At 55.1% G+C, this 115,343-nt stretch carries 99 protein-coding genes and 7 tRNA genes (2 of these 106 only partly in view); 69 read left to right on the forward strand and 37 right to left on the reverse strand.

Annotated features, from left to right (window positions below; all coding sequences use genetic code 11):
• The 3 genes from fni to mltF form a co-directional block, all read right to left on the reverse strand.
• Positions 1 to 144 carry the beginning of a type 2 isopentenyl-diphosphate Delta-isomerase gene (gene fni / locus ACUVOF_RS05120; RefSeq protein WP_447043326.1) on the reverse strand. The gene continues 900 nt to the left of window position 1, outside the view, so 144 of the gene's 1,044 nt are visible here — the first part of the coding sequence; the start codon lies at positions 142 to 144; the stop codon falls past the left edge of the window.
• A gap of 22 nt (positions 145 to 166) precedes the next feature.
• Positions 167 to 1,072, reverse strand: a complete 906-nt coding sequence (locus ACUVOF_RS05125) for a polyprenyl synthetase family protein (protein WP_447043327.1) — start codon at positions 1,070 to 1,072, stop codon at positions 167 to 169.
• Between the two features lie 286 nt (positions 1,073 to 1,358).
• Positions 1,359 to 2,825 carry a membrane-bound lytic murein transglycosylase MltF gene (mltF, locus tag ACUVOF_RS05130; protein ID WP_447043328.1) on the reverse strand — a complete coding sequence of 489 codons (1,467 nt, stop codon included), beginning with the start codon at positions 2,823 to 2,825 and terminating at the stop codon, positions 1,359 to 1,361.
• Between the two features lie 184 nt (positions 2,826 to 3,009).
• Between mltF and purL the strand changes: the two genes are divergently transcribed.
• From purL to nadA, 15 genes are all read left to right on the forward strand, one after another.
• Positions 3,010 to 6,972 (forward strand): phosphoribosylformylglycinamidine synthase, encoded by a 3,963-nt coding sequence (purL, locus tag ACUVOF_RS05135; protein WP_447043329.1) that lies wholly within the window; start codon positions 3,010 to 3,012, stop codon positions 6,970 to 6,972.
• Between the two features lie 24 nt (positions 6,973 to 6,996).
• Positions 6,997 to 8,805, forward strand: a complete 1,809-nt coding sequence (locus ACUVOF_RS05140; RefSeq protein ID WP_447043330.1) for a DEAD/DEAH box helicase — start codon at positions 6,997 to 6,999, stop codon at positions 8,803 to 8,805.
• Between the two features lie 228 nt (positions 8,806 to 9,033).
• Positions 9,034 to 10,047, forward strand: coding sequence for a helix-turn-helix domain-containing protein (locus ACUVOF_RS05145; protein ID WP_447043331.1), 1,014 nt, complete (start codon positions 9,034 to 9,036; stop codon positions 10,045 to 10,047).
• 264 nt (positions 10,048 to 10,311) lie between these two features.
• Positions 10,312 to 10,491 (forward strand): ESPR-type extended signal peptide-containing protein, encoded by a 180-nt coding sequence (locus ACUVOF_RS05150; RefSeq protein ID WP_447043332.1) that lies wholly within the window; start codon positions 10,312 to 10,314, stop codon positions 10,489 to 10,491.
• The gene (locus ACUVOF_RS05155; RefSeq protein WP_447043333.1) at positions 10,484 to 10,642 is read left to right on the forward strand and encodes a hypothetical protein; all 159 of its coding nucleotides are present in this window, start codon (positions 10,484 to 10,486) and stop codon (positions 10,640 to 10,642) included. The genes ACUVOF_RS05150 and ACUVOF_RS05155 overlap by 8 nt, the downstream gene beginning before the upstream one ends.
• Positions 10,643 to 10,845: 203 nt before the next feature.
• Positions 10,846 to 12,360: a ShlB/FhaC/HecB family hemolysin secretion/activation protein gene (locus tag ACUVOF_RS05160; protein WP_447043334.1), complete on the forward strand. Its 1,515-nt coding sequence runs from the start codon at positions 10,846 to 10,848 to the stop codon at positions 12,358 to 12,360.
• Between the two features lie 98 nt (positions 12,361 to 12,458).
• Positions 12,459 to 17,006, forward strand: a complete 4,548-nt coding sequence (locus tag ACUVOF_RS05165) for a two-partner secretion domain-containing protein (protein ID WP_447043335.1) — start codon at positions 12,459 to 12,461, stop codon at positions 17,004 to 17,006.
• A gap of 108 nt (positions 17,007 to 17,114) precedes the next feature.
• Complete coding sequence (locus ACUVOF_RS05170) at positions 17,115 to 17,705, forward strand: SGNH/GDSL hydrolase family protein (protein WP_447043336.1); 591 nt, start codon at positions 17,115 to 17,117, stop codon at positions 17,703 to 17,705.
• Positions 17,706 to 17,723: 18 nt separating this feature from the next.
• On the forward strand, positions 17,724 to 19,055 hold the full coding sequence (locus ACUVOF_RS05175) for an autotransporter domain-containing protein (protein WP_447043337.1): 1,332 nt from the start codon (positions 17,724 to 17,726) through the stop codon (positions 19,053 to 19,055).
• 124 nt (positions 19,056 to 19,179) lie between these two features.
• Positions 19,180 to 20,130, forward strand: coding sequence for a segregation and condensation protein A (locus ACUVOF_RS05180; protein ID WP_447043338.1), 951 nt, complete (start codon positions 19,180 to 19,182; stop codon positions 20,128 to 20,130).
• Positions 20,127 to 20,969, forward strand: a complete 843-nt coding sequence (gene scpB, locus ACUVOF_RS05185; protein ID WP_447043339.1) for an SMC-Scp complex subunit ScpB — start codon at positions 20,127 to 20,129, stop codon at positions 20,967 to 20,969. Before ACUVOF_RS05180 ends, scpB begins: the two co-directional genes overlap by 4 nt.
• A complete protein-coding gene (rluB, locus tag ACUVOF_RS05190) occupies positions 20,956 to 21,831 on the forward strand; it encodes a 23S rRNA pseudouridine(2605) synthase RluB (RefSeq protein WP_113269233.1) in 876 nt (291 codons plus the stop codon). Before scpB ends, rluB begins: the two co-directional genes overlap by 14 nt.
• A gap of 103 nt (positions 21,832 to 21,934) precedes the next feature.
• Positions 21,935 to 22,010: transfer RNA gene (locus tag ACUVOF_RS05195), tRNA-Lys, on the forward strand.
• A gap of 128 nt (positions 22,011 to 22,138) precedes the next feature.
• Positions 22,139 to 22,214: transfer RNA gene (locus ACUVOF_RS05200), tRNA-Lys, on the forward strand.
• Between the two features lie 272 nt (positions 22,215 to 22,486).
• Positions 22,487 to 23,515, forward strand: a complete 1,029-nt coding sequence (nadA, locus tag ACUVOF_RS05205) for a quinolinate synthase NadA (RefSeq protein WP_447043340.1) — start codon at positions 22,487 to 22,489, stop codon at positions 23,513 to 23,515.
• A gap of 131 nt (positions 23,516 to 23,646) precedes the next feature.
• Here the strand turns inward: nadA and ACUVOF_RS05210 are convergent, their stop codons facing one another.
• Positions 23,647 to 25,110 carry a M48 family metalloprotease gene (locus ACUVOF_RS05210; RefSeq protein ID WP_447043785.1) on the reverse strand — a complete coding sequence of 488 codons (1,464 nt, stop codon included), beginning with the start codon at positions 25,108 to 25,110 and terminating at the stop codon, positions 23,647 to 23,649.
• Between the two features lie 198 nt (positions 25,111 to 25,308).
• Between ACUVOF_RS05210 and ACUVOF_RS05215 the strand changes: the two genes are divergently transcribed.
• Both ACUVOF_RS05215 and ACUVOF_RS05220 read left to right on the forward strand, forming a co-directional pair.
• Positions 25,309 to 25,572, forward strand: coding sequence for a sulfurtransferase TusA family protein (locus ACUVOF_RS05215; RefSeq protein ID WP_447043341.1), 264 nt, complete (start codon positions 25,309 to 25,311; stop codon positions 25,570 to 25,572).
• Entirely contained in the window at positions 25,569 to 26,675 is a 1,107-nt protein-coding gene (locus tag ACUVOF_RS05220) for an AI-2E family transporter (RefSeq protein WP_447043342.1), read from the forward strand. The genes ACUVOF_RS05215 and ACUVOF_RS05220 overlap by 4 nt, the downstream gene beginning before the upstream one ends.
• Positions 26,676 to 26,744: 69 nt before the next feature.
• On the opposite strand, the gene ACUVOF_RS05225 is transcribed toward ACUVOF_RS05220, so the two are convergent.
• Positions 26,745 to 27,221, reverse strand: a complete 477-nt coding sequence (locus ACUVOF_RS05225; protein ID WP_447043343.1) for a peroxiredoxin — start codon at positions 27,219 to 27,221, stop codon at positions 26,745 to 26,747.
• Between the two features lie 254 nt (positions 27,222 to 27,475).
• On the opposite strand from ACUVOF_RS05225, the gene dapA reads away from it, so the two are divergent.
• The 3 genes from dapA to purC all read left to right on the forward strand — a co-directional run bounded on the left by dapA (position 27,476) and on the right by purC (position 30,171).
• Complete coding sequence (gene dapA, locus ACUVOF_RS05230; protein WP_113269234.1) at positions 27,476 to 28,360, forward strand: 4-hydroxy-tetrahydrodipicolinate synthase; 885 nt, start codon at positions 27,476 to 27,478, stop codon at positions 28,358 to 28,360.
• A gap of 77 nt (positions 28,361 to 28,437) precedes the next feature.
• On the forward strand, positions 28,438 to 29,421 hold the full coding sequence (gene bamC / locus ACUVOF_RS05235) for an outer membrane protein assembly factor BamC (RefSeq protein ID WP_447043344.1): 984 nt from the start codon (positions 28,438 to 28,440) through the stop codon (positions 29,419 to 29,421).
• A 33-nt stretch (positions 29,422 to 29,454) separates the two neighbouring features.
• A complete protein-coding gene (gene purC, locus ACUVOF_RS05240) occupies positions 29,455 to 30,171 on the forward strand; it encodes a phosphoribosylaminoimidazolesuccinocarboxamide synthase (protein WP_447043345.1) in 717 nt (238 codons plus the stop codon).
• An 18-nt stretch (positions 30,172 to 30,189) separates the two neighbouring features.
• Here the strand turns inward: purC and tsaA are convergent, their stop codons facing one another.
• A complete protein-coding gene (gene tsaA / locus ACUVOF_RS05245) occupies positions 30,190 to 30,924 on the reverse strand; it encodes a tRNA (N6-threonylcarbamoyladenosine(37)-N6)-methyltransferase TrmO (RefSeq protein ID WP_447043346.1) in 735 nt (244 codons plus the stop codon).
• Between the two features lie 140 nt (positions 30,925 to 31,064).
• On the opposite strand from tsaA, the gene ACUVOF_RS05250 reads away from it, so the two are divergent.
• Positions 31,065 to 31,595, forward strand: coding sequence for a GNAT family N-acetyltransferase (locus ACUVOF_RS05250; RefSeq protein ID WP_447043347.1), 531 nt, complete (start codon positions 31,065 to 31,067; stop codon positions 31,593 to 31,595).
• A 19-nt stretch (positions 31,596 to 31,614) separates the two neighbouring features.
• Here ACUVOF_RS05250 and nadC read toward each other — a convergent pair whose 3' ends face one another.
• Positions 31,615 to 32,469, reverse strand: coding sequence for a carboxylating nicotinate-nucleotide diphosphorylase (nadC, locus tag ACUVOF_RS05255; RefSeq protein WP_447043348.1), 855 nt, complete (start codon positions 32,467 to 32,469; stop codon positions 31,615 to 31,617).
• Positions 32,470 to 32,575: 106 nt separating this feature from the next.
• On the opposite strand from nadC, the gene ampD reads away from it, so the two are divergent.
• The 7 genes from ampD (at position 32,576) to ACUVOF_RS05290 (ending at position 42,009) form a co-directional block, all read left to right on the forward strand.
• Positions 32,576 to 33,157 (forward strand): 1,6-anhydro-N-acetylmuramyl-L-alanine amidase AmpD, encoded by a 582-nt coding sequence (gene ampD, locus ACUVOF_RS05260; protein WP_447043349.1) that lies wholly within the window; start codon positions 32,576 to 32,578, stop codon positions 33,155 to 33,157.
• A gap of 402 nt (positions 33,158 to 33,559) precedes the next feature.
• Entirely contained in the window at positions 33,560 to 36,232 is a 2,673-nt protein-coding gene (gene aceE / locus ACUVOF_RS05265; protein ID WP_447043350.1) for a pyruvate dehydrogenase (acetyl-transferring), homodimeric type, read from the forward strand.
• Positions 36,233 to 36,290: 58 nt separating this feature from the next.
• Positions 36,291 to 38,345 carry a pyruvate dehydrogenase complex dihydrolipoyllysine-residue acetyltransferase gene (gene aceF, locus ACUVOF_RS05270; RefSeq protein ID WP_447043351.1) on the forward strand — a complete coding sequence of 685 codons (2,055 nt, stop codon included), beginning with the start codon at positions 36,291 to 36,293 and terminating at the stop codon, positions 38,343 to 38,345.
• A gap of 267 nt (positions 38,346 to 38,612) precedes the next feature.
• Positions 38,613 to 39,266, forward strand: a complete 654-nt coding sequence (gene adk / locus ACUVOF_RS05275) for an adenylate kinase (RefSeq protein WP_113269023.1) — start codon at positions 38,613 to 38,615, stop codon at positions 39,264 to 39,266.
• Positions 39,267 to 39,389: 123 nt separating this feature from the next.
• Entirely contained in the window at positions 39,390 to 40,088 is a 699-nt protein-coding gene (gene tsaB, locus ACUVOF_RS05280; RefSeq protein ID WP_447043352.1) for a tRNA (adenosine(37)-N6)-threonylcarbamoyltransferase complex dimerization subunit type 1 TsaB, read from the forward strand.
• Positions 40,085 to 40,804 (forward strand): class I SAM-dependent methyltransferase, encoded by a 720-nt coding sequence (locus ACUVOF_RS05285; RefSeq protein ID WP_447043353.1) that lies wholly within the window; start codon positions 40,085 to 40,087, stop codon positions 40,802 to 40,804. Before tsaB ends, ACUVOF_RS05285 begins: the two co-directional genes overlap by 4 nt.
• Before the next feature lie 83 nt (positions 40,805 to 40,887).
• The gene (locus tag ACUVOF_RS05290) at positions 40,888 to 42,009 is read left to right on the forward strand and encodes a phospholipase D-like domain-containing protein (RefSeq protein ID WP_447043354.1); all 1,122 of its coding nucleotides are present in this window, start codon (positions 40,888 to 40,890) and stop codon (positions 42,007 to 42,009) included.
• Between the two features lie 14 nt (positions 42,010 to 42,023).
• On the opposite strand, the gene ACUVOF_RS05295 is transcribed toward ACUVOF_RS05290, so the two are convergent.
• Positions 42,024 to 42,683 (reverse strand): YecA/YgfB family protein, encoded by a 660-nt coding sequence (locus ACUVOF_RS05295; protein WP_447043355.1) that lies wholly within the window; start codon positions 42,681 to 42,683, stop codon positions 42,024 to 42,026.
• Positions 42,684 to 42,754: 71 nt separating this feature from the next.
• Between ACUVOF_RS05295 and ACUVOF_RS05300 the strand changes: the two genes are divergently transcribed.
• Both ACUVOF_RS05300 and acs read left to right on the forward strand, forming a co-directional pair.
• On the forward strand, positions 42,755 to 43,303 hold the full coding sequence (locus ACUVOF_RS05300; protein WP_447043356.1) for a SprT family zinc-dependent metalloprotease: 549 nt from the start codon (positions 42,755 to 42,757) through the stop codon (positions 43,301 to 43,303).
• A gap of 193 nt (positions 43,304 to 43,496) precedes the next feature.
• A complete protein-coding gene (acs, locus tag ACUVOF_RS05305) occupies positions 43,497 to 45,446 on the forward strand; it encodes an acetate--CoA ligase (RefSeq protein WP_447043357.1) in 1,950 nt (649 codons plus the stop codon).
• Between the two features lie 137 nt (positions 45,447 to 45,583).
• Here the strand turns inward: acs and ACUVOF_RS05310 are convergent, their stop codons facing one another.
• On the reverse strand, positions 45,584 to 45,709 hold the full coding sequence (locus tag ACUVOF_RS05310) for a hypothetical protein (RefSeq protein WP_274541998.1): 126 nt from the start codon (positions 45,707 to 45,709) through the stop codon (positions 45,584 to 45,586).
• Between ACUVOF_RS05310 and ACUVOF_RS05315 the strand changes: the two genes are divergently transcribed.
• Entirely contained in the window at positions 45,708 to 46,370 is a 663-nt protein-coding gene (locus ACUVOF_RS05315; protein ID WP_447043358.1) for a response regulator, read from the forward strand. The genes ACUVOF_RS05310 and ACUVOF_RS05315 overlap by 2 nt on opposite strands.
• A 60-nt stretch (positions 46,371 to 46,430) precedes the next feature.
• On the opposite strand, the gene ACUVOF_RS05320 is transcribed toward ACUVOF_RS05315, so the two are convergent.
• The 4 genes from ACUVOF_RS05320 to ACUVOF_RS05335 all read right to left on the reverse strand — a co-directional run bounded on the left by ACUVOF_RS05320 (position 46,431) and on the right by ACUVOF_RS05335 (position 53,185).
• Positions 46,431 to 50,372, reverse strand: coding sequence for a hybrid sensor histidine kinase/response regulator (locus tag ACUVOF_RS05320; RefSeq protein ID WP_447043359.1), 3,942 nt, complete (start codon positions 50,370 to 50,372; stop codon positions 46,431 to 46,433).
• 115 nt (positions 50,373 to 50,487) lie between these two features.
• On the reverse strand, positions 50,488 to 51,015 hold the full coding sequence (locus ACUVOF_RS05325; protein WP_447043360.1) for a hypothetical protein: 528 nt from the start codon (positions 51,013 to 51,015) through the stop codon (positions 50,488 to 50,490).
• 121 nt (positions 51,016 to 51,136) lie between these two features.
• Positions 51,137 to 52,918, reverse strand: a complete 1,782-nt coding sequence (locus tag ACUVOF_RS05330) for a sodium:solute symporter family protein (RefSeq protein WP_447043361.1) — start codon at positions 52,916 to 52,918, stop codon at positions 51,137 to 51,139.
• Positions 52,919 to 52,924: 6 nt separating this feature from the next.
• Positions 52,925 to 53,185 (reverse strand): DUF4212 domain-containing protein, encoded by a 261-nt coding sequence (locus ACUVOF_RS05335; protein WP_113269034.1) that lies wholly within the window; start codon positions 53,183 to 53,185, stop codon positions 52,925 to 52,927.
• A 683-nt stretch (positions 53,186 to 53,868) separates the two neighbouring features.
• On the opposite strand from ACUVOF_RS05335, the gene ACUVOF_RS05340 reads away from it, so the two are divergent.
• The 3 genes from ACUVOF_RS05340 (at position 53,869) to ttcA (ending at position 57,403) form a co-directional block, all read left to right on the forward strand.
• Complete coding sequence (locus ACUVOF_RS05340) at positions 53,869 to 55,698, forward strand: DUF294 nucleotidyltransferase-like domain-containing protein (RefSeq protein WP_447043362.1); 1,830 nt, start codon at positions 53,869 to 53,871, stop codon at positions 55,696 to 55,698.
• Between the two features lie 5 nt (positions 55,699 to 55,703).
• Positions 55,704 to 56,357 carry a DNA polymerase III subunit epsilon gene (locus ACUVOF_RS05345; RefSeq protein ID WP_447043786.1) on the forward strand — a complete coding sequence of 218 codons (654 nt, stop codon included), beginning with the start codon at positions 55,704 to 55,706 and terminating at the stop codon, positions 56,355 to 56,357.
• 125 nt (positions 56,358 to 56,482) lie between these two features.
• Positions 56,483 to 57,403, forward strand: coding sequence for a tRNA 2-thiocytidine(32) synthetase TtcA (gene ttcA, locus ACUVOF_RS05350; protein WP_447043363.1), 921 nt, complete (start codon positions 56,483 to 56,485; stop codon positions 57,401 to 57,403).
• Here ttcA and fnr read toward each other — a convergent pair.
• From fnr to ccoN, 11 genes are all read right to left on the reverse strand, one after another.
• Positions 57,396 to 58,142 carry a fumarate/nitrate reduction transcriptional regulator Fnr gene (gene fnr, locus ACUVOF_RS05355; protein WP_447043364.1) on the reverse strand — a complete coding sequence of 249 codons (747 nt, stop codon included), beginning with the start codon at positions 58,140 to 58,142 and terminating at the stop codon, positions 57,396 to 57,398. The two genes, ttcA and fnr, sit on opposite strands and share 8 nt — an antisense overlap.
• Before the next feature lie 84 nt (positions 58,143 to 58,226).
• The gene (gene hemN / locus ACUVOF_RS05360; RefSeq protein ID WP_447043365.1) at positions 58,227 to 59,648 is read right to left on the reverse strand and encodes an oxygen-independent coproporphyrinogen III oxidase; all 1,422 of its coding nucleotides are present in this window, start codon (positions 59,646 to 59,648) and stop codon (positions 58,227 to 58,229) included.
• Between the two features lie 88 nt (positions 59,649 to 59,736).
• Entirely contained in the window at positions 59,737 to 60,432 is a 696-nt protein-coding gene (locus tag ACUVOF_RS05365; protein WP_447043366.1) for a sulfite exporter TauE/SafE family protein, read from the reverse strand.
• Positions 60,429 to 60,674: a cbb3-type cytochrome oxidase assembly protein CcoS gene (gene ccoS, locus ACUVOF_RS05370; RefSeq protein ID WP_447043367.1), complete on the reverse strand. Its 246-nt coding sequence runs from the start codon at positions 60,672 to 60,674 to the stop codon at positions 60,429 to 60,431. Before ccoS ends, ACUVOF_RS05365 begins: the two co-directional genes overlap by 4 nt.
• Positions 60,671 to 63,127, reverse strand: coding sequence for a heavy metal translocating P-type ATPase (locus ACUVOF_RS05375; RefSeq protein WP_447043368.1), 2,457 nt, complete (start codon positions 63,125 to 63,127; stop codon positions 60,671 to 60,673). The genes ccoS and ACUVOF_RS05375 overlap by 4 nt, the downstream gene beginning before the upstream one ends.
• Positions 63,124 to 63,663 carry a FixH family protein gene (locus ACUVOF_RS05380; protein ID WP_447043369.1) on the reverse strand — a complete coding sequence of 180 codons (540 nt, stop codon included), beginning with the start codon at positions 63,661 to 63,663 and terminating at the stop codon, positions 63,124 to 63,126. The genes ACUVOF_RS05375 and ACUVOF_RS05380 overlap by 4 nt, the downstream gene beginning before the upstream one ends.
• 6 nt (positions 63,664 to 63,669) lie before the next feature.
• Positions 63,670 to 65,106: a cytochrome c oxidase accessory protein CcoG gene (ccoG, locus tag ACUVOF_RS05385; protein ID WP_447043370.1), complete on the reverse strand. Its 1,437-nt coding sequence runs from the start codon at positions 65,104 to 65,106 to the stop codon at positions 63,670 to 63,672.
• Positions 65,107 to 65,272: 166 nt separating this feature from the next.
• Positions 65,273 to 66,202: a cytochrome-c oxidase, cbb3-type subunit III gene (gene ccoP / locus ACUVOF_RS05390; RefSeq protein WP_447043371.1), complete on the reverse strand. Its 930-nt coding sequence runs from the start codon at positions 66,200 to 66,202 to the stop codon at positions 65,273 to 65,275.
• Complete coding sequence (locus tag ACUVOF_RS05395) at positions 66,199 to 66,423, reverse strand: cbb3-type cytochrome oxidase subunit 3 (protein WP_447043372.1); 225 nt, start codon at positions 66,421 to 66,423, stop codon at positions 66,199 to 66,201. The genes ccoP and ACUVOF_RS05395 overlap by 4 nt, the downstream gene beginning before the upstream one ends.
• Before the next feature lie 3 nt (positions 66,424 to 66,426).
• Entirely contained in the window at positions 66,427 to 67,035 is a 609-nt protein-coding gene (ccoO, locus tag ACUVOF_RS05400; protein ID WP_447043373.1) for a cytochrome-c oxidase, cbb3-type subunit II, read from the reverse strand.
• 19 nt (positions 67,036 to 67,054) lie between these two features.
• Positions 67,055 to 68,479 carry a cytochrome-c oxidase, cbb3-type subunit I gene (gene ccoN, locus ACUVOF_RS05405; protein WP_447043374.1) on the reverse strand — a complete coding sequence of 475 codons (1,425 nt, stop codon included), beginning with the start codon at positions 68,477 to 68,479 and terminating at the stop codon, positions 67,055 to 67,057.
• Positions 68,480 to 68,643: 164 nt separating this feature from the next.
• Between ccoN and ACUVOF_RS05410 the strand changes: the two genes are divergently transcribed.
• The 6 genes from ACUVOF_RS05410 (at position 68,644) to ACUVOF_RS05435 (ending at position 70,162) form a co-directional block, all read left to right on the forward strand.
• Entirely contained in the window at positions 68,644 to 69,423 is a 780-nt protein-coding gene (locus tag ACUVOF_RS05410; RefSeq protein ID WP_447043375.1) for an alpha/beta fold hydrolase, read from the forward strand.
• A gap of 100 nt (positions 69,424 to 69,523) precedes the next feature.
• A tRNA-Val gene (locus ACUVOF_RS05415) sits at positions 69,524 to 69,599 on the forward strand.
• A 76-nt stretch (positions 69,600 to 69,675) separates the two neighbouring features.
• A tRNA-Asp gene (locus ACUVOF_RS05420) sits at positions 69,676 to 69,752 on the forward strand.
• A gap of 55 nt (positions 69,753 to 69,807) precedes the next feature.
• Positions 69,808 to 69,884 (forward strand) — tRNA-Asp (locus ACUVOF_RS05425).
• A 52-nt stretch (positions 69,885 to 69,936) separates the two neighbouring features.
• Positions 69,937 to 70,012: transfer RNA gene (locus ACUVOF_RS05430), tRNA-Val, on the forward strand.
• A 73-nt stretch (positions 70,013 to 70,085) separates the two neighbouring features.
• Positions 70,086 to 70,162, forward strand: a tRNA-Asp gene (locus tag ACUVOF_RS05435).
• Positions 70,163 to 70,283: 121 nt separating this feature from the next.
• On the opposite strand, the gene ACUVOF_RS05440 is transcribed toward ACUVOF_RS05435, so the two are convergent.
• The 4 genes from ACUVOF_RS05440 to glcD all read right to left on the reverse strand — a co-directional run bounded on the left by ACUVOF_RS05440 (position 70,284) and on the right by glcD (position 74,670).
• Positions 70,284 to 70,688: a heme-binding protein gene (locus ACUVOF_RS05440; RefSeq protein WP_113269049.1), complete on the reverse strand. Its 405-nt coding sequence runs from the start codon at positions 70,686 to 70,688 to the stop codon at positions 70,284 to 70,286.
• Between the two features lie 77 nt (positions 70,689 to 70,765).
• Entirely contained in the window at positions 70,766 to 72,004 is a 1,239-nt protein-coding gene (gene glcF / locus ACUVOF_RS05445; RefSeq protein WP_447043376.1) for a glycolate oxidase subunit GlcF, read from the reverse strand.
• Between the two features lie 14 nt (positions 72,005 to 72,018).
• Positions 72,019 to 73,119, reverse strand: a complete 1,101-nt coding sequence (gene glcE, locus ACUVOF_RS05450) for a glycolate oxidase subunit GlcE (protein WP_447043377.1) — start codon at positions 73,117 to 73,119, stop codon at positions 72,019 to 72,021.
• Between the two features lie 51 nt (positions 73,120 to 73,170).
• Positions 73,171 to 74,670, reverse strand: coding sequence for a glycolate oxidase subunit GlcD (glcD, locus tag ACUVOF_RS05455; protein ID WP_113269052.1), 1,500 nt, complete (start codon positions 74,668 to 74,670; stop codon positions 73,171 to 73,173).
• Positions 74,671 to 74,872: 202 nt separating this feature from the next.
• Here glcD and glcC point away from each other — a divergent pair, with 202 nt between their 5' ends.
• Positions 74,873 to 75,652, forward strand: coding sequence for a transcriptional regulator GlcC (gene glcC / locus ACUVOF_RS05460; protein WP_447043378.1), 780 nt, complete (start codon positions 74,873 to 74,875; stop codon positions 75,650 to 75,652).
• Between the two features lie 4 nt (positions 75,653 to 75,656).
• Here glcC and ACUVOF_RS05465 read toward each other — a convergent pair whose 3' ends face one another.
• Positions 75,657 to 76,340, reverse strand: a complete 684-nt coding sequence (locus ACUVOF_RS05465; protein ID WP_113269054.1) for a GntR family transcriptional regulator — start codon at positions 76,338 to 76,340, stop codon at positions 75,657 to 75,659.
• A gap of 210 nt (positions 76,341 to 76,550) precedes the next feature.
• Between ACUVOF_RS05465 and ACUVOF_RS05470 the strand changes: the two genes are divergently transcribed.
• The 9 genes from ACUVOF_RS05470 (at position 76,551) to ACUVOF_RS05510 (ending at position 87,097) form a co-directional block, all read left to right on the forward strand.
• Positions 76,551 to 77,015, forward strand: coding sequence for a GlcG/HbpS family heme-binding protein (locus ACUVOF_RS05470; protein WP_447043379.1), 465 nt, complete (start codon positions 76,551 to 76,553; stop codon positions 77,013 to 77,015).
• Positions 77,016 to 77,347: 332 nt separating this feature from the next.
• Positions 77,348 to 78,334, forward strand: coding sequence for a TRAP transporter substrate-binding protein (locus ACUVOF_RS05475; protein WP_447043380.1), 987 nt, complete (start codon positions 77,348 to 77,350; stop codon positions 78,332 to 78,334).
• 95 nt (positions 78,335 to 78,429) lie between these two features.
• Positions 78,430 to 78,939, forward strand: coding sequence for a TRAP transporter small permease (locus ACUVOF_RS05480; RefSeq protein ID WP_447043381.1), 510 nt, complete (start codon positions 78,430 to 78,432; stop codon positions 78,937 to 78,939).
• Positions 78,936 to 80,216: a TRAP transporter large permease gene (locus ACUVOF_RS05485; protein ID WP_113269056.1), complete on the forward strand. Its 1,281-nt coding sequence runs from the start codon at positions 78,936 to 78,938 to the stop codon at positions 80,214 to 80,216. Before ACUVOF_RS05480 ends, ACUVOF_RS05485 begins: the two co-directional genes overlap by 4 nt.
• Before the next feature lie 29 nt (positions 80,217 to 80,245).
• Entirely contained in the window at positions 80,246 to 81,031 is a 786-nt protein-coding gene (locus ACUVOF_RS05490) for an enoyl-CoA hydratase/isomerase family protein (protein WP_447043382.1), read from the forward strand.
• A 24-nt stretch (positions 81,032 to 81,055) separates the two neighbouring features.
• The gene (locus ACUVOF_RS05495; protein ID WP_447043383.1) at positions 81,056 to 82,243 is read left to right on the forward strand and encodes a CaiB/BaiF CoA transferase family protein; all 1,188 of its coding nucleotides are present in this window, start codon (positions 81,056 to 81,058) and stop codon (positions 82,241 to 82,243) included.
• Positions 82,244 to 82,305: 62 nt separating this feature from the next.
• Positions 82,306 to 83,517: a pyridoxal-phosphate-dependent aminotransferase family protein gene (locus ACUVOF_RS05500; protein WP_447043384.1), complete on the forward strand. Its 1,212-nt coding sequence runs from the start codon at positions 82,306 to 82,308 to the stop codon at positions 83,515 to 83,517.
• Between the two features lie 18 nt (positions 83,518 to 83,535).
• On the forward strand, positions 83,536 to 86,538 hold the full coding sequence (locus ACUVOF_RS05505) for an FAD-binding and (Fe-S)-binding domain-containing protein (protein WP_447043385.1): 3,003 nt from the start codon (positions 83,536 to 83,538) through the stop codon (positions 86,536 to 86,538).
• 34 nt (positions 86,539 to 86,572) lie between these two features.
• Positions 86,573 to 87,097 (forward strand): gamma carbonic anhydrase family protein, encoded by a 525-nt coding sequence (locus ACUVOF_RS05510; RefSeq protein WP_447043386.1) that lies wholly within the window; start codon positions 86,573 to 86,575, stop codon positions 87,095 to 87,097.
• Positions 87,098 to 87,208: 111 nt separating this feature from the next.
• Here the strand turns inward: ACUVOF_RS05510 and ACUVOF_RS05515 are convergent, their stop codons facing one another.
• On the reverse strand, positions 87,209 to 88,900 hold the full coding sequence (locus tag ACUVOF_RS05515; RefSeq protein WP_447043387.1) for an L-lactate permease: 1,692 nt from the start codon (positions 88,898 to 88,900) through the stop codon (positions 87,209 to 87,211).
• A 388-nt stretch (positions 88,901 to 89,288) separates the two neighbouring features.
• Between ACUVOF_RS05515 and ACUVOF_RS05520 the strand changes: the two genes are divergently transcribed.
• From ACUVOF_RS05520 to ACUVOF_RS05530, 3 genes are all read left to right on the forward strand, one after another.
• Positions 89,289 to 89,981, forward strand: a complete 693-nt coding sequence (locus ACUVOF_RS05520; protein WP_447043388.1) for a glutathione S-transferase family protein — start codon at positions 89,289 to 89,291, stop codon at positions 89,979 to 89,981.
• 103 nt (positions 89,982 to 90,084) lie between these two features.
• On the forward strand, positions 90,085 to 90,774 hold the full coding sequence (locus tag ACUVOF_RS05525; RefSeq protein WP_447043389.1) for a glutathione binding-like protein: 690 nt from the start codon (positions 90,085 to 90,087) through the stop codon (positions 90,772 to 90,774).
• Positions 90,775 to 90,955: 181 nt separating this feature from the next.
• The gene (locus tag ACUVOF_RS05530) at positions 90,956 to 91,312 is read left to right on the forward strand and encodes a phasin family protein (protein WP_447043390.1); all 357 of its coding nucleotides are present in this window, start codon (positions 90,956 to 90,958) and stop codon (positions 91,310 to 91,312) included.
• A 79-nt stretch (positions 91,313 to 91,391) separates the two neighbouring features.
• On the opposite strand, the gene uraD is transcribed toward ACUVOF_RS05530, so the two are convergent.
• Positions 91,392 to 91,931 (reverse strand): 2-oxo-4-hydroxy-4-carboxy-5-ureidoimidazoline decarboxylase, encoded by a 540-nt coding sequence (gene uraD, locus ACUVOF_RS05535; protein ID WP_447043391.1) that lies wholly within the window; start codon positions 91,929 to 91,931, stop codon positions 91,392 to 91,394.
• A 146-nt stretch (positions 91,932 to 92,077) separates the two neighbouring features.
• Here uraD and uraH point away from each other — a divergent pair, with 146 nt between their 5' ends.
• Genes uraH through ACUVOF_RS05550 form a run of 3 tightly spaced genes read left to right on the forward strand, consistent with a single transcriptional unit; the run spans position 92,078 to position 94,441 of the window.
• Positions 92,078 to 92,431, forward strand: coding sequence for a hydroxyisourate hydrolase (gene uraH / locus ACUVOF_RS05540; protein ID WP_447043392.1), 354 nt, complete (start codon positions 92,078 to 92,080; stop codon positions 92,429 to 92,431).
• Positions 92,432 to 92,489: 58 nt separating this feature from the next.
• Positions 92,490 to 93,692 (forward strand): urate hydroxylase PuuD, encoded by a 1,203-nt coding sequence (locus ACUVOF_RS05545; RefSeq protein ID WP_447043393.1) that lies wholly within the window; start codon positions 92,490 to 92,492, stop codon positions 93,690 to 93,692.
• 14 nt (positions 93,693 to 93,706) lie between these two features.
• On the forward strand, positions 93,707 to 94,441 hold the full coding sequence (locus ACUVOF_RS05550; RefSeq protein ID WP_447043394.1) for a GntR family transcriptional regulator: 735 nt from the start codon (positions 93,707 to 93,709) through the stop codon (positions 94,439 to 94,441).
• 37 nt (positions 94,442 to 94,478) lie between these two features.
• Here the strand turns inward: ACUVOF_RS05550 and ilvY are convergent, their stop codons facing one another.
• Positions 94,479 to 95,357, reverse strand: a complete 879-nt coding sequence (gene ilvY, locus ACUVOF_RS05555; protein WP_447043395.1) for an HTH-type transcriptional activator IlvY — start codon at positions 95,355 to 95,357, stop codon at positions 94,479 to 94,481.
• 193 nt (positions 95,358 to 95,550) lie between these two features.
• On the opposite strand from ilvY, the gene ilvC reads away from it, so the two are divergent.
• Together ilvC and ACUVOF_RS05565 are read left to right on the forward strand one after the other, a co-directional pair.
• The gene (gene ilvC / locus ACUVOF_RS05560; protein ID WP_447043396.1) at positions 95,551 to 97,023 is read left to right on the forward strand and encodes a ketol-acid reductoisomerase; all 1,473 of its coding nucleotides are present in this window, start codon (positions 95,551 to 95,553) and stop codon (positions 97,021 to 97,023) included.
• Between the two features lie 129 nt (positions 97,024 to 97,152).
• Positions 97,153 to 98,670 (forward strand): ATP-binding cassette domain-containing protein, encoded by a 1,518-nt coding sequence (locus ACUVOF_RS05565; protein ID WP_447043397.1) that lies wholly within the window; start codon positions 97,153 to 97,155, stop codon positions 98,668 to 98,670.
• A gap of 343 nt (positions 98,671 to 99,013) precedes the next feature.
• Here the strand turns inward: ACUVOF_RS05565 and ACUVOF_RS05570 are convergent, their stop codons facing one another.
• Positions 99,014 to 99,922, reverse strand: a complete 909-nt coding sequence (locus tag ACUVOF_RS05570; protein ID WP_447043398.1) for a LysR substrate-binding domain-containing protein — start codon at positions 99,920 to 99,922, stop codon at positions 99,014 to 99,016.
• A 130-nt stretch (positions 99,923 to 100,052) separates the two neighbouring features.
• Between ACUVOF_RS05570 and ACUVOF_RS05575 the strand changes: the two genes are divergently transcribed.
• Positions 100,053 to 100,958, forward strand: a complete 906-nt coding sequence (locus tag ACUVOF_RS05575) for a DMT family transporter (RefSeq protein ID WP_447043399.1) — start codon at positions 100,053 to 100,055, stop codon at positions 100,956 to 100,958.
• Between the two features lie 135 nt (positions 100,959 to 101,093).
• On the opposite strand, the gene ACUVOF_RS05580 is transcribed toward ACUVOF_RS05575, so the two are convergent.
• The 3 genes from ACUVOF_RS05580 to ACUVOF_RS05590 all read right to left on the reverse strand — a co-directional run bounded on the left by ACUVOF_RS05580 (position 101,094) and on the right by ACUVOF_RS05590 (position 104,875).
• Positions 101,094 to 102,569, reverse strand: coding sequence for an NCS1 family nucleobase:cation symporter-1 (locus tag ACUVOF_RS05580; RefSeq protein ID WP_447043400.1), 1,476 nt, complete (start codon positions 102,567 to 102,569; stop codon positions 101,094 to 101,096).
• Positions 102,570 to 102,597: 28 nt separating this feature from the next.
• Positions 102,598 to 103,956 (reverse strand): NCS1 family transporter, encoded by a 1,359-nt coding sequence (locus tag ACUVOF_RS05585; RefSeq protein WP_447043401.1) that lies wholly within the window; start codon positions 103,954 to 103,956, stop codon positions 102,598 to 102,600.
• 163 nt (positions 103,957 to 104,119) lie between these two features.
• Positions 104,120 to 104,875, reverse strand: a complete 756-nt coding sequence (locus ACUVOF_RS05590) for an aspartate/glutamate racemase family protein (RefSeq protein WP_447043402.1) — start codon at positions 104,873 to 104,875, stop codon at positions 104,120 to 104,122.
• 322 nt (positions 104,876 to 105,197) lie between these two features.
• On the opposite strand from ACUVOF_RS05590, the gene puuE reads away from it, so the two are divergent.
• The 6 genes from puuE to ACUVOF_RS05620 all read left to right on the forward strand — a co-directional run bounded on the left by puuE (position 105,198) and on the right by ACUVOF_RS05620 (position 110,271).
• Positions 105,198 to 106,133 (forward strand): allantoinase PuuE, encoded by a 936-nt coding sequence (gene puuE / locus ACUVOF_RS05595; protein WP_447043403.1) that lies wholly within the window; start codon positions 105,198 to 105,200, stop codon positions 106,131 to 106,133.
• 20 nt (positions 106,134 to 106,153) lie between these two features.
• A complete protein-coding gene (locus tag ACUVOF_RS05600) occupies positions 106,154 to 107,029 on the forward strand; it encodes a MurR/RpiR family transcriptional regulator (RefSeq protein WP_447043404.1) in 876 nt (291 codons plus the stop codon).
• A 339-nt stretch (positions 107,030 to 107,368) separates the two neighbouring features.
• A complete protein-coding gene (locus ACUVOF_RS05605; protein ID WP_447043405.1) occupies positions 107,369 to 108,223 on the forward strand; it encodes a transporter substrate-binding domain-containing protein in 855 nt (284 codons plus the stop codon).
• A gap of 8 nt (positions 108,224 to 108,231) precedes the next feature.
• Positions 108,232 to 108,909 (forward strand): amino acid ABC transporter permease, encoded by a 678-nt coding sequence (locus tag ACUVOF_RS05610; protein WP_447043406.1) that lies wholly within the window; start codon positions 108,232 to 108,234, stop codon positions 108,907 to 108,909.
• On the forward strand, positions 108,906 to 109,562 hold the full coding sequence (locus tag ACUVOF_RS05615; RefSeq protein WP_447043407.1) for an amino acid ABC transporter permease: 657 nt from the start codon (positions 108,906 to 108,908) through the stop codon (positions 109,560 to 109,562). The genes ACUVOF_RS05610 and ACUVOF_RS05615 overlap by 4 nt, the downstream gene beginning before the upstream one ends.
• On the forward strand, positions 109,543 to 110,271 hold the full coding sequence (locus ACUVOF_RS05620; RefSeq protein ID WP_447043408.1) for an amino acid ABC transporter ATP-binding protein: 729 nt from the start codon (positions 109,543 to 109,545) through the stop codon (positions 110,269 to 110,271). The genes ACUVOF_RS05615 and ACUVOF_RS05620 overlap by 20 nt, the downstream gene beginning before the upstream one ends.
• Here ACUVOF_RS05620 and ACUVOF_RS05625 read toward each other — a convergent pair.
• Positions 110,268 to 111,710, reverse strand: coding sequence for a YfcC family protein (locus ACUVOF_RS05625; protein ID WP_447043409.1), 1,443 nt, complete (start codon positions 111,708 to 111,710; stop codon positions 110,268 to 110,270). The two genes, ACUVOF_RS05620 and ACUVOF_RS05625, sit on opposite strands and share 4 nt — an antisense overlap.
• A 313-nt stretch (positions 111,711 to 112,023) precedes the next feature.
• Between ACUVOF_RS05625 and ACUVOF_RS05630 the strand changes: the two genes are divergently transcribed.
• The 4 genes from ACUVOF_RS05630 to modA all read left to right on the forward strand — a co-directional run.
• Positions 112,024 to 112,854 (forward strand): bifunctional allantoicase/(S)-ureidoglycine aminohydrolase, encoded by an 831-nt coding sequence (locus ACUVOF_RS05630; RefSeq protein ID WP_447043410.1) that lies wholly within the window; start codon positions 112,024 to 112,026, stop codon positions 112,852 to 112,854.
• Positions 112,855 to 112,863: 9 nt separating this feature from the next.
• Positions 112,864 to 113,352 carry an ureidoglycolate lyase gene (locus ACUVOF_RS05635; protein WP_447043411.1) on the forward strand — a complete coding sequence of 163 codons (489 nt, stop codon included), beginning with the start codon at positions 112,864 to 112,866 and terminating at the stop codon, positions 113,350 to 113,352.
• Between the two features lie 117 nt (positions 113,353 to 113,469).
• On the forward strand, positions 113,470 to 114,945 hold the full coding sequence (gene pyk / locus ACUVOF_RS05640) for a pyruvate kinase (protein ID WP_447043412.1): 1,476 nt from the start codon (positions 113,470 to 113,472) through the stop codon (positions 114,943 to 114,945).
• Positions 114,932 to 115,343, forward strand: the 5' portion of a protein-coding gene (gene modA, locus ACUVOF_RS05645) for a molybdate ABC transporter substrate-binding protein (RefSeq protein ID WP_447043413.1). The gene runs 374 nt beyond the window's last position; only the first 412 of its 786 coding nucleotides appear in the window; its start codon is at positions 114,932 to 114,934; its stop codon lies beyond the right edge, outside the window. Before pyk ends, modA begins: the two co-directional genes overlap by 14 nt.

Below are 115,343 nucleotides of genomic sequence, written 5' to 3' on the forward strand. Positions count from 1 at the left end.
GCTATCCAGGTCAAGTTCCGGCAGGGCACAGTGTTCAAAGCGCCAGTATTCGAATCCCGTGCGGGTCGTGTGTCCCGCCAGCGATGGGTTGAGCACAATATCCAGATGGTCGTTCTTGCGCTGGGTCAGCTCTGACTCCTTCATTGTCACTCCTTGATATGAGCAATCAGCCGAACATGGCCAGCTGCTTATCAAACCAGTCGTTTATAAACCCGCGAGTAACCGCCGTTGATCCGCAGGCCTCAGTCAGATGCGCATCGGCGCGGCGCAGGTGTTCTTGCAAACGTAGGCGAACCGCTGCTGGGCCCAGCATGGCGACCAACGTTGATTTGCCACTGTCCTGATTGACGTCCTTACCGGTGTCGCAGGAGCTGTCGGAAAGATCATCCAATAGTTGAAAAGCTTGCCCCAGGTGCTGGGCAAAGCTTTTCAGCATCTGATGCGTACCGGGTGAGGCGTTTGCCGCAAGCGCGGCCATTTGCAGCGTAGCCTCGAACAGCGTGGCGGTTTTTAGCGTATTGGTCGATACGATAGCGTCCGCACTACGCGGATGACAGCCTTCACTCAAATCACGAAACTGGCCCTGTACCAGCCCCTCTAACCCGGCGGCGCGGGAGAGCGCTGTGACTGCCTGGGTCTTGCAGCTGTCAGAAAGAGCTTCTGCCTCGGTTATGACACCATACGCGCGGCTAAGTAACGCCACGGCGGCGAGAATCGCCACATTTTCGCCAAACTGGCGGTGAACCGTGGGCCTGCCGCGACGCAGCAGGGCACCGTCCATACACGGGATATCATCTAGAATTAGTGACGCCGCGTGTATCATCTCAACCGCGCAGGCTAAGTCTAGAAGTCCCGGCCGGTCGGGCGGGCAGCCCAGGTCCTGCGCTGTCAATAGTAGTAACAACGGGCGAATTCGTTTCCCCGGCACTAGCGTTCCTTCGCGCATCGCCGCCGCCACTAGATCGTGCTCATGTTCTTCGGGCAGCAGCTGCCCAAGACGGGCCTGAAGCACGTCGCGTAAGGCCTGTAACTTGGCTTCATGGCTTGAAAATGTGTCGACGCTGGCGTTCATCAAAGCGGTCCCTGGTTTCCCATTATGGCGAAGTGGTGTCAGACACTAAAAGCGTATGGCGGTAGTGTGTGCGGCCATCATGGTCCTTCATGCCGCTTTATAAGATCGGCGTCTGACGTTTTGTTAACTTAACGAGCGTGTGCTGTCGTTAGTGTATTTACCCAACGCTTAGAAAAGCGTAATCCATAGACCGTGAAATTTCTTTAATTACTCGGTGTCGTTGATTACTTTCTGTATAAGAAAAAAGAGAGCAGGAAAGCTCAAACCTAACGCGGCGAGCGATACATTATTGATTTAATGGCGGCACAAGCTCAAAAGGCAGTAGCGGATCATCGTTTGTCGGCGTTTGTTCTAATTGGAAAAACTGCTGGCGGCTAAGTTCTACATACTCAAGCATTTCATAGTAACGGCGGATGTTACGCACGTATATCACCGGCTCGCCGCCACGGGCGTAGCCATGACGTGTTTGGCTGTGCCATTCACGTTCTTGTAACAGTGGCAGCGCGGCGCGCACATCCGCCCAGCTGTCGGGGTTGCCGCCGCGTTTTTCGGCAATCTTGCGGGCATCGTACAAGTGGCCGAGGCCGACGTTATAGGCGGCCATGGCCATAAACAGACGGTCATCACCGGTAATGCTTTCTGGTAAGCGGTCTTTAATGCTTCGCAGGTAACGGGCACCGCCATCAATACTCTGTGCCGGGTCGGTGCGGTCGGCAATGCCCATTTCGCTGGCGGTGGGGTTGGTCAGCATCATTAAGCCTCGCACGCCTGTCGGCGAGACAGCATCCGGGTCCCAGTGAGATTCCTGATAGCCCACGGCAGCCAGTAGCTTCCAGTCAAAACCGGTTTCCTGGGCGGATTGCTGGAATAACTCCGTGTAACGGGGCAGGCGCGCATCCAGGTGACCAAGAAAAGTGCGCGTACCCACATACTCTAAATAGTCGTCATGGCCAAAGTAGCGGCTGAATAGTCGATCCAGCATGCCGCTTTCCTGTAAATCTTGTAGAAAACGGTTGGCGGCTTCGAGTAAACCCAGCCCGCGCCCACTGGGTAACGCCCACACCATGGAGAGCGGGTCGCCCAGCGTAAAGCCACGTTCAACATTGGGGAAAAATAGCCGGTTTAAACGAAACTGATGTTCAAAGATCACCGCGGCGTCCAGGGTGCCGTCTTCAACCCGCGCCAACAGTTCAGCAACTTCAAGTTCATGAGATTCTTTCCAGCTCAGCGTGGGGTGGCGGCGTTGTAGGTCGCGCAGCGCTTCGCTGGTACCGGCCTTGCTAAGCGTGCCAAGCTCCAGACCGACAAGGTCGCTAGGTGCCTGGATGCCGTTAAGTCCGCGACGATACACGACCAGCGGCTGCATCTGGATAATCGGACGGGTGTAGTGAACACCAGGCGTGATTGGCAATAATGGCAGCGCAGCAGCACCCAGGTCGCCTTTTTCGCGTACTGCGGGGAGTACGCTTTCGGGGTGGTGATTGGCGTCAAGATTAAGACTCACACCCAAGTAGTCGGCGAAACGGTGCATCAACTCGTATTCAAAGCCGGTGGGGCCATGGCGGCCTTCGTAATAGGTGGTGGGGGTGTTGCGGGTATGAACGGTAATAAAATCTTTTGCGCTGATATGCGTGAGATGCTCGCCTGGGGGGACAAGACAAAGAGTGGGTACCATCACCAGTAACGTAATAGCGGTTAACGCATAATAAGCGCTGGCTCGGGCTAAGAAATGTCGGCAAATCAACGTCAGCATGGCGTCTTGTCGGCATGAAACAAGCTGCCACGATACCCAGCCAGGGTCACGCTGTCACCTTGTTGATTTCGTGTGGTGGCTGGTTTCCAGTATCATAGGGGTTTTTCGGTACCATAAAAGCATGGCCGCCTAGCGGCCCGGTAATTTCCCTGCACGAATTTCCCTGCTCTAGAGGCTTCAGGATATGCTCGAACTGCGAGGCGCGCCCGCCCTTTCTGCCTTCCGTCATGCTCGGCTGTTAACGGTGCTGCGTGAACGTGCTCCCGAGGTGGAAGCGCTGTCTGCCCACTATGTTCATTTTATCGATCTTACTTCCCATGACCGCCATGAGGAACTGGAGGACGCTGTCCGTGAACGTTTGGTGCAGCTACTTGACTATGTGACGGGCGATGGCACTCAATCGAGCGTAGAAGTGCCTGAGCGAGCCCAGCGTTTTTTAGTGGTGCCACGCTTGGGCACTCAGTCACCCTGGTCGTCAAAAGCGACCGATATCGCCCACAATTGCGGATTGCACCAAATTAACCGCATCGAGCGCGGTATCGATTACCGGGTCAGCTTCACCGCTATGCCGGACGAAGAGAGTTTGAGCGCGCTGGCGGCACTGCTGCACGACCGTATGACTGAAACCGTGCTGTCCGATGCTTCAGACGCTGCCAAGCTGTTTGCCCACCACGAGCCGGTACCGTTGGGCAGTGTGGATATCCTAGAGGGCGGTAGGGATGCACTGGCAACGGCCAATCAGGCGCTAGGGCTGGCGCTGGCAGAAGATGAAATCGACTATCTTGTCGATGCTTTCAATGAGTTGGGGCGTAACCCCAGCGACGTTGAACTGATGATGTTCGCCCAAGCCAACTCTGAGCACTGTCGCCACAAAATTTTCAACGCCGACTGGGTCATCGACGGTGAGCCGCAAAGCCACTCACTGTTTAAGATGATCAAGAACACCTTTGCGTCGTCGCCGGATAATGTGCTCTCCGCTTACAGCGATAATGCTGCCGTCATTAAGGGCAGCCAGGCAGGGCGCTTTTTTGCTAAGCCGCTAACCGGGGCTGAAGACGAGCGGGCGCTTTACGGCACCCATCAGGAACCCATTCATATCCTGATGAAGGTAGAAACACACAATCACCCCACCGCGATTGCCCCGTTTCCCGGTGCCGCAACGGGCTCGGGTGGTGAAATTCGTGATGAGGGCGCCACGGGTATCGGCGGCAAGCCCAAAGCCGGCCTGTCAGGTTTTACCGTCTCCAATTTGCGCATTCCTGAGTTCGTGCAGCCTTGGGAAGCCTTCGATTACGGCAAACCGGGGCGGATGGAGTCGGCGCTCAATATTATGCTCGAAGGCCCGATTGGTGGCGCGGCGTTTAACAATGAGTTTGGTCGCCCCAATCTAACCGGCTACTTCCGTACTTACGAACAGGAGTCATTGAACGAGGGCGGTATCGAAAGGCGCGGTTTCCATAAGCCGATCATGCTCGCGGGCGGTTACGGAAACATTCGTGCGCACCACGTCCAGAAGGGCGATATCCCTGTCGGCGGCAAGCTGATTGTGATGGGTGGCCCGGCGATGTTGATTGGCCTTGGCGGCGGTGCCGCCTCCAGCATGGCGTCTGGTACGTCTAGCGCCGACCTGGATTTTGCCTCGGTGCAGCGCGAGAACCCTGAGATCGAACGTCGCGCCCAGGAAGTGATTGACCGCTGTTGGGCACTGGGCGATCACAACCCGATCCGTTTTATTCACGATGTGGGTGCCGGTGGGCTTTCTAACGCACTTCCCGAGCTGGTCAAGGACGGCAACCGTGGCGGTCGATTTGATTTGCGCGCGGTGCCCAACGCCGAGCCGGGCATGAGCCCGTTGGAAATCTGGTGCAACGAAGCCCAGGAGCGCTATGTCCTGGCCGTAGCGCCCGAGGATCTGGAAACCTTTGATGCGCTATGTAAACGTGAACGCTGCCCCTATGCGGTCGTCGGCGAGGCGTTGGAAGCGCATCACCTTGAAGTGCGCGATGGTCACTTTGATAGCAAGCCCGTCGATTTGCCGATGAGCGTGCTGTTCGGTAAAGCGCCCAAAATGCAGCGCGAATTTGAGCGTCACGACCCAGAGCTTTCGGGGGTAATGCTCGATAATCTCGACCTGCGCGAAGCGCTGGATCGCGTGCTACGCCTGCCGACGGTAGCCTCTAAAAACTTCCTGATCACCATTGGTGATCGCTCGATTACAGGCCTGGTGGCACGTGACCAAATGGTCGGTCCCTGGCAGGTGCCGGTGGCCGATGTGGCGGTCACCACGGCAAGCTACGACACCCACGCTGGTGAAGCCATGGCCATGGGGGAGCGTCCACCGGTGGCGTTGATCAACCCTGCGGCCAGCGCCCGTTTGGCGGTCGCCGAAGCGATTACCAATCTAGCCGCAGCGCCAATTGCCAAGCTCAGCGATATCAAACTCTCTGCTAACTGGATGAGTGCTGCTGATCACCCAGGTGAAAACCAGGCGCTTTATGATGCGGTTTACGCAGTGGGCATGGAGATGTGCCCGGCGCTGGGTATTGCAATTCCAGTGGGCAAGGATTCAATGTCGATGCGTACCGCCTGGAAAGATGAAAACGAGCAGGGTGAGCACGAAGACAAAAGCGTCACCTCGCCGCTCTCGCTAGTGGTGACTGGCTTTGCACCCGTGACCAATGCGTTGGCGACGCTAACGCCGCAGATCAATCTGGATCAAGACGAATCGGATCTGATATTGATTGATCTGGGTGGCGGGCAAAATCGCTTGGGTGGCTCTGCTCTGGCGCAGGTATACGGCCAAGTGGGCAATGACTGCCCCGACGTCGACGATCCGGAAGATATCAAGGCTTTTTTTGAGGTGATTCAGGGCCTCAATCGCGATGGGAAGCTGTTGGCGTATCACGATCGCAGCGATGGTGGCCTGCTGGTCACCCTGCTGGAAATGGCCTTTGCCGCCCATGCCGGGCTTGAAATCAAGCTCGACTGGATGATCGACGAACCAGTGGAGGCATTGAATGCACTGTTCTCCGAAGAGCTGGGGGCGGTAATTCAGGTCAATCGCCAACACACTGAAGAAGTGTTGGCGCAGTTTGCCGTGGCCGGTATCGAAACCTGTGGTGTGATCGCCCGCCCCCGCTACGATGACCAGGTGCGTGTGACGCTATTCGAAGAGCCGCTACTGGAAACCACGCGCCAGCTTACCCAGCGTACCTGGGCGGAAACCAGCTACCGTATGCAGGCATTACGGGACAACCCCGAATGCGCCAAGAACGAATACGACAATTTGCTCGATAGCCGTGATCCAGGGCTTTCCGCAACCCCAACCTTCGATATTAATGACGATATCAGTGCGCCGTTTGTTAATACCGCCAAACCTGCCATGGCGGTGCTGCGCGAGCAGGGCGTCAATGGCCAGGTAGAAATGGCCTGGGCCTTCGATAAAGCCGGTTTTGAAGCAGTGGATGTACACATGAGTGACATTCTCGAAGGGCGCGTTTCGCTGGATGAGTTCAAAGGGCTTGTCGCTTGTGGCGGCTTCTCCTATGGCGATGTATTGGGTGCAGGTGGTGGTTGGGCTAAATCGGTGCTGTTTAATGAGCGTGCCCAGGAGCAGTTTGCGGCGTTTTTTGCCCGTGATGATAGCTTCTCATTGGGCGTCTGCAACGGCTGCCAGATGTTGTCGCAGTTGAAATCGCTAATCCCCGGTGCCGAAAACTGGCCGACTTTCGTGCGCAATGAGTCCGAGCAGTTCGAGGCGCGGGTTTCCATGGTGCGGGTCGAGAAAAGCCCTTCGATTCTGCTAGCCGGTATGGAAGGCTCGCAGCTTCCCATCGCCGTGGCCCATGGCGAAGGACGTGCAGAATTCCGTGACAGCGCTCACTTACGCAGCATGCAGTCGAGTAGCCAAATCGCGCTGCGCTACATCGACAACTATGGCCAAGCGACCACCCGCTACCCGGCTAACCCTAACGGTTCACCCTCGGGCATTACCGGCCTGACCACGCCCGATGGCCGGGTGACCATTATGATGCCTCATCCTGAGCGCGTCACTCGGGCGGTTACCAATTCCTGGCGCCCAGCTGAGTGGACCGAAGATGGCGCTTGGTTACGTCTGTTCCGCAACGCTCGGGTTTGGTTGGGTTAACGAAGACCCCCACATAGGTGAACAATGACGCAACACGACAAGGCGGCCTCCGGGCCGCCTTTCGCATCCCCTGCCCAGACGCCCCAGTTACGCTCCTACCAGCAAGAAGCGGTAAAGCGCGTGATAGCGCATTTTCGCGCCTCTAGCGACCCCGCGCTGGTAGTGCTGCCTACCGGGAGCGGTAAATCACTGGTGATCGCTGAACTGGCACGCCTGGCGCGAGGGCGTGTGCTGGTGTTGGCCCATGTGCGCGAACTGGTGGAGCAGAATCACGCCAAGTACCAGGCGTATGGTCTTGAGGCAGATATTTTTAGCGCGGGCCTAAAGCGTAAAGAGGCGAGCCGCCAAGTCGTGTTTGGTTCGGTGCAGTCGGTAGTACGCAACTTTAAGCGATTTAACGACGCCAATTTCACCCTATTGGTGATCGACGAGAGTCACCGCGTATCGCTTGATGAGGACGCCAGTTACCGCCAAGTGATTGAACACCTGCGGAGCCAAAATCCAAACCTTAAAATACTTGGACTCACCGCGACGCCTTACCGCTTAGGGCAGGGATTTATTTATTATCGTCATCATCACGGCATGGTGCGGGGCAGCGAAGAGAGTTTCTTTCGCGATTGTGTCTTTGAGCAACCGCTGCGTCTGATGGTAAAGCAAGGCTACCTTGCTGCGCCTAAACGACTGGATATGGCCGTCGAGGGCTATGACTTCTCTGCACTTAGGCCGTCATCGGGCGGGGTGTTTCAGGAGGAAGCGCTTAACCGGGTGGTGGCAGGTAGCCGGGCGACGCCCGGTATTATCACCGAAATTGTTCAACGTGCTGAGAATCGTCAGGGTGTGATGATCTTTGCCGCTACAGTGGCTCATGCGGAAGAAATTATCGGCTATTTGCCGCGGGCAGAGGCGGCGCTAATCACCGGTATGACCCATTCCCGCGAGCGCACAGCGTTGATTGAGGCATTCAAAGCGCGTGAGCTGAAATACTTGGTGAACGTCGCGGTACTTACTACCGGCTTCGATGCACCCCATGTGGATTTAATCGCTATTTTACGCCCCACCGAATCGGTGAGCCTTTATCAGCAAATGGTCGGCAGAGGGTTGCGTTTGTCGCCAGGTAAAAGCGACTGCCTAATTCTGGATTACGCCGGCAACCCTTGGGATATCTTCGCGCCGGAAGTGGGCGAGCCGAAGCCTGATAGCGACAGCGAGCCGGTGCAGGTGGAGTGCCCCTCCTGCGGCCATGCCAATCTTTATTGGGGTAAGCGCGACGGTGATTTAGTGATTGAGCACTTTGGCCGTCGCTGTCAGGGGCTAATTGAAGATGACGAGGGTAAGCGCCATCAATGCGATTTCCGATTCCGCTTTAAAGTCTGCGAGGAGTGCGGCGCCGAGAATGACATTGCTGCCCGCCGCTGCCACGGTTGTGACAAGTTGTTGGTGGATGCGGATGATAAACTCAAAGATGCCCTAAAGCTTAAAGACGCCAAGGTACTGCGGGTAAGCGGTATGCAGCTAGAAGCGACGACTAATGGCCGTGGTCTGCCACGCTTGAAAGTCACCTATCACGACGAGGACGGCAGTCACCTAGCCGAGTGGTTTGCGCTGGAAACGCAGGTCCAGCGGCGCGCCTTCTATGCTGCCTTTCTGCGCTATCACCTGCGCGCACCGGGAGGTGAATGGCAGCCGCTAAGCGCCGAGGAAGTCGTCGCCGAACAGCGCCGACTGCGCCACCCTGACTTTGTGGTAGGCCGCAAAGTAGGCCGCCATTTCCAAATCCGAGACAAGCTGTTTGACTATACTGGCCGCTACCGCAAAGCGGTGGAGGCGGGGTAGCACTCCCTATTAAGGAACAACTGAGGTATCAACTCCACCAGCTAACGTTACTAACTCACTACAGGCTGCTCTCTCCCTTATATGCCTCTGCCCTCAGCAGCCCAGTGTCAGGATATTTAGTTAAAAAGTACTACAAAACCCCACTGTGGGGCTGGATTAAGAATCATTTTTATCTTAATAATAAGTCTGATGGCGAACCACTGTATAGACGCACCATGAGATGATGACATGAATGCTTCCCCGCTCCCCTCTTTCGCAGTCAATACTCAAAGCATGCCACGAAACGCCGCCTTAGATTTATGGCAGCAACTTAGCGGCACTATTTACCACACGCGGCTTCTCAATGAGGAGCATTTTTTTGCTAGTGCCAGTGGGGTGCAGTTGGATGATATGTTGCTGTTGCAGTGCCAGAGTATATCTCAAACCTTTGATCGCTCAAGGCGCCAGATAGCTGCCGATGGGCACGACCACTTCTATATTCAGTTTAATCGGCAAGGGGAGTGGTGGCGTCGCGATGGGCGTGCCAATGTGGTAGGCCGTCCAGGTGATATGATCGTCCAAGACACGGCTCAGCCTCATTCTAGCGTAGTCTCTGACTTTAATAATCTTTCACTTCAACTGCCCAGACGGCTACTGACAGGGTTATTGCGAACTCCTGACGAGCATAATATGCAGGTAGTGGATAGTGGGCAGCCGCTTGTAGCGTTATTGCGACATCATTTAGAGCAGTTGATTGTACTGACACCCACGATGACGGTAAGCCAAGCGAGTACCATTGTTCAGCCGACGCTGGAACTTGTGGCGGCGGCACTCAACGGCCGAGTTGCTGAAGAGCAAATGCCAAGCATTGATGTGGCGTTGGGGGAGACCATTCGACACTATGTGCGTCAACATGCACTCAATTCTCAGATGTCACCAGTGACCATTGCCACGCATTTTGGCATTTCGGTACGTAAGCTCGCCTACCTATTTGAGGCAGATGGTGGTGTCGCCACTTACCTACGTAGCTGGCGGCTGCACTTGTCTCGTCAGGTGCTTATTGATCCTCAATGGCATCATCTTTCTATAAGCGAAATTGCCCTGGCCCACGGTTTTAGTCATGGGTCGATATTCAGTCGTGCCTTTCGTCACTACTACGGTGTTTCTCCCAGAGAAGTCAGGTACGAGTCCAGGGCACGCACTGAATCATTTTATATACCTGCTTTACCGCTCTGGGAGCGTTTTACCCCGCCGGATGAGTAATGTCCTACTACCACGACTGCACATAATGTCAAAAGTGCCGGTCTTTTCATGCGGGTTCTGTTAACAATGCCTGCTAGCGCTTGCCTATTGCACTTTCTCGGCTAGTTATACCTCATAATTCTGCACCTTAGTGACGTCATTGTTATTTATTAGCTACTTCTAGTGTGTCCGATGTAGCCATATAACCTGGTTGGGGAGGGTGGATGGTGGGGATAAAAGTATTTCTGTATGAACAGGGGCTAGTAGCTTCATTGGGAGTCGGCCGTGAATCGATGCCACCGACTCCTATGGTCACGCTGCAGGCACTGCTTAGTGGTGGTTGCCGAACAAAGCAAGGAGCGTAAAAGCCGTAAAGGAAGCGCCTTGGGCATGCGACGACTCTTTACAACTTCGTTGCTGGCAACGTCCTTTGGCTGTCGGACCAAATGTCAGTGTCATGGCTAGCCTAGCGATTGGTGTGCTGCAACGGCAGAGCGGTGATGGGGAACCTGATGTGCGTTTTACTCCGTTGGATGATGGCAGTGCATTGATCGGGGCTGAGGCGGCGGTATCAGCCTACTGGATAAAGCTGGGGCTAATAACTGATAACAAGTAAGGGAACCAATGATGTTGATAACAATGATTTTTTGCTTGACACCTTGCCAAAGACTATTCCAAAGACAGCGACAACGAATACGCCAAAGGCTGCGTCTAAGTGTTGCCTTGGTGCTGCTACTCAGTGGCTCCGTAGCGTTAGCCCAAACAGCCCCTGATGCTGGACAAATTTTGCAGCAGAATCAGCAAGAAAGGCTCACACCATTGCCTCCGTCTGTGACCCTAGACCTAGATGGTCAGCCGCTCAAAAAGATGGGGGCGGGTGGGCAACAGGTGACACTGCAGAGTATCCACTTTCGCGGTAACACGCTGTTTACTGAGGCTGAGCTAACGGCGGTGCTTGGTGAGACCATCCACCAGCCCCAGGATATGGCGGGTCTGCAAGCCCTCGCCAACCGTATTAGTCGCTTCTACCGTGACAATGGCTACCCCTTTGCCCGCGCCCTGTTGCCCGCCCAAGATCTGGGCAATGGAGCGCTCACGCTTGAAGTGGTGGAAGGGCGTTACGGACGGGTGCATACCACAGGCCCAGAGCTGTTGGCTGCTCAAGCTCAACCTTGGCTGACGGCACTTCAAACGGGCGCGGTGATCGAATCTGCGCCACTTGAACGTCAACTGCTGGTGCTAGGTGATCAACCGGGCATAGCGGTTACGCCGGTGATGCGACCTGGCCAGGAGGTGGGTACGGGTGAGTTGGATGTTCAAGTACAGGCCACTGAACGGGTTAACGGTTTTGTGGGGGCTGACAACCACGGTGGCCGCTACTCTGGTGAGCAGCGGGTGCGGGTGGGGCTCAGCGCCAATCGCCTGCTCAGGCTGGGCGATGAACTCTCCGTAGTCGCACTCTATGCCAGCGAGATAAGCACGCTCTATCCCGATGAAAAAACGTGGTTCGGAGAGCTACGTTACACCCTACCTATTGGTTATCGTGGCTTGCGTGGCGAGTTTGGTTATGTGCACACCGACTATACGCTGGGCAGGGGCTTCGAGGGCTATACCGGTACCGCCGATAGCTACTTCGCCGGTCTAAGCTACCCGCTGCTGCGCCGTCAGCGCCACAACCTGGCTCTCAGCGGAGGGTACCGTTATAGGGATCTTGATGACAACGTCGACTTCATTGACTACCGCGCTGCCACTGAGAGTCACAGCGTGCCTATGGGGCTGTTGTTTGATCGCCGTGATGGGCTGGGTGGCATTACCTGGGGAGGCGTTACCCTGACGCCTGGCGAGATCGACTTGTCTCGCAGCGGTGCTGAGGACACCCGCTACCAGTTCACTAAACTTGAACTCGACGTTTCCCGTCTACAGTCGCTTGGCGCGAGTTTACAGTTCTTTGCCCGATTTAACGGCCAGTGGGCCGACCGAGCGCACCTCGATGGTTCAGAGAGCTTCTACCTTGGCGGCCCCAATGGTGTACGTGCCTATCCCGTGGGCGAGGGTAGCGATGCCCGAGGTTGGTTAACACAGTTTGAATTACGCTACCGCGTTGACAATAGCTTGGCGCCCTACATCTTTTTTGATGCTGGACGCACGCTTAATGGTGGCATTGATGAGAGCGATGCGCGTGAAGTGGCCGGCGGTGGCATAGGCATTCGTTACCAGCAGGGTGGGTTCAGCTTTAACCTCGCCAGCGCTTGGCAGACTGATGGCGGTGATGCCCAATCCGATGATCATCAGCGCGAGCCACGCATCTGGGCAAATATGAGCCACCGCTTCTAATAACAGCAATAACCACATAGAAAAGCAAGCTTAGCTGCTGGGATGCGGACGCGTTCGATTAGTAACCCCCAGCAGCCTGGGGAAAGGAGAAGTGGGGAATGAATCATATTTATCGCAGCGTATGGAACGTGGCTAAGTGTGTTTGGCAAGCCGTTGGGGAGCATGCTGCACGTGCCGGTAAAACACGCTCAGCGCGATTAACCGCCTGCAGCACAGTAATACCGATGGGCAGTCTGCTGCTTACGCTACCGCTACAAGCGTCGGAACTACCTTCGGGCGGGCAAATTATAGCTGGCGAAGGGGTACTTTATGGCGATGGCAGCACCCTGACTATTGATCAACGCAGCGACAGCCTCGCCATCGATTGGGAACGTTTCTCCATTGGTGAGGGCAATACCGTTCGCTTTAACCAGCCAAGCAGTGATGCCGCCGCGCTGAACCGAGTCACCGGTGACCAAGTTTCTACCATTCGTGGCGCTCTCAGTGCTAATGGCCGGGTGTTTCTGGTCAACCCCAACGGTATCCACTTCACCTCCACGGCACGGGTAGATGTGGGGGCCCTGGTGGCCTCGACGCTGGATATTACCACTGAAGATTTCATCGCCGGTAACTACCATTTCGCGGGTGACAGTGCTAATGCGGTCATCAACCAAGGCAACATCACCACCTCAGTAGGCGGCGCGGTGGCGATGATCGCCGCTGAGATTATCAATAGCGGCAATATTACCACTCCCCAAGGTAGCACGCTGATGGGCGCGGGTAGTCGAGTGAGGTTAGACCTTGGCGGCCCGGTACAGATTGAGGTTGAAGAGGCCAAACTGGCTACCCTGATTGAACAGGGGGGGGCAATTCGCGCCGATGGAGGGCGGATTTATCTCACTGCTAGCGCCGCCGGAGAGCTTACCTCTAGTGTGATCAACCATACCGGCATTAGCGAAGCGCGTACCTTGGTCAGCGGTGAGAATGGCGCCATTAGGTTAATGGGTGATATGGAGCGGGGTGAGGTGCGTGTTGCGGGCAGCCTGGATGCCTCGGCACCTGAAGGAGGCGATGGCGGTTTTATCGAGACCAGCGCCGCCAAGGTCACCATCGCCGATGAGGTGATGGTCACTACCCGGGCGGCAAGTGGGCCTGAGTACAGCGGCCAAACCGGCACTTGGCTGATCGACCCCACCGACTTCAGCGTCAGCGCCGGCAATGCCAGCCAGACCGCCAGTGGCATCGGCGCCACCACCCTCAGCACCAACCTGCAGAACACCAGCGTCACGCTTCAGACCGTGGCGAGCGGCAGCGAAAGTGGCGACATCAACGTCAATGCTGCCATCAGCTGGAGCGCAGATACCACGCTGACCCTCGATGCCCACGGCGATATCAACCTCAATGCCGCCATCACCGCCAGCGGCGACAGCGCCGGGCTCAAGCTGAACCATGGCGGCTACACCCAGAACAACGGCACGGTCGCCAGCGGCAGTGACTACCACGTCAAGGCGCCGGTGTCCCTCAGCGGCAACCATGCCAGCCTGAGCGTCAATGGTGACGATTACACCCTGATCCACGGTATGGCGGAACTCGATGCGATAGACAGCACCGACCTCTCCGGCCATTACGCCCTGGCACAGGACCTGGACGCCGGCGGCAGCACTTACGACCGGGCGGTGATCGACGGAGCTTTCAATGGCACCTTTGCCGGCCTGGGTCATACCATCAACGATTTGACGATCGTCTCGCCCAACGACCGGGTCGGCTTGTTCAGCATCACCGGCAGCGCAAGTCTGATTCGGGATATGGGACTGGCGGGAGGCAGCATTACCGGCATCGGCAGTGGCGCTGTGGATCGTTATATCGGCGGGCTGGTAGGCGTGAATGACGGCACCATCACAGGGGCTTACAGCACCCTCCCCATCATCGTTGCAGAGGGTGCGAGCAACACTTCGGCCTTTGCCCTTGGTGGGCTGGCTGGCAGTAATAGCGGGCAGATCAGCGCCTCCTATGCAACGGGGGATCTTGCCACCAGCAGCAACGCACCCAACCAATACATAGGCGGGCTGGTCGGATCCAGTAACGGCTCTATTCGTAACGCCTATGCACTTGGCAATATCTCCAACACCGGCTCGCGCTCCGTTCTCTATAATACATTTGGCGGGCTGATTGGGCTCAACCTGGGCACTGTCAGCCATACTTATGCGACCGGAAACGTTACCAACACAGGTTCAGGCGAGACATCTCTCCATAACTCGCTAGGCGGCTTGGTGGGGGCACAGCTCACCGATGCCGCGGAACTCAGAGACAGTTACTTCGCCACCACCGATGCCGATGGCAACCCCATCAATACCGGCCTGGAAGTGGTGGGCCACAAATATTCCGAAAGCTTCCAGGACAGTATCAGCGCCGGCAAGACCTGGAGCGAACTGATGAATCCAGCAACCTTTGTTGGCTGGGATGACCATGTCTGGTCCTTCTACGATGCACGCTCCGAAGGGTACGGGTTGGGAGGTCTGCCTTACCTGACAGGGGTTACGCGTCAAGAAGACCGCATTGGCAACGGTACCCTGTTCGAGGGTGGTTATGGCACAGAGGCATCACCCTGGACCATCACCGACTGGCTGCAGTTGCAGAACATCAACTATGCCGGTGATAGCAACGTGCTCACCGGCGGGCATTCTTTTGCGATTGCCAACGATCTGAATAGCGATACCCTCGGCTACGCCTCTCAGGCCAGTGCCAGCGCCAACGGTGGCTTGGGCTGGAAACCGCTGGGATCGTACTCTTCCGTCTTTGTCGGCACCTTCGATAGCTTGGGTCACAGCATCAGTGACCTGAACATAAAGCGAACAGACAGCTACATCGGATTGTTTGGCTACACCGCCAGCACCAGTACGATCCGCAACCTTTCTCTGCAGGGTGCCAACGTGGCAGGCGGCAGCTATGTCGGCGGCCTGGCTGGTCTGAATCAAGGTGAAATCCTCAACGCTCAGGTCGAGGGCAGTGTTAACGGTACGGGCGGCCGCACCGGTGGGCTGGTCGGCGAGAACCAGGGCAGCATAATCCTGGCTGGCTTCAATGGCGTGGTGGACGGCGGTAACGACGACAATAACGGCGGTGTGGTCGGTTACAACGAGGGAATCCTGACCCAGGTGTACGCCAGCGGCACGGTGAAGGGGCGCGATAACAACGGCGGCTTGGTTGGTCAAAACGCTGGCTGGGGCAGCATCAGCGATGCCTACTTCACTGGTCTTGTTGACGCCAGTGCCAACATCAACGGTGGCCTGGTCGGGCGGCACTTCGGCAGTTTAAGCAATGCCTATGCATCCGCCGCCGTCAATGGCCGTTACGAGCTCGGTGCAGTGATCGGCGATGGCAACGGCTCCCTAAGCCATGTCTACTGGAACACTGACCAAACCGGCCTGTCAGCTATGGCTTCCGGCGCAGGAATGGGTGCCACAGGACTGACCGGAGCGCAACTGCAACGCGCCGATAGCTTCGCGGGCTTCGATCTGGATACCGAAGGCGGCACCGGTACTCTCTGGCGCATCTACGAAGGTCAAACGACACCGCTGCTGCGCGGCCTACTCCGCGACCTCACGGTCACCGCCACGCAGGTGGCAGGAAAGTCCTATGACGGGAGCGTCGCCAGCGGGGTCGCCAGCCATACAAATGATACCAATGTGAACAGCAGTCTGCTGCTGGGTGACTTGAGCTATGCGACCAACAGCCAGAACGCTGGCACCTACAGCACCGCCGATGGCAGCCTGAGGCTAGGCGGGCTGTATTCCGGCCAGCAGGGTTACGACATCCGCTATGCCGACACCAGCCTGACTATCGACAAAGCCGCCGCGACCGTCACCGCCAACAGTGGCCAAGCGACTTATAACGGCCAACAGCAGGGCATTGCTGGCTTCACCGCCACGGGACTGGTCAACGGTGAAACAGAAAGTATCCTTACCGACGTCACCACCAGCGGCGGCAACGGCGTCAATGCCGGTAGCTACATCCATCGCGCCAGCGGTAGCGACGGCAACTACACCCTGACCTTTATTGACGGCACACTGACCATTGAGCGTCGACCGGTCACCGTGACGGCAGATGGCCAGCACAAGAGCGAAGGCGATGCTGACCCGCTATTGAGCTGGCAGGCAGGCTGTGGGGCGCTAAGGGGAGAGTGTGGTCTCGTGGCGGGTGAGTCGCTTGCTGGCGGACTGGAACGGCAGCCGGGCGAGGAGGTAGGTCATTACACCATCGAGCAGGGCACTGTGAATGACAACACAAATCCCAACTACGCCATTATCTTCGAGCCGGGTGAGTTGGTGATCGCAGCTTTACCTGAGCCCGAGCCTGAACCACAGCCGGAACCACAGCCAGAACCACAGCCAGAACCACAGCCAGAACCAGAACCAGAACCAGAACCAGAACCAGAACCAGAACCAGAACCAGAACCAGAACCAGGACCAGAACCAGAACCACAGCCTGCAAGGCAGGAAGGTAGCGCAGTAGCTAGCGTAGCGATTGGTCTGCTGCAGCAGACTGGTGATGGTGCGCCTGATGCACGCTTTACCTCACCGAATGATGGCGACGATGACAGGGTGTCGATCAAGGTTGAGGACGGAGGTATCCGCTTACCCAATAACGCCGAGCTAATCGCTGATTAACAAGTAAGAGTACCGATGATGTCGATAACACTGCATTTATGCATGGCACTCTGCTACGGCCAGCGCCAATTCGCTGCTTTTACTCAGCCCCTTAAACGGAGGTAGCTCATGACGACTCCAAAAACCTGGCTAACCCTGCTGGCCTCGCCCCTGCTCCTGTCCGTCGCTCCCTGCACTCTGGCCTCCCCCGCGCCCTACAGCAGCATGGTGGTGTTCGGTGACAGCCTTAGCGACGCCGGCCAGTTCCCCGACACACAGCTGCCTGGAGAAAGCCTGCGCTTCACCAACCGCAACGCTGTTGGCCAGCCCTATGCACTCAACTCCTCGACCCGCCTAGGCCAGCAGTTGGACATCGACGCTGGGCAACTGGCCGCCTCCACCTCGGTGGTCAATGCCGCGCTCGGCCTGGCCGATGGCAATAACTGGGCTACCGGCGGCTATACCACCACGCAGATACTCGACTCGATTACTGACACCTCAAGTGTCACCAGCAACGGGGTGGTACTGCGCGAGCGCGACGGCTACCTGCCCTGGTTGGCGGATCAGGAGTTGCAGGTCGATCCAAATGCGCTGTTCTATCTCAACGGTGGCGCCAACGATTTCTTCCAGCAGTCGGCCATCGACCCTAGCGCCATCGACGCGGACTTCAGTACCGCCTCTGCCAACACCCTGGCCGATAGTGCCGCCGCTCTGGATTAGGCAGGTGCCCGTTACCTGATGGTCTGGCTGCTGCCCGACCTGGGGCGCACGCCCGGCTCGGCGATGGCCGGCGATGCTGCCACCAGCGCCGGTTTGTCCGCGCTCAGCGATCTGTTCAACCAGACCCTGGTTGACCGACTAGCCGATCTGGACAGCAACGTCATCGGCCTAAACGTTCCCCTGCTGTTCGATGAAGTGGTTACCTCTCCCGCCCGTTATGGCTTGGCGGAGGGCCAAGATCTCACCGGCACCTGCTATGACAGCAGCGCTGGCGATTGCCTGGAAAACCTCGTCTACGGTTTGAACGGCAGCAGCCCGGATGCTAGCAAACTGCTGTTCGATGACTTTGGCCATCCCACTACCACCGGCCAGCAGTTGGTCGCCGACTACGCTTACTCGCTGCTCGCCGCGCCCTGGGAAGTCTCGCTGCTGCCAGGAATCGGCCAGGCCAGCTTGCGTGCCCATCAAGACTGGCTGCGTAACCAGTGGCAGGCTGACGAAGACATCTGGCAGGCGTCTGGAGAGTGGCGCGTCAGCGTTGGCGGCGGGGCGACCGGAATGGCCATGGATGGCCAACGAAGTGCCGCCAGCGTGGATGGCCGTGGTCATAGCCTCAATCTGGCTGCTAGCTACCGGCTGCAAGACGACTGGCGCCTGGGCTTGAGCCTCGGCATGGCGCGACAGAAGCTGGAGGTTGGCGCCTTGGATTCGGACTACCGTCTGGAAAGCCAGTTGCTCGGCGCTTTCGCCCAGTACCGCCACCATAACTGGTGGGCCGACGCCAACCTTTCCGGCGGTCGCCTTGACTATAGTGATCTGAAACGCCGCTTCGCGCTTAACACTGATACGCGCGCGGAAACGGGCGATACGGACGGTGACCTCTGGGCCGCCTCTGGTCGTTTCGGCTATCAGTTGTTCAACGCTGCCCTTTGGCAATTGAGTCCCTTCCTTAGTGCCGATTACGCCAGAATTCAGGTGGACGGCTACCGCGAGGATGGCCTGCGTTCCACTGCGCTGACTTACGCCGACCAGACAGCCACCTCCAAGCGCCTTGGCGCTGGCCTGCGCGGCGGTCTGCAATTGGCTCCAACCTCCCAGCTATACGCCGAGGTCGGCTACCAGCACGAGTATGAGGACGAAACCCGTGAACTGGGTATGCACCTTAACAGCCTGCCGGATCTGAACTATCGCCTGCGTGGCCATACTCTTCCCGGCGACCATTGGTCGACTACCTTTGGCTTTAGTCATCAGCTCTCCGAAGGGCTGACGATACGCGCCGACTACAACTATCGAAAGGCAGGCGATGATAGCCAGCAGGGGCTAGGGTTGGCCTTGAGCCTGGACTTCTGAGCACCGGCTGGGTGCAACGCCGAAGCAGAGTAACGATACTGACACTTTGTGGAAGCACTTGATAGACTACCCGCTTTGCTTAAGTGGGTAGTATCCAAGCAGCGCCCTAGGAGGTAAGACCCGCGTGAGCGAGACGTCAAGCGATACTGCTGATCTTGAAAGCGCTGAAGCTGTGACCGCTGAGCCAGTGGCGGTTTCATTTGGGCGTCTGTTCAATGAGCAGATTACGGAAATGCCGGAGGATTTGTATATTCCGCCCGAGGCGATGCGTGTCTTTCTGGAGACCTTTGAAGGCCCGTTGGATTTGCTGCTCTACCTGATCCGCCGCCAGAATCTCGATATTTTGACCATCAACGTAGCGACCATCACCCATCAGTACATTGAGTATGTGGAACTGATGAAGGCCATGGAGATTGAGTTAGCCGGTGAGTACCTGTTAATGGCCGCCATGTTGGCGGAAATTAAATCCCGTACGTTGCTGCCGCGTCCCCCGAAGGCAGAGGGCGACGAGGAGGAGGATCCCCGTGCTGAACTTATCCGCCGCCTCCAGGAGTATGAGCGCCTTAAAGAAGCAGCAGAGACGCTGGATACGTTACCACGCATGGGACGCGATTGGTTTAGCGTGCAGGCAGGGTTACCTCCGCTGGAGTCCCGAGTGATTCACCCTGAGGTAGAGTTGGATGAGTTGCTCAGCGCGTTGTCCGATATCCTTAAGCGCGCCGAGCTAGTTCAGGCCCACCAGATTAGCCGTGAAGTGCTATCTACCCGCGAGCGCATGCTGAAAATCATGGAGCAACTCAGTCACGATGATGCTCATCACCGCTATACCTCGTTTGAATCGCTATTCACTCTTGAGGAGGGGCGGGCAGGTGTCGTAGTGACCTTTATGGCGATTTTAGAATTGGCCAAAGAAGCCATGATTGAAATTGTGCAGAATGCACCGCTGTCGCCGATTCATGTACGGGCGAGGCGTGCCGCCCTTGCTGACGATGAGGAGGGCGCTTTTGAGGATAACCAGATAGAAGACGATGCCTATGGCGAATCCGCCTTTGAACCCGGTGAGGAGACACCATGAGTAACGTCGCCACCGTGTTAGACGACATTATTGAAGCGGCGCTTCTGGCCGCTGGCGAGCCGTTACCCCTGGAACGTCTAGAAACGCTTTTTGTTGAGGGTGAATGCCCTACACGCAAAGAGTTTCGCGATGTCCTTGAACGTTTACAGCTACGCCATTCGGGGGGCGCTCTGGAGCTTTTGGAGACAGTCTCAGGCTATCAGTTGCGCATTCGTCCCCGCCTTTCGCAGTGGGTGTCGCGGCTATGGGACGAACGTCCTCAGCGCTACTCCCGGGCCTTATTGGAAACCCTGGCATTAATCGCTTACCGCCAGCCGGTCACCCGTGGGGATATTGAGGAGGTGCGCGGGGTCAGCGTGAGTAGCTCTATTATGCGTACGCTGATGGAGCGCGGTTGGATTCGGGTCGTTGGTCACCGGGATGTGCCGGGGCGCCCAGCGGTATACGCCACCACACGCAGCTTTTTAGACGATTTTGGGCTAAAAACACTTGATGCACTGCCACCCATGCACACGCTGGTAAGCTGGGACGAGAACCAACTACCCGAAGAGCCGGGGATGATGACAGATGATGCGGGACTCTATGCGGGAAGTGGCCCAGATGCTGAGAATGAAGCACTAGACGAAACGATCAAAACGGTGCAGGATGCGCCACCCCAGAAAGAAGAGATTACGTCGGCTGAAATAGTCGATACGCACGCCGAGACGGCGTTAACCCAGCCGCTGAGTTTTGCCGATTTGCAGGCACGGCTCGCGGCACGTGCACAACGCGCTAATGAAGATGAGCGCGAACGCACGCAGACTACCGATATGAGGTCAGACGACCATGAATCAGAGTAATAACACCACACCCCCTACCAGCGAAAAGCTGCAAAAGGTCCTGGCCCGTGCAGGTCTTGGCTCACGGCGTGAAATGGAAACGGCGATTTCCGATGGCCGCGTTAAGGTAAATAGCCAAGTAGCCAAGCTAGGCGATCGTGTGGAAGCACGGGATAAGGTCAGTTTTGACGACCGACCAGTGTCGCTGCGTCCGGAAGAAGAAGTGCCGCGCCGGGTGATTATGTACAACAAGCCGGAAGGTGAGCTGTGCACGCGCAAAGACCCAGAAGGTCGACGCACGGTATTTGAACGCTTGCCGCGTCTTAAAGGTGAGCGCTGGATTGCGATTGGCCGCCTGGATATCAATACCAGTGGTTTGCTGCTATTTACCACTGATGGCGAGTTAGCTAACCGCTTGATGCACCCCTCCACCCAGGTGGAACGTGAGTATGCAGTACGTGTAATGGGAGAAGTGACGCGTGAGCACATCCTGGCGATGGTGGATGGCGTCATGCTGGAAGATGGCCCTGCGCGCTTTACCGACGTTCAGGAGTTCGGGGGCGAGGGTATCAATACTTGGTTCCATGTGGTGATACTGGAAGGCCGCAACCGCGAAGTGCGTCGCCTTTGGGAATCCCAAGGGCTCACGGTCAGTCGCCTAAAACGTGTACGCTATGGCAACATCTTTCTCGATAAGCGCGCTAAAGCAGGCGAATGGGTCGAGCTTACCCAGGATGAGGTGGATGACTTAGCCACGCTGGCTAACTTAGAAACGCGTAAGGTGCCCGCGTTAACGCCGGATGAAAAGAACCGCTGGAGTCGTGATAAGCACAAGCGCAAGCCGGTTCAAGCAATGCGTAAACCGAAAAGCAGAGCCCGCTAAGCATGCTAATGCTATGCGCGTTTAACGTTCGTTTTTATTATTCGGCGCTAAAAAATACTTGCTATCAAAGGGGTGTAAGCGTAGGATATGCATCCGTTCAGGCGGGTCGTTAGCTCAGTTGGTAGAGCAGTTGACTTTTAATCAATTGGTCGCAGGTTCGAATCCTGCACGACCCACCATATCAAACGTTGTTTTGGTCATGGTTTTTGATAGCTGTTTAAATAACTTTTTCGAGCAGCCGTAGGATTGAAACGGGTACTGAACATCTGAAACATCGAAACAGTGATGTGAATAGCAAGGCAAATTTGGGTCGTTAGCTCAGTTGGTAGAGCAGTTGACTTTTAATCAATTGGTCGCAGGTTCGAATCCTGCACGACCCACCAGATTTAACGCCCTTGGCAGCTTGCTGCCAGGGGCGTTTTGCTATGCCGGTGAATGGCGCCTCAGGGTAACAACGCTAGTGTAACAATCTGTTTGCAGTAGGCAGCTATTTCCCACCACAATGGTCTAGAATAGATTTCCTGACGATTGGCCGCCGCGAGAGACGCAGCCGCCTATCGCGCAAGCGAGCGACATAGGGGTAAAGCAATAAGCACCTATGCCGTGACCCAGTGTTTAACAGGGGGATTCCCTGTTCGTCACAGTGGTAGACACGATGACTATTATGACTACTCAAGCAGAGCTTAGCGCTCCGTTGCCCGTTGCGTATTGCCCGACCCGCATTCCTGAGCAAGACCAAGCACGAGTTGGCGAGATCAAGCGGCTATTGAAAGCCCATAATGCCGTTCTAGTAGCGCACTATTACACCGATGATGCGATCCAGCAGCTAGCAGAAGAAACAGGTGGTTGTGTCGCCGATTCGCTGGAGATGGCGCGCTTTGGTGCCCGCCACGACGCCACCACATTAGTGGTCGCCGGGGTTCGCTTCATGGGTGAAACCGCCAAGATATTGTCGCCTGAAAAGCGCGTGCTGATGCCCACCCTGGAAGCGACCTGCTCGCTGGACATTGGTTGTCCTGCTGATGAATTCAGTGCTTTCTGCGATGCGCATCCTGATCGCACCGTAGTGGTTTACGCCAATACCTCCGCGGCTGTTAAAGCGCGGGCGGATTGGGTGGTGACATCCTCAATTGCGGTCGACGTGATTGAGCATCTCCAGGCTAACGGTGAAAAAATCCTATGGGCGCCCGATAAGCATTTAGGCGGCTATATCCAAAAGAAAACGGGCGCTGATATGCTGATGTGGGATGGCGCTTGTATCGTCCATGAAGAGTTCAAAGCCAAAGGCGTTGAAGATCTTAAACGCATCTATCCTGATGCGGCTGTGTTGGTTCACCCCGAGTCGCCCGAGCCGGTCGTCAGGCTTGCCGATGTGGCTGGCTCTACTTCACAGTTGATCAAGGCGGCTAAAGAGCTGCCCAATGATAAGCTGATTGTGGCGACTGACCGAGGCATTTTCTTCAAAATGCAGCAGGCGGTACCCCATAAAAGCCTGTTTGAAGCGCCAACGGCGGGTAATGGTGCCACCTGCCGCAGCTGTGCCCACTGCCCCTGGATGGCCATGAACGCGCTGGATAATCTGGCGGGTGCGTTACGTGAAGGCAGTGGTGAAATTCAAGTGGATGAGCCGTTGCGTCTAAAGGCCTTAAAACCCCTTGAGCGGATGCTTAACTTCAATATCTAGTAAGGATAAGGGGCGGGCTGAAAGCCTTTCTTACGCAGTAACCGCCTCCCATGTACTGGTTCGTTGAATTATCGGTGCTGGGAGGCGGTATCAGCTCGTCACCATGGTTGAGTTTAATTAAAAGGTTGAGCTCAATTAAAATCTTCCAGCGCCTCGCGATAATCAATAAAGTCTTCTCGGCGCCGTTCTATGCGCGCCAATGCCTGCTGGTCGTTTACTCGCTCAGCGGCATCCCTGGCAATAGAAAGCTGGCGGATGCCGCGGTCTACGCGGCCGGTCAATTGAAGATACTCGGCACGCGCTAAATGGCCCCAGCTATCATGTCCACTACGTCCGGCTGCCTCTGCTAACAGGTTAAAGCCCTGCGGATTGTCCGGGTGTTGAGCGGTAATGTCGTTTAGCGACTGATAAGCAGCTTGCGGATCGCGCTGTAGCTGGGCTTCGGCCAATATCAATTGTGCAGGGAGGTACTGGGGCATCAAGCGAAGCAATCGCTGGCTGCGCTGAATGGCCACATCGTATTGACCGGCTTCGAGTGCGACGCTTGCCGCAGAGGCGGGCAGCATAGCAAAGTCAGGGTGCGCGGCAGCAAGCCTATCCAGTTGCGCCAGAGCGCTGTCGATCTGGCTATTGCGGGCAGCGATCAGTGCCGCTAAGTAATCCTGAGCGGCTTGCTCGGCATCTTCCTGGGCTAGGCGCGAGGCTGCCTGCTGAGGTGTATTGGTATAAATACTCAGCAGTGCGCGGGCACGCATCATGTCGTAGAGAGTATTGCTGGTGTAAGCATCAGCGACATTCAATTGGGCAGCGCGATCCTGAGCGGCACTTAAACGGTTGTCGGTGACCGGGTGAGTGAGCAGGAACTCCGGCGGCGTATCGCCCTGCAGGCGGGCCATGCGTTGCATCGCTGCGAACATGCGCACCATTGCGTCGGGGTCATAGCCTGCGTCCGCCATTGCCTGAAGGCCTATGTTGTCGGCTTCTTGTTCAAACAGCCGCGAGTAGCTGAGCTGGTCCTGAATCAAGGCTGCCTGAGAACCCATTGCGGCGGCTATGCCAGCATCACCTCCACCACTTGCGGCAATCAGCATGCCGGCAAGCATTGCCGCCATCGCGGGCAATTGGGTCTGAGCCGCACGGGCGCTGCCCCGGGCATAGTGTCGTTGAGAAAGGTGGCCCAGCTCATGGGCTAGCACCGAAACAAAGGCGCCTTCGTCCTCGGCGAATGCAAATAACCCTGAATTGATGCCCACCACTCCGCCTGGCACGGCAAAGGCGTTAAGAGAGCCGTTATCGACCATGACAGTGGTAATACGCAGGCCGTTAATCTGGCTGTGAGGGGCTAGCCGGGCAATAAGACTTTGCAAATAGTCATTCACGATAGGGTCTTGCCACTGGGGGGCTTGGGCACGAAACTGGCGCAACCACGCTCTTCCCAAACGGTACTCTTCATTACTGACGGACGTAGATGCCGCCCCTAAGCTTGGCAGGCCGTCATTGTCGATGGCGGCGCTTTGTGGGCTAAAAAATAAGCTACCACAGGCACAAGCGAACGCACATATCCAGCTTGGATAAGCAAAATGCAGGGTCGGCATGTCATCCTCAATCAGTGATGGTGTAGGCGCAGTGGTCAACGCATGACAATGATAAAACTGTGACATTGATAAACACAGGGAAGTGCCGTTAAATCGACTACCTAGTAAAATCAATCGCTAAAAAGACAGTTTATGTATCATAAGCAATGTTTATAAACCCATGCCATGAATATGCAGGTCATTTTGAGGGAGTGGTGTATGTCTGAGCAAACCGGGGGCTTTCAACCTGACACGGTGCTTGACGCTTGTGGGCTGCATTGCCCGTTGCCCTTGCTTAAAGCTAAGCAGGCATTGGCGGGGTTGGCGGCAGGTCAGTTACTGGAAGTGCGTTCCACTGATGCTGGCTCGTGGCGCGACATGGCGTCGTTTACTGACCAAAGCGCACACACCCTAGAAGGCCGTGAACAGCGCGATGATGTGTATGTGTACTGGATTCGCAAAGCAGGGGATGCGCGCTCATGACGTTGCGCACGATTTTAAAAAGCTGGGTTGAACGCTATTTTTCGGACGAAGAAGCGCTGATTTTGCTGGTAGTGTTGGTGGCGGGCTTTGCGGCGATTATCTGGTTCGGGCGTATGCTGGCGCCGTTTTTTACCGCGCTGGTGATTGCATTTCTACTCCAGGGCGTGGTGAGCGCGCTTACCCGGAGAGGCTTGCCGCATCTGCTGGCGGTGATCATGGTTTTTTTGGCATTCATCAGTGTGTTGCTAACCCTGGCGTTTATTTTGATGCCGTTGATTTGGAATCAGCTAGTGGGGCTAGTGCAGGAGACGCCGCGAATGTTCGCCAGTGGCCAGGGATGGTTGGACGAGCTACAGGCGCGTTATCCGAACATTATAACGCCGGATCAGATGCAGAACTGGATAGGGGTGGCTAGCCGCGAAATCAGCCAGTTAGGACAGCGCGCCTTAACCCTCTCGCTGGCATCGCTGGGCAACATTATGTCGCTAATCATCTATCTGGTGTTGGTGCCAATTTTAGTCTTCTTTATGCTCAAGGACCGTGACGTATTGGTTGGCTTTATGCTTTCGCTGCTACCCCAAAAACGAACGCTACTTTCGCGGATTTGGCGCGAGATGGATAACCAAATTGCCAACTATATTCGCGGCAAGTTCATTGAAATCATCATTGTGGGTACGGTGACGTTCTTTACCTTCGCGTTCTTTGGTTTGCCTTATACGGCGCTGCTTGCCGTGTTAGTGGGATTCTCAGTGCTGGTACCGTATATCGGCGCGGCGGTAGCCACGCTGCCGGTAGCCGCGGTCGCTGGTTTTCACTTCGGTATTAGCGAAGAGTTTGTGTATGTACTAGTAGCATATGGTGTCATTCAGGCGCTGGATGGCAACGTATTAGCCCCGGTTTTATTCTCTGAAACCAACAACATTCACCCCGTTTCTATTATTGTGGCGGTGCTGTTTTTTGGCGGTATTTGGGGGTTCTGGGGTATTTTCTTTGCCATCCCATTGGCAACGCTGCTGAAGGCGCTAATCTACGCCTGGCCGCGTGGTATGCATAAGCGAGATGAGCAGCGAGGGGTACAAACCCCGGCGCGGGAGTACGAATAAGACTTGCCGACTGATCGCGCTAGCGACCAGTGCGGGCAGTGGCGTTAGTATAAGAAGCCGCGAGGAGCGCTAGCGGGAGGCGTTAAGCGTTTCCGCGGCGGCGAGAACCTCGTCAACGTGGCCAGGCACCTTAACACCGCGCCACTCATTGGCTAGCTTGCCCTCTTTATCGATCAGAAAGGTGCTGCGTTCGACGCCAAGGTGCTCTTTGCCATACATTTTTTTGAGCTTGATAACGTCAAAGAGCGTGCAAATACTTTCGTCTTTGTCAGAGATGAGATCAAAATTGAAATCCTGCTTGGCCTTAAAGTTCTCCTGAGCACGCAGGCCATCGCGTGAAACGCCGAGAATAATCGTATTGGCGGCATCGAAAGCGGGTTTGCGGTCACGGAAATCACCGCCCTCGGTGGTGCAGCCGGGCGTACTGGCTTTCGGGTAAAAGTAAACCACGACTTGTTTGCCGCGCAGTTCCGACAGCGTCACAGTGGCACCACCGGTGACGGTGGCGGAAAAATCAGCGACGGGTTGGCCGATTTCAACAGGCATAATGCGTCCTTTTTGATAGAGAATGGTAAGATTGGTCCTTGTACGCGATTACACGTAACCCAGACGCCGTTGTCAAAGCGCAAATCAAACTGCCGGTAAACTCACATCGCTTTGCGCTGTACAGGCATGAATCGCCTGAGTACCATTTGCCCTCTGTGCGATGAAGGCGCTTGATGCAAGATATCGCGCTCGGTTTCGACAAACAAAACACATCGATAGTTAATATCGCAATTTGGCTGGTGAGGAATAAACGGATGATCACAGGCAGCATCGTCGCCCTGGCGACGCCTATGAAGGTCAATGGCGACATCGACTGGGAGGCGCTACGTCGTCTGGTGAACTTCCATCTTGAAAATGGCACTGATGGCATCGTTGCGGCGGGCACGACAGGCGAACCAACCACTATGTCGTTTGCGGAACACTTTGATGTGATTCGCAGCGTGGTAGAGGAGGTAAATGGCCGTATCCCCGTTATTGCCGGTACGGGAGCCAACGCCACATCAGAGGCAGTGGAATTAGCGCGCTATGCCGGTGAAGTTGGGGCTGATTATTGCCTGTCAGTTTGCCCTTACTACAACAAGCCTACCCAAGAGGGCCTTTATCAACACTTTAAGGCCGTCGCCGAGGGCAGCAAGCTGCCGGTAATCCTATATAACGTGCCGGGCCGCACCTGCTCAGATCTCTACAATGAGACCGTCTTACGGTTGGCCGAAGTTAATAATATTATTGGTTTAAAAGACGCGACAGGGAACCTGGAGCGTGCAGAAGATCTAATCACTCGCCTCAAGGGCAGTGGTTTTATGCTCTACTCCGGTGACGATGCCACTGCCTGTGACTTTATGTTGATGGGGGGCCATGGCGATATCTCTGTGACGGCAAACGTTGCTCCCCAGGCGATGCATGATTTATGCGCGGCAGCCGTGGCCGGTGATGCTGACAAGGCGCACCAGATTAACACGCGTTTGATGCCGCTCCATACCAATCTGGGTATAGAGTCGAATCCTATCCCCGTAAAGTGGGCTTTGCATCGCATGGGCTACGCGGACGCAGGTATTCGTTTACCGCTGACCTGGCTGTCGGAAAAATACCACGCCACCGTTAGCGAAGCGCTACAGCTGGCAGGCGTCGTAGAGGAGTAACCCGGCGCAATACCCTTTGCTACCCAGCTTGCTTATCGCTGAGCTGGGTACCTGATTTGTTGACTTAAGGTGGCTTGATGAGCTCTGTGCTTGAAAAACGTGCGCTTAAATGGATACCGCTGGCACTTGTAACGGCCGTCACCCTCGCAGGCTGCACGCGGGATGGTTTTTACCACGACCGGAACCTGGACTATACCGAGGCCGCCCCGGCGCCGCCTCTGGTGCTGCCGGAGACCCGCAACACCCAACGTTATCGCGATGCGCTGCCGGTTCCTCAAGCCGCCACCCAAGGGGCACGGCTTGACGAAGCGGCAGAGATTCGCCCGCCGCAATCCCTGGCGATGGGTAGTGGTCTGGAGCCTGAGTACGTTGAGCGCCGCGAAGTCGGCGATCAAACATGGTTAGTGGTGGCCGCCGATACCGGTACGGTATGGCCCCAATTGGAAGAGTTTGTGCGTAGCCGTCAGTTGAATGTGCTGGAGAGTAGCGCTTCTCAAGGCGTTATCGTCACCCCCCAGGCGGAAATACACCTGCAAAGCGCACTGCGCGCAGGCAGCAGCGAAGTTCGCTGTGAAAGCGGTGGCCAAACCATGACCAACTGCTTGGAAGCGCTGGAAAGCCACCTAAGTGCACGTAGCGCATCCGCCAGCGTGTCGTCTTCCTGGACCGCTCAGCGTTTAACTGATGAGCAAACGCTGCAAATTCGCCAACAGGGTGAAGAGTGGGAAGTGGTTATCCCGCAGCAGGTTGATCGCGTTTGGGCCGAGTTAAATCACTATCTTGAGCTGGATTTTGCGCAGGAAGGTCAGCGTGACTTGCTTGCCGCCGACCCTAGTGACCACGAGTTCCTGGTCGAATATATGACCGAAACCGAGCGCAACCGTAACCCACTGCAAATTGTCTTCAGCGCGGACGTGCGCAAGATGTCCCAAGAAATCCGTCTTGCCCTGCAGCCTAACGGCGACCAGACGATTCTGCGGGCTATTAACGCCAGCGAGCGGGCATTTAGTGCCGCTGATCAGCGTGAGCTGCTTGAGCGTGTCTCCGGCTATTTACGTTAATTTATTGAACTTTGACCCCGTTACGGAGCCCCCATGGAAAAGCGCCAAGAACTCTACGCCGGTAAGGCGAAATCTGTGTATACCACCGACGATCCGGATTTGTTGGTGCTGAATTTTCGTGATGACACCAGCGCTTTTGATGGCAAAAAGAAAGAGTCGCTAGCCCGTAAGGGAATGGTCAATAACATCTTTAACGCCTTCATTATGGAGCGGTTACAGGAAGCGGGCATACCTACCCACTTTGAAAAGCAGCTCTCTAACACCGAGAGCCTGGTCAAAAAGATGCAGATGATTCCGGTGGAATGCGTGGTGCGTAACATCGCTGCCGGTGGCCTGGTAAAACGGCTCGGCGTAGAAGAGGGGATGGCACTCAAGCCACCTACCTTCGAGTTGTTCTTGAAGAATGACGAGAAGGGCGATCCGATGATTAACGAGTCGTTGGCGGAGACCTTCGGCTGGGCAACACCTGAGCAGTTAGCCAAAATGAAGGTACTAACCTTCAAGGTTAACCATATCCTCAAAGCACTGTTTGCTGAGAGCGATATGCTGTTGGTGGATTACAAACTCGAATTTGGTGTTTTTAAAGGCGAGGTCGTGCTGGGGGATGAGTTCTCCCCGGATGGTTGTCGCCTATGGGATGCCAGCACCCGTGAAAAGCTGGATAAAGATCGCTTTCGTCAGGGGTTAGGCGGTGTGATTGAGGCGTACGAGGAAGTCGGGCGTCGTTTGGGTATTACCTTTCCCGCTTAAGTCGACTTCGTTATTTCATTACTTAGTGTAAGGTTCGATAGCCATCACCTCTAAGGTGGTGGCTTCGCCTTTTTGGCGAGGGCAAAACTTTACGTCTACATCGCGTAGCCGAACGCCGTAGAGCCGATCAGAGACTCTATCTTTCTGCTTATAGGCAGGCCTGGGGTCTTGGCTCACGACCTGCTCGATTAACGCATGCAGGGTAGCGCCGTCTTTGCGCTGGGTGAGTGTATCCAGAGCAGTTGGGTGAAAAGTGACTGCCACCAGCGGCGGTGTCTGCGGCGCAAAGCCGGCCTGTGCATTAGGTTGAGATTCAGCCCAGGGCAAATAGGGTTTAATATCTACCACCGGCGTGCCGCTGACTAAGTCGCAACCCTGTAGCTGAAGGGCGACGCCTTGTTGGGTGTCGATGCCGATCAGCTTCACCAGCGATAGCCCCAGTCGATTAGGCCGATGGGTGCTGCGACTGGCAAAAACACCTACCTTTATATTACCACCCAAGCGGGGCGGCCTGACGAGCGGTGACCAGCGATCAGGGCTTTGATGAAAAATGAAGCTCAACCAAAGGTGGCTAAATTCTTCTAAACCGCGTACCGCTAGAGGGTCGTTATAGGGGGCGGTGAACACAAGCTTTGCATTGGCAGCCGGCGCTAACCCCGGCTGGCGCGGAATGCCGAACTTATCCGGATAGTCGCTGACCACATGTCCAATGGGTGTCAGCGTAAAATGCTCGCTGTTAGGGGCATCGTCCATCACACTACCTTTTGCTAAAGTGAATCCGCGTAGGGTTGATCCCAGTTATATAAGGCCAAAAATATAAGGCCAAAGTAATATAAAGCAGGCCAATGGCTTAAGCGTGATCAAATGATAGCCGAACAGCTTAGGGGTGACGCATGAATAATAGCGAAGAGCAACTAGCGCCAACGCCAACCAGTACGCGGGTAGTGTATCGTGCTGCGCTGGCACGGGATGCTGCCGATCAGGCGGAAGTATTTTACCACGCTGTCATGCAAGGAGCAGCCACTCACTACTCACTGGCTGAGAGGCGTGCCTGGGCCCAGGCGCTTCCCCGGGAAGGGAGTGCCTGGGCGGTGCGCCAAGCGCTGTATACCACGTTAATTGCCACCTGCGATGGCCGCTGCGTGGGGTTTCTTGAATTGGATTTAGATGTCGGCAGGATTGAAACGCTCTATGTGTGGCCTTCGCTTGCCGGTCGTGGAATCGGCACGACGCTGCTGGTACACGCCGAACGCTTGCTGCTTGAGCAGGGCATGAGCCGGGTGGAGATTGAAGCCAGTTCGATGCTCCATGAGCGCTTACTGCGCCGTGGCTGGGAGAACCACGGCGAGCAGTGGGTTGAGCGCAGCGGGGAGTCGCTCAAGCGTTATCGGCTTTCCAAGGCACTTAACGCAGTGGAAACGTAAGCGGAACTCAAACACTAACTCAAACACTATAGCTGCGTGTAATGCGCATTGAGAGGTCGATGGAGGCGATGTCTTTGGTCAGTGCGCCACTGGAGATACAGTCAACGCCCGTGTCGGCGATTGAGCGCAGGGTGGCAGCATCAACGTTGCCTGAGGCTTCTAGGGTGGCTCGGCCGCCGTTGATTTCGACAGCTACCTGGAGATCTTCAATGGCAAAATTGTCGAGCATGACAATATCAGCACCGGCTGCCAGCGCTTGATCTAACTCTTCAAAGGTTTCCACCTCTACTTCAACGGGCAGGTCGCTGGCCAGCTTGCGGGCTTGCGCCACTGCCGCTTGAATGCCACCGCAGGCTGCAATGTGGTTTTCTTTGATCAAAAAAGCGTCCCATAGCCCAATGCGGTGATTGTGCCCGCCACCACAGGTGACCGCGTATTTCTGCGCCAGGCGCATGCCGGGTAACGTTTTACGAGTATCCAGTAGACGTACACCGGTACCATCAATTAAATCAACATAGGCGCGTGTCGCCGTGGCTGTAGCCGAGAGTGTTTGCAACACATTAAGGGCTGCGCGTTCTCCGGTCAGTAGGGTGCGGGCTGGGCCTTCCAGGGTTAAAAACCACTGGCCAGCCTCAAGCTTATCGCCGTCGGCGGCCAGCCAGTTCAGGCTTACTCGGTTATCCAAGCGGCGAAATATTTCATCTACCCAGGCCGCACCGCACAGTACAGCGGCTTCACGGGTAATAATGTTGGCGGTGGCCCACTGGTGTTCAGGGATCAATTGCGCGGTAATATCACCCGCACCGACGTCTTCGGCCAATAGGCGAGCAGCGCTGGCGCGGATTTCTTCAGCAAGAGCGGATTGATAATGCATGACAGTGAATTCTCTGAACGTCTGCTAGGGTGCCCGGCAGTATAGTGAAAAAAAGCAGTGAATGAGAGCAATGAAAGAGAGCGGCTACGTAAAGGAAACCTTGCGCGTGAATGAGAAGCAACCCCCTGGCGGCTGGTGGAATAGCGCGCGACAAGTTGTCTCACCCAACTGTGATGCGCGGCCTACGGATGACGTGTCGTTGCTACTTCTGCATGCGATTAGCCTGCCTCCTGGTGAGTTTAGCGGCGATGCTATTGAGGCATTCTTCACCAATCAATTGGCGGTCGATGAACACCCTTTTTTCGCTGAAATCGCTCACCTAAGGGTTTCGGCGCATTTGCTGATACGTCGCGACGGTGAATGCGTTCAATTTGTTGATACGGACCAACGAGCGTGGCATGCCGGGCGTTCCTACTGGTGGGATGCCCATCACGTCAAATGGCGAACAGCACTCAACGATTTCTCGGTGGGTATTGAGCTTGAGGGGGATGACATTTCCCCGTACACCAGGCCTCAGTATGACGCTCTGGTAAAGGCAACGGCTTGGCTAATGGCGAAATATCCACAGCTAAATATTAATCGAATTACTAGCCATGCCCATGTGGCTCCATTGCGCAAAACCGATCCCGGCCCAGCGTTTGATTGGGCTTACTTTCGGCAACGATTAACGTCAAACGCTGTGTATTAGCGCATACATTAAGTAAATCAATAGCTAAGTGTCTCTATCACAATAAAATAAAACGGTAGTTTAATTACAAATGTCAGACTGCCAGTAGCAGCTGCTAATACTCTGTGTATTGCTTATGTTGCAGTGCAATAGTTTGTTTTCGATAGGCTTTTCCACTGCGACAGAATTGGCAGCGTGGCGACTTTGAGGTATCTTCACCTATACAAAAGGCTAACTTTTACGGCATTTATGTAGCTTTATTACATCCATAAGTACGTAGCTTGTTGAATGTAGAGCTAAAACCCTTATCCGGCGTTTAATCACCGGCTAATTGTTGGCGCGTGGTGGAGTTCCACACCGCCGCCCCAGGCCCTTCAGGGTAGCGGGGCTTATAGTCATTATTCGTCATTCGGAGAGACCTCTATGAGTCTGGAGACAAGAGAAGATCTCGATCCGATCGAAACCACGGAATGGATTGATTCCTTGGAGTCGGTGTTGGATCGTGAGGGCGAAGATCGTGCCCGCTACCTAATGACCCGCCTGGCGGACCGCCTGCGCAGGGACGGGATGAAGGTACCCTTCTCGGTGACAACCCCGCACCGTAATACGATACCGCTTCACCGCGAAGCGCCGATGCCTGGCGACCTGTTCATGGAGCGGCGTATCCGCTCTCTGATTCGCTACAATGCTATCGCTCAGGTCATTCGCAACAACCGCGCCAAGCCGGGCCTGGGCGGCCACATCGCCAGCTTTATGTCTTCGGCAACGCTTTATGATGTGGGCTTTAACCATTTCTTCCGCGCACCCAAGGATGATTTCGCTGGCGACCTGATCTATATCCAAGGGCATGTTGCGCCCGGTATCTACGCACGCTCCTTTCTGGAAGGCCGTTTATCTGAAGAGCAGATGGACAAATTCCGCCAGGAAGTCGATGGTGGCGGTCTATCGTCCTATCCGCACCCCTGGCTGATGCCGGATTACTGGCAGTTCCCCACGGTTTCCATGGGCCTTGGCCCGATTCAGGCGATCTATCAAGCGCACGTGATGAAGTACCTGCATCACCGTGAAATGAAGGACATGTACGATCGCAAGATCTGGTGCTTCTTGGGCGACGGCGAATGCGACGAGCCAGAATCCTTGGGCGCTATTTCTCTGGCGGGACGAGAAAATCTCGACAACCTGATCTTCGTCATCAACTGCAACCTACAGCGTCTGGACGGTCCTGTACGCGGTAACTCGCGGGTGATGGACGAGTTTGAAGGCGTGTTCCGCGGTGCTGGTTGGAACGTGATCAAGGTTGTTTGGGGTCGCCACTGGGATCCTCTGTTCGAGAAGGATAAGAAAGGTTTCCTTCAAAAACGTATGGACGAAGCGGTCGACGGCGAGTACCAGAACTACAAGGCCAACGGCGGCGCGTATACTCGCGAACACTTCTTCGGCAAGTACCCTGAAACCGAAGAGATGGTTAAAGAGCTTTCCGATGAAGATATTTGGAAACTCAACCGCGGCGGTCACGATCCGTTCAAAGTATACGCGGCCTATCATGAGGCGGTTAATACCTCTAACGGCAAGCCCACCGTTATCCTGGCCCATACCGTTAAAGGCTACGGCATGGGCAGCGGCGATGGCGAAGCGGCCAATGAGGCGCACCAAGTCAAGAGTATGGAATACGAGGCGCTGAAGAAATTCCGCGACCGTTTCGGCATTCCGCTCAGTGATGAACAGCTTAAAGACGTGCCGTACTACAAGCCGGAAGAGGATTCGCCCGAGCTCAAGTACATGCATCTTCAACGCGAACGCCTGAATGGCTATCTGCCGAGCCGTCGCAGCGACTTTGAAGCGTTGGAAGTCCCCAGCCTCGAAGACAAGACGTTTGCCTCGCAGATGGGCGGCTCGAAAGGGCGCGAAGTCTCTACCACCATGTCCTTCGTGCGCGTGCTCAACGGCTTGGTAAAAGACAAGAAGCTCGGCAAGCAGGTGGTGCCGATTATCCCTGATGAAGCACGTACCTTCGGTATGGAAGGCATGTTCCGTCAGTTGGGTATCTACACCGCTGAAGGCCAGAAGTACGAGCCGATGGACAAAGGCCAGATCATGTACTACCGCGAGGACCAGAAAGGCCAGGTTCTCGAAGAAGGTATTACCGAAGCGGGCGCGATGTCTGCGTGGATTGCTGCAGCAACGTCCTACAGCAACAACCACATTACTCTGCTGCCGTTCTACATCTACTACTCCATGTTCGGCTTCCAGCGTATTGGCGACCTGGCATGGGCCGCAGGCGACTTGCAGGCGCGCGGCTTTATGGTTGGCGGCACGGCAGGGCGTACCACGCTCAACGGCGAAGGCTTGCAGCACCAGGATGGCCACAGCCTGATACAGGCCTCCACCATCCCCAACTGCCGCAGCTACGACCCCACCTACGCCCACGAAGTCGCGGTTATCGTGCAGGATGGCCTGAAGCGCATGTTCACCGATAAGGAGAACTGCTTCTACTACCTAACGGTAATGAACGAGAACTACGAGCACCCAGCACTGGAAAACGTACCGGTCGACGATATCGTCAAGGGTATGTACTTGCTGCGCGAAACCAAGGGTGACAAAGGCCGCGTTCAACTGCTGGGGTCCGGCACCATTCTTCGCGAAGTCGAAGAAGCCGCTGTACTGCTTGAGAATGATTGGGGTATTGGTGCTGACATTTGGAGCGTGACCAGTTTTAACGAGCTGCGTCGTGAAGCACTACTGTTGGACCGTGAAGCCTTCTTGAGCCCAGACGCTGAGGCGAATAAGCCTCATGTCACCAAGTGCTTGGAAGGTCGCGATGGCCCAGTTATCGCTTCTACCGATTACATGAAACTTTATGCGGATCAAGTGCGCGCCTGGGTGCCGGGTGACTACACTGTATTAGGTACCGATGGCTTTGGTCGTTCAGATACCCGCGAGAAGTTGCGTTACTTCTTCGAAGTAGATCGCTACTTCGTGACTGTCGCAGCGCTGCGTGCGCTGGCTGACCGCGGTGAGATTGATCGCAAACAGGTCGGTGAAGCGCTTAAGAAATATGGCATTGACGCCAACAAGCCTAATCCGCTGACTAGCTAAACCGCTGCCCGGTGGGCGGTTGCCCACCGGCTCGATCCGATTTGGAAGGAGCGCGACCTTGAGTAGCGAAATCATCAAAGTTCCCGATATCGGTGGCGATACCGATGTCGAAATCATCGAGATTGCGGTGTCAGAAGGCGACGTCATTGAAGCGGAAGACACCCTAATCACTCTGGAATCCGACAAGGCCAGCATGGACGTACCGGCGCCTAAAGGCGGTAAAGTTCTTAAAGTGCTGGTCAAAGAAGGCGATAGCGTCTCCGAAGGTGATGATATCGTCGAGCTGGAAGTCGAAGGCGGCGGCGACAGTAGCGATGCCGAAGAGCCGGAAGAAGCGTCAGCGCAAGAAGGTAAGCCGAAAGAAGATAAGCCGAAAGAGCAGTCTCAAGAACAGCCGCAGGAGCAGAAGCCCGCTGCCAAGAAATCAGCAGGTGGGAAGCAAACGGTTGATATTAAAGTGCCGGACTTGGGCGGCTCAGATAACGTTGAAATTATTGAAGTCGCCGTGAGCGAAGGCGATGAAGTCAACGCTGAAGATACGCTGATTACCCTGGAGTCTGATAAAGCCTCCATGGACGTGCCCAGCCCTCATAGCGGTAAGATTGTTAGCTTTACCGTTAAAGAGGGCGACACGGTTTCTGAAGGCGATGTGATCGGCCAGATGGAAATCGTCGGCGAGGGCGATGAAGGTGAAAGCGACAGTGCTGATGCCCCGCAACAGGCTGACGATCCGAAGGTATCTGATGACCTTAAAGCCGCCGAAGAAACAGCCGAGCAAGAAGAGGCTGATAGCGACGGCGAACCCGAGCGCAAAGAGATTCGCGTACCGGATCTTTCCGGCGCCTCTGATGTGCCGATTATCGAAATTGGCGTGGCCGCAGGCGATGAGATCAACGAAGAAGATCCGTTGATCACCTTAGAGTCTGATAAAGCCTCTATGGATGTGCCCAGCCCTTATAAAGGCAAGCTCATTGAGCTGACCGTGAAAGAGGGTGACACCGTCTCTGAAGGCGATGTGATTGGCTATATTGAAGTTGCTGCCAGCGGTGGTGGTAAAAAAGCGGCCCCTGAGAAATCAGCGCCTGAAAAAGCTGAGCAGAAAAAAGACCAGCCGAGCAAGCCTTCTGAGTCTTCTGCTGGAACCCCCAGCCCCGAAGCACAGATGGCGGCCCACAAGCCTCGTGATGGCAAACTGGTTCACGCCGGTCCTGCGGTGCGTATGCTTGCCCGCGAGTTGGGCGTTGACCTTGAACTGGTAAAACCGAGCGGCCCGAAAGACCGCGTGCTCAAAGAAGACGTACAGTCCTATGTGAAGCAGGCCATTGCCAATCAGGGTAAAGCTCAGCCAGGCGCGGCGGCAGCTGCTACCGGTGGTGCGGGTATTCCGGCCATTCCAGAAGTCGACTTCAGTCAGTTTGGTGACGTAGAAGAGAAGCCCATGGGGCGTCTGCTCAAGATGGGGGCAACCAATCTGCATCGCAGCTGGCTGAATGTGCCTCACGTCACGCAGTTTGATGAAGCTGACATTACTGAACTGGAGGCTTTCCGCAAAGCCATGAAGGCTGAAGCGGAAGCTCAGGGCGCCAAGCTGACACCGCTGCCGTTTATGGTCAAAGCCTGTGCCTTTGCGCTGCGTAAATTCCCGCAGTTCAACGTCAGCTTGAAGGGAGACGGTGAAACCTTGGTATGGAAGAACTACGTCCATATCGGTATCGCTGTCGACACGCCCGATGGCCTGATGGTGCCAGTGGTACGTAACGCCGATACAAAATCCTTGATCGAGATTGCCAAGGAGATGGCAGAGTTGGGCAAAAAAGCACAAACCAAGAAGCTCAAGCGCGACGAGATGACCGGTGGCTGTTTCACTATTTCGAGCCTCGGCTCGATTGGTGGTACTGCCTTCACGCCGATCGTCAACGCGCCGGAAGTGGCTATTTTGGGTGTATCTAAAGCGCAGATGAAGCCGGTATGGGATGGCAGTGCCTTCCAACCACGTCTCATGATGCCGCTATCCCTCTCTTATGATCATCGAGCGATCAATGGGGCTGACGCGGCACGCTTTACTGCCTTCCTGGCAGATGTGCTGACCGATATTCGTCGCTTATTGCTGTAATGATTAGCGACTAGCTCTGTCAAGCGGCGCCCTACGGGGCGCCGCTTGTGTTTGGCTTGTCGGCAAGAGGTTTAATGTTGATGGCTTGCTTGGGGCGACCAAGGTCGTAGCGATTGCATCATTTGACTGCTTTCGCTTCAAAAAAATGAAATAAAAGCGGGTCTCTCAGGCTTTTGGGGAGTTGTGTCGTCCGAGAGGCGCGGTTATTGTCGGCTAACAGATTTTTTATACTCGTTTTTCATACTAAGAACTTCAAGGAGCAGTGCCATGCGTTTAATCCTATTGGGTGCCCCCGGCGCGGGGAAGGGGACGCAAGCTCAATTTATTTGCGAGCAATTTAAAATCCCTCAGATTTCCACCGGGGATATGCTTCGCACGGCCATTAAAGATGGCACTGAGCTTGGCTTAAAAGTAAAAGAGATCATGAATACCGGTGGCTTGGTGTCAGACGACATCATCATCGATCTGGTTAAAGAACGTATCAGCCAGCCAGACTGCGAAAATGGCTTTTTGTTCGATGGTTTCCCCCGCACAATCCCTCAAGCCGACGCGATGAAGGAGGGGGGTGTTAAGCTGGATCACGTTGTGGAAATTGCCGTGCCGGATGAAGAGATCGTTAACCGCTTGGCAGGACGTCGGGTCCATCAAGCCTCTGGCCGGGTCTATCACGTTGAACACAACCCGCCGAAAGAGCCGGGCAAAGATGACGTCACCGGTGAAACGCTTATTCAACGTGAGGATGATCAAGAGTCCACGGTGCGTAATCGATTGTCGGTTTACCATGACCAAACTGCGCCGCTGGTCGATTATTATCAGCAGTGGGCCAAGCAGGACCCACAAAACGCTCCTCAATACCATCGCATTGAAGGTGTGGGCAGTGTGAACGATATCACTCGCCAGGTTAAAGAAGCCCTTAGCTGATAAGAGCCTTCTCTAACAAAAGCGTTTTACGCCTTTGCCGATGGCCCGCTTAATGCGGGCCATCGTCGTATTAGCATGACAAAGGTATAATGCCGCAATCTTTCTTTCGAGTGGCTACTTGCTATGCCGTTAAATCTGCTTGCCCTGGACGCCTCATCAAGCGCCTGCTCTGCAGCCTTGCTGCGTCAAGGCGATTCGGGCACTGAGTGCCTAGCACATTTCGAGATGACGCCCCGTGCCCATACCCGTCGGCTATTGCCGATGGTGGATGCCCTGCTTGCTGAAGCGCAGGTAACACCCTCCCAACTGGACGCAGTGGCCTTTGGCCGTGGGCCGGGTTCATTTACGGGGCTACGCATTGCCGCTGGCGCTGCCCAGGGATTGGCGTTTGGTCTCGGCTGCCCGTTATTAGGTATCTCAACGCTTGAGGCGCTGGCGCTACAGGCGCATCGTCGCTACCACTTACGCCATGTGGTGACTGCCTTAGATGCCCGTATGGGCGAGGTGTACGCCGCAACGTGGCACTGTCTTAAAGACATCATTACGCCAATGAGTGCGGAAGCGGTGCTGACCCCTGAGTCTTTGCGCCTGCCGGGCGAAGAAACCGACTGGGTCGGCGTAGGAAGCGGCTTTACGCTGTGGGAGCGCTTCACTGTCGATGTGCAGCTCAGCATGCCCCAGCATTTGGATGATTTAGAGCCTCGGGCCGAGGAGATGGCCTGGCTGGGAGCGCGTGATTTTGCCGCTGGGCTTGGTCAGGCTGCGCACTTGGTTCAGCCGGTTTACCTGCGCAACGACGTCGCTTGGAAAAAGCCTGCATGAGCTTTGTGAAGAGCGATGTTGAAAAAATTGTGCTGCCAGATGGTCTGCGTCTAGTGCCAAGCGAAGAAGGGTTGGCGCTGGTCGGTGATGAAAAGCGCTACGGCAATCCACTCAGCGTTGATTTTGTATCCGGCAAAGCCGCCCATCGGCGCCGCTTTGGCGGTGGGCGTGGCCAGCTAGTTGCAAAGGCCTGTGGGCTAGCCAAGGGCGTGACGCCCAGCATTGTTGATGCAACGGCAGGGCTAGGCCGTGATGCGTTTGTGCTGGCGAGCTTAGGCGCTCAGGTGCTGTTAATTGAGCGGGTGGCGGCGATTGCGGCGCTGCTGGAGGATGGAATTAAACGTGCCTTAAGGGATAGTGGTACGGTGGATATCGCCGCCCGCATGATTCTGCGACACGGTGATGCCGCGCAATCGCTGGCTGAACTCATTGCAAGCGCTCACTTTTCACCGCAGGTCATTCACTTGGATCCGATGTTTCCACACCGTGAAAAGTCGGCATTGGTGAAAAAAGAAATGCGCCTGTTTCGCGAGCTAGCCGGTGATGACAATGATGCCCCGCGTTTACTAGAGGCGGCTTTGGATGTTGCTACCCACCGCGTGGTAGTGAAGCGCCCCCGTAAGGCGCCACCTATTGATGGCCCAGTGCCTCAGCACTCCCTTGAGGGCAAAACCAGCCGCTACGATTTATATGTTCATCGCTCATTAGCGCGTTAATTTATTAGTGGGATAGTTTATTAGTGGGATAGTTTATTAATGCGCTCATCAGCGTGCTCACAAAGGTAATGCAAGGAGCGCCCATGCAGAATGCGTGGCGAGAAGGTAATCAATTTACGCTGCTGCCGGAGGCTTCGTGCTTTCTGCCGGCTATGTTTGAAGCGGTGAATGCTGCACGTCATTATGTGTTGGTTGAACTCTACTTGATGGAGTCGGGGCTATTGGCGGATCAAGTCATCGATGTTCTCAGTAATGCTGTCCAGCGGGGTGTCTGCGTCTGCTTACTGCTTGATGGGTATGGCTCGATGAAACTTACCAACGGTGATCGGCAACGATTGGAACAAAGTGGTGTTCAGCTGCGTTTTTTTAACCCCATTGGCTTTCACTCTTTAGCGCTTAACTTAAGCCGCGATCACCGCAAAATCGTCGTTATTGATGGCGAGCAGGCGTTTACCGGTGGTTTTGGCGCAGTCGATGAATTTCTAAACGCCTGGTATGAAATTGCCTTGCGGATTGATGGTCCAGTGGTGGCCGATTGGGAGCAGCTATTTCGACGGCTATGGAACTCGCGATTAACCCGCGCCGGGAAAAGAGGTGCTAATGCTGGTTCATTACCTGAGCGGCGTGAGCCACAGACCCATCCGAATGGTATGCCTGGGCGGGCGATGTCGGCGCGTGGCTATCGCTATCAAGCGATCCGTCATTCACTGCACGATCGCGTCAACCGGGCGGAAACACGGTTATGGCTATGCACGCCCTATTTCGTACCTACGTTTGCGTTGCGGCGTCGCTTGGTGCGGGCTGCCCGGCGGGGGATTGATGTGCGCCTGCTGCTGCCTGGGGCAAAGCATGACCATCCCAGTGTTCGGTTTGCCGGGCAACGCTTCTACCAATCCCTGCTAAAGGCCGGCGTGCGTATCTTCGAGTTCCAACCGACCTTTATCCATGCCAAATTTGTACTTGCCGATGAGTGGGTGAGCATTGGTTCATGTAACTTTGACCACTGGAATTTGCATTGGAACTTAGAGGCCAATCAAGAGGCAATAGATCCTAAATTGGCGGCTGACGTACGCCAGCTTTTCGAGCGTAACTTTGCCGCCAGCCAGGAAGTAGACGCAGCGGCGTGGGCAGAGCGGCCATGGGGGCAGCGAGCCAGGGAATGGGTCTATGGCTTGATGGATGGGATCATCATGCGCCTTAAATAAGACCGCTGATAAAGCTAGCGTTTTTTGCCTTTTGCAGGTGTCTTTTTGCGCGGTTTAGGTTTGGACGTTTCCGGCGGCACGCGGTAGTGCAGGTAAAGATCCAAAACAAGCTCCGGCAGTTGCACCACAAGTGACTCCTGGCGCTGCTGATCCTTGGCGAGTTCGGCCATATCCGGCTCATCGTCAAATAGCCCAGAGAGCAGCATAAACGGCAGTAATAGCGTGGCGGCTGCTTCTTCATCATCTTGGAACCAAGCGCTTTCATCGCTGAAAACGCCTTCCATAAAGCCCGCACACCAGTCGCCGATGGGGGTTTCTTCGGCAGGTTCGCCCCCCAGTGTTAGCTCAAAAGGAAGCTCCGGTAAACCACCTTGTTCCAGTACCGATACCGCATTGTCACGCAGTAGGGTGAGTAGGGTGATAATTTCATCACGCTCGGCATCGTCAGCATAGCGAGGCTCACCTTGGAACAGTTCAGCCAGCCACTGAGTGGGGGATACTTCACTGGGCGCCACGGCAAGTGCGACTAAAAACCCATGGGCAGAAATCAGATCAAGGGCGTCTTCATCCACTTGATCAGAGTCGAGGAAGTCGTCCAATCTATCCAACTGCTCATCATCAAGCAGTGGCTGTGGTGGCGTGTTGGTTTCGGGCGTGTCGCTACGCTCTGCCATAAGTTAAGCCTCGTTAATGCGAATCGGTAGTCATCGGTCAATATGCACTTATAACGGTTAGTTTATCACTAATGAAGACATTACCATTGCCCTCGTGGCCAGTCGCTGAACTGGCAGTCATGTCGGAAATAGAATTGCATCGAGCCGTGCGGGTGCGCGTAGAACAAGCGCTGCAGCGCTGCCGTGAAGTGTGCCCGTCGCTTCCGGCTCCAACGGTGTGTTTTAACCTACGCGGCGCTTCGGCTGGGCAGGCCCACTTAGGACGCGGCGGATTACGTTTTAATCCGGTATTGCTGAGTGAAAACCGTACGGCTTTTTTTGAAGAGATCATTCCTCATGAAATGGCTCATTGGTTGGTCTTTCATTTACATAATGGTGCACGCTTGAAGCCCCATGGTCGTGAGTGGAAAACGGTGATGCGGGATTTATTTGGCTTGGCCCCTAATGTGACTCATCAATTTGATATCCAGAAGGCACAGTCAGCACCTTATCGTTACCAGTGCGATTGCCGGTTTCATCGATTTACAGCTAGACGCCATACTTTAGTGGCAAATGGGCGTCGGTACCGTTGTAGACACTGCGCTAAGACCTTGGTCTACAGGCCCGAAGTTGGCTCATGATTCGTTTATAAACGTTTGTTTTGTAAATAAAAAATGATAATACCAATGTCTAAAGGGAAGCCGACTCAAGGAGGTTTATGCTAGGGGAATATTATTGACAGTCGATACGCTCGATAATGGCCAACAAGCCCCATAAAACACCATATCGACTACAGTTCTTAGAGAGTGCATTTTCACGGAAAGAGGCAATTTTATGAGCGATCAACAGAACGTCTATCCGGTGCGCGATGATTTCGCCGCCAATGCCTGGGCCGATAAAACCAAGTATGAGGCCATGTACCAGCAGTCGATGGACGATCCGGAAGGCTTCTGGGCCGAACAGGCCAAACGCCTGGACTGGATTAAAGCGCCCAGCAAAATTAAAAATACCTCTTTCGCGCGTGACAACGTCGATATTCGCTGGTTTGAGGACGGCTTGCTCAACGTCAGCGCTAACTGCCTGGATCGTCATCTGGACAAGCGTGGTGATCAAACCGCAATTATTTGGGAAGGTGATAATCCCAATGAAACCAAGAACATTACTTATCGTGAACTGTACGCACGTACTAACCAGCTAGCCAACGCACTGAAAGAGTTGGGCATCGGTAAAGGCGATACCGTCACGCTGTATATGCCGATGATTCCCGAAGCGGCCATGGCCATGCTTGCCTGCGCGCGTATTGGTGCGGTGCACTCTGTAGTGTTCGGTGGCTTTTCTCCAGACGCTGTCGCCCAGCGGGTAATCGGGGCGGATTCCAAGCTGGTCATCACCGCCGACGAGTCGGTGCGCGGTGGCAAGCACGTGCCGCTGAAAGAGAACGTGGACGCCGCACTAACACGTGAAGGCACCGACGTGTGCAAGAACGTACTGGTGGTGAAGCGTACCGGTGGTGAGATTGAGTGGAACGACGGCCGCGATATCTGGTTTGATGAACTCGTCGACAAGCAGTCAAATGAGTGCGAAGCTGAGGCCATGGGCGCGGAAGACCCGCTGTTCATTCTCTATACCTCGGGCTCTACAGGGGCACCGAAAGGCTTGAAGCACACTACCGGCGGCTACCTGACTTATGCCGCTATGACCCACCAGTATGTATTCGACTACCAAGAGGGTGAAATCTACTGGTGTACTGCAGATGTTGGCTGGGTGACCGGGCACAGCTATATCGTCTACGGGCCCTTGGCCAATGGCGCGACGACCTTAATGTTTGAGGGTGTGCCAAGCTACCCGAGCCATGGCCGTATGGGCGAAATCGTTGATAAGCACAACGTTAATATTCTCTATACTGCCCCCACCGCAGTGCGTGCGCTGATGGCCCATGGTGACAACGTCATGGACTCCAGTAAGCGTGATAGCCTGCGCCTGCTGGGTTCGGTGGGAGAGCCGATCAATCCGGAAGCGTGGGAGTGGTTCTATCGCGTTATCGGTAACGAAAAATGCCCGATTGTGGACACTTGGTGGCAAACGGAAACCGGCGGTATCATGATAGCTCCGCTGCCTGGCGCTACGCCGCTTAAGCCTGGCTCAGCGACCGTGCCTTTCTTTGGCGTGAAGCCCGCACTGGTCGATAATGAAGGGAAAAAACTGGAAGGCGCTACTGACGGCAACTTGGTCATCCTTGATTCCTGGCCGGGGCAGGCCCGTTCTATCTGGGGTGACCACGAGCGCTTTGTGCAGACCTACTTCTCGACTTACGACGGCATGTACTTTACCGGTGATGGCTGTCGCCGCGACGAAGATGGCTACTACTGGATTACAGGCCGTGTCGATGACGTGCTCAACGTTTCCGGACACCGTATGGGCACCGCCGAGATTGAGTCATCGCTAGTGGCACATAGTGCCGTTGCTGAGGCGGCCGTGGTGGGCTTCCCGCATGATATTAAGGGACAAGGCATCTATATCTATGTCACCCTGAATGACGGTATTGAAGAGACTGACGAACTCAAAAAAGAGCTGACGCAGTGGGTGCGCAAAGATATTGGCCCAATTGCCTCGCCGGATGTCATTCAATGGGCGCCAGGCTTGCCAAAAACCCGTTCGGGCAAAATCATGCGGCGTATTCTGCGCAAGATTGCTGCTAATGAATGCGATGGTTTGGGCGATACCAGCACCCTTGCGGATCCGTCGGTAGTCGATGAGCTGATTGAGCATCGCGCCAATCAATAACGGTGGCAGCACTATAGGCTGTTTAACCGATTAGGCCTGACTATCGAGTAAATACCGTGCCGACCCGAGTAGGTCGGCACGGTTGTGTTTATAGATACGTGTTTATAGAAACGAGTTTCGTTTGTAAGATCTATCTATTACAAATTGTGCATGTGATGCTTGGGCATGATGAAGCCCATGGGGTACCATGCTTCACGACCGTAAGAGCCTAGCGTTGCGGCGGCATACAACCCCGCTGCTCGAGGAACCGGAGGAATATCCATGGCAGTAGCTCATAAGTTTATCGTCGCTGACGATCACCCGCTGTTTCGTGCAGCGCTGACCCAAGCGTTACGCCAGTTGGCCCCCCAGGCGGAAATTGTCGAAGCGGATACCATGGAAGCCACCACTGAAGTAGTGAACCGCCACCCAGATGCCGATTTGATTCTTCTTGACTTGCACATGCCGGGAGCCCACGGCTTCTCTGGCTTGATCCAACTGCGTGGTCAGATGCCCGATATCCCCGTGGCGGTGGTGTCAGGTAGTGACGAGCCGTACGTTGTGCGTCGTGCTATTGACTATGGCGCGTCGGGTTTTATCCCCAAATCATCGTCCCTACAACTCATTGCTGAAGCCGTCGGAGAAATCCTGCAGGGTGAAGTGTGGTTGCCAGAGGCGTTGGCCAATGTGCTTGAAGAGACCAGTGAAGAGGAATCGCGTTTTGCTGAAGCGATTGCTTCGCTGACGCCCCAGCAGTTTCGCGTGTTGAACATGCTGACGGAAGGCCTACTGAATAAACAGATTGCTTACGAACTAAGTGTTTCTGAGGCGACTATCAAGGCCCACGTCACTGCGATTTTACGTAAACTGGGCGTGCACTCGCGTACTCAGGCGGTGATTGCCGCTCAGAAGCTGGAAGTTGAACCGCCAAAAGTGGTGTCTTAAGCACTCACGGCTTGCCAGCCTAGCACTACTTACTGGCCAGTCTCCTCTTAGCAGCGGCGCTTATCGCGCCGCGCGATTGGCCTGTAGCGTGCGTGTCAGTAGCGCCCGCAACGCCGCCGGTTTAACGGGTTTCAATAGCAGTTGATAGCCCGCTCGTTTGACCTCTTCGGCAACCGCTTCGGTCCGATCGGCGGTGATCACAATCCCCGGTACAGCTCCCTCAACACGTTCACTGAGCGCTTCCAGCGCCATTAATCCGGTGACTTCGTTGTCCAAGTGATAGTCCGCCAAAATCGCGTCTGGATCGCCGTCCATATTGCGTAAAATCGATTTAGCACCACCAATACTGGTGGCGGTAAATACCTCGCAGCCCCAGCCGCTCAACATGGCGGTCATGCCTTCCAGAATTAACGTTTCGTTATCAATACACACAATTCGCGTACCGCTCAGCTTATGGCTGCTGCGCCGTGCCTGAGGTTCAAGCTCGATACTGCTCGCCTCCCTGGCAGCAACAATTGGCACGCTGACCGAGAAAACGGCGCCCTTGCCCACTGTCGAACGTACTTTGATGGGATGATCCAGCACGCGACTCATGCGATCAGCAATCGATAGCCCAAGCCCTAGGCCTTTTTCACTCTCTTTATGGCGTGACACCTGATCCAGACGGCGGAACTCCTGAAAAATTTCGGTGAGCTTAGATTCCGGAATACCGGGGCCGCTGTCCCACACTTCGATAGAAAGCCAGCCATTATGACGGCGGCAGCCGAGCAGCACGCGACCCTCTTGGGTATAACGAATGGCATTGGATAGGAAGTTTTGCACGATCCGCCGCAGCATTTGAGGGTCAGAATCAACCCAAAGCTGGGTAGGCACGACCTCTAAGTCCAGTCCGCGATCGTCTGCCATCACTTCAAATTCGGCGCGTAAAGGACGAACGATATCCGCCAGGGCAAAGTGACTGCGCCGTGGCGTTAAGGCACCTGCGTCCAGTTTGGAAATATCCAGCAGGGTACTGAGCAGTTCCTCGGCTGCCTGGAGCGAGTTATCGATATGGCCAACGATGCGCTGGGTGTCGCTGGTGGTCACATTCTGCATTAGCGCCGAGGTAAACAGCCTTGCCGCATTAAGTGGTTGCAGCAAGTCATGGCTAGCAGCGGCCAAAAAGCGCGTTTTAGAAGCATTGGCATCTTCTGCTAACTGCTTGGCTTGGCGCAGGGCAAGCTCCGCCTCAGCGCGTACACGGTTCTCCTGGCGCAGTGCGGCGTTGGCTTCAGAAAGTGCCTGGGTACGTTCACGTACGCGCTCTTCAAGTGTCTCGTTGGTTTCCTTGAGGGCAATTTCAGCCTGACGACGCTCAGTAATGTCTTGGTAAAGAGCAAAAAAGCCTAGAATCGCTTGGCTGTCACCGAAGTGCGGTGTGTATGTGACCAGCATATAACGCATGGCCTCGTTGACTCGCAGCGAGACTTCAAAGCTGACTCGCTCACCGTTAAGCGCGCGGTTCACCCAGGGGACACGCTCCTCTGCCTGTTTTATCGGCAGCACGTCTTCAAAGCGGCGACCAATCACCGCGTTGCGGTCAATATTGAACGCCTGCTCATAGGCACGGTTGGTAAATAGGTAGCGGCACTCTTTATCGAAGTAGGCAATCAGCGCGGGCACATTGTCAGTGTATATACGGATGTTATTTTCCGAGCGGATCAGCGCCTCTTCAATGCGTTTTTGCTGGGTAATATCCTGGTAAGTATAAACAAACCCGCCGCCGGGCATGGGATTGCCCTGCACTTCCAGAACGCTGCCGTCCTGGCGGTAACGTACATAGCGGTGGGGCTGGCCTTCGCGAATGTTGTCGAGCAGCAATTGGACGTGCTCCTCCGGGTCTCCTGGGCCGTACTCGCCGTTGTGGGCGTTATAGCGAAAGATGCGGTCGATGGGAGCGCCAACGCGGATTAAGTGATCAGGGAAGCGGAATAGCTCCAGGTAGCGCTGGTTCCAAACCACCAAACGCAGGTTCTGGTCGACCACGCTGATGCCCTGGTTAATGTTTTCAATGGTGGCCTGGAGTAGCGCCCGGTTGAATTCCAGTACCTGTGAGGCTTCATCGACAATCGAAATGACATCCGAGATGCCGATGCCGCGCCCTTGAAGCGCCGAGTTAACCACGATACGCGCCGATGAAGCGCCCAGCACCGAGGCCAGAAAGCGTTCAGTAAACTGGATAATATCAATTGACGCGCGGGTACCGTCATCTAACGGTTTGCCCACCCGGCGGGCGTAATCTTCAAAGGCTCGGTCTACTTGGCCGGCACCGAGAAAGCGTTCACAGAGCACCTTTAAATCGCCGACGGTGGTCGCACCGGTCCAAGGACGGTTAACCGAGGTTTGGCGGGTTTCTACACTATCCACAAACAGTGAGGCTTGAATACGTTCGACGACCCGCTGCGAAGTGACCTGGGAAACAAAAATGTAGCAGAACAGGTTAACCCCGAGTGAGAGCATGACGCCGTGGGTAAAGCTATCACCTAAGTTGAGGCCAAACAGGGCCGTGGGGGATAACCAATTAAATCCCAGTGGACCGCCTTCAAACCAAATGGCCGGAAGCACGCCCGCATTGATCATAGCGGGCATCAGCAGGCTATAGGCCCAGATGGCGAAACCCGCATTCATGCCGACAATAACCCCAAACCGATTGCCGCGCTTCCAATAAAGCCCGCCTATCAATGCCGGGGCAAACTGTGCGGCAGCGGCAAACGACAGCATGCCGATCGAGGCTAGCGAGGTGAATTCGGCAATCAGTTGGTAGAAGCCGTAGGCCATGGCCAACACGGCAACAATGGTCAAACGCCGTGCACGCAGTACTAAACGGCCATAATCCCGTGCCTTGGTATCAAACCAACGCAGCCGGAACAGCGCCGGGATCACAATCTCGTTAGAAATCATGATCGATACCGCCACTGCGGCGACAATCACCATGCCGGTGGCTGCCGAGAAACCGCCGATAAAGGTGAGTAGCGTTAGCCACTGGTGACCTGAGGCCATCGATAACGCTAATACGTAGGTATCGGGTTCTACACCGCTTTCAGAAAATAGCAGCAGCCCGGCCGCAGCCAATGGAACCACAAAAAATGCAATCGCTAACAGGTAGAGAGGAAACAGCCAGCGTGCTTTAGTGGCGTCGTCTGGGTGAATATTCTCGACCACCGCCACATGAAACTGACGCGGCAGGCACAGGATCGCTAGCATGGCGAGCAGTGTTTGCGCCCAGAAGCTCTGGCCAAAATCCTGGTTGGCGAGCTGACGCTGAAGTTCAAGTTGGCTTTCAGCGTGCCCCATCAACTCACCCAGGCCATCAAACATTCCCCAAGTGACGAAGGCACCAAGTACGACAAAGGCTAGCAGCTTGACCAACGATTCAAATGCTACCGCATGGATTAACCCTTCGTGGTGTTCGGTGGCATCGGTATGACGGGTGCCGAACAGAATCGCGAAGATGGCCATCACAATCGCCACATAAAACGCTGTATCGCCAAATAGCGGCGTATGGGTCACATCGGAGGCATCGGTGAGCACACTAAATGTGGTGGAAACCGCTTTTAGCTGTAGGGCGATGTAGGGCAGGGTACCGACGAGGGCGACCAAACTGGCAAAGGCGGCCAGTGACTGGGTTTTGCCATAACGGGAAGCGATAAAGTCGGCAATGGAAGTAACGTTTTGGTGCTTGGCGACACGGATCATTTTGGCCAGCACCGGCCAGAAGAGCAAAAATGTTAAAATCGGTCCGACGAAGATGCTCGCAAACGACCAGCCTGCGGTCGCTGCTTGGCCAACGGCGCCATAAAAGGTCCATGAGGTGCAATAGATGGCCAGCGCCAAACTATAGATAAGCGGCCGCCGCCGAGTGGCTCCGTGGGTGCGTGCCCGGCGGTCTCCATACCACGCGATGCCAAATAAAACGGCAATATAGAGTAATGAAACCGCTACTAATAGCCCGCCGTGAAACATGCCTTACTCCCGAGCCAGAATCATACGCAAATTTCGCTTAGCTAATTGCGTTGCGACTAAAAGACTCCATTCTAGGCGAAATGCAGGGCATTGTGCGCATGCGATTTTTATCATACTAGCTGTTTTCTTGCTGGTTTGAGCAGACCGTGGTCAGTAGAGGAGAAGTTTCACGCAGCGTACGCATTTCATCTAAAGCTGGTTCACGGGTTTCTTCCGCTAGCGGCACGATCTCGCGACTGTTGCAGTTGAGTAGATAGGGTTGGGTTAGCAATATATCGGTGTGATGGCGTTCAAACTGATAGAGAATAAACTCTGCCAGGCGACTACCCTCCTGCTCGGTGAAACGGATGTTCTCGCTATCGACCATGCTAAATTTGGTCGTCATGGGGACGGCAAAGGTCCATGGGCGCCATACTGCGGTACTGCTTTCAGTCGAAATCACCGTTGCAGTATCAGGAAGCTGAGCCTGCTTATGCTCAAACCAACTGTACTCCACCTGTATTTGATAGCCCAGCATGCCCAACCCACCGCACACCGGCACTATCCACTTGGGCAAGCGTTTGCCGCTCAGGGTACGTAATATTAAGCCAATACCCGCGGCCGCAAGGCCCGCAAAAACGGCGGCGATCAAATGCCAAATCATAAAATATCCTTTCTAAAAGCCATCTATAAAAGCCATCGGGCCTCCCTAAGGAAGCCCGATGGTGAGGTCGATTCCAAAGCGACATCACAGCATCTGATAAGTCGCCAGGAAGGATTATGACTTAGTGATCTATCGCCATACCAGCACCTTTCGGATAGCGAACGCTTTCCACTAGAAGCTGAATCTCTTGCGGCGGCGCTTTCGTCACGCTGGAAACCGTGAAGGCAACGGCGAAGTTGATCATCGCACCTACCGCACCGAAGGAGAGCGGGGAGATACCAAAGAACCAGTTGTCCGGCGTGTTGGCCAGCATGTTGGTACCCGGCACGAAGAACCAGCCCAGATAGGTGAAGATGTATAGCAGCGTACAAATCAAGCCTGCCAGCATGCCGGCAACCGCGCCTGAATTATTCATCCGCTTGGAGAAAATGCCCATCATCAGTGCCGGGAACAGCGAGGCACCAGCGATACCGAAGGCGAGTGCCACCGTTTGAGCGGCAAACCCGGGCGGATTAAGCCCCAAGTAGGTGGCCAACAGGATGGCACCCCCCATGGAGATTCGCGCTGCCAACATTTCGCCTTTTTCGGAGATTTTCGGGTTGATCATTGTTTTGATCAAATCGTGGCTGATGGCTGAAGATATTGCCAGTAGCAAGCCTGCTGCGGTTGATAGGGCCGCCGCGATACCACCTGCGGCAATCAAGCCAATGACCCAGCCGGGCAGGTTGGCAATTTCGGGGTTGGCGAGTACCAGAATATCGTTATTAACCGTCAGCTCGTTGCCTTCCCAGCCACGATCAGAGTAGTCGGCAGCATCATTATACATCTGAATACGGCCGTCATTGTTGAGATCGGTGAAGTTGATAAGACCGGTCTCTTCCCAAGTACGAACCCAATCTGGACGCTCTTCGTACAGAATCGGGTTTTGAGCCGCTTCTTCGTAGTTCTCAACCTGCCCTGCCATCTCTGGATACACAGTGGTCGCCAAGTTCAGGCGTGCCATGGAACCAACCGCCGGTGCGGTGAGGTAAAGCAGTGCAATGAATACCAGTGCCCAGCCAGCAGACCAGCGCGCATCCGCTACTTTCGGTACGGTGAAGAAGCGAATGATAACGTGGGGTAGACCGGCAGTACCGACCATTAACGATAGAGTGAACAGCACCATATTCAGCTTGTTGTCCACGTCGGCGGTGTAGTCCCTGAAGCCAAGTGCGCTCACCACATCATTTAACTTGGCCAGTAAAGGCATGCCGGATTCGGTGTGCGTACTGAACATGCCGAACATCGGGATGGGGTTGCCGGTCAGTTGAAAGGCAATAAACACCGCAGGAATGGTATAAGCAATGATCAGTACGATGTACTGCGCTACCTGGGTGTAGGTGATGCCTTTCATGCCGCCAAATACGGCGTAGAGGAAAACGATCAGTGCTGCCAGCCAGATACCCCAGGTGTTGCTGACTTCAAGAAAGCGTGAGAAGGCTACGCCCGCACCGGTCATTTGGCCGATAACGTAAGTAACTGACGCCACAATCAAGCATACGATCGCCACTAGGCGAGCGGTGTTGCTGTAGAAACGGTCACCGATAAAATCGGGTACAGTGAACTTACCAAACTTACGTAGGTAAGGGGCCAATAGCATTGCTAGGATAACGTAGCCACCGGTCCAGCCCATTAGGAAGGTGGAGTTAGCGTAGCCACCCGAGGCCAGCAAACCCGCCATGGAAATAAACGATGCCGCTGACATCCAGTCCGCTGCGGTCGCCATCCCGTTGGTGATTGGATGGACCCCCCCGCCGGCAACATAGAAGTCTTTCGTCGAGCCGGCACGTGCCCAAATCGCAATACCTATATACAAGGCAAAGGAGGCGCCGACGAACAGTAAGTTAATTGCAAACTGGCTCATACCGGTTTACTCCCCAAGGCCAAATTTTTGATCGAGCTTATTCATCTTCCAGGAATAAAAGAAGATCAGCGCGATAAACGTTAAGATGGATCCCTGTTGTGCAAACCAGAAGCCCAAGTCAGTTCCGCCGACCGGAATCCCGGCGAGCAGTGGGCGAAAGAGGATAGCGCATCCATAAGAAACGAAGGCCCAAACGGCTAGGCATCCGAAAATTAAGCGGACGTTGGCTTTCCAGTATTCAGCAGCATTACTTTTGTCGTCTGCCATTGTGTTGCTCTCCACTTGTGATTTTTAAGGTTGGGAAAGTTCACGGGGAATAGCGTGTGACCCATCAGGGCAATCGCACGTCGAAAGCCACTCAATCGTTAGGAGTGGTGAGTCAACGTTTGTAGACACATCACCTTATTATTCGATATGAAATTTCGAGTTAGTTAGTGACGTGCGATTACCCTGCATGACTCATTGTTAATACTGGGCAATAAACGTCAAAAAATAAATCCCAGACTTTGGTATCAATAAACAGATGAATTGCTTTTCAAGGAATGCATGTCGTTGAAAATAGGTGTTTTTAAACACTGTTTAAGCGAAGTTTGCAGGTGTTTGAATGGCTATGGGACGATAGTCTAGTAAGCAAATAAAAGCGTTTATTGACTACTTTAAATACAAACACAACGATCTAGAGGTAATCTTGGTTAGTAAGTGACAATACTTTGGTCGTGTAACAAACGTCGCTTCGACCTTAGCGTGATAGCTAAAGGTATAACAACGTTCTACTTGCCACTTGGGAAGTGAATCCTTTATACCCGTATAGCCATCTTCATATAATAATCGATATCCATTTTTTGAAGCATGGCAGAACGTCATTTGGAATGGGTAACATCGCTTCATGGTGCTTATTTGTTTTTTCTTATGTTTGCAAGTTCGCCTTTAGTTAAATGAGGTCATGCACAATGGTCGATGTGGATTTATCCCAACTGCCGTTTACGCTTCTTGACGATGAAGGGCGTGAGCACATTCGCCGCAGCATTGACCTTGCCTATTTTGATCGTGACGAAGTGATTTTAGAGACGGGTCAAACAGGCGAATATGTTTACCTACTACATAAAGGCGAAGTAGCAGAAATCGACCCTACGCTACCCTCGTCTACTTCACGCATTGGGCATTACACGGCGGGGGACCTGTTTGGGGCGATCAGTATCCTCAATGGTAAAAGCCGCTATCGTTTTAAGGCTGAGCAGGAGTGCCTATGCTACTTAATGCCTAAGGCGCTGTTTCAGCAGTTGTGCAGCCATTATCCCGATTTTAGTGATTTCTTTCGCCAATCACTGACGCATAAAGCGCGGTTGTTAACCGAAAAACGTGCTGATGGTGGCGTTACCATGGCGGGCTTTATGTTGGCCAAGGTGAGCGAGTGTATGCGCGAGCCACTGTTAATGGCCGCTTCCAGTGATATTGCTAGCGCAGTGAAGCAACTGAATGATAGTCACGCCGACAGCCTACTGGTAGAAACCCAGGACACGCTGGGCATGGTGACCAAAACCGATCTACTCAATGCGCTGGTGTTGGAAGGCAGCCCGGTAACTGCATCGCTCGATAAAATCGCTCATTTTAATCTGGTAACCGTTGCACCAGACCAATATTTGTTTGAAGTGTTGGTGCTGATGACGCGGCATAAAGTGACACGAGTAGTCGTGATGGAGCGCAACGACTTAAAAGGCGTTGTAGAACTTACCGATGTGCTTAGCTACTTTTCGAGCCGCAGCTATGTGGTGAGTTTGCAGGTGGAGCAGGCGAGCAGTTTAGAGGCGTTGTCAGCGGCCAGCCAGCGCACGCCGGAGCTGGTAAAAGCATTAATGGCCCAGGGCGTTAAATTGCGCTTTGCGATGGATCTGCTCGCCGCACTGAACGGCCGCATCATGAGTAAAGCCTGGGAATTCACAATCGATGAACGCTACCGCGAGCAGAGCTGCATGATGGTGATGGGTAGCGAAGGCCGCGGCGAGCAGATTTTAAAAACGGATCAAGATAACGGCTTGATTCTCGCTGATGAAACCCAGTGGCCTGATATCGCAAGCTACATGCAAACCCTTACTGATACCCTGATACAGCTTGGTTATCCGCCGTGTCCCGGCAATATTATGGTGTCTAACCCCGAGTGGGTGGCAACGGTATCGCAGTGGAAGAGCAATATTGCCAAATGGGCCAGCGAGCGTGATGGCGACAGCCTGATGAAACTGGCGATTATGCTTGATGCCCATGCCGTAGCAGGTAACCCCCGTTTGCTTGAAAGTGTCCGTGATGAGTTGTTCGAACGCTGCTCCCACGATGAGCTACTGCTCTCGTATTTTGCCCGAACAGCACTGCGTTTTTCGACGCCGCTGACCCTGTTTGGCTCGCTGAAAAAGCCACAACACGGTATCGATATTAAGAAAGGCGGTATTTTCCCCATCGTGCATGGCGTGCGCACCATGGCGCTTGAGCGGCGTATCAAAGCCACCTCGACCCTCGACCGCCTTGACGCTCTGGCTGCAGATGGCCGTTTGGATCGTCGTTTTGCCGAGGACCTGGGTGAGGCGTTGGCGCTCTTTACCGAACTACGTCTTAGGCAGCAGCTTGCCGCCCTGGAGACGCCTAGTACGCCGCAAGAGACGAATCGCACCAATCGTGTCGTGGTGCAAACCCTCTCTTCGCTCGAACGTGACCTATTACGTGAGGCGCTGCATATTGTCAAAGACTTTAAACAGCGGCTTTCGCATCGTTACCATTTGGAGTATTCGTGAGCGGAATGCGGCTGTTAGATCGGCACGTGGCGTTATTTAGTGGCTCGCTGCGTACCCTAATGCGTCGTGAGAGTGACCGGCGACGCTGTGCGGACTCTCCCTATGCCTGGCTGTTTCAGCCCTATATGGGTGAAGAGCTAGTAGCGCTTGCCTGCACTGCAATGCCTACACCCACTTCACCAGTGATTAGCTTGGCGGCGGTGGCGATGAGCCAACAGCAAGTGCGTACCAGTCGCGCTTTTGTAATCACCTTAGGCTGTGCGAGGCAGCCCGAGAGTGCAACGCTGCGCCGTCACCACTTGCTATGCCAAGCTGGGGAAGTAATGCCACCTAACAGGGATAACTTAAGCGCGTTAGTGGAATTCATTGGCAATCGACCGATTATCGGCTGGAAATTAGAGCAGCGTATTAGCGCATTGAATGCGCTACTGAGTAAGCAGTTGGGCTTTTCACTACCTAATGCCCAGATCGATGTGGCGAAGCTGCATCAACGCCGACTGCGTCGCTTGCATCCAGAGATTGACGCGCCCAGCAGCTTTGCTCAGGCGCTGACGTGCTGGAAAGTTCCCGCCTTGGGGATGCAGAGTGTGTTAGGCGAGGCGACAGCCAGCGCACTACTCTATATGCGGCTGCAGCGCACGATGGCTGAGGCCGCTTAGAGACAGAGGGCACTTAGAGACAGAGGATTCTTAGAGACAGAAAGTTGGGTCGGGCGCTGAGTGTTGTTAGAATAGCGCCTACTTTTTCCGCTCTAGCGCCTTTCACACTCGGCAGTGCCTATACCATGCAATCTCTCAATCATTTTGACCCTGCTCACCTTGATACTTTAGCAGCCGCCCCCGCTGCTCCGGCGCAAGGCCAGCCAGAGCTGGCTGACGCCAAGCAGAAGCGTGAATTTAACAAGTTGCAAAAGCGTCTGCGCCGAGAAGTGGGCAATGCGATTATTGATTACCAAATGATCAATGAAGGCGATCGCGTCATGGTATGCCTCTCCGGTGGTAAAGATAGCTACACGATGCTGGAGATTTTGCGCAACTTGCAGCGCAATGCACCGATCAACTTTTCACTGCTGGCGGTCAATTTAGACCAAAAGCAGCCGGGATTTCCCGAGCACGTGCTGCCTAGTTACCTGGATAAGCAGGGCGTTGAATATCATATTGTCGAACGTGATACCTACTCGGTTGTAAAGGAGAAAACCCCAGAAGGCAAAACCACCTGTGCGCTCTGTTCACGCCTGCGGCGCGGCTCGCTGTATGGCTTTGCAGAAGAGATAGGCGCCAATAAAATTGCTTTGGGTCACCATCGCGAAGATATTCTTGAAACGCTGTTTCTCAATATGTTCTTTGGGGGCAACCTGAAAGCGATGCCGCCCAAGCTGCTCTCCGATGATGGCAAGAATATCGTCATTCGGCCTTTGGCTTATTGTAAAGAGGCGGATATTGCCGAGTTTTCTCGGTTGATGGAATTCCCGATTATTCCCTGCAATCTTTGTGGTTCCCAGCCTAATATGCAGCGCCAAGTGGTAAAAGAGATGCTCGCTGAATGGGATAAAAAGTTCCCCGGCCGCCTGGAAAGCATGTTTAAAGCCGTCACTAATATCGCGCCTTCCCAACTGGCAGACCGCAATCTGTTCGATTTTGCAGGTTTAGAGGCCAAGCAGGCAGAGTTACTGGCCGGGCGAATCCAGGCGTTTAACGTCAGCTAACCGTTTGCTGTTCTTCTTCGGTGAGAGTTATCAAACGCTGCATGTCGAGGATATTAACCTCTCGCCCCGAAACCGCCACTACATTTTGCTGCTGAAGGCGGCTTAAGATGCGGCTGACCGTTTCCACCGCCAGCCCGAGGTAGTTGCCGATATCAGCTCTGGGCATTGAAAGTCGAAAGCTGTAAGGCGAGTAACCCCGCCGACGAAAACGATCTGAAAGCGTAATCAAAAAGCTTGCCAGCCGCTGGTCGGCGGTTTTACGTGATAACAGGCGCATCATGCGCCGGTCGTCGCGTAATTCTTTGCTCATGCTGCGATACAACTGGCCACGTAGTTCGGGCAGCTCTTCTGACAGTAAATCCAGGCGGTCAAAGGGGATTTCGCAAACCGTGGTCGTTTCCAGGGCGATTACGCTCCCGGGATAGTGCTCTTCATCAATCCCATCCAGCCCGACCAATTCACTAGGTAGATAGAAATTGGTCAGTTGCTCGCTGCCGTTCCCCTCTGATGTGACTTGTTTAAGGCTGCCCGAACGTACCGCATAAACACTGGTAAAGGCATCTCCCTGGCGAAACAGTAGCGCGCCTTTTTTCAGCGGCGCACGGCGGCGAATAATGGCATCGAACTGTCCCATGTCGTCCAGTTCAAGGGCAAGCGGCAAGCACAGTGAACTCAAACTGCAGGTTTGGCAGCGAGCTTCGTGGAGTAGCGAGCGTCTGGGGCTCATGGATTCCAGCATGCGTTGCTCCTTAAGTGAGTGCCGCTTATCGATTAGAAAAACCTTACTTATTATAGTCGCTATGGCATGCCTGCTTAAAGATTATTAAACAATCTTTGAGTAGCCTTGGCCCGTTTGCTGCGGCAGGTGAGCATCAAACGCCATCGCTATATGGCGAATGAGCAGTCGGCCCATGGGGGTAGCGCTTAGTTGATCGCCGCTTCGCGTTAGCAGACCATCTTGCTCGGCGCTTCGCAGATGTTCAAGTGCTGGCGCAAAGTAGCGCGGAGCATCAATGTTCCAGCGTTGACTAACCGTGGCCAAATCAATACGCATATCGCACATCAGCCGCTCAATCACGTCCCGCCGGATCAGGTCGTCATCGCTTAAGCGTATGCCACGCACCGTGGCAAGCTGCCCCTGATCCAGCGACGCTTCGTAGCGTGTCAGATCACTAGGATTTTGCGCATAGATATCATCAATGCGAGAAATCGCCGAAACGCCAAGACCAATTAAGTCACACTGGGCGTGGCTGGAGTAGCCTTGAAAGTTACGCTGTAGCGAGCCTTCACGCTGGGCAACGGCTAAGCTGTCGTCAGTACGGGCAAAGTGATCCATACCGATATGCACATAACCCGCCGCGGTGAGCATTTCAATAGTGGTACGAAGAATCGCCAGCTTCTCTTCGCCTCCTGGCAAGTCATCGACATTAATGCGCCGCTGAGGGGGAAAGCGCTCATGCATATGGGCGTAATTAAACACAGAAAGCCGTGCGGGGTTCAGCTCAATTACCTGGCGCAAGGTGTCAGCAAAGCTCTTTTCAGTTTGAAACGGCAGGCCATAAATCAAATCAAGATTCAAAGACCTAAAACCCAATCGATGCGCTTCATCCATCAGCGTTTCGGTGAGTATCCGAGGCTGAATGCGATTAATGGCTTTCTGCACCAGCGGGCTTAAGTCCTGCACGCCCAGGCTGATGCGGTTAAATCCCAACGACTGGAGGTGCCTTAAGGTAAATACATCCGCTTCGCGAGGATCTATTTCAATCGCATAATCGCGATCGTGAGAGGACGAAAGCCCAAAACGGGCATCCAGGCGATCAATCAGATCGCCCATCTGATTCAAGCTGAGAAATGTCGGTGTACCACCTCCCCAATGTAACTGCTCAACCGCCCGTGTGGTATCTAAGCGGCGGGCGGTCAGTACCATTTCGCGGTCGAGTCGGGCTAAGTAGGGTTCAGCCAGAGCGGTATTCTTGGTGGCGATTTTATTACAGGCGCAGTAGAAGCAGATTTTTCGGCAGAAAGGGATGTGCACATACAGCGAGAGTGAACGCTTGCTGGTATTGCTGCGCTCTAGCGCCTGGGTCAAATCACTAGGGGTAAATTGGTCATGAAACGACAGTGCAGTTGGATAGGAGGTGTAGCGCGGTCCGCTGGTATCGTAGCGGCGCAGCAGGGCCTCATCCCACACTATCTGCTTAGGGGCTGATGCAGTAGAGAAAGCCGCAGAGGCATGAACGGGCATGAAGGTGTGCTCCGGCGTTAGGGATGGCATTTTAAAATTAAGGCCAGCCTAGCGTGCAGAGGCTTAGTAAACGTTGAGCCATATCATATTAGTGGAGATTATGCACTGTGAGGGTCCAAAGCTGCCAAAGCGCAAAGGTGATAATGGTTAACGCGGCCACGCTGCGTGTTGCTGGGTGACGTATGAGATGGCTTAACTGGCGCGCAGCAAGTCCAGTCGCTAATAACGCGGGTAATGTACCAAGCCCAAAGGCGCCCATTAGCAGTGCCCCTTGCAATGGGTCGGAAATCGCTAAACTCCAGGCCAGCATGGAGTAAACCAGCCCGCAGGGTAGCCAGCCCCACACTGCCCCCAGCGCGAAGGCTTGGGGAAGGTGTACAACGGGCATTAAACGCCGCCCTATAGGCTCAAGAAGGCGCCATAGGCGGCGGCCAACAGCTTCGATTTTGAGCAGCCCCTTCCACCAGTTGGCAATATACAGCGCCATTAAGATGAGCATCAGCGCGGCAAAAACCTGGAGTAACAACCTAGCGGTAGCTGAAAGAGAAAACAGTGTACCTAATAGCGCAACCAGCGCACCTGCGCTCATATAGCTAGTGATACGACCGGCGTTATAGCTGAGCAGCAGGCCACCCAACCGTGCCGGATGACGCATGCTGGGAGGCACCGCGAAGGTGAGTGCGCTCATAATGCCGCCACACATGCCGATGCAGTGAGCGCCGCCCATCAAACCAAATACAAACGCCGCTAATAGCGGCGGCAGATCAAGGCCCGTTGGGTTCATGGCCGTGGCTCTTGGTCGTCGGATGGGGGCGTATCTGAAGGTGCAACAGGCTTGTTCTTGGCTTGCTGCCGCTGGCGACGCTGTTCGGGGCTGAGGTCGTTCTCATCCTCATCAAACAAAATACGGTGCGCGGGCCCTTCCAGGTCGTCGAACTGATCATTTTTAACCGCCCAGAAAAATGCCCAGACGGCGAGGCCGAGTAAAATCAGTGAGAGCGGAATGAGTAGATACAGAATCGTCATGCAGTTACCGGGTTTGTAGCGCTAAGCGAAGTAGCGGGTTGGGCGCGCCAGCGTGATAGCCGCAGGGCATTACCGACCACCACGAGCGAACTTAGCGACATGCCAATGGCGGCTAGCCAGGGAGGCACTAACCCCATTGCTGCCAGCGGTAGCGCCGAAAAGTTATAGCACACAGACCAGATCATATTTTGGCGCATGATACGCCGGGTAGCGCGGGAAATCTCGATAGCTTCAAAAATCCGCATCAGGCGCGGACTAAGCAATATCGCATCGGCACGAGTACGGGCCAAATCCGTTGCGCCATTCATAGCAATCGCTACATCGGCACCGGCCAAGACCGGCACATCGTTGATACCATCACCAACCATGAGTACGGTTTCGCCAGCAGCTTGAAGCTCTTTCAGCCGAGCTAACTTACCCTCCGGGCTGGTGCCTGAATGCCAGGTTGCAATATGAAGCTGGCTGGCCAGGCTTTCGACGGCGTCTTCCGTATCGCCGGAAAGCAGCTCCACGCTGAACCCTTGGGCGTGTAGGGCGTCAACTGTCGCGGCGGCATCATCTCTAATGCCGTCATGCAGGCCAAACCAGGCGCGGGGCTTGCCATCTTCGCTAAGTAGCAGCCACTGCCCCTTGGCAGGTGCCGCGATAGGCTCATGGGTCGCAAATTCGGGTTTGCCCAGCCGCCACCGTACGCCCTCTAAAGTTCCTTCTAACCCTTGCCCAGTATAGCTGTGAATATCCCTGGCCTGGAGCGTCGCATCACGGAAAGGGCGAAAAGCGCGGGCTATAGGATGTTCCGAGTGAGCCTCTAGGGCGGCGGCAATCGCTTGGGCACGCTCAACGGTTAGTTCACCGAATGGTTTGATCTGGGTGACGTGCATTTCGCCGCGGGTCAGAGTGCCTGTTTTATCGAAAATGACCCGGGTAACGTTGGAGAGTGTCTCCATGGCATCGGCGCGGGTGATTAAGACGCCGCGTTTACGCAACTGGCCGTGGCCCGCGGTCAATGCCGCAGGTGTCGCCAACGCCAGGGCGCAGGGGCAAGTGACGACCAACACTGAAAGCAGCACCCAAAGCATCCGCGAAGGGTCGATAAACCACCAGGCGATAGTGACGCAGGCCGTCACCACCAGCAGCCGTAGGACAAATAGGTGGGCCATGCGCGCAGCCATCTGGGCCAGCCGCGGGCGGCTGGCAAACGCACGGTCGGTAAGGTCAACAATGCCAGCCACTTGAGCGTCTTTTCCGGCGTGGGTAACCCTAATCACCAGGGGGTTTTCCATGTTTTGGCTGCCGCCGATAATACGATCACCCACTCGGCGGGTCACCGGTAGATATTCGCCGGTAAGCATTGATTCATCCAGGCTTGATTCGCCTTCTTCAATTACGCCATCGGCAGGCACGCCGTGGCCGGGCTTGATCAATACGCGATCAGCTGGGGCGAGTTCGCTGGCAGGCAGAATGCGCTCGCTGCCGTCGTCTTCCAGTCGTGTGGCCGAGATCGGCAGCACGCCACTGAGCGCATTGCCGCTATGCCCGCTGCGTCGTCTGGCGCGGCCTTCCACGTAGCGCCCGAACAGCAAAAAGAAGGTGAACATGGCGACGGAGTCAAAATAGACCTCACCAACATCAAATAGCACTGCATAGCTACTGGCGAGATATGCCCCCCCAATAGCCAGCGAGACCGGTACGTCCATACCTAATACACCGGTGCGGAGATCGCGTAGCGCGTTACGAAAGAATGGTTGTGCTGAGAAAAATACCACGGGCGTGGCCAGGGCGAAGGATAGCCAGTGAAATAGCGCATAGAAGTCATCGCTCATTTCACCGGGGCCGGAAACATAAATAGGGATCGAAAACATCATCACTTGCATCATCCCGACCGCAGCAATAATCAAACGACGAACGTTCATACGTTCTTCATACTGCATGCGCGCCTGGGCTTGATCAGGTTCGTAAGGCTGGGCGTCATACCCAATGGCCGCCAGTTCGGCCAACAGTTGAGAGAGTTTTAACTGCTGCGGATTCCAGCTCACGCGCAGGCGATGATGAGTTAAATTCACCGCGCTGGAAGTAACCCCGGGTAGGGCATTCAGGCGGTGTTCGATCAGCCACGCACAGGCGGCACAGGTGATGCCTTCAATGGCAAGGGTCGCTTTTACGTTGCCTTCATCGCCATCGGGGTGAACAAATTGCGCCTGCAGGCCGGGGTCGTCAAATACTGACCAAGTATCCGCTTTGGCGGCTTGGCGTTCATCCGGCCGTTCGGGAAGTTCGGTGCGGTAGCGGTAGTAACTCTCCAGCCCGCCGTCGACGATGGCATGGGCCACCGCCTCGCAGCCGGGGCAGCAAAGCGGGTGGGTATGTTCATCTAGGGTAATAGTCCAGGGTGCAGCAGTGGGTACTGGATTACCACAGTGATAGCAGTCAGAGGCAGGCACGGCGTTGTTCATTCGCTTTCTTTGCGCCCTCCCGGCAGTAGCGCGACGCTATTCTCATTGGGAAACGTGGCCTCCCCGGTAAGCCGCCAGTCGGCATCTTCCAGCGCAGGCTGTATCTGCAGATACCAGCGATAGCGTAGATTGTCGGGTCCCTGGGTGATATAGCGGCCGTCACGCACATGCTCAAGTATGAATGATTGGTCACGGTTATCTTCGGTAGGGAAGATAAGATCTAAATAGAGCATTTCCGGGCGCGCATCACCGCTCAAATCAACCACAATATCGCTGGTCAGCGGATCGATACGAAGATCGGCAGTTAAGTTCAGTGCGCGTGCCTGCTCTTGTTTGGCAAGTACCATATTGATGGCTTTACCATGCTCGTAATAATCTTCCTGAACAACCATACCGTCGTAGCTTTTGATCGACATAACGGCAAAGCCAGTGCTGACAATAATCGAAGAAAATAGTAGGCCGATTAAAAACCACGGCCAAAACTGCTTGTACCAAGGAGTTACCTTATCTTTAGAGGGTAACGAGGGGGATGACATAATCACTTATCTCCTAATGTCGCCCAGGAAGCTGGTTTCACGCTCAAGGCGAATACGCTCGTTTTGCTGAGCCTGTAGCGAGAATACAATATTGTGGCTGGGTTGCTGCAGATCGTCGGGGTTAGCCGTCACGGTGACAACCTTTAAACGCGATTCTCCCGCGGGCACATTAATCGTATTGCTATCCAACGCTAAGCTGGGTAACCCTGCTACGGTTAGCTGGTAAGTGTGGTCTTGATCATCAAGATTGCGAACGGACAGGGTGAAGACATTGCTAATTAGGCCGTCGCGGGTCGTTTGGTAGAGCTGGGTGCGTTCGCGCTCAGCATCAAAATTGAGTGGCATACGGTCATTAATCGCCCAGGCAAAGGTGCCCATCATCAGCACTAACGCTGCGAAGTAACCTAGCAAGCGAGGTCGTATTATACGGCTTTTTTGCCCTTCAAGAGCATTTTCGGTGGTATAACGCACCAAGCCCCGTGGGTAGCCCATCTTGTCCATCACGCTATCGCAGGCGTCGATACAAGCGGCGCAACTAATACACTCAAACTGAAGCCCGTCGCGTATATCGATGCCGGTGGGACATACTTGAACGCAAAGATCACAATCGATGCAGTCACCATAGCCTGCCTCTCGGGCTTGTTGATGACTTAGGCTTTTTTTGCGATGTCCTCGCGGTTCACCTCGCGCTTGATCGTAGGAAACGATGAGCGTGTTGCGGTCAAACATAACCGACTGAAAACGCGCATAGGGGCACATATAGATGCATACCTGTTCGCGCAGCCAACCCGCGTTTAAGTAGGTAAATACCAGAAAAAAGCCTACCCAAAAATAGGACCAGCCATGGGCATCAAAAGAGGGTAATTCGGTCACTAAATCACGTATAGGGGTGAAGTAACCTACAAAGGTGATACCCGTAGCGAGTGCAATCAGTAGCCAAGCAGCGTGCTTAGCACTTTTACGCCACGCTTTTTCGGCAGTCATCGGCTGGTTGTCGAGCTTGATACGCCGATTGCGTGAGCCCTCAATACGATGTTCAAGCCAGATAAACAAAAACGTCCAAACGCTTTGCGGGCAGGTATAGCCGCACCATACCCGGCCAGCAAAAACGGTAATAAAAAACAACCCGAAGGCGCAGATGATCAGCAGCCACGACAGCAGAATGAATTCCTGTGGATAGAACGTCGCGGTAAAAATATGGAATTCACGGTTAGGCAGGTCGAACAGAATTAACGGCCGGCCACCGATATTAATCCAAGGAAAGAGAAAAAACGCCAGCATTAGCGCCCAATTGGCACTGCGCCGTAACTTCTGGAAAAAGCCTTTGATTTCGCGCACATAAATGTGACGTCTTTTGGCGTACATTTCCTGAGTAACTGCGGTTTGCGGGGTGTGATGCCCCACCGGATTCGGCGTGACGTCTTGGCTTGGTATCTTTTCCATCGCGGTATTCCCGGCTCAGAAGGCAGGAGAGAGTGCACCCCAGTCTCGTAAAAACGGTGCAAGGTCAATATTGTATCGGTTTATGCATAAAGAAAGGGTGCGGTTTGGGGCCGCACCCTTGCTTGGCTAGCGTTGCTGGCGATTATCTCTATTCGTCAGCGGTTAATCAGTCCGCGAAGCGCAGGCTATACACATAGGCGGCGACCAAATGGACGCGCTCTTCGCCAATGTAGGCCGCTTGCGCCGGCATGTGACCATTACGCCCATTACGTAGCGTCTGGCGGATGGAGTCACCCACGTTTTGAACAGGTGACAGGTAGAGCCAGGTGTTGTCGGTTAAATTAGGCGCTCCCAGTGCCGTGTTGCCGGTGCCACTGGGGCCGTGGCAGGCCGCACACACTGCGCCAAATGTGCTTTCACCCTGTTCAGCGCGCGCTTCGTCATGTTCTTCATTAGAAAGCGAGAGCACGTATTGGGTGAGGTTTTCTATGTTTTCCTCACCCAACTGCTGCCAGGAAGGCATCAGGCCGTTACGACCGTTGGTTAATGTTTGCACAATGTTATCGGGCTCACCGCCATATAACCAATCGTCATCGGTCAAATCGGGGAAACCGTAGCCGCCTTGAGCGTTAGAGCCGTGACACACCGCACAGTTATTCTGAAAAATACGCTCAGCAACCTGCATCGCTTCAGGATCTTCGGCGAGTTCTGGAATGGCCACTTCCTGGTACTGGGCAAAAATGGGCGTAAAGCGTTCTTCTGCCTGGGCGACTTCTTCCTCCCACTGACCTTCTTGCGACCAACCCAGCACACCTGCGTAGTTACCCAGGCCGGGATAAAGAACGAGATAGCCCAGCGCAAAGACCACCGTTAAGACGAAAAGCTGGAACCACCACTTTGGCAATGGATTGTCGTACTCTTCGATGCCGTCTGCAGCGTGCCCAGTGGTTTCTACGTTACCTTCAGCGTCGGGCGTTTTATCGGTACGGCGGTTGGCCAGCAGTATCCACACGCTCAGCGCAATGGTGCCTAGCGTGATGATTATGATCCAGGCGCTCCAGAAGCCGGATAGGGAGTCTCCCCACAAATTATTCATAATTTCTTATCTCCCCTGTCATCGCGGGAATGCGCTTCGCTGTCGCTTTCAGGCGAAGTGTGCTTATCACTGGTCGGCAGCTCATCGTCGTCGGCAAAAGGCAGGTTAGCCGCTTCGTCGAAATCTGGCTTGCGTCGCTTGGAATACGCCCAGAGGGCAATGCCGATAAAAGCGAAAATCAAGATCAGCGTGATGAGGCCGCGAAAGGTTCCCGTATCCATAACTTAACGAGTGCCCTCAAGTACGGTTCCGAGCTGCTGTAAGTAAGCGACCAAGGCGGTGATTTCTTGGTTACCGCGTACGTCTGCAGTAGCGTTGGCGATATCTTCGTCGGTATACGGCACACCAAGTTGACGCAGTGTGCGCATCTTCTTGGGCGTGTCATCACCATCGAGGGTGTTCTCAAATAGCCAGGGGTAAGCCGGCATGACCGACTCAGGTACTACATCGCGTGGATTGTAGAGGTGAGCACGGTGCCAGTCGTTGCTATAGCGGCCGCCAACACGCGCCAGGTCGGGCCCGGTACGTTTAGAGCCCCACAGGAAGTTATGCTCATAAACCTGCTCACCGGCCACATTGTAGTGGCCGTAACGCTCGGTTTCAGCGCGGAAGGGGCGCACCATTTGTGAATGACAACCCACACAACCTTCACGGCGATAAATGTCTCGGCCTTCCAGTTCCAATGCCGATAGCGGCTCTAGGCCTTCAACGGGCTCGGTGGTCTGCTTCTGAAATAACAGCGGAACGACCTCAGCCAAACCACCGAAACTGATCACGACAAGGATCAACACGGCAAGCAGGCCAACGTTTTTTTCGACAATCTCGTGTTTCATTGGTCTCAACTTCCCCGGTTTAAGCAGCTTGTGGCGCTGAATGGCTGATGGCCTCACGACGCTTAACGGTCATGTAAACGTTGAACGCCATGATCAGCATGCCGGTGACCCAGAAGAGGCCGCCGATAAGACGTACAAAGTATCCCGGGGCGCTAGCTTCGACGGATTCGATAAAGGTGTACATCAGAGTGCCGTCAGGGTTGATCGCACGCCACATTAGGCCCTGCATAATGCCGTTCACCCACATGGAGGCGATGTATAGCACAGTGCCGATGGTGGCTAGCCAGAAGTGCACCGCAATCAGATTGACAGAGTGCATTTCGGTGCGTCCGAAAACCCGCGGGATCAAGTGATACATCGAGCCGATAGTGATCATTGCCACCCAGCCGAGTGCACCAGCGTGAACGTGACCAATGGTCCAGTCGGTATAGTGTGAAAGCGCATTGACGGTTTTAATTGCCATCATCGGGCCTTCAAACGTGGACATGCCGTAGAACGATAGGGCAACCACGAGGAAGCGCAGTGTCGGGTCCGTACGCAGCTTATGCCATGCGCCTGTTAGGGTCATCATGCCGTTGATCATGCCGCCCCAGGAGGGAGCCAGCAGAATGATCGACATTACCATTCCCAGTGATTGTGCCCAATTAGGCAGCGCGGTGTAGTGCAGGTGGTGCGGGCCAGCCCACATATAGATCATGATCAATGCCCAGAAGTGGACAATAGACAGGCGGTACGAGTAAATCGGACGTTCCGCCTGCTTCGGTACGAAGTAATACATCATGCCCAGGAAGCCTGCGGTCAGGAAGAAGCCCACCGCATTATGGCCGTACCACCACTGCACCATGGCATCCACGGCACCTGCGTAGATCGAGGTAGAGTACATCGGGGTGACAGGGATGGCCGCATTGTTAACGATGTGCAGCACCGCAACGGTCAAAATAAACGCCGCAAAGAACCAGTTCGCCACATAAATATGCGAGGTGGTGCGTTTCTTGATCGTCATTAGGAACACAATCGCATAACTGATCCAGACAACGGCGATCAAGATATTGATCGGCCACTCAAGCTCAGCGTACTCCTTGGTAGTGGTGTAACCCATGGGGAGCGACACTACCGCTGAGATAATGACGGCTTGCCAGCCCCAGAACGTAAAGGCCGCTAACTTGTCAGAGAAAAGCCGTGTCTGACAGGTGCGCTGGACAACGTAGTACGACGTGGCAAAGAGTGCCGAACCGCCAAAGGCGAAAATAACGGCGTTAGTGTGCAAAGGACGCAGGCGCCCAAAGCTAGTCCAAGGTATGCCAAGATTCAGTTCCGGCCAAACCAGTTGCGAGGCGAGGATGACACCGATAGTCATTCCCACTATGCCCCACACAACGGTCATAATCGCGAACTGCCGAACTACCTTGTAGTTGTAGGTCGGGTGTTCAAATGCTGTGCTCATTTCATGTTCCCATCGAACGCGGTTAGGGGGTAACCCGTGACATTCTGCACGAGTGCGGCCACCCGCTTGATGATGCAGGTCAAGTTCCGACCAGGATTCTAGCGCAGCCGAGGCTTAAGCTGAACATGCCAATTAGTTAAACTCTGAATAATCAGGAGCAATGCGTGTCACATTACCTCTTGTCGGGCTATGCTGAGGTATCTCCTCAAGTGTTAAAAGACAGGCTTAAATACCCCTCAAGTAGCTGTTTCTTGGTGCAAGGCATGGGGCCGTTAGCCGTCCATGGACACGCTAAGTTCGGTCGTTTGCTGTTTGCCCATGGCGCAGGGGCTGGTCAGCAGTCATTCTTCATGCGTCAATTTGTCACCTCTTTGGCTGACAGGGGAATTCAAGTTTTTTGTATTGATTTTCCCTATATGCAACAAATGCAGGAAACCGGCAAACGCCGACCACCGCCACCTATCGCCCAGACCCTTGCTCAGTTTGCCGAGTGGTATGCGCTACTTGATTCTCTGTTTGAAGGGCCGCTATGGATTGGGGGTAAGTCGATGGGCGGACGCGTGGCGACCCTATTTGCCAGTCAATATCTGGCCAGCGAACCATCGAGTAGCACGGTACCTGGCGTGGTGGTGGCCGGTTATCCCTTTCATCCCCCTAAAACGCCTCATAAATTGCGCTTAGAACATTGGCCTGCCATTACCTGCCCCATGTTGATTCTACAAGGCGAGCGAGATCCGTTCGGTAGACAGGCAGAGGTCGAAGGATATGCATTACCAGCAAATGCGCAGTTGTCTTGGTTAAAAGATGGCGATCACGATTTCAAACCGCGCCGCGTTTCTGGGCTGACTCAAACGGTTTTGATTGACGAGGCCACCCAGGTTGCGGCATCCTTCGTCCGCGCTTACAGCCAAGACCTGAAGGAAGAGAGCAACACGCTGGTTTGAATGCCTGTTTTTTAAAAAATTAGTTTTTAAAAACAGTTTTTAGACACAGCATATTGACTTCCAGCAAGCCTTCTGTAGAATGCAGCGCCACGTGACCAGCGGGTGGTTAGCTCAGTTGGGAGAGCACCAGCCTTACAAGCTGGGGGTCACTGGTTCGAACCCAGTACCACCCACCATTAATCTGTATTGAAAGATGGTCTGGAAGCGTTTTTGAAGTAGCAGTAAGCATGATAAATATCTGATGTGCATAACGGACCGGTAGTTCAGTCGGTTAGAATGCCGGCCTGTCACGCCGGAGGTCGCGAGTTCGAGTCTCGTCCGGTCCGCCAACATCAAATAAATCTGCTTGTGGTTGTTGTCGCTATAGAGTTGTTATCGCTATTCGGACCGGTAGTTCAGTCGGTTAGAATGCCGGCCTGTCACGCCGGAGGTCGCGAGTTCGAGTCTCGTCCGGTCCGCCACGATAATGACTAAGCTAGATTGGCAAAGTCGATAATGACTTGCTAATCGATTGGGTGGTTAGCTCAGTTGGGAGAGCACCAGCCTTACAAGCTGGGGGTCACTGGTTCGAACCCAGTACCACCCACCATCGCTTAACAGATGAAAGCGCTCTGAACCGCTTAAAAATGTTGAGCATTAGGATGGATGAAGTGCCTAAACGTGGACCGGTAGTTCAGTCGGTTAGAATGCCGGCCTGTCACGCCGGAGGTCGCGAGTTCGAGTCTCGTCCGGTCCGCCATTAAGCGCTTAGATTGAAAAACGTAATATCGGCCTCAGCCGAACGAATTCCAAAAAAGCCCGGATCATTGATCCGGGCTTTTTCGTGTGTGGACGTTCGTGGGTGGAAGATAGCGCAGTGATTAACCGGTAATCGCACTAACGCCTGCTTTAGCAACTTGTACGTCCTGGTCGGGTTTTACACCCGAAATGCCGACCGCACCTACCACATGACCGTCAACCGTGATCGGCACACCGCCCGACAGTAGCCCCTGCAGTGGCGCAGAGACAAACGCTGTGCGGCCACCGTTAATCATCTCTTCGAATACTTGGGTTTCTTTGCGGCCGAGTGCAGCGCTGCGCGCCTTCTGCGTGGCGACGTCGGCACTAAAAGGGGCTGCGCCATCCAATCGGCGCAGACCGAGCAGGTGGCCGCCGTCGTCGGTTACCGCGATGGTGACTGGCCAGCTGTTGCTATCAGCTTCTTTCTGCGCTGCGTCTAGTACATTAATCACATCGGCCTGGGCAAGAATGGCTTTTGTTTGCATGGTGTAATCCTTTTAGCAAGGGAGTGAGTCGCCGCGCTATTAACCAGCAGCGCGGCCAGGGGGTTAAGTAGTGATCATTAAGCGCCAGGAAGTGCCGCATCGACGATTTCCACCCAATGGCGCACCGGCGTTCGGTTGGCGCCGGCCAAGTGGGTCTGACAGCCGATATTAGCGGTGACAATCACGTCTGGCTGACCTGCTTCCAGGGCATTTAACTTATTGTCTCGCAGTTGGGTAGCAAGTTCAGGTTGAGTGATGGAATAGGTGCCTGCCGAACCGCAGCAAAGATGCGCATCCTGCACTGGTGTTAACGCAAAACCGAGCTTGCTCAGTATGCCTTCGACCGCACCGTTAAGCTTTTGAGCGTGCTGCAGCGTGCAGGGGCAGTGAAAAGCTAGCCGTTCAGATGCTTTAACATTTAACGTATCTAGCGGCTCATCGCGCAAGATTTCGACAATGTCCTTGGCCAGGGCGCTGACCCTTTGCGCTTTCACGGCGTAGTCGGGGTCATCCTTGAGCATATAACCGTACTCTTTAACAAAGGCGCCACAGCCGCTAGCGGTTTGAACGATGGCTTCAGCGCCTTGTTCGATATACGGCCACCAAGCGTCGATATTGGCGCGCATACGCGCCCGGCCATCGTCCTGGGCGTTGAGGTGGAAATCAACCGCGCCACAGCAGCCGGCTTCGGCTACCGGCGTCACGCCAATGCCGAGCCTATCCAAAATCCGCGCGGTGGCAGCATTGGTGTTCGGTGAAAGCCCGGGCTGTACACAACCTTCCAGAATTAATACTTGCCGGCTATGGCGTTGTGCATCAGGGCGCGCGCCTGCATCGACTGGGGCCGCAGGCATTTTATTGCGCAGCTTGCCGGGCACTAACGGTTTAAAGGTTTGCCCCAGCTTGAGCAGCGCCTGAAAGCGTTTCGGTTCGACCATCATCTTACGCAGCGCATAGCGCTGCGCCCGTTCGCCTGCCGGGCGGGGTACGCGGCGCTCAATTTCGGCGCGGCCTATGTTGAGCAGCTTGTGGTACTCCACGCCGGAAGGGCAGGTGGTCTCGCAGTTTAGGCAGGTGAGGCAGCGGTCAAGGTGTAGGCGAGTCTCTTCGGTGACCTGGTCGTCATCATCGCGGCTCTCCAGCAACTCCTTCATCAGATAAATGCGCCCGCGCGGGCCATCGCGCTCATCACCTAACAGCTGGTAGGTGGGGCAGGTGGCGTTACAGAAGCCGCAGTGAACGCAGGTGCGCAAAATGCTCTCTGCTTCCTGAATGTGCGGCTTCTGACGGTCGGCATCGGTAAAGTGCGTCTGCATGTCAGCTCTCCTGATTAAAACGCCGCATAAAGACGACCGGGATTGAATATGCCATGGGCATCCAGCTCCGCCTTTAAGTTACGATGATATTTTTCCACTACTGGGTCCAGCGGTGTGAAAGGCTCGACGGCGCCGCCCTGGGCATGGGGTATGTAACAGGTGGCATGGCCACCCACTGCTTTGCAGGCAGCGCGCAGCGTATCAGCATCAAGCGCTGTTTTTACCCAGCGCTGACACCCCGCCCAGTCGTAGAATATATCGCTCTCGGCAATATTTAGGTTCAGCGGGGCGGTATTGGGCGGCAGCGATAGCCGCCACAGTGCTTGGCCCTCTTGGCGCTGAAAAAAGGCGTGGCGATGGTCGCGCAGTGACGTCCAGAAACTGGCATCAAGCGGCTCGCCGCCTAATCGAGCCTGGGTCGCACTGACAGAACTTTTGCCGCCCTCTAAACGCAGAAAGAGCTCGCCGTTATGCCAAGCTGCCGCCGTGATCGGTAACGGCTGACGGCCCAACTCGGCAAGCTTGTTGAGCGCATCGCTGAGGTTGAGCGATAAACGCAAGCTGTGCGTGGCGTTGGGAATAGGCAGCACTTTAAACGAAATATCGGTCAGTACGCCGAGGGTGCCTTGAGCGCCAGTCATCATGCGCGAAAGGTCGTAGCCGGCGACATTCTTCATCACTTCGCCACCGAAACGCAGCAGTTTGCCTTCTTGGGTAATTACCCGTGTGCCGAGCACAAAATCGCGCGCCGCGCCTGCCCAGGGGCGGCGTGGGCCAGAAAGGCCGGTCGCAACTGCGCCACCAATGGTGCTTTGCTCGCCAAACATGGGCGGTTCAAACCCCAACATCTGGTGTTTTTCCGCCAGCGCCGCTTGAAGCGCACTCAGCCGCGTACCAGCGCGCACGGTGACGATCAGTTCCACTGGGTCGTAGCTGACTATGCCGCTGTGTTCGGCCATCTGCAGCGTTTGGCCTTCTACTGGTCGGCCATAAAAAGCGCGGGTATCGCCGCCTACAATACGTAGCGGCGTGCGTGCGTCATACGCACTGCGCACCTGCTCACACAGCGTGTCAGCGATATCGCGGTCGGCGGCATGCATCGCTAATTCGGTCATGGTCTTTTCCAATATTTATTTTGCCTAGCGGTTATCTTGGCCAGGTCACTGTTAAAAACGGGGCAGTTCCGGGTGTGGTAGCTCGTTGTTATGGACGTGCATGGCGCCAAATTCCGCGCAGCGTGCCAGCGTAGGAATATTCTTGCCGGGGTTAAGCAGACGCTTGGGATCGAATGCAGCTTTCAGGGCATGAAAAACGCTGATTTCATCCGGCTGGAACTGACTGCACATCTGGTTGATTTTTTCCCGCCCGACGCCGTGCTCACCGGTGATTGAACCGCCTGCCGCCACACAAAGCTCAAGAATCTTGCCGCCCACGTCTTCTGCAAGCGCCAGTTGGCCCTCTTTATTGGCATCAAAAAGGATCAACGGATGCATGTTGCCGTCGCCAGCGTGGAATACATTGGCAACCGCCAGACCACTCTCCTCGGAAAGCGCAGCAATGCCTTTGAGTACGCGCGGTAGTTCGCGTCGTGGAATCGTGCCGTCCATGCAGTAGTAGTCGGGGGACATACGGCCGACCGCTGGGAAGGCGTTCTTACGCCCGGCCCAGAATTTGGCGCGCTCGGCTTCGTCACGGGCCTGCTGAATATTGGTGGCTCCGGCTTTTTCCAGCACGCCGCGCACGGTATCGCAATCGTCGTCCACATCGGCCTCAACGCCATCCAATTCGCAGAGCAGTATGGCTTCGGCGTCGAGGGGGTAACCCGCTTTGACAAAATCCTCGGCGGCTTTGATGGCGAGCTTATCCATCATTTCCAAGCCGCCAGGAATGATCCCCGCCGCGATGATATCGCCCACCGCACGGCCCGCTTTTTCGACATCGTCGAAGCTGGCCATCAGCACTTTGGCGGTTTCCGGCTTGGGTAGCAGCTTAACGGTAATTTCGGTGACCACGCCGAGCATGCCTTCAGAGCCGTTCATCAGGGCGAGCAGATCAAAACCGGGCGCATCGAGCGACTCGGCGCCCAGTGTCATGGCTTCGCCCTCAATGGTGAGCACGTCCACCCGCATCACGTTATGCACCGTTAGGCCATATTTTAAGCAGTGCACGCCGCCAGCATTTTCAGCCACGTTACCGCCGATCGAGCAGGCAATTTGTGATGAGGGGTCCGGGGCATAATAGAGTCCATAGGGCGCGGCGGCCTCGGAAATCGCCAGATTACGAACGCCGGGCTGCACGCGGGCCATGCGCGCATCAGGGTCAACGCTTAGGATTTGGTTAAAGCGTGACATGACCAGCAGTACTCCCTGCTCCAGCGGCAGTGCGCCGCCGGAAAGGCCGGTACCCGCGCCGCGGGTGACCACGGGAACGCCCAGCGCATGACAGCGCTTGAGCAGCTCTTTTACCTGCTCCAGGGTTTCAGGCAGTGCCACCAGCATCGGCAGCACGCGATAGGCCGCCAGCCCATCGCACTCGAAAGGGCGTAAATCTTCTTCACGGTGCAGCAGCGTCATATCGGGAACGGCTTGCTGCAGGTCGCTCAAGACCTCGCTTTTATCTCGCTGGACCAATTCGCCGTCCAGGCGCTCATCAAAGAGGATATTCATCACGACATCCCATGCTTATTATCATTAAAGGCAACGTCGAAAAATTTCGCACATATCGCCCAGCTAACATGGCCCCAATTTGGGCTTTTTTTGCACGCCTGTCTAGATGGTGGTGCATTGGTCTGACCAGTAATTGGTCGATATGGATGTCTTCTTCAGCGAGTAGTGGCAAGCTTGCTCGACAGTTAAGCGGGAGAAAGTCATGTCAGAGGAGAATCAAGCGTTGATGCCGGGGCAACGGATGCCGGAGCAGGTAGCCAAACGGCTTGAGCGCCTCATTCTTGACGGCGTTTTCCGCCCTGGTCAGTTGCTTCCCTCGGAGCGGAGACTGTGTGATCGGCTCAGCGTATCCCGCGCGTCGCTGCGTGAAGGCTTACGAATTCTGCGCAGCAAGGGAATTATCGATACCCGGCAGGGCCATGGGTCGACAGTTGCTACGCTGCTACCCGTAGGCAACCAAAGCCCATTGATGCATCTGTTTAAAGACCACCCACGCACGCTGTTTGATCTATTAGAAGTGCGTGCTCTATTAGAAGGTGAGTCGGCGTGGTTGGCTGCAAGTAGAGGTACCTCCGCCGATCGGGTGCTGATCACCCGCCGTTATCGCGAAATGGCCGACTATGCGGAAACCGCCGAACCGATCGATGTCGAGCGCCTGGCTAGATTTGATCACGCCTTTCATTTGGCGGTTTCCCAGGCGTCGCATAACCCAGTGTTGGTACACACGCTGCAAAGTCTGACCGATTTATTGCTGAGTTCGGTATTTGCCTCGGTCAAGCACCTTTACCACTTGCCAGCGCCACGGGCGATGATCAATCAGCAGCATGCTCAACTGCACGATGCCGTTGTCAGCGGCGACGCAGAGCAAGCAAAACAGGTGGCGCTAGAGCATCTCTCCAGCATTAGCCAGCTGCTGCGTGATCTGGAGGTAGAGCATGATCGGCTGGAGCGCTCCTCCATGCGCCTTGAAGAGTGGCAATAGCTCATTAGCTGTTGGCCACACTTTTATCATCTTCGGTATCAATCACGCCTGCTAAGGTAGCCACTTCGATCTTATTGCACAGGTGGTCGCGTAAAATTTGACCGAGCAGTTGGCTGTCGCGCTTCTCGAGGGCGGCCATCATATTTTCATGGTCTTTTACCGCCTGGCTCCAGTAGCGCTCGGTCATCTGCTTCGAGTAGCGAACCCGCTTAACACGCTGGCTTAGATTGCTATACATTTCCTGCAACACATCGTTATTCGACGCCGCCAGGATACTTTCGTGAATCTGCCGATTGACCTGGAAATAGGGCATTAAATCGCGATTACGGTAGTGTTCCAGCATCGTGTTGTGCAACTGCCGAATGGCCGCTATTTCCGCGTCGCTGATGTACTGGCAGGCAAGTTCCCCCGATAGCCCTTCTAGCGCGGCCATCAGATCATAGGTATCTTTGACGTTTTTCAAGGTGAGCCGCACTACCCGCGCGCCGCGATTGGGTAGCAGCTCAATTAGCCCTTCGGTGGCGAGTACTTTTAACGCTTCGCGCAGCGGCGTACGTGAAACCCCAAAGCGGTCACATAACTGTTTTTCAGAGATCCGTTCACCGGGTGCAAGCTCGCCGTGCTCAATCAGGTCGCCAATCCTATCGGCCACTTCGCGATATAAATTGCGTTGCAAGATCTTTGTCATTTGTCAGTTCCTTGTCAGCGGCTCGCTTGGTCGCTTGCCAAGCTACCCAGACCACCTAGTTCAATGTGAGCACGAAGCCATCTTTGTAGAGTGGCTATTGTTGATATGATCTGCAAAAGTAATTATGAATTCAATATTCCTTTGGTGGTGCTTTTGCCTACCATCGCTAACCACCCTACCAACGTGCTGACAACAACAAAGGTAACCCTTATGGCCGGACAAGTATTTCACTGCAGCGTACAGCTCACCCGAGAAGAGGGCAGAAAGATTATCGATGGTGCCATGGCGCAGGCGCGCGAAGCAAAACTACCGCCGATAACCATCATTGTGCTAGACGGCGGTGGCCATGTGATCGCCGCAGAGCGTGAAGATGGCTGCGCGCCATTGCGGTTTCCGGTTGCGCAGGGAAAAGCCTATGCCTCGTTGGGCATCGGTGTTGCCAGCGGGGTAAGTGGCGCCCGTAATGCCGAGCGCACGGCGTTTGTTGCCAGCGTGGCAGCGGCTTCCCAGGGGCATTTTGTAGTGGTGGCGGGTGGTGTGCCCATCCTCAATAGCCAGCAATGTGTCATTGGAGCGGTGGGGGTAAGCGGCGCGTCATCAGACGAGGATCAGCAGGCCGCGATTGCCGGTATCGAGCGGGCGGGATTGAATTGGGGGCTTGAGCCGGGCGAGTAAGTTAGCCGTAACATCATCAATTCTAGGCGGGCAGATGGCTAATAAAGTCACTGCCCGTTTTTTTATCCCGGTGGCTTTTTTTTGTTCCTTAATAAACAAGCTGTTGCGGCGTTTATTTTGTGACGAGACGAAAGTTTAATACCTAATTTTGAATTTTGAATTCAAATTAAACGTATGGCGACCTGATTTGACGCTTCACCAGAGGATGGGGGACTAGTCGGTTCGTCGTCGCGCCTCTCCCAGGCGATCGCAACGATACGCAGATTATCTCGAAGAGGCACTGGTCTGGGCAGCGCGTGCACAACAACAACAAGCCAGCACTGGAGTAACCAATGAAAAAGATCAAGACCGCATTCGTAACCGCCTCATTTGCCGTGAGCCTGACGCCGGGTCTCAGTATGGCTCAGACCGAGCTGCAGTTCGGTCACGTGGGCAATCCCGGTTCGTTGTTCGATATGTCCGTGAATGAATTCGCCGAGCGGGCCAACGAGCGACTGGGTGACGACTACAAGGTACAGGCCTACGGTTCGAGCCAGTTAGGCGGCGACAACTCCATGATGCAGAAGCTCAAGCTCGGCCAGTTGACCTTTACGCTGCCCTCCACGGTGATGTCCTCAGTGGTGGATGAGTTCGGTCTGTTCGAGATGCCCTATCTGATCCAGGATCGCGACCACATGAAGCGCGTCATCGAGGAGGTTATCGAACCAGATCTCTATCCGCTGGTTGAGGAGGAAGGCTACAAGATCCTCGCTGTCTGGGAGAATGGCTTCCGCCAGATCACTAACAACGAGCGGCCCATCAATACCCCCGAAGATCTGGATGGTTTGAAGCTGCGGACCCCAGCAGGCGTGTGGCGAGTGCGCATGTTCGAGGAATACGGGGCTAACCCTTCACCTATGGCGCTCTCGGAAGTCTTTACCGCGCTGCAGACCGGCACCATGGACGGACAGGAAAATCCCCTGGTGCAGATCCATTCCCAGAAGTTTCAGGAGGTGCAGGACTACCTCTCCATGACTAATCACGTCTACACGCCTGCCTATGTGGTGGTATCCAAGAGCCATTGGGAGGACCTGCCGGAAGACGTGCGTGACGTGCTAGAGGAAACCGCCCAGGAGGTCCAGGACTTCGTCTACGAGACGGCCGCCAAGCAGGATGAGGAGCTCCTCGGCGCGATGGAAGAGGCCGGCATGGAGATTAACGAAGCTGACAAGCAGGCCTTCATCGATGCCAGTGGCCCTGTCTATGAACGCTTCGACGAGGAAGTGGAAGGTGGCGGCGACCTGGTCGACCGCGTGTTGGAGCTCGGTGAGGAAGACTGAATTCCACTGCAGTCTCAATCCCTCTGAACCGACCCATGGACCGCCCTGGCCGGGCGGTTCTTCCTCTGCTCGACGGAGTGGCTTTAATGTCCCTTTTGAAACTTCGATCCGGCTTCGAGTGGCTGCTCGAGGTCATTACCATATTTCTGGTGGTGGCACTGACGGTGGTCGTGCTGCTCGGTGTCAGCTTCCGCTATACCGGCAATTCCCTGGGGTGGTATGACGAGGTCGCCGCCGTGATGTTGGCGTGGGTGACCTACTACGGTGCCGCCCTTGCCGCACTCAAGCGCGCCCACATCAGCGTCCCCGGTTTCGTCTATTCGCGTCCACGGGCCGTACGCATGGCGATGGTCGTACTTGGCGAAGTCATCATCATCACCTTCTTTGTGCTGCTCGCCATCTACGGCGTCTACATTATCGGCGTTCTCGGTAGCTCTACCCTGGTCAGCGTGCCCATTCCCATAGCGGTGACCCAGTCCACCATCCCCATTGGCGCGGCACTTTATGTCATCGCCGAGCTACTTAATCTGCCGGACATTCTGCGCGAAGCCTGGGAAGGTCGTAAACCACCCTCAGAGCAGGATATCGTGGAGGAATTGCAATGACGACGGCTTTGATCCTGCTGGCCGGCCTGGCCATGATCTTCATTAACATCCCCATCGCGGTGGCCTTGGGAGCGGTCTCCATCGTCGCTATGTTGGTGCTGCAAGGCACGAACAGTCTACTTGGCTTCCCGCTAGTGCTGTTCGAGGGGGCGACCAAGTTTCCGCTGATCGCCATTCCATTGTTCGTGCTGGCCGGCGCTATCATGAATACCGGCGGCATCTCCCGGCGGCTGATTGACTTCGCCTCCGCGCTACTCGGTTTCGTTCGCGGCGGCCTGGCCATGGTCAACGTCGGCACTTCGCTGTTCTTTGCCGAGATCTCCGGGTCTGCGGTGGCCGACGTGGCGGCGCTTGGCTCCATCCTTATTCCGGAAATGAAGCGCAAGGGCTATCCCGCGCCGTTCGCCGCTGCCATCACGTCTTCCTCTGCGTCGCTCGCGATTATCATTCCGCCCTCGATCCCGATGATCCTCTATGCCGCTATGGCCGACACCTCGGTGGTGCAGCTCTTCGTCGCCGGTATCGTACCCGGTGTGGTCGGTGGGCTGTTGATGATGGTGCTCGCCTGGTACTTCGCGGTTCGCTACAACTTCCCAGTGGAGCAGGCCTTCAAGCTGAGCCGGGTGTGGACCACCTTCAAGGCGGCCGGCCTTGCCTTCTTGCTGCCGATGATCATCTTGGGCGGCATCTTCGGTGGCTTCATGACCGCGACCGAAGGCGCTGCGCTGGCGGTACTGGCGTCGCTGCTGATCAGTTTCCGCTATGGCGAACTGCGCTGGAAGAAGCTGCGTGCGGCCATGGTCGATGGCGGTGTTCAGACCGCCGTGGTCATGCTGCTGGTGGCAAGCTCTGCCCTGCTCGGTGACTTCCTCACTCGTGCCCAGCTGCCGCAGATGCTGGCGGCGATGATCGGCGACTTCACCAGCAACAAGTACATGGTCCTGGCACTGCTCAACATCTTCTTGCTGTTGATCGGCATGATCCTGCACTCGGCGGCGGCGATCATTCTTACCGTGCCCATCGTCATGCCGCTGGTGATGATGGTCGGCATCGATCCCGTCCACTTCGGCATGATCGTGACGCTTAACCTGGCGATCGGACAGCAGACGCCCCCCGTGGCCAGCGTTCTGATGACCGCCTGCTCGGTCGCCAAGGCGGATATCTGGGAAGTGTCGAAGGCCAATGTGCCGTTCGTCATCCTGCTGTTCGTGCTGCTGATGCTGGTGACCTACGTGCCAATCTTCCCCATGGGCCTGGTGGAGCTGTTTTACCGGTAAGCCAGACAAATTTTTAGGAGGACACGCTTATGTCCGACGAGTCGCTGATTTTCCGGCGCGAGGGTAACCTCGCCTGGATCGGCTTCAACCGCCCCGCGAGTCGCAACGCCATGACGTGGGACATGTACAACGCCCTGGAAGCCAGCTGTGCGCAGCTGGCTGAGGACAACAGCGTGCATGCCGTGGTGCTGCATGGTGTCGGTGGAGAAGCCTTCGTGGCAGGGACCGACATCACTCAGTTCAGCCACTTTACCAAACCCCAGGACGCCCTCGATTACGAGCAACGCATCGAGCGAGTGGTGAGCGGCCTCGAGACGCTCAACAAGCCGACAATCGCCATGATCGAGGGTTTCTGTGTTGGTGGGGGGGCGGCGATGGCCATGGCCTGCGATTTTCGCTATTGCACGCCGTCGCTTAAATTTGGCGTGCCAATCGCCAAGACCCTGGGCAACACGCTGTCGATCACCAATGTGTCGCGGCTGATCGACATGGTGGGTGTCGCGCGCACCAAGGAAATCCTGATGCAGGCGAAGCTATTGACCGCCGACGAAGCTTACCAGGTGGGGCTGGTCAACCAGGTTTTCGCGCCCGATACCATCGTCACCGAGGTCACGGCGATCGCTGATGAGTTCGCAAGGCGTGCACCGCTGACGCTCCAGGCCAGCAAGGCCCTGGTGGGGCGTGTGCAGTCGCAGCGTCGGGCGTCATTGGAGGCGGGCAACGACTGGGTCACCACCTGCTACATGAGCGATGACTTCAAGGCAGCCGTCGACAAGTTCGTCAACAAAACGTCTTTTGAATGGTCGGGTCGTTAAGCCATCCAGAGAGGAAGTCAGCCAATGCTGCCATTACAGAACGTGAAAGTACTGGATATCTCGCAGATCATGGCCGGGCCTTATTGCACCATGGTGCTGGCCGACATGGGTGCGGATGTCACCAAGGTCGAGAAGGTCCAGGGTGGGGATGACAGCCGTCAGATGGGCCCCTACATCAACGACGAGTCGACCTGCTTTTCGCAGATCAATCGCAACAAGAAGAGTATCTCGCTCAACCTGAAGGATGAGCGGGCCAGAGAGATTTTCTATCGCCTGGCCAGGGATGCCGATGTCATCGTCGAGAACTACCGCACCGGCGTTACCAAGGCGCTTGCGATCGACTACGAGACCATCAAGGCGATCAATCCCGGCATCATCTACTGCTCGATTTCCGGCTACGGCCAGTCAGGTCCCTACAGCCATCGCGGTGGCTTCGACCTGGTGGCCCAGGGCATGACTGGCTTGATGTCGATGACCGGCGAGAAGGGGAGACGCCCGCTCAAGACTGGCATTGCCGTCTACGACATCGGTGCCGGGATTACCGCGGTGTATTCGATCCTCGCGGCCTATATCCACAAGACCAACAGCGGTGAAGGCCAGCACATCGATATCGCCATCACAGAATGTGGCCTGCCCTGGTTCGCCTGGGAAGCGGCGGCCTATTTCGGTGAAGGCACGCTCCCCGAGCCCACCGGCTGGCGACATCGCGTATCGGCACCCTATCAGGCGGTCAAGGCTAGGGACGGCTATATCATGCTGGGCTGCGCCAACCAACGAACCTGGGAGCGTTTCTGCCAGGACGTGCTCGTGCGTCCTGACCTGATGGTGGAACCTCGATTCCTGACGAATTACGACCGTGGTCAGCACGTCGAGGAGCTCGAAGCGGTGTTGGAGGCGATCATGGTTGCCCAAGACATGAACCATTGGCTTGAACTTTGCGACAAGGCGGGCGTGCCGGCCGGCCCGATCAACAACTTCGCCCAGGCCATGCAGGACGAGCATTACCTGGCGCGCGGCATGGTGCAGGAAATGGATCACCCGGTAATCGGCAAGATGAAGACCATCGGCTTTCCAAGCAAGTTCTCGCTTACTCCCTCGCAGATTCGCAGCCCAGCCCCGCTGTTCGGCCAGCATACCGATGAAGTACTCAATACCCTGGGCGTCTCTTCCGAGCAGCGGGAAACCCTGCGGGCGGAAGGATGTATCAAGTAGTTTTTTTTGGCGTATTTTGAATTCTTTATCATAAGTACAAAACTGTTTCTGGAGAGATCATCATGTTGAAGCTCGATTTCCATCCGTCCGGCCGCCACTTCCTGCAGATACCCGGCCCCTCGCCGGTGCCGGATCGTATCCTGCGCGCCATGAGCCTGCCGACCATCGACCACCGCGGTCCCGAGTTCGGTGCGTTAGGGCTTGAACTTCTGGGCAAGGTTAAAAAAGTCTTCAAGACCGAGAACCCAGTAATTATTTACCCGGCGTCAGGTACCGGTGCCTGGGAGGCCGCCCTGGCCAATACCATGTCACCCGGCGATAAAGTGCTGATGTTCGAGACCGGCCACTTCGCCACTCTGTGGCACAAAATGGCTTTGCGTTTGGACATCCAACCTGAGTTCTTGGGCCTGCCAGGCTACGAAGGTTGGCGCCATGGTGTGCAGGCCGACATGATCGAAGCGCGTCTGAAAGAGGATACCCACCACGAGCTCAAAGCGGTCTGTGTGGTGCATAACGAAACCTCGACCGGCGTGACCAGTGATATTGCCGCGGTGCGTAAAGCAATCGATGCGGCGGGCCACCCCGCACTGTTGATTGTCGATACCATTTCCGGCCTGGCCAGCGCCGACTATCGCCACGATGAATGGGGTGTAGATGTCACTGTTTCTGGCTCGCAGAAAGGCCTGATGCTGCCGCCAGGCATCAGTTTTAACGCGCTCTCCCCCAAAGCCATCGAAGTCAGCAAACAGGCGAAACTGCCGAAAAGCTTCTGGGCCTGGGACGAGATTCTTGAAGCCAACAAAAATGGCTATTGGCCCTACACGCCCAGCACGAACCTGCTTTATGGCCTCAATGAAGCGCTGGATATGCTGCTTGATGAAGGCATGGATCATGTGTTGGCCCGCCATCAGCGCTGGGCCGCTGGAGTGCGCGCGGCGGTAGAGGCGTGGGGTCTTGAAATCCAATGCCAAGACCCCTCGGTTTACTCACCGGTACTGACCGGTGTGGTGATGCCTGAAGGTGTCGATGCGGATGCGGTGCGCAAAATTATCTATGAGCGTTTCGACCTTTCCCTGGGCATGGGGCTAGGCAAGGCCAAGGGCAAGATGTTCCGTATTGGCCATTTGGGTGACTGCAACGATCTGACGCTGATTGCCACGCTGGGCGGCTGTGAAGCGGGTATGAAGCTTTCCGGCGTTAGCCTTAAAGGCAGTGGCGTAACGGCTGCTTTGGACTACTTTGCTGCCAACCCGCTTAACGCAGACGAACGCTAAACGACGGGGGAGAGCCACATGACGTCTCTGACGAACCAACACCCGTCCCGTGATGCCAAGATTAAACCGCTCGGCGAACTCGCCGAGCGGTTATCCCGAGAGATGGCCGGCGAGGTGCTGTTTGATCGGGCCACTCGGGGGCGTTATGCAACCGACGCTTCTATTTATCAAGTGACCCCGGTGGGCGTGGTCATTCCGCGCCACCAGGAAGATCTGAAAATGGCGTTGGATATTGCCCGTGATGCCAAGGTGCCGATTTTGGCCCGCGGCGCGGGCACCAGCCAGTGCGGCCAGACCGTCGGCGAAGCGCTGGTCATCGACACCACCCGTTGGCTCAATCAGGTGGTGGAATTCGATGCCGAGGCGCGCACCGTGGTGGTTGAGCCGGGTATCGTGCTCGATCATCTCAACGCCTGGCTCAAACCTCATGGGCTGTGGTACCCAGTGGATGTTTCCACCAGCGCCCAGTGCACCATCGGCGGGATGGCGGGCAATAACTCCTGCGGGTCGCGGTCGATCTACTACGGCAACATGGTGCACAACGTGCTGGGCGTGGACGCGCTACTGGCCGACGGCAGTGCGGCGAGTTTTGGCTTCGTTGACCGCTTCGCGGAGGGCTCACAGGAGCAGCGCCTTGCGCAACAGGTGAGGGCGATTGCCGAGCGGGTGGGCCCGGAAATTCGCGACCACTTTCCCAAAGTGCTGCGCCGGGTGGGTGGCTACAATCTCGATCTGTTCGATTGCCAGAACCCGATGCCCTATGACCCGGACGGTCGCGCCAACCTGGCCCATCTGCTGGTAGGCTCGGAAGGCACGCTTGGGGTAAGCCAGCGTATTAAGCTCAGGCTTTCCCCGCTGCCTGAGCAGAAGGTGCTGGGCGTGGTGAACTTCCCGACCTTTTATCAGGCGATGGATTTCACCCAGCATATCGTCAAGCTCGGCCCCACGGCGGTGGAGCTGGTTGACCGCACCATGATCGAGCTATCGCTTGAGAATCCGGCGTTCCGCCCGGTCATCGAGAAGGCGCTGATCGGCAAGCCCGAGGCGATTTTGCTAGTGGAGTTTGCCGGTCACGACCACGCCAAACAGCTTGAAGCGTTGCGCGGGCTGAATGAACTCATGGGCGATTTAGGCCTGCCGGGCAGCGTGGTGGATATGCCCGAAGCGGCTGAGCAGAAAGCGTTGTGGAACGTGCGCAAGGCCGGGCTCAATATCATGATGAGCATGAAGGGCGACGGTAAGCCGGTCTCCTTTATTGAAGATTGCGCGGTGCCGCTAGAGCACCTGGCCGAGTACACCGACAAACTCACCGATGTTTTCAATCGCTACGGCACTGAAGGTACCTGGTACGCCCACGCCGGTGTCGGCACGCTGCACGTGCGGCCGATTCTCGATATGCGCCGGGATGGCGCAGAGAAAATGCGCGAAATCGCCGAGCTGGCCTCCGCGTTGGTGCGCGAATACAAAGGCGCCTACTCCGGCGAACATGGCGATGGTATCTGCCGAGGTGAGTGGGTGGCGTGGCAGTTTGGCGAAACCGTCAATAACGCCTTCCGCGACATCAAGCAGCTGTTTGATCCGGAAAATCTGTTCAACCCGGGCAAAATCGTCGATACCCCTAAAATGGACGACGAGCGCTATTTTCGCTTTCCCAAGAGCTATACCACCATTCCGCTGACACCGGTCTTCGACTGGTCCGCCTGGAACGTCAAGCGCGACCCGCTCACCGGCGAACAGTCGTCCCCCGGTACCGGCGGCGATGCCACCCATGGCCTGGCCATGGCGGTCGAGATGTGCAACAACAACGGCCATTGCCGAAAGTTTGATGCCGGCACCATGTGCCCCAGTTTCCGCGCCACCCAAGAGGAGCAGCACCTGACCCGTGGCCGGGCCAACACGCTGCGGCTGGTACTCTCGGGCCAGTTGGGCGATGAAGGGCTGGCCAGCGACGATGTGAAAGAGGCGCTGGATCTGTGTGTGTCGTGCAAAGGCTGCAAGCGGGATTGCCCCACCGGCGTCGATATGGCGAAGTTCAAGATAGAGGCCCGCACCGCGCGCGCCCGCGTTAACGGGTTATCGCTGCGTGACCGCATGGTGGGTGAGATGCCCCGCTACGCCCCCTGGGCCAGCAAGTTTTCCGCACTGGTAAATGGCGTAGAGCGCGTGCCGTTCCTGGCGAAACAGATCAAGCAGGCGTTAAAGCTGGCGCCCCAGCGATCGCTGCCTGTGTTCAACGGTAATTTCCTCGCCAGCGCCGAAGCGTCTCAGCAGTCAGCCACGTCAACGCGCGAAGTGTTGCTGTTTGTGGATACCTTCAATAACTACATGGAAGGCGATAATGCCAAAGCGGCTAAGCGGGTGCTGGAAGCGGCGGGCTATCTTGTGCATCTCAATGTGACCAAAGGGCAGCGGCCGCTCTGCTGTGGGCGTACGTACCTCTCTTCGGGTCAGTTTGTCAAAGCCAAGGCCGAGGCCAAACGCACGCTTGAGCACCTGATGCCGTTTGTCGAGCGCGGCGTGGCGGTCGTTGGGTTAGAACCCTCTTGCCTGCTCAGCATGCGCGATGAATTTCTGCAGTACGGTTTTGGCGAAGAGGCGAAGGTGCTGTCGGCATCGGCCTACCTGTTCGAAGAGTTTTTGGTTAAGGCACGTGCCGAGAATCAGCTTCCCCTCGAACTTAAGCCGCTGAACTACGAGCGGGCGATGCTGCACGGCCATTGCCATCAAAAAGCTTTCGATGCGCTGCGCCCCGTCGAGCAGGTTCTGGGCTGGATTCCAGAGCTCACCGTCGAGACAATCGAGTCCTCCTGCTGTGGCATGGCCGGCAGCTTCGGCTATGAAGCGGAGCACTACGACGCCTCGCTGAAAATGGCGGAACTCTCGCTGTTACCGGCGATTCGCAATGCGGATAGCAACGCCGTATTGATTGCCGATGGCACCAGCTGTCGCCATCAGATTCACGATGGCAGTGGACGTGAAGCAATTCACGTTGCTCGATTGCTGGAACAAGCGCTAGCCTGAACGCTTAACACCAATAACAACCCAGGAGGTTAACGTGGCACTTTACCAGTATGGCGAGCATCGCCCAGCGGTTCACGACGACGTCTACATTGCGGAAACGGCCGATGTGATCGGCCAGGTCACCCTTAAAGCGCACTCCAGCGTCTGGTATCAAGCCGTGCTACGCGGTGATACCGACCACCTTGAAGTAGGCGAAGAGAGCAATATCCAGGATGGCGCTGTACTGCATGCAGACCCAGGCTTTCCGTTAAAGGTAGGTAAAGGTGTAACAGTGGGGCACCAGGCGATGTTGCATGGCTGCACTATTGGTGACGGCTGCTTAATCGGCATTCAGGCCGTGGTGCTCAATGGTGCGGTGATTGGTGAAAACAGCTTGGTAGGTGCTGGTGCCTTTATTAAGGAGGGGGCGGTATTCCCACCCAATTCATTAATTGTTGGCTCGCCTGCCAAGGTAGTGCGCGAGCTTTCCGAAGAGGCAGTGGCGGGGCTGAAGCAGAACGCTCAAAGCTATGTTGAACGCGGCAAACTCCATAGCCAGCAGCTAAAGCGTATCGATTAACACACAAAACCAGCGGTGCTAAACAGCAAACCCCCAGGTCTAGGCCTGGGGGTTTGCGTTTCTAGCGTCTTTATTAGCGCGTCGGTTATTAGAACAAGCGCTGCCTCATGCTCACATTAACGGATCGGTGACGCCAATCACGTAGAACGCAATCAGAGCGATGATGCCGGTAAAGATGAGGTAGTAAATCGTCGGTAGAATCGTTTTACGGATAGTCGCCCCTTCACGACCGAGCAGGCCTACCGTCGCTGATGCGGCTACGACGTTGTGGATAGCGATCATATTACCCGCTGCCGCACCGACTGCCTGCAGCGCCACCATCATGGCGGTGGAAAGCCCCAGTGTCTCAGCAACGCTAAATTGGAATTCCGCCAGCATCAGGTTGGATACCGTGTTGGAGCCTGCAATGAAGGCACCCATCGCCCCTACCATTGGAGCAAAGAAGGGATAAATGCCACCTACGCTATCAGCGACCGCCTGGGCCATCATGACCGGCATCGAGACAAGATCCGCACCGTTAACGCCGGAGTTGATCAGGATACGTACCATCGGCACGGTAAAGATCAACACAAAGCCCGCGCCAAAAATGGTTTTGGTCGATTCCGATACCGCGGCACTGATTTTTTGCGGGTTCATGCGGTGCAGGAAGTAGGTCACGATGACCACGGCCAGGATGATGCCGCCCGGTAGGTAGAGCGGCTGTACACCGCCGCTGACACCCGCTTCACCAAGAATATTGGTCCAACTGAGGTTGATCGAGGTCAGCGCCACGCGAAGCGGTTCAATGGTGCGCGAAGCCACCAGGAACAGCGCCAGCAATACATAGGGTACCCAGCCTTTGAAGGTGGACATCGGCGCTTTGCCTACAACGTCATCAAGCTTGATTTGCAGGTTACCGATCCACTCGTCTGGCCAAGAAGAGGATTCAGGGAAGTCCCAGGTATCTTTAGGCATCAGGAAGCCACGTTTAGCCGCTGGCACTACAATCGCCAGACCCACCATGGCGCCAATCATCGACGGGAATTCAGGCCCCAGCAGCACGCCCACCAGCATGTAAGGTACTACGAAGCAGATGCCGGTAAAAATGGCGAAGGGGGTAATCGACAGCCCCTCTTTCCAGGAGCGGTTAGCACCGAAGAAGCGCACCATCACAGTGACCAGAATCAGCGGCATTAAAATACCCACGATACCGTGAGTGATCGCCACTTCGCTGGTCACCATCTGGAAGAATACATCCCAGCTAGAGCCTACCGAATCAAGCTCAGCGCTGATACCAGCGCGATCCAAACCGCTACCAACGCCGACCACGATAGGTGTGCCCACCGCGCCGAAGGAGACTGGCGTTGATTGAATCATCATACCCACGACCACCGCCGCAAGTGCTGGGAAGCCGAGGGCGACCATCAGCGGTGCCGCAACTGCGGCGGGCGTACCGAAGCCAGAAGCCCCTTCGATAAAGCAGCCAAACAGCCAAGCAACAATCAACGCCTGTACGCGACGGTCAGGACTGATGCCTGAAAAGCCATTACGAATAGCCGTAATGCCGCCCGAGTGCTTAAGCGTATTCAGCAGCAAGATAGCGCCAAAGATGATCCAGAGAAGACCAGCGGTTTGAATCAAGCCTTGAATGGTCGACGCTGCCACGCGGCTAAAGGACATATCCCAGGCGGTTAAGCCAATAATAGCCGCCGTCAGAAAGACAATCGGCATCGCTATCTTGGCAGGTATTTTAAACCCTATGAGCAAAATACCGGCCAGCAACAGCGGCAAGAAGGCTAGAAGTGCAAGTATCGTTTCATTCATGGAAGGAACTGCCCTTGTTATTGATTTGGTATGCTCCGCAATAACCGTCTGGTGTTTGTATCGCCAGTCGGGTGTAGGTGAAAGATACGGTTTGGCTAACAATATGACTACATTGGAAAATTGGTCTTACCAAAGCATCGCTTGTTTTGTACATGTGTTTGCGCTGGTTGTTTTTATTTAAATTATTGATTTTAAAAATAGTTTTAGAATTTTATTAAGATGAGGGCAATGCTGGTTCATTAGACTAATAGACAGTGCTAAGAAACCTCTCTTGCACGGTTAGTTTCTTGGGCTCATTGTTTAGCTATCCAAAGCGTGTAAAAAAGCTCTAAGCTCTTTTTTACCAATCATTTTTCGCAACGATGCTCTCAACTAGAAGGCGGTAGTGATGGCAATAAAGCTCTATGACCTATGTGGACGAGACGAACGGCTGCGCTTTTCTCCTTATTGCTGGCGCGTGCGCATGGCGCTTGCTCATAAAGGGCTGGAATACACCAGCGTGGCGTGGCGATTCCTCGACAAACAAGCGTTGGCGTTTGCCGATTACGACAAAGTCCCGGTGCTTTGCGACGGCGATCAGGTAGTCACCGACAGTTTTGAGATCATGCGCTATCTGGATAAAACGTATCCCGACGCACCCATGCTAGGTGAAGGCGTCAGCTATCAGCGGGTTTTACTGTTTAAGTACTTTGTAGAACGCAGCGTGACCCCGGCGCTGTTCCGCATTATCGGTATGGATCTGTTCGCCGCGGTACACCCAGGCGACCGTGACTATTTCCGCGAAACCCGTGAAGCGAGGTTTGGCTGTACATTGGAAGAATTTCACCAACCCGAACAGGGCAAGCAGCAACTCAAGCAGGTATTAGCCCCTGTGCGCGACCTGCTGCGCGAGAGTGCTTTTTTAGACGGCGAAGCTCCCGCTGGCGCCGACTACCTGTTGTTTGGCAGCATGATGTGGGCACACGTCGTATCCACGCAGGCGGTCGTTGAACCCGGCGATCCGGTGGATGAGTGGTTCCAGCGTATGCTCAGCGCTCACGATGGCGCTGCAAGCAACGCCCTGACAGTAAGAGATATATAAGATATATCTACTAGAGGCGGTACACTTACGTACCGCCTGCTGTATTGAGAAAGCTTGGTAAACTCATGGCGAGTACATCAACGTTTTCAACAAGGAGATGGCAATGATTGACCTGTACTACTGGACAACACCTAACAGCCACAAAATCTCCATCATGCTCGAAGAAGCCAAACTGGCGTATCGAGTGAAGCCAATAAACATTGGCCGAGGCGAGCAGTTTGATCCTGAATTTCTCACTATTGCCCCTAATAACCGCATTCCCGCCATTGTGGATCACTCACCGCAGGATGGCGGCCAGCCGCTCTCGATGTTTGAGTCTGGCGCCATTCTGGAATACCTCGCCGATAAGAGTGGCCTTTTCTTACCAGCGGCAGGGCGTGAACGCTATATCGTGCTCCAGTGGTTACACTGGCAGATGGGTGGCTTAGGCCCGATGGCAGGCCAAAACCACCACTTTTGCCACTATGCGCCGCAGAAGATCGAGTACGCCATTGAGCGTTACGTGCGAGAAACTAATCGGCTTTACAGCGTACTGGATCAGCGCTTGGCGAATCACACTTATGTGGGCGGTGATGATTACTCGATTGCTGATATGGCGATTTACCCCTGGATCGTTCCTTGGGAAAAGCAAGGGCAGACGATCGAGGAGTTTCCCGACCTGGAGCGGTGGTTTGAGATGATCAAAGCGCGCCCAGCCGTGCGTCGAGCGTACGCTTTAGTGGAAGAAGTCAATCCACAAGCGGGGGTTGAAATGGATGTGCAAGCGCGTAAGCACTTGTTTGGTAACCGTTAGTATCGTTTCGTAAGAAAAGGTTGTTGTTAATCTGCAAGTGAGCATGCGCAGCATGAGGAAAAATCATGTTGCGCTGCACAAAAAGCACTGCTAGCTTTAGCTATAGCAGAGGCAAAAGCCTGGCTAAGAACCGCCTATTGAAGGCGAGTTTATGTGCTAGCTCACACTTGGAGAGATACTTGTGAATAAAGCGACTGATAAAACCACACAGCAGTTTGAATCAGCATTTGTATCACCCATGCGTTCTTACACGCTAACGGCGCTTGATTACTACGATCAGCTATTTAGTGCACAAATGGATGCTTTCCGTGCCTACTCGGACATGGCTATCTCGCAAGCACGCACATGGCTTGATGTAAAAGACGCCGACAGTTTCAAGAAGGCGATGGAAAGCCAGCAGAAAACGGCAAGCAATTTCATGGAACGCGTTAAGGGCGATACTGAAAAAGTAACGTCAATCGGTCAAAGCTTTGCTCAAGATAGCCAAAAGCAGACTGAAGAAGCCACTAAAAACGTGGTGGAAAAAGCCAAGCAGTAAGTTAGCTTTAACCGTTCTGAAGCGCCGTGCCCTCAAGGGCGCGGCGCTTTCTTGTATACAAAAAATATTTTTATAAACCTTAGTTTCTTGTAGCGCGATCAATTAAACGAAAGCGCGCAATGCGGATAATTTGCTCAATCGCCGTTTGTCGTTCGGTGGCCGCATCGTTGTTCAGGCGATCTTCAAAGGCGGCTAAAATGTCATGCCGATCTAGCCCCTTAACGGCAATCACAAAAGGGAAACCAAACTTCTTCTTGTATGACGCATTAAGCGTCTCAAAGCGTGCAAACTCTTCGGGGTCGCATTGGTCGAGCCCAGCACCTGCCTGCTCGCTCGTTGAATCTTTAGTTAACTCACCAGCCATCGCGGCTTTGCCTGCTAGATCCGGGTGCGCCTGAATCACTTTAATTTGCTGTTCGCTGCTTGCTTGCTGGAGCATGAGCCCCATAAGCTCGGCCAGTGCGTCGGGCGCGTCGTGGACGTCAGTCAGGCCGTGTTGCCAAGCCGCTTCTGCCACCCAAGGTGAGTGCTCATAAACATCACCATAATGGTGAGTAAGCATTTCCAGGCTGCACTGACTAGGCGCGGGTGAAAGCAGTAACGGACTTATTGTAGGCACTGGCACTCTCCAAAGTGGGCAATTTAAAGCGTAGTTAATTCACAATGTGCGCGGATAGAATTACTGTATACAACAAATAGCATCAAAGGTACTCTTTGACCAAATGGTCAGATAATGCAAACAACGCAATAATATAAGGAGTGGCTATGGGACGTTTAACCACCCACGTATTGGATACCGCTAAAGGACAGCCCGGCCAGGGAATCATCATTGAAGTGTTCCGCCTTTCAAACGGCGAGCGTCAACTTTTAAGCACGGTGACCACCAACAGCGACGGGCGTTGCGATGCCCCCATTTTAGAAGGCGATGCGCTCACGGCAGACGAGTACGAGCTGGTGTTCCATGCGGGTGACTACCTGCGTGCCCAAGGCGTTGAAGCTAATGAGCCGCGCTTTTTAGACGTTATTCCACTGCGTTTTGGCGTCGCCGATGCCAGCCAGCACTACCATGTGCCGCTACTCCTCTCGCCCTATGGGTACTCGACTTACCGCGGTAGCTGATTTGTCTGAAACCTGGCTGCTCACGCTGAGTTTCAGTCAAACCTAACGGGATTTGTTTATGCAAGCGTACCTAATCGAGTTTGTTAACTTACTGCTGCGCTGGCTGCACGTGGTTGCCGCCATCGCCTGGATCGGTGAGTCGATCTACTTTGTCATGCTGGATAACAGCCTGCGCACGCCAAAAGCAGCGGAAGATCGCGACAAGGGCGTGTTTGGTGAAATGTGGTCGGTGCATGGTGGTGGTTTTTACCACAACCAGAAGTACGCTACCGCACCTGCCAAGTTACCCAATGACTTGCACTGGTCATTCTGGAAAGCCTATACCACCTGGCTTTCCGGTTTTGCGCTGTTTGTGATTCTCTATATGGTCAACCCAGGCTTCTATTTGGTGAACCCCAATAGCCCCTGGGAGTGGGCCGCCAACCTGACGGGCTGGCAGGCCAATGTGCTGGCGCTGGCATTCCTGCTGGGTGGCTGGGTAGTTTATAACGAGCTGTGCAAACGCATTAGCCCCAACATGGATCGCGATGGGCTGCTGAGCATTGCCGTTGCCGTGATGATGGTGGTCGTTGCCTATCTCAGTACGCAGATGTTCACCGGTCGCGCGGCCTTCCTGCTCACGGGTGCGGTCATGGCGACGGCGATGTCGGCTAACGTTTTCTTCTGGATTATTCCCGGCCAGCGCCGCATGGTTAAAGCCATGAAGGCGGGCGATGCGCCCAATCCGCTGGATGGCAAACGCGGCAAACAGCGTTCGGTGCATAACACCTACTTCACGCTGCCGGTCGTATTGTTGATGGTGAGTAATCACTACTCGTTTATCTATTCTCACGAGCTCGCCTGGGTGGTGATGGTACTGTTCATCTTCGCCGGTGCCTTGATTCGTCAGTTCTTTGTGTTGATGCATGCAGGTAAAACCCAGCCAGCGTATCCCGCCTTAGGGGTAGGGCTTATTCTTGTGGCGTTTTGGGTGGCTGCACCCAGTGCTTCATCACCAATTGGCACTGCAGGCGCGCAAGGGCCAGACCAAGCGCAAATCACCGGCCTGATTGAGCAGCACTGTGTTCAGTGTCATGCTCGCAACCCCGAGCATGCCGGTTTTTCAGCGCCACCCGCGGGGTTTGCATTTGAAAACTGGGACGAAATTCTCGGTCAAAAAGCGCAGATTCAACAGGTCGTGGCCAGCCGCTACATGCCGTTAGGCAATATGACCAACATGAGCGATGAAGAGCGCGATATCATTGCCGCTTGGGAGGAGTGATAAAGAGGCTAGCTATGAGTGATGCGCAGGCGCCGATAAAGCGGCGCGCTTCCGTTAAAGAAACCAAAGATGGCAAAGAGGGCGATGAGCGCCACGATGCTATCTATCGCGCCGTGAGCGATGCCATTGTCGAGCAGCGCTTGAAGCCCGGCGCACGGCTGCGCGAGGACGCCCTGGCGGATGTATTTGGCATTAGCCGCACCGGTATTCGTAAAATTTTGCAGCGCCTGTCACTTGAGCAGCTAGTGACCCTGACGCCGCGGCGTGGGGCCAGCGTTACCCGGCCCACCGCGGATGAAGCCAAGGACGTTTTCGATGCCCGCCAACTGGTCGAGTGCGGATTAATGCCCGACGTGGCACGGCGCATGGATGAAAAAGAAGCCGCTGAGCTACGCGAAATGGCCCAGCGCGAACGCCAAGCGCTGCGCAGCGGCCAACAAAGCGTCGCTATCCGGCTCTCTGCCGATTTTCACGTGCGCTTGGCGCAGCTTTCCGGCAATGCGACCCTGGCGGAGTTTGTCGAGCGGCTCTGCTCGCGCTCCTCACTCATCCTCGCCGTCTACGGCCATCGTGGCCACTTGGGCTGCGAATCCCACGACCACGATGACCTGATCGGCTATTTAGAAGCAGGCAACGGCGAGCGCGCCAAAGCCTTTATGAGTCGTCACCTTAAAGCCATCGAAGCCTCGCTCTCCATGGTCGAAGAGGAAGAGAACGTGCCGGATTTACAGCAGATATTTGGGGAGTGAAGGCGCTGGTCGAATCGTTACACACGGGGCGCAGGGCTTACATCAAGCTCCAAAACGCGTCGACCAACGGGTTTTTTAGGTTTTTCTTCAAGGTAAATAAACCGATATCGTAGGGCGCCAGTTCCGGCGTCACGTCGAGCACACGGATGCGATCCATCAATGGGCTGTTGTCGAGAACGATTTTAGGCACCACGCCAATACCAAAGCCCAGGCTCACCATACTCACAATGGCTTCATTACCGGTCACCTGGGCATAAATGCGCGGGGAGATGTTATGCTGGCGAAACCACTCATCAATACGCGTTCTAGAAACACCGCTTTCCGAGAGAATCATGGGCGTATTCGCCCACTCAGCCGGTGTAATGGGCGTGCTGGTGGGCGCATTGGGCACTTGCTGCTCCAGCGGCGCAATAAACAGCAACGGCGACGTCGCAATGGGCTTAAAGGCCAGGCCCCGCGGTAAGTTAGCGGGCTGTGCCGCAATGCTAAGGTCTTCTTTGCCATCGAGCACATGCGCAATGGCGTGTTCGGGGTCCCCCGTGCGCAGCTTGATTTCAATGACCGGGTAGGCAATACGAAAGCGGCGCAGTAGCTCGTGCAAAAAGCTGTAGCTGGCCGTTACGGAGCCATACAAGCTGATTTCACCGCTTAATTGATCAGGGTTATCGGTTAACTGATGACGAATCAAATTCCATTGGCTGCTGGCATCACGGGCATACTTGAGAAATTTTTGGCCTTCTTGGGTCAACACTACGGTACGGTTGTCGCGGTTAAACAGCGACACGCCCAGCTCGTCTTCTAAATGGCGAATGTTGCGCGACAGGGCAGAAATGCTCACATAGCACTCGTCGCTGGCGCGACCAAAATGCAGGGTTTCTGCTAAGGCGAGAAATTGCTTTAAAATTTTAAAATTCATACCTGTCATGATAATAGAGTTTTGCAAAAAAAGGGACATGTTGTTGCAAATATGTCAATTTAAGAAATAGTCGTTTTTGGGTAGATTGGCGCTATTCACATGGCGCTGGGTCCGCACTTGGCGGCTATGTCACTCTTTTTCGTATCGGTGTGTGACATCGGTATCGTGTTTATCAATCATTAGGATGTTAACGATGGCTAACTACTTCAATACGCTGCCGCTACGCGAACAACTGGCTCAACTCGCCAAATGCCGTTTTATGTACAGTTCTGAATTTGCCGATGGCGTAGACGCGCTTAAAGGCAAAAAAATGGTCGTGATCGGCTGCGGCGCCCAAGGTCTAAACCAAGGCTTGAACCTACGCGACAGCGGCTTGGACGTCTCTTACGCCCTGCGTCCTGAAGCCATCGAACAGAAGCGCCAGTCCTGGAAGAACGCCACTGAAAACGGCTTTACTGTCGGTACTTATGAAGAGTTGATCCCAACGGCAGATGTGGTGTTGAACCTGACGCCCGATAAGCAGCACACCTCTGTTGTGAAGGCGGTGATGCCGCTGATGAAAGAGGGCGCTTGCCTGTCTTACTCTCACGGTTTCAACATCGTTGAAGAAGGCATGAAGATCCGCGACGACCTAACCGTCATCATGGTGGCGCCAAAGTGCCCTGGGTCTGAAGTGCGCGCTGAATACGCGCGTGGTTTCGGTGTTCCCACTCTGATCGCTGTTCACGAAGCCAATGATCCTAAAGGCGAAGGCCTTGCCCTGGCAAAAGCCTACGCAGTGGGCACTGGCGGCCATAAAGCTGGCGTGTTGATGTCCTCTTTCATCGCGGAAGTTAAATCCGACCTGATGGGCGAGCAAACGATTCTCTGCGGCATGCTGCAAACTGGTTCTATCTTGTGCTTCGACAAAATGATCGAAGAGGGTATCGAGCCTGGTTACGCCTCTAAGCTGATCCAGTACGGCTGGGAAAACATCACTGAAGCGTTGAAGTACGGCGGCGTGACCAACATGCTGGATCGTCTTTCTAACCCGGCGAAGATCAAAGCCTATGATCTTGCAGAAGAGCTGAAAGAGATCATGCGTCCGCTTTACAACAAGCACCAGGACGACATCATGAGTGGCCACTTCTCGCACACGATGATGGAAGACTGGGCGAACGATGACGCGAACCTGCACAAATGGCGTGCAGAAACAGCCGAGACCAACTTCGAGAAAACACCGGCGGGTAACGTAGAAATCTCTGAGCAAGAGTACTTCGACCACGGCATCCTGATGGTGGCGATGGTGAAGGCGGGGGTTGAGCTGGCGTTCGAAACCATGACCGCGGCTGGCATTATCGCCGAATCTGCTTACTACGAGTCGCTCCACGAAACGCCACTGATCGCGAACACCATCGCGCGTAAGAAACTATATGAAATGAACGCGACTATCTCCGATACCGCGGAGTACGGTTGCTACCTCTACAACCACGCGTGTGTACCGCTCCTGGCTGACTTTATGAAAGGCATTAAGTCCGATGTTATCGGTAAAGGTCTTGATCTGGACGACAACGGCGTTGATAACGCGCGTTTGATCGAAGTCAACGATGCCCTGCGCGCTCACCCGGTTGAAGCCGTTGGCGCAGTGCTGCGTGGTCACATGGCGGACATGAAGAAGATCGTTTAACCGGTTGATTAAAGAATAGCGAGTTAATGCAATTAAAAAGCCGGGATATCGCCACGATAGTCTCGGCTTTTTTGTCTCTTTTTTATTCAAGCCTGATTTTTTAACACCGTCACCGTAAGGAATAGTTCGATGGAGCCTTCAAATCGCTTAGCCAATATTCAGCTAAACAAAGCGACGATCAGTTTTGATGATCGCTTCACCCTAAGCGAGATTGATTGGACCATCGAACCCCACCAGCATTGGGCTATTACTGGCACCAATGGTGCAGGTAAATCGGCCCTGGCGGCGGCGCTTGCGGGCGTTGGAAAAATTGAAGCGGGCAGTGTTCAAGGCCTTCCCCACAACGTCGGTTTGGTCTCCTTCGAAGCGCAAGCCGAACTTATCGCCAAAGAGTTAAAAAAAGACGATGCTGATATCATGGATGTCATTTCACTCGGCACCCCCGTCAGTGAGATGATTTTCGAACACTGCCAGGACACTGAACTCGCCAGCGTACTGGTCGAAAAGTTCGGGCTGTCGAGACTCCTCGACCGCGCTTTTCGGAAGCTCTCTACGGGCGAAACCCGCAAAGTCATGCTGATTCGCGCGCTGGCGAATAAGCCGGACTTACTGATTCTAGACGAGCCGTTTGATGGCTTAGACGTCGATACGCTCGCCATGCTGCAGGCCCATCTTGCCTCCATCATCGACACTGTACCCATGGTGCTGGTGCTGAACCGCTTTGATGAAATGCCCGACTTCATCACCCATGTGGCCTATCTGGACAAAGAGCGTGGGAAGAAGGACCGCTCCGAGCAAGAGCGTTCGGAAAAAAAGAGCAGAGATACAAAGCGCGGAGAAACGGGACGTTTAGCGTTCACGGTAGACCGCCAGGACGATGCCGCCTTCAATGAGTTGTACCAATTGCTGCATTTGAAAACCACCGATCTCAGCGTGCCCGAGGCCGACCCCGCCAACCAACTACCCGAGCTCGACCCCAGCCAGCCGTTAGTGAAACTCAAGCAAGCGACGATTAAATACGGCGATACCGTGATCGTCGATAAGCTCGATTGGACGATCGAGCCGGGCCAGCACTGGCAACTGAGTGGCCCTAACGGAAGTGGTAAAACCTGCGTCTTGTCCTTGATCACGGGGGACCATCCTCAGTGCTACACCAACGATATTTTTGTGTTTGGCTTCCAGCGTGGTAACGGCGAAAGCATCTGGCAGATCAAGCAGTTTATCGGCTATGTCTCCACCGCCCTGCAGTGGGAATATCGCGTCAGCACCAGCTGCAAAAACGTGATTATTTCAGGCTTCTACGACAGCATCGGCGTGTACACCAAATCCACTGATAACCAGAAGAAAATAGCCGACCAATGGCTCGAACTACTTGGCATGAAAGACCGCGCCGACCAGCCCTTTAACAAACTCTCCTACGGCGATCAGCGTTTGCTGCTCATCGCCCGCGCCATGGTAAAACATCCGCTGCTTTTGATCTTAGACGAGCCGTGCCTCGGCCTGGACGACATGAACCGCCAGCTGGTTCTCGCCCTTATTGAGAAAATTTGTGAAGGCAAAGAGACCACGGTGCTGTACGTCAATCACCACAGCGAAGACAAAATAAAAGAAATAGACAATCATTTGACGCTGGAGAAGAATCATTAGTTGTAACCTCCGCTCGCTATATGCACCGAAAGGAGAGGGCTGCGTTGTGAGCAAGCTAAAAAAGATGCCTTAGTTCAAAACCGAGGTGGAAGATCGAGAACGCTGGGAAACCCATGATGCCTCTAATTGTTTGGGTTGGAGCCAAGCAAAACCGGTTTCTTTCTCGAAGCTGACAAGCGAGATATGCCCTACCAGCCCCTAATCAAGGCTTGGCTTGTGGATGAAGTGAAGGACAGCCGTCGAATCTAAAGGCGTGGTTGGGCAGTTTTTCCGTTCGCATGCGCTACCTCCGCCCAAACTTACACTCCCCTCGACAGCGATAATCTGCCCAGTAAGGAAGCTCTCAACTTGCGACAACAGGAAGTATACCGCTGGGGGATGGGGCCTCGGCGTGGAGCCACTGCTGAAATGCATCGTAAAGGGGAGTCGTGTCGCGCCCACTCGCGCGCACCAGATAATGGCTGCGCGGCGCTTTTATCCATTGATCGCTTAAGAGCTGTAGTTTCTTCTCTTCGATAAGCGAATGGACCTGAGTTGATCGCCCGAGAACGACGCCCCAGCCAGTACATGCGGCTTCTGACAGCGTGTTGGCATCTTGTAAATTAACGCCTGTCAGCATAGTGGGATTTGCAGCACCCATCGGACCGTGCCTTTGCCGGTAATGAGAAAACCAAAGTGGCCACCAGTCATCCGGGTCATGGAGTAGCGGCCACTGGTTCGGCCGGTCTGTTTGTAGTTCGAGGCGCTCGATCAGTTCGGGGTGAGCCATCGGCGCGATCCACTCATCGAAAAGGTGCTCGGCTTGCGTGCCGGGCCACTCTCCCTTGCCAAAACGCAGCGCCGCCGAAACCTCACCGCTTTTCAGGTCGGCCAACGCACTACTCGTTTCGACCCGGATCACCGCTTCCGGGTGGGCATGCGTGAAGCGGTGAAGCCTTGGCATGAGCCAGCTCGACGCAAACCAGGGCATCACGCTGATGGTAAACGGGCGATGGTCGTCACTCACCTCGTAAAGAGCCTCCTCGATCGCAGCCATGTGCCGCTCGACGCGGCTATAAAGCGCTTCCCCAGCGGCGGTAAGCAAAACGCCTTGGCTGTGCCGTTTGAGTAACGCAGTGCCCACTTTTTCTTCAAGCGACTTGAGTCTTAAGCTGACCGCGCCGGGCGTAATACACAGACGACTGGCGGCGCGAGTAAGATTGCCGGTCTGGGCGACCAGCAAAAATGTTTTTAAATGAACAAGATATTTCATGGCTTTAACTCGCTTAAAGACCCCTTGAATAAAACTCCATAGAGGTGTCTTTAGTATCTCGTTAACCTTTTTAAGAACATCTACCCGCTAAGGTTGCATGTTTCCATCACCATGAAAAGGCCCCCGTGTAATGCGCGCTACACTTTATCTTCTAGCGGTCGTCATGTTCTTTTCCGGCAATCTGCTTGTCGGCAAGACGGCCACCGAAGCACTGCCTCCCTTCGCCTTGGCCACCGCACGCATGGGGGTGGCGTTAATAGCCGCCACGTTCTGTTTCGGTATAGCCAGTTGGCGTTGGAGACACCGGTTGATCAGTCAATGGAGAGCTCTTGCGATCATGGCTGTCATGGGTATGGCGCTTTTCCAAGCGCTCATTTATGCAGCGCTTGCCACCACCAGTGCCAACAGTGTAGCCGTACTCGAAACCGGTATTCCGGTCGCCACTGCCGTCGTCATGGCCGTCATCTTCAAGGAGCGGTTAAGGGGCGCGCAGTGGGTCGGCGTGTTGCTATCCGTGTGGGGCGCCATCTGGGTCGTGACGAAGGGGCAGCCCGCTCAGGCGCTCCATAACGCAAGCGTAGGCAGCGCCATCATGGTGTTGGCAATCGCCTGCTGGGTGGTTTACTCCTTGGCGGTCAGGCGCTGGTGGGCAGATCTACCTATCTATGCGAGTCTACCTCCCATGGCGGCGATCGGCGTGCTGGTGCTTTTACCGCTGGCATGGTTGGAGTATTTGATTATTGAGCCAACCTTAAGCCTAGATAGCGCGACGCTTGGCGCTGTGGTTTATCTCGGGCTTGGACCCTCGTTGGTCGCGTTTGTCTGCTACAACCGTGCACTTGCATTGATTGGCCCTAGCCGCGCTTCACTGGCGCTTAATTTGCTACCTGTTGCGACCATGCTATTGGGATATGCGGTATTTGGCTATGCCGTGACCGCCGCCCAAGCCGTGGGCAGCGTCATGACCATATCTGGGGTTTGTCTGGTGGTGGCTCCTCGTTCCACAAAAGCCCGCAGGCGTTTATCGAAAACCTGAAAGCCGTCACGGTGGATGGCTAGATAAAGGCAGGGGTCCCACTACTTTCAAACAACGTCTTCCCGATAAAGAAAGCGCCACCGGCAGAACCGGTAGCGCTTTCGATGCGTTAGCGATGGGGACTAGCGTAAGCGCTTACACGCCTTGGTAGTGGGCGCTGGGCTCGTCTTTGAACTGACGCATCAAGCCGTAGTAGAACAGGCCGCCTAAGCCTGCGCCGATCAGCCAGCCGTAGCCGCCAAGGGCTGAAAGTGCGGGTACTAACACGGTTGAGAGCGAGAACAGCGCCGCCACGCCAAAGGCGATAAGCGCGCGGGTGTTCCAGCCGTTGACGTAGTAGTAGGCGCTGCCGGGGGCTGATGAGAACAGCTCCTGCATGTTCAGGTGCTGGCGCTTAATCAGGTAGTAGTCGACCACGATAATGCCGTAGAAGGGCGCGACGATGGCGCCTAGCGCGTTTACAAAACCGGGAACGCCAATCTGGCTGATGACCGAGAGCCATAATGCGCCGACAAAGAACGCAATCACTGCGGTAATCAGTCCGCCCATTTTGAAACTAATTTTGCTGGGAAACAGGTTGGCAAGGTCGTAGGCAGGGGGAATGAAGTTGGCGACTAGGTTGATGCCTACCGTGGCGGCAAAGAAGGTCAGCGCAGCGATAATCGTTAGCGGCAGCGAATCCACACGCTCAACGATATCAGCGGGATTGGTCAGGGCCTCGCCAAACAGCACCAGGGTGCCGGCGGTGATAATCAGTGCGATAAATGAGAAGAATGCGACGTTGAGCGGCAAGCCCAGCAGGTTGCCTAGCTTCATCTGGCGTTCGGTTTTCACAAAGCGGGTGAAGTCGCCGAAGTTGATCACCACTGCTGCGAAATACGCCACCATGGTGCCCACAATCGCCATAAAGGCCGCGATCGAGCTGCCGCTGGTTTCACTGCCACCGCTAAAAATGGTGCCAATGGCAGGGATCAACTCGCTTCCTGCCTGGTACCAAACAATGATCATCAGCACCAACATCACCACGTAGACCAGCGGGCCCGCCCAGTTCAGGAAGTGCTTAATGCGCTCAATGCCTTGCCAAAAAATCGCGATCTGGAACAGCCACACAATCACAAACGACATCCAGGCAACGCCGGAAAGCCCCAGGAAAGTGCTGCCGCTGCCTGCGCCCACAAAGGCGGTAATGAGAAGGGTGACAGCGGTGGAGGCGAAATAGGTCTGCACGCCGTACCAAAAGATCCCCACGATGGCGCGCAGCATCGCGGGTAGGTTCGCGCCGCGTACGCCCATGCTGGCGCGCACCATAACAGGAAAGGGAATGCCGTATTTAACGCTGGGCTTGCCGGTGAGGTTGACCAGAAACATCACGATCACACCGGCCAGAATAATCGCCGCCATCACCGCCCAGCCGTTCAGGCCGTAGGTTAAAAACAGCGAGGCCGCCAGGGTGTAACCAAACAGGCTCTGGATATCGTTAGACCAAACGTTGAATATCTCAAAGGCGCCCCAGTTACGATCCTGGGGTTTAAGCGGCGCGAGATCCTCGTTATAGAGCGTGGGATCTATGTGCTTAATATCCAGGTCACTAACGTCGTTGCTCTCATTCATCTTATTCGCTCTTCGGTTGGCAAAGGGGTTACTGGCTAAAGCGCTGGCAGGGAGCCCAGTACTTCATGAGCAGATAGTAGGTAACACCTGCGGGTATTAGGCTGGCGTACCACGAGATAGCCGAGAAAGAGAGCGCCGCCACAATGCCCACCGCCGTGGCGATGAAAGCGGCTAAATTCACGCCTTGATAGGGGCCTTTGGCGTCATACAGCTTGTTGATATCCAGCGTGCGGCGGCGAATCACATAATAATCGACCACCAAAATGGCGAAGATCGGGCCTAGAAAGGCGGAGTAAGTCTGCACGAACAGCTGAAGGCCCGCGGCTGAGCCCGGCTGCACCAGTTTCCAGGGGAAGGTGGCGAAGGCCAGCAAGCCAACGATCACCGTGGCGATCGAGAACTTGATCTTGAATACGTCCATCAGCACGTAGGTGGGCGGTACTACGTTGTTGAGCACGTTGGTGGTCACCTGGGCAAAGGCGATGAACAGCAGGGTGGTCATTAAAAGCGGGGTGTTGTCGACGGCGTTAGCAAACACCTGGATAGGGTCGGCGGTGCCAGTCGCTTGCGAGACCATATAGCCGATCAAGCCCATAAACAGCGTGCAGGGCAGAATCGACATGGCGTAGATGGTGGTCAGCAAACTCTGGGCCGTGCCCTTTTTATGCTCGCGGGAGTAGTCGCTGACGTTGAGCATCATGGTGCTGTAGATGCCCAGGAATAGCATGGTCGCGCCCCAGAACGGCATGCCCCATGAGCCTTCCATGGTCAGCAGGCTGGCGGAAAGCTCATCGCCATAGCGCTGCACCGTGGCATAGAACATATACACCAGCGAGGCGAGGATAAAGGCGCTACCGATATTCTCTAACCACTTGATGCCCTGAAAGCCCATTACCGAAAGACCAATTTGCAGAAACTGAAAGGTAATAAAGTAGAAGATCAGGTTATCGAAACCGAACAGGGTGGCCGACACCATGTTGAGCGCTCCGGCACCAATCCAGCTTTGAAAGCCGTACCACACTACCGCCGGTACCGCGCGCACCAAACCCGGTAAGCGCGTGCCGGTAAAGCCGAAAGCGCTGCGCGCCTGGACCATAAACGGAATGCCGTACTTGTAGCCTGCGGCCCCGTTAATGGCGAGTGCTATACCGATCACAAAGCAGCCGATGGCAATGGCCAGCGTAGCTTGTAAGAGATTTAAGGTGCCGACCACGCTTGATCCCATGGCAAAGGTGCCAATAGAAACGCAGCCGCCGAACCAGGCCAGAAAGTAGGAGCCTCGCCCCATAATCCGGGTTTGTTGAGGGGCCAGGCTTTCTGCCCCGAGTGCTTTTGATCCAGCATCGGATCGTTCTTCTGACGCAAGAGCCGAGGGTGAAGCGCTCATGATGTCGTCCTCGCAAGATTATCGGTTTTATTGGCAGCTCGGGTACGCTGGGTGCCCGAGCAACGCTTGCGGCGTGGCGTGCTAATGGACGTGCTTATTTTTCAAAATTCTGCTTCATCTATTGTTATTAAATTTTTTTAGTCATTGTTGTTGTTTTCAGCTGTTATGACCTACGCGGTAGATCAAGATCAGAAAGCTCGGAAAACTTACCGGTGAAGGCTTTGGGGAGTGGGTAGGCAAGATCGCCATGTTTACTGGTATAAAGCCCTAAACTCACCAGTGATTCCGCCAGTTTCAGCGCGGCGGTAACACCTTCTACTACCGGCAGGCCCACTTCGCGGCTGATCTGTTGGGTCAAATTAGCCATGCCACCACAGCCTAAAACGATGGCGCCAATGTCATCTTCATCCCTTGCGCGGCAGCACTCTTCCACAATACGGGTAAACGCCACTTCAGGATGATGCTCAAGATCAAGCACCGGGATTTCCGCAGCGCGGATTCGGCGGCAGTGGTGGCTAAAGCCGTACTGCTGAAGCAGGTGTTCGGCGATAATACCGGTGCGGCCCAGGGTCGTGACGATGGAAAAGCGAGTGCTTACCAGCGTAGCAAGATGAAAGGCCGCTTCAGCGATGCCGATTACCGGCGCGCGGGTCAGTTCTCGTGCTGCGAGCAGGCCGGGGTCGCCAAAGCAGGCCACCACATAGGCATCGATACCGCCTTCGCGCTCGCCTTTTAGAACTTCCTCGGCCACGCCCACCGCACTGACCACTTCGTCAAAATGGCTCTCGATTGAAACCGGCCCCGCGTCAGGCTGTGAAGCGCTCACTGTGGTGCCAGCGCTTGCCTTTTGCTGAGCTGCCTGATGAATAGCAGCGGTCATCGAGGCCGTGGTGTTGGGGTTAATAATTCGTATATGCACGTTAAATAATCCGCATGTAAACAATATAACTTTTCTTGTATACAAAAATAGGGCGGTTTCTAGCCAGACGCAAGGGTCTAGCCGCGAATACACGACGAAAGTGATAGCCTAAAAGTTTGACCAATTGTTCAGGATTCAAGGGCTTAACGCGGATTGCGATGAGAAAGGCTTTTGGTGTCAGAGGATTAGCGCTAAGCCGCGTTGCGGTACGCCAGTAATGTCGCTATTTTGTATACAAATAATTTGTTGCCGCATAGGTGCTGCGCTCACTGCAGTAGAGGCTAACCCGTGCTGGCCAGAAATATGACCGAAGGAGATAACGATGTCGTCCTCATCCAAGGTGCATTACCCCCGTGATTTGATCGGTTATGGGCGCAATCCGCCCCACGCCAACTGGCCAAATAAAGCCAAAATTGCCGTTCAGTTCGTGCTTAATTACGAAGAGGGCGGCGAAAATAGCGTGCTGCACGGCGATGCAGGCTCCGAGCAGTTTCTCTCTGAGATTATCGGTGCGCCGGCCTATCCAGACCGCCATTTGAGCATGGAGTCGATCTATGAATATGGCTCCCGCGCCGGGGTGTGGCGCATTTTGCGCGAGTTTGAGAAACGTGATTTGCCGCTCACGGTGTTTGGCGTAGCCATGGCGCTGGAGCGCAATCCAGAGGTGGCTATGGCCTTTAAAGAGCTAGGCCACGAGATTGCCTGCCACGGCTACCGCTGGATTCACTATCAGGAAGTGCCCGAGCACGTTGAGCGGGAGCATCTGCAGCAGGCCATGGAGATTTTTCAGCGCCTCTATGGCGAGAAGCCCCAAGGCTGGTACACCGGTCGTGATAGCCCCAATACTCGACGCTTAGTACTGGACGAAGGCGGTTTCCTTTACGATAGCGACTACTACGGTGACGACTTGCCTTTTTGGACGCAGGTGACCGATAGTCAGGGCAGTGACCACAACCACTTGATTGTGCCCTACACGCTGGACAGCAACGATATGCGCTTTGCTGCCCCGCAAGGTTTTAACACCGCGGATCACTTCTTTACCTACCTGCGTGATGCATTTGATGTACTTTACGCAGAAGGGGAGGAGGCGCCCAAAATGCTCTCAATAGGGATGCATTGCCGCTTGTTGGGGCGGCCGGGGCGTTTTCGCGCGCTGCAGCGCTTTTTGGATTACATCGAAACCCACGACCGTGTTTGGGTGGCTCGCCGGGTCGATATCGCCCGCCATTGGGCGGAGCATCACCCGGCAACTCGTTAATAAGCGCTTAATAGGATGCTATGACGCCGCATATCGGACAGCGGATTACCGCCCAGTTTGACGCGCTAACGGCCCAGGAGCAGCGGGTGGCGAGCTTTATCCTCGATCACTTCGATGATCTGGCCGTATATAGCGCCGCCGATTTGGCGCGCTTGACCGGGGTATCTAAATCGACGGTCAGTCGCCTGTTCAAGCGGCTGGGGTTTGAGAGCTACCGCACCGTTAAAGACCATGCCCGCCAGCTGCGTAACCTGGGCGTGCCTTTGGTGATCGACCCCAACGCCATGCAGGAAGAGGCCGGGGCGCCGTTTCAGCGCCATTTGCAGCGCGAGCAGGATAATCTGCAGCGCTGCCTTAATGGCATCGAGGCGGATCAGTTTGCTGCGCTGGTTGAGTACTTGGATAGCGCGCGTCATGTGGTGGTGATCGGCTTTCGTAACAGCTACCCGCTAGCGCTGCATTTTCGCCAGCAGTTGATCCAGGCGCGCACCCAGGTGCGGGTGGTGCCTCATCCTAACCAGTCGTTAGCTGAAGAGATCGTCGATCTCACCGCGCAGGACGTGGTGGTGCTGTTCGGTTTTCGCCGCCGCCCGGCAGCGTTTGCCGCGCTGGTCGATGCACTGGAGCGCTCACCCGCCAAGGTGGCCTTACTGGCTGACCCCACCGCGGTCAACGTCGCCTCACAAGTAACGTGGTTTTTTGAAACGCCGCTGGAAAGCCTCTCGGCCTTTGATAGCTACGCTGCCGCCAATAGCCTGATCTGCCTGATTGCCAACGGTGTGCTGCATCGACGTTTGGCTTCTGGCCGCGAGCGAATCAGCGCGATCAGCGATGTTTACGCTGAGCTGAGTGAGTTGGAAGCGCCGACCATGAGCGTAGATTGGAGCGCCCAGTAGCTGGAGTCTCTTCATGGTGCACCTCAGCGTATTGGCCGCTGAAAACTGCACCAACTCGTTGCATTGCTCTCTTTTTTATCCCTTCTTCTCAATGCGTCAGTCACTGCATTTTGGCTCTTGACGCTCTCTAAACGGCTGTTCTGAAAAACGTTAGCCACTTCTGGTATCCCTGTTGCTATTAGCTGGTCAAGTGAAACGAAAGTTTCTTTGTTAGAAATTGTGCAACAAAGCTTTCATTCGCTTCGCTTCCATTGCTAAGGCCACCACTGCTAATTATTCGGCGATGTGTCTCTAGCAAAACCCAGATTTTGCAGGGCATACGCCTGCCAGGAGAACTTTATGAAATCGTTATCGCACTGCTTCAATCACTCTTTTTCGAGTCGCTTTAAGCGCTGGCAGTCCGGCGTTTTAGCCACAGGATTGAGCGCTGCTGTTGCCCTTGGTGCTATTGCCGCTAGCCCCAATGTTCAGGCGGATGCGCTTGACAATATCGAATCGCGCGGCACGCTCCGCGTGGCGGTGCCGCAAGATTTCCCACCGTTTGGCTCGGTAGGCACCGATATGCAGCCCCAGGGTTACGATATCGATATGGCCCAGTACCTCGCTGACGAAATGGGCGTGGAGCTTGAGCTAATTGCGGTCACGAGTGCTAACCGTATTCCCTATTTGCAGACCGGCCAGGCGGATTTGGTGATTTCCAGCCTAGGCAAGAACCCGGAGCGTGAAGCGGCGATAGATTTTTCTGAGGCCTACGCGCCGTTCTTTTTAGGCGTATTCAGCGCCGATGCGGATGAAAGCGTAGAAGGTTCGGAAGGCTTGGCCGATAAAACCATCGGGGTCACACGGGGTGCCGTGGAAGATATGGAGCTCTCGGAAATTGCGCCGGATTCCACTACCGTGCAGCGCTTTGAAGACAACGCCACCACCATTTCTGCGTTTCTCTCCGGCCAGGTCGACTACGTCGCTACCGGTAACGTAGTTGCCGCCGAAATCGCCGAGCGTAATAGCGAGCGTGCGCCTTCGCTGGTGTATCAGCTTAAAGATTCGCCTTGCTACGTGGGCATGAACAAAAACGAGCCAGCGCTAATGGAAGAAGTGAACCGCCTGATCGCCCAGGGCCTGGAAGATGGCACGCTGAACGAGCTGTCCCAGCGCTGGTTCAGCGCGGATCTACCTGAAAACTTCGGTAGCTGAGGCTCACCATGGGGCCAACACTCGATTTTCTTACCCTGTTGCCCTACGTCAGTGAGCTTCTCAAAGGATTGACCACCACGGTCATTTTGACCGTGGTGACCACCTTGACGGGGCTAGCGCTGGCGGTGGCCGTGGCGTATTTACGCGTCAACGCACAGCCATGGGTGCGCTGGGGGCTAGGCGGCTACGTCGAAGTCACCCGTAACACGCCCTTTATTGTGCAACTGTTCTTTATCTTCTTCGGGCTACCGGGGCTCGGCATTAAAATTGATGCCATTACCGCGGCGTTTATCGCCATGACGCTCAACTTGGCCGCTTACAGCGCGGAAATTTTACGCGCCGGCATCAGCGCTACGGCGAAAGGCCAGTTGGAAGCGGCGCGCGCGCTGGGGATGACCACGCTGCAGAGCTACCGCCACATTGTGCTGGTACCCGCGTTTGCCAGGGTTTATCCCGCGCTGATCAGTCAGTCGATCATTGTGATGCTGGGGTCGGCGGTGGTGTCGCAGATTTCGGTATTCGATCTCACCTACGCCGCCAACTTTATCCAGTCGCGCAACTTTCGCAGCTTTGAAGTCTACCTGCTGATCACCTTGGTCTATCTGCTCCTCGCTTTTGGTATGCGGCGCAGCTTTATGCTGGTGGGCAAGCGCGTATTCGCTTATCAGCAAGGAGAGCAGCGATGATTGAGTTCACCTTCTGGGACATTCTGCGCAACCTGCTGCTGGCAACCCGCTGGACCATTCTTCTATCGCTGATTGCCTTTGTCGGCGGTGCCACGGTGGGGCTGCTGTTGACCTTTATGCGGCTCTCCAGCAACCGCTGGCTGCAGCGCTTAACGTCTCTTTATGTTGACCTGTTCCAAGGCACGCCGCTGTTGATGCAGCTGTTTTTGATCTTCTTTGGCGCGGCCGCGTTAGGCCAGCCGATTTCAGCCTGGCTGGCGGCTTCCGTCGCACTGACGCTGTTCACCAGTGCTTTTTTATGTGACAACTGGCGCGGCTGTTTAGAGGCGGTGGCCAAAGGGCAGTGGCATGCATCGCGGGTGCTGGGCATGAACTACTTCCAGACCATGCGCCATGTGATTCTGCCTCAGGCGCTGCGGCTTTCGATTCCGCCGACGGTGGGGTTCTCGGTACAGGTCATTAAAGGCACGGCGCTGGCCTCTATCATTGGCTTTGTCGAGCTGACCAAGGCGGGGACCATGCTCAATAACGCCACCTTCGAACCCTTCACCATATTTGCCCTTGTGGCGCTGCTTTACTTCGCGCTGTGCTACCCACTTTCCTGCTACGCGCGCTATCTGGAGAAAAAACTCTATGACGCTGGTTTACGTTGATAACGTTCATAAAGCCTTTGGCGACCTGGAAGTGCTTAAAGGTATTAACCTTTTGGTGGCGCAAGGCGAAGTGGTGGCGATTATTGGCCGCAGCGGCTCGGGTAAAAGTACCCTGCTGCGCTGCCTGAATCAGCTGGAAAAACATGACAGTGGAGAGATCACTATTGCCGATAAGCAGCTCGATGCGGCGTCGATGCCGCCCAAAGAGCTAAGTGAAAACGTCGGCATGGTCTTCCAAAGCTTTAACCTATTTCCCCATAAAACCGTGGGTGAAAACGTCTGCCTGGCGCCGCTAGTGGTGCGTGGCGAGGAGAAAGCCGAGGTCGAGAAAGTCGCCCGCGAAGTGCTTGAGAAAGTGGGGCTCTCCGACAAATACGATGCCTACCCGGCGCAGCTTTCCGGGGGGCAGCAGCAGCGGGTCGCTATCGCTCGGGCGCTGGCCATGCGCCCCAAAGTGATGCTCTGCGATGAGGTGACTTCTGCCCTCGACCCTGAGTTGGTTGGGGAAGTGCTGCGCGTACTGGAAGCGTTGGCGGCCGAGGGCATAACGCTGATTCTGGTCACCCACGAGATGAGCTTTGCTCGCGACGTGGCCGACCGCGTGGTGTTTATGCATCAGGGGCGCATCCATGAAGAGGGCGCCCCCAGCGAGATATTCAGCAATCCGCAAACGCCGGAGCTAAAGCAGTTTATCTCTGCCGTGCTCTAGCCGGTCCACTGCGTTGCCTGGGCGAAAATGAGAAAGCCCAGGGCGATCATGATCCAGACGCAAAAAAGTGGGAAGAAGAATTTGACCCACTTTTGCCATGGAACACCCGCCAGCGCCAGGGTTGCCATAAAGTAACCCGAGGTCGGGTAGAAGATGTTGCCGATGCCATCGCCCAGTTGGAAAGCTAACACCGACGTTTGGCGTGTCACGCCAATAATGTCTGAGAGCGGTGCCATCAGCGGCATGGTGACCAGGGCCTGGCCGCTGCCAGAAGGGACGATGAAGTTAAAACCTAGCTGGGCGAAGAACATGCCAATCGCCGACAGCAGGGTGGGTAAGCCACCGACGAGGTTGCCAAGCCCAAACACCAGCGTGTCCATGATCTGGCCATCCTCCAGCATCACGGCAACGCCCCGCGCAACGCCAGCAATCATGGCACCGACCAGCACGTCACGGAAACCCTGGTTGAAGCCTGAACATATTTCGTCGGTATCGAGGCCCGCAATGAGGCCTACTACGATGCCCATGATGATAAACAGGCCCGCCATTTCCATCATGAACCAGCCTTGCTGTAGCACGCCGTAAACGAGCACCGCGAAGAAGGCGAAAGTGGCGATAGCCGCGAGCTTCTGGCGAGCGCTTGCGGTTAAGGCGGGGCTGTTGTCAGCATGCTGATAAAGCGAGCGTTTTTCGGACTCGCTGGCGTCGCTGCTCAACAGGCTAAGCGCCGGTGTCTGACGCACCCTGCGGGCGTAGCGCATCACGAAGAAAATGGCCGCGGCTAACATTACCACAAACGCCATGATGCGCAGGCCATAACCGGAGTACAGAGGAAGATCTGACAGTTGCTGCCCAAGCCCCGTATTGATGGGATTGAGCACCCCCGTGGTGAATCCGACCGTGGTCGCACAAAGCGCCACCGCCGCGGCGGTGACGGAATCAAAACGCAAGGCAATCATTAGCGGCAAGATGACCGGCACGTAGACCAGCGCCAATTCCTGGGTGCCGATCACGGTGGCGATGAGGGCAAATACCGTCATCAGTACAGGAATGGACAGCAGGCTCTTTTGCGCAAAGCGGCGGGTGAGCTTATCCACACCGATTTCAATGATGCCGGTGCGCCTTAGTACCATGAACATACCGCCGATCATAAAGGTAAAAAAGACGACTTCACCCGCGCTCATCAAGCCATTGGGAATCGCCAACATGAAATCGACGAAGCCCACCGGGGACGACGCAATCTGTTCGTAAGACGTGGGGTCGATGGTGGTGCGCCCGCTCGGGCCTGGAATGCGCTCAAACTGGCCAGCAGGCACGAAATGCGTTGCGATGGCTGCCAGCGCGATAAATATGAACAGCACCACGTAGATATCCGGGATTCGGCACCAGCTTTTTTTCGACGCTCGGCTATCCGGGGAAGAGGGTGTTTGTTGGGACATGCTATGCCTCGCGTTTGTTATGAGTAGCTGACCTGAGCATCAGTGAGCGATCGTCATGCCGTGCCGAGGTTGCTGTTGGGGACAGGGGCGTATGATCTTAGAATCGTGAAACGAAAGTTTCTAAAGAAGTTACTATTGGGATAAGTGTTTCACAAGGCCTTTGAGTGAGCCACACTAATAAACGTAACGAAAGGAGGGCTAAAGGAGAGTTAAAGGAGAACTAAAGGATAGCTAAAGATCGCTTTATTGTGGCTCGCTAATCTTGTATACAAGATATACAACGCTTGTTTTTAATTAGACATATAGGTTTCAGATGCCAGCTAACTACTACGCCCCCATCGGCGGCCACCCGCCGCAAACACAAATTACCGCTGATCGCGCTGTATTTACCGAAGCGTACGCGCTGATCCCAAAAGGCGTCATGCGCGATATCGTCACCAGCAACCTGCCGTTTTGGGAAGGCACGCGATTGTGGGTGCTGGCGCGGCCGCTGTCGGGGTTTGCCGAGACATTCTCTCAATACATTATGGAAGTGCAGCCGGGAGGCGGTAGCGATAAACCGGAGCCAGATCCCCACGCAGAAGGTGTCTTGTTTATTGTGGAGGGTGAGTTATCACTTACGTTGTTAGGCGGGCATTACACCATGCAACCTGGCGGTTACGCGTTTATCCCCCCTGGCAGTTCATGGCAGGTGCGCAACGAATCTGACGCGCCGGTGCGTTTCCACTGGGTACGCAAGGCCTACGAATTTGTCGAAGGGCTTGAGGTGCCAAAGGCGTTTGTCACCAATGAGCAGGATATTGCACCCATCAAAATGCCGGACACCGAAGGGCGCTGGGCCACCACGCGCTTTGTCGACCCTGCAGACGTTCGCCACGATATGCACGTCAATATCGTGACCTTTCAACCCGGCGGCGTGATTCCTTTTGATGAAACCCATGTCATGGAGCATGGCCTTTACGTGCTTGAAGGCAAAGCCGTTTACCACCTGAATCAAAATTGGGTAGAAGTAGAAGCTGGGGATTTTATGTGGCTACGCGCTTTCTGCCCCCAGGCCTGCTACGCCGCTGGCCCAGGACCGTTCCGCTATTTGCTGTATAAAGATGTTAATCGTCATGCGTCTCTTAAACTGTCGTCTCGCTAAGGAGCTGTCATGCTTGAACTAAAAGCCGAGCCGCTAACGGCTGATGCCTTCGCTCCTTTTGGCGATGTGATAGATGCACGTACGTCAGCGTCGTTTCCCATTAATGCCGGGCGCACTCAGCGCCATCATGATCTGGCCAAGGTGGAAACCTTGGGCGAAAACGCCCACACGCTGATTAATATTTTCGTTAGCCAGCCGATTACACTGCCGTTGGAGCTCACGTTTCTGGAGCGTCATCCTCAGGGTAGTCAGGCCTTTATGCCGCTGCATCAGGAGCGCTTTATTGTCGTGGTGGCGCCACCCGGTGAACACATTAATCCGGAGGATGTACGCGCTTTTGTCACCGATGGCCGCCAAGGGGTGAACTACCGCGCAGGCACCTGGCATGCCATTCAATCGGTACTGGAGCGTGAAGGCGAGTTTTTGGTAGTGGATCGGGGCGGTGATGGCAATAACTGTGATGAGTTTCCTCTCGCGATCACCGTGACGTTGACTTAAACCCACCCCCTGCGTTGCACTGCTGTCATATAGAGCGCGTTAAACTGGTAAGCTAGGGTTACTGAGTAGAATTACTTAATAGAGTCACTACACGCTAAATTGCATGGTTGGAACATTATGAACGCACTGCACTTCTCCACGATCCGTCGTACCAAAATTGTCGCCACCCTGGGGCCTGCCAGCGACCGGGAAGGCGTATTGGAAGCCATGCTCAAGGCGGGTGTCGATGTGGTGCGTCTTAACTTCTCCCATGGCACCGCCGATGATCACCGCCGCCGGTTAACCGAGGTACGTGAAATCGCCGCCCAGCTAGGCCGCAGCGTCGCGGTATTAGGCGATCTACAGGGACCCAAAATTCGTATTGCGCGGTTTAGAGATGGGGCTGTGGTGCTCAAAGAGGGCCAACCGTTTATTCTCGATATGGCGCTGGATGGCGATGCGGGGGATAGCCATCAGGTAGGCTGCGACTATAAAACCTTGCCGAAAGACGTTACTGCAGGGGATCGCCTGCTGTTAGACGATGGGCGCTTAGTGCTTGACGTGGCACGCGTTGACGGCCAACAGGTGCATACCACTGTGGTTGTAGGCGGCAAACTCTCCAACCACAAAGGCATCAACAAGCAAGGCGGTGGTCTCTCAGCGCCAGCATTGACAGAAAAAGATAAAGAAGACCTTAAGACCGCCGTTGAGATTGGCGTCGATTACCTGGCCATTTCTTTCCCCCGCCATGCTGAAGATATGCTCGAAGCACGCCGTTTATTGGGCGAGGAAGGAAAAGAGATTGGCCTGGTGGCTAAAGTCGAACGTGCCGAAGCCGTAGCGGATGATGCCACCCTGGATGGCATCATCGAAGCGTCTGAGGCGGTCATGGTGGCGCGGGGCGATTTAGGCGTTGAAATTGGCGATGCCAAGCTGGTTGGTGTGCAAAAGCGCATGATCAAACGCGCCCGATCGCTCAACCGTGCGGTCATCACTGCCACACAAATGATGGAGAGCATGATTTCAGCACCGCTTCCTACGCGTGCCGAGGTATTCGATGTGGCCAACGCGGTACTGGATGGCAGCGACGCGGTCATGCTCTCGGCAGAAACCGCGGCGGGTGACTATCCGTTGGAAACCGTCGAAGCGATGTCGCGTGTTTGTTTGGGCGCTGAGCGGGAGAAATCTGCTCAGGAGTCCGGCCACCGTATTCATGAAGGCTTTACCCGACCGGATGAAACCATTGCGCTTTCCGCTATGTACGCCGCCAACCATATGACGGGTATCTCGGCGATTGCCTGTATGACATCGTCGGGTTACACGCCGCTAATCGCCTCGCGCATTCGTTCTGGCCTGCCAATTGTAGGTTTGGCACATAACCCCATCGCTCAGCGCCGAATGGCACTCTACCGCGGTGTCGTCTCGCTGCCGTTCGATACCTCTGACATGACCGCCACCGAGCTGAACGACCGTGCCCTGGAGCTACTGGTGAAGATGGGTATCTCTAAAGCCGGCGATCACGTGATCCTTACCCGTGGCGACCATATGAATGCTCACGGCGGGACTAATACCATGAAGGTAATGGAGATTACTGACGAGCATGCTAAAAGCTAAATTAATGCATGGGCTGTTGCTCGCCTGCTTGCTATTAACAAGCGCCCCCGCACTCGCGGGTGCACCTATCGTGGCCGCCGCCTCTGACCTGCAGTTTGCACTGACCGAGGCTGCTGACCAGTTTCGTGAAGAAACCGGCCACGACCTGCGCTTGAACTTTGGTTCGTCGGGCAACTTCCGCCGCCAAATTGCCCAGGGTGCGCCGTTTGAGCTCTATCTCTCTGCTGACGAACGCTACGTTCAGGCGCTTTACGAAGAAGGCCACACCAAAGACGAGGGTGTCATCTATGCCATTGGTCGGCTAGTGTGGCTACAGCGCGCAGGTCACGGTGATTTGCCCCGTGAGGATGCGCCGTTGTCGGCAGTGCAAGATGCGCTAGAAGTGCAAGCAAGCGATG

The organism is Vreelandella sp. H-I2, from assembly GCF_052959335.1.

Bases quoted from the DNA above. Each gene is read 5' to 3' on its own strand.
- ACUVOF_RS05610 (WP_447043406.1), top strand. From the start codon at position 108,232: ATGGGGCCAACACTCGATTTTCTTACCCTGTTGCCCTACGTCAGTGAG.
- bamC (WP_447043344.1), top strand. From the start codon at position 28,438: ATGAGCTCTGTGCTTGAAAAACGTGCGCTTAAATGGATACCGCTGGCA.
- ilvY (WP_447043395.1), bottom strand. From the start codon at position 95,357: ATGAATTTTAAAATTTTAAAGCAATTTCTCGCCTTAGCAGAAACCCTG.
- ACUVOF_RS05570 (WP_447043398.1), bottom strand. From the start codon at position 99,922: ATGAAATATCTTGTTCATTTAAAAACATTTTTGCTGGTCGCCCAGACC.
- ACUVOF_RS05175 (WP_447043337.1), top strand. From the start codon at position 17,724: ATGGTCTGGCTGCTGCCCGACCTGGGGCGCACGCCCGGCTCGGCGATG.
- ACUVOF_RS05140 (WP_447043330.1), top strand. From the start codon at position 6,997: ATGACGCAACACGACAAGGCGGCCTCCGGGCCGCCTTTCGCATCCCCT.
- ACUVOF_RS05320 (WP_447043359.1), bottom strand. From the start codon at position 50,372: ATGTTTCACGGCGGGCTATTAGTAGCGGTTTCATTACTCTATATTGCC.
- ACUVOF_RS05300 (WP_447043356.1), top strand. From the start codon at position 42,755: ATGAAGACATTACCATTGCCCTCGTGGCCAGTCGCTGAACTGGCAGTC.
- ACUVOF_RS05545 (WP_447043393.1), top strand. From the start codon at position 92,490: ATGCAAGCGTACCTAATCGAGTTTGTTAACTTACTGCTGCGCTGGCTG.
- ccoS (WP_447043367.1), bottom strand. From the start codon at position 60,674: ATGACGATTCTGTATCTACTCATTCCGCTCTCACTGATTTTACTCGGC.
- fnr (WP_447043364.1), bottom strand. From the start codon at position 58,142: ATGCTGGAATCCATGAGCCCCAGACGCTCGCTACTCCACGAAGCTCGC.
- ACUVOF_RS05475 (WP_447043380.1), top strand. From the start codon at position 77,348: ATGAAAAAGATCAAGACCGCATTCGTAACCGCCTCATTTGCCGTGAGC.
- mltF (WP_447043328.1), bottom strand. From the start codon at position 2,825: ATGCTGACGTTGATTTGCCGACATTTCTTAGCCCGAGCCAGCGCTTAT.
- ACUVOF_RS05495 (WP_447043383.1), top strand. From the start codon at position 81,056: ATGCTGCCATTACAGAACGTGAAAGTACTGGATATCTCGCAGATCATG.
- ACUVOF_RS05465 (WP_113269054.1), bottom strand. From the start codon at position 76,340: ATGACAAAGATCTTGCAACGCAATTTATATCGCGAAGTGGCCGATAGG.
- ACUVOF_RS05125 (WP_447043327.1), bottom strand. From the start codon at position 1,072: ATGAACGCCAGCGTCGACACATTTTCAAGCCATGAAGCCAAGTTACAG.
- dapA (WP_113269234.1), top strand. From the start codon at position 27,476: ATGATCACAGGCAGCATCGTCGCCCTGGCGACGCCTATGAAGGTCAAT.
- purC (WP_447043345.1), top strand. From the start codon at position 29,455: ATGGAAAAGCGCCAAGAACTCTACGCCGGTAAGGCGAAATCTGTGTAT.
- ilvC (WP_447043396.1), top strand. From the start codon at position 95,551: ATGGCTAACTACTTCAATACGCTGCCGCTACGCGAACAACTGGCTCAA.
- glcC (WP_447043378.1), top strand. From the start codon at position 74,873: ATGTCAGAGGAGAATCAAGCGTTGATGCCGGGGCAACGGATGCCGGAG.
- rluB (WP_113269233.1), top strand. From the start codon at position 20,956: ATGAATCAGAGTAATAACACCACACCCCCTACCAGCGAAAAGCTGCAA.
- ACUVOF_RS05525 (WP_447043389.1), top strand. From the start codon at position 90,085: ATGATTGACCTGTACTACTGGACAACACCTAACAGCCACAAAATCTCC.
- ACUVOF_RS05365 (WP_447043366.1), bottom strand. From the start codon at position 60,432: ATGAACCCAACGGGCCTTGATCTGCCGCCGCTATTAGCGGCGTTTGTA.
- ACUVOF_RS05250 (WP_447043347.1), top strand. From the start codon at position 31,065: ATGAATAATAGCGAAGAGCAACTAGCGCCAACGCCAACCAGTACGCGG.
- nadC (WP_447043348.1), bottom strand. From the start codon at position 32,469: ATGCATTATCAATCCGCTCTTGCTGAAGAAATCCGCGCCAGCGCTGCT.
- ACUVOF_RS05375 (WP_447043368.1), bottom strand. From the start codon at position 63,127: ATGAACAACGCCGTGCCTGCCTCTGACTGCTATCACTGTGGTAATCCA.
- ACUVOF_RS05505 (WP_447043385.1), top strand. From the start codon at position 83,536: ATGACGTCTCTGACGAACCAACACCCGTCCCGTGATGCCAAGATTAAA.
- ACUVOF_RS05470 (WP_447043379.1), top strand. From the start codon at position 76,551: ATGGCCGGACAAGTATTTCACTGCAGCGTACAGCTCACCCGAGAAGAG.
- ACUVOF_RS05225 (WP_447043343.1), bottom strand. From the start codon at position 27,221: ATGCCTGTTGAAATCGGCCAACCCGTCGCTGATTTTTCCGCCACCGTC.
- ACUVOF_RS05630 (WP_447043410.1), top strand. From the start codon at position 112,024: ATGCCAGCTAACTACTACGCCCCCATCGGCGGCCACCCGCCGCAAACA.
- ACUVOF_RS05145 (WP_447043331.1), top strand. From the start codon at position 9,034: ATGAATGCTTCCCCGCTCCCCTCTTTCGCAGTCAATACTCAAAGCATG.
- tsaA (WP_447043346.1), bottom strand. From the start codon at position 30,924: ATGGACGATGCCCCTAACAGCGAGCATTTTACGCTGACACCCATTGGA.
- ACUVOF_RS05550 (WP_447043394.1), top strand. From the start codon at position 93,707: ATGAGTGATGCGCAGGCGCCGATAAAGCGGCGCGCTTCCGTTAAAGAA.
- ccoG (WP_447043370.1), bottom strand. From the start codon at position 65,106: ATGGAAAAGATACCAAGCCAAGACGTCACGCCGAATCCGGTGGGGCAT.
- ACUVOF_RS05520 (WP_447043388.1), top strand. From the start codon at position 89,289: ATGGCAATAAAGCTCTATGACCTATGTGGACGAGACGAACGGCTGCGC.
- ACUVOF_RS05220 (WP_447043342.1), top strand. From the start codon at position 25,569: ATGACGTTGCGCACGATTTTAAAAAGCTGGGTTGAACGCTATTTTTCG.
- purL (WP_447043329.1), top strand. From the start codon at position 3,010: ATGCTCGAACTGCGAGGCGCGCCCGCCCTTTCTGCCTTCCGTCATGCT.
- ACUVOF_RS05290 (WP_447043354.1), top strand. From the start codon at position 40,888: ATGCAGAATGCGTGGCGAGAAGGTAATCAATTTACGCTGCTGCCGGAG.
- uraH (WP_447043392.1), top strand. From the start codon at position 92,078: ATGGGACGTTTAACCACCCACGTATTGGATACCGCTAAAGGACAGCCC.
- ccoN (WP_447043374.1), bottom strand. From the start codon at position 68,479: ATGAGCACAGCATTTGAACACCCGACCTACAACTACAAGGTAGTTCGG.
- ACUVOF_RS05285 (WP_447043353.1), top strand. From the start codon at position 40,085: ATGAGCTTTGTGAAGAGCGATGTTGAAAAAATTGTGCTGCCAGATGGT.
- ACUVOF_RS05500 (WP_447043384.1), top strand. From the start codon at position 82,306: ATGTTGAAGCTCGATTTCCATCCGTCCGGCCGCCACTTCCTGCAGATA.
- ACUVOF_RS05310 (WP_274541998.1), bottom strand. From the start codon at position 45,709: ATGGATATTCCTCCGGTTCCTCGAGCAGCGGGGTTGTATGCCGCCGCA.
- ACUVOF_RS05485 (WP_113269056.1), top strand. From the start codon at position 78,936: ATGACGACGGCTTTGATCCTGCTGGCCGGCCTGGCCATGATCTTCATT.
- ACUVOF_RS05580 (WP_447043400.1), bottom strand. From the start codon at position 102,569: ATGAATGAGAGCAACGACGTTAGTGACCTGGATATTAAGCACATAGAT.
- ttcA (WP_447043363.1), top strand. From the start codon at position 56,483: ATGCAATCTCTCAATCATTTTGACCCTGCTCACCTTGATACTTTAGCA.
- ACUVOF_RS05565 (WP_447043397.1), top strand. From the start codon at position 97,153: ATGGAGCCTTCAAATCGCTTAGCCAATATTCAGCTAAACAAAGCGACG.
- ACUVOF_RS05620 (WP_447043408.1), top strand. From the start codon at position 109,543: ATGACGCTGGTTTACGTTGATAACGTTCATAAAGCCTTTGGCGACCTG.
- ACUVOF_RS05600 (WP_447043404.1), top strand. From the start codon at position 106,154: ATGACGCCGCATATCGGACAGCGGATTACCGCCCAGTTTGACGCGCTA.
- nadA (WP_447043340.1), top strand. From the start codon at position 22,487: ATGACTATTATGACTACTCAAGCAGAGCTTAGCGCTCCGTTGCCCGTT.
- ACUVOF_RS05380 (WP_447043369.1), bottom strand. From the start codon at position 63,663: ATGTCATCCCCCTCGTTACCCTCTAAAGATAAGGTAACTCCTTGGTAC.
- ACUVOF_RS05575 (WP_447043399.1), top strand. From the start codon at position 100,053: ATGCGCGCTACACTTTATCTTCTAGCGGTCGTCATGTTCTTTTCCGGC.
- scpB (WP_447043339.1), top strand. From the start codon at position 20,127: ATGAGTAACGTCGCCACCGTGTTAGACGACATTATTGAAGCGGCGCTT.
- ACUVOF_RS05210 (WP_447043785.1), bottom strand. From the start codon at position 25,110: ATGCCGACCCTGCATTTTGCTTATCCAAGCTGGATATGTGCGTTCGCT.
- ACUVOF_RS05345 (WP_447043786.1), top strand. From the start codon at position 55,704: ATGCGGCTGTTAGATCGGCACGTGGCGTTATTTAGTGGCTCGCTGCGT.
- ACUVOF_RS05155 (WP_447043333.1), top strand. From the start codon at position 10,484: ATGGCTAGCCTAGCGATTGGTGTGCTGCAACGGCAGAGCGGTGATGGG.
- glcF (WP_447043376.1), bottom strand. From the start codon at position 72,004: ATGCAGACGCACTTTACCGATGCCGACCGTCAGAAGCCGCACATTCAG.
- ACUVOF_RS05340 (WP_447043362.1), top strand. From the start codon at position 53,869: ATGGTCGATGTGGATTTATCCCAACTGCCGTTTACGCTTCTTGACGAT.
- acs (WP_447043357.1), top strand. From the start codon at position 43,497: ATGAGCGATCAACAGAACGTCTATCCGGTGCGCGATGATTTCGCCGCC.
- glcD (WP_113269052.1), bottom strand. From the start codon at position 74,670: ATGAATATCCTCTTTGATGAGCGCCTGGACGGCGAATTGGTCCAGCGA.
- ACUVOF_RS05325 (WP_447043360.1), bottom strand. From the start codon at position 51,015: ATGATTTGGCATTTGATCGCCGCCGTTTTTGCGGGCCTTGCGGCCGCG.
- adk (WP_113269023.1), top strand. From the start codon at position 38,613: ATGCGTTTAATCCTATTGGGTGCCCCCGGCGCGGGGAAGGGGACGCAA.
- ACUVOF_RS05165 (WP_447043335.1), top strand. From the start codon at position 12,459: ATGAATCATATTTATCGCAGCGTATGGAACGTGGCTAAGTGTGTTTGG.
- ACUVOF_RS05335 (WP_113269034.1), bottom strand. From the start codon at position 53,185: ATGGCAGACGACAAAAGTAATGCTGCTGAATACTGGAAAGCCAACGTC.
- ACUVOF_RS05625 (WP_447043409.1), bottom strand. From the start codon at position 111,710: ATGTCCCAACAAACACCCTCTTCCCCGGATAGCCGAGCGTCGAAAAAA.
- puuE (WP_447043403.1), top strand. From the start codon at position 105,198: ATGTCGTCCTCATCCAAGGTGCATTACCCCCGTGATTTGATCGGTTAT.
- ACUVOF_RS05295 (WP_447043355.1), bottom strand. From the start codon at position 42,683: ATGGCAGAGCGTAGCGACACGCCCGAAACCAACACGCCACCACAGCCA.
- ACUVOF_RS05585 (WP_447043401.1), bottom strand. From the start codon at position 103,956: ATGAGCGCTTCACCCTCGGCTCTTGCGTCAGAAGAACGATCCGATGCT.
- pyk (WP_447043412.1), top strand. From the start codon at position 113,470: ATGAACGCACTGCACTTCTCCACGATCCGTCGTACCAAAATTGTCGCC.
- ACUVOF_RS05315 (WP_447043358.1), top strand. From the start codon at position 45,708: ATGGCAGTAGCTCATAAGTTTATCGTCGCTGACGATCACCCGCTGTTT.
- ACUVOF_RS05605 (WP_447043405.1), top strand. From the start codon at position 107,369: ATGAAATCGTTATCGCACTGCTTCAATCACTCTTTTTCGAGTCGCTTT.
- glcE (WP_447043377.1), bottom strand. From the start codon at position 73,119: ATGACCGAATTAGCGATGCATGCCGCCGACCGCGATATCGCTGACACG.
- ACUVOF_RS05635 (WP_447043411.1), top strand. From the start codon at position 112,864: ATGCTTGAACTAAAAGCCGAGCCGCTAACGGCTGATGCCTTCGCTCCT.
- aceE (WP_447043350.1), top strand. From the start codon at position 33,560: ATGAGTCTGGAGACAAGAGAAGATCTCGATCCGATCGAAACCACGGAA.
- ccoP (WP_447043371.1), bottom strand. From the start codon at position 66,202: ATGAATAATTTGTGGGGAGACTCCCTATCCGGCTTCTGGAGCGCCTGG.
- ACUVOF_RS05515 (WP_447043387.1), bottom strand. From the start codon at position 88,900: ATGAATGAAACGATACTTGCACTTCTAGCCTTCTTGCCGCTGTTGCTG.
- ACUVOF_RS05440 (WP_113269049.1), bottom strand. From the start codon at position 70,688: ATGCAAACAAAAGCCATTCTTGCCCAGGCCGATGTGATTAATGTACTA.
- ACUVOF_RS05490 (WP_447043382.1), top strand. From the start codon at position 80,246: ATGTCCGACGAGTCGCTGATTTTCCGGCGCGAGGGTAACCTCGCCTGG.
- ACUVOF_RS05615 (WP_447043407.1), top strand. From the start codon at position 108,906: ATGATTGAGTTCACCTTCTGGGACATTCTGCGCAACCTGCTGCTGGCA.
- ACUVOF_RS05170 (WP_447043336.1), top strand. From the start codon at position 17,115: ATGACGACTCCAAAAACCTGGCTAACCCTGCTGGCCTCGCCCCTGCTC.
- ACUVOF_RS05395 (WP_447043372.1), bottom strand. From the start codon at position 66,423: ATGGATACGGGAACCTTTCGCGGCCTCATCACGCTGATCTTGATTTTC.
- ACUVOF_RS05330 (WP_447043361.1), bottom strand. From the start codon at position 52,918: ATGAGCCAGTTTGCAATTAACTTACTGTTCGTCGGCGCCTCCTTTGCC.
- ccoO (WP_447043373.1), bottom strand. From the start codon at position 67,035: ATGAAACACGAGATTGTCGAAAAAAACGTTGGCCTGCTTGCCGTGTTG.
- ACUVOF_RS05215 (WP_447043341.1), top strand. From the start codon at position 25,309: ATGTCTGAGCAAACCGGGGGCTTTCAACCTGACACGGTGCTTGACGCT.
- tsaB (WP_447043352.1), top strand. From the start codon at position 39,390: ATGCCGTTAAATCTGCTTGCCCTGGACGCCTCATCAAGCGCCTGCTCT.
- hemN (WP_447043365.1), bottom strand. From the start codon at position 59,648: ATGCCCGTTCATGCCTCTGCGGCTTTCTCTACTGCATCAGCCCCTAAG.